At 69.5% G+C, this 108,432-nt stretch carries 112 protein-coding genes and 1 tRNA gene (2 of these 113 running past the window's edge); 78 read left to right on the forward strand and 35 right to left on the reverse strand.

What is annotated here, in order from left to right; genetic code table 11:
- Nucleotides 1–1,014, reverse strand: partial view of a zinc-dependent alcohol dehydrogenase family protein gene (locus ACZ5XO_RS03235; RefSeq protein ID WP_464163891.1) — the 5' portion only. The gene continues 126 nt to the left of window position 1, outside the view; the window shows 1,014 of its 1,140 coding nt (coding positions 1–1,014); the start codon lies at nt 1,012–1,014; its stop codon lies off the left edge, out of view.
- Nucleotides 1,015–1,121: 107 nt separating this feature from the next.
- Here ACZ5XO_RS03235 and ACZ5XO_RS03240 point away from each other — a divergent pair, with 107 nt between their 5' ends.
- Nucleotides 1,122–1,505, forward strand: a complete 384-nt coding sequence (locus ACZ5XO_RS03240; protein WP_464163892.1) for an acyl-CoA thioesterase — start codon at nt 1,122–1,124, stop codon at nt 1,503–1,505.
- A gap of 3 nt (nt 1,506–1,508) precedes the next feature.
- On the opposite strand, the gene ACZ5XO_RS03245 is transcribed toward ACZ5XO_RS03240, so the two are convergent.
- Nucleotides 1,509–1,718, reverse strand: a complete 210-nt coding sequence (locus ACZ5XO_RS03245) for a hypothetical protein (protein WP_400547801.1) — start codon at nt 1,716–1,718, stop codon at nt 1,509–1,511.
- A 122-nt stretch (nt 1,719–1,840) separates the two neighbouring features.
- Here ACZ5XO_RS03245 and ACZ5XO_RS03250 point away from each other — a divergent pair, with 122 nt between their 5' ends.
- Nucleotides 1,841–2,614: a YebC/PmpR family DNA-binding transcriptional regulator gene (locus ACZ5XO_RS03250; RefSeq protein ID WP_464163893.1), complete on the forward strand. Its 774-nt coding sequence runs from the start codon at nt 1,841–1,843 to the stop codon at nt 2,612–2,614.
- A 3-nt stretch (nt 2,615–2,617) separates the two neighbouring features.
- Here the strand turns inward: ACZ5XO_RS03250 and ACZ5XO_RS03255 are convergent, their stop codons facing one another.
- Nucleotides 2,618–3,289, reverse strand: coding sequence for a hypothetical protein (locus ACZ5XO_RS03255; protein ID WP_464163894.1), 672 nt, complete (start codon nt 3,287–3,289; stop codon nt 2,618–2,620).
- Nucleotides 3,290–3,440: 151 nt separating this feature from the next.
- Here ACZ5XO_RS03255 and ACZ5XO_RS03260 point away from each other — a divergent pair, with 151 nt between their 5' ends.
- From ACZ5XO_RS03260 to ACZ5XO_RS03270, 3 genes are all read left to right on the forward strand, one after another.
- The gene (locus tag ACZ5XO_RS03260) at nt 3,441–3,989 is read left to right on the forward strand and encodes an energy transducer TonB (protein WP_464163895.1); all 549 of its coding nucleotides are present in this window, start codon (nt 3,441–3,443) and stop codon (nt 3,987–3,989) included.
- A 35-nt stretch (nt 3,990–4,024) separates the two neighbouring features.
- Nucleotides 4,025–4,723, forward strand: coding sequence for an MgtC/SapB family protein (locus tag ACZ5XO_RS03265; protein WP_464163896.1), 699 nt, complete (start codon nt 4,025–4,027; stop codon nt 4,721–4,723).
- Nucleotides 4,724–4,785: 62 nt separating this feature from the next.
- Nucleotides 4,786–5,502, forward strand: coding sequence for an MgtC/SapB family protein (locus tag ACZ5XO_RS03270; RefSeq protein WP_464163897.1), 717 nt, complete (start codon nt 4,786–4,788; stop codon nt 5,500–5,502).
- A 134-nt stretch (nt 5,503–5,636) separates the two neighbouring features.
- Here the strand turns inward: ACZ5XO_RS03270 and ACZ5XO_RS03275 are convergent, their stop codons facing one another.
- Both ACZ5XO_RS03275 and ACZ5XO_RS03280 read right to left on the reverse strand, forming a co-directional pair.
- Entirely contained in the window at nt 5,637–6,872 is a 1,236-nt protein-coding gene (locus tag ACZ5XO_RS03275) for an MFS transporter (protein ID WP_464163898.1), read from the reverse strand.
- Nucleotides 6,865–7,278, reverse strand: a complete 414-nt coding sequence (locus ACZ5XO_RS03280) for a MarR family winged helix-turn-helix transcriptional regulator (protein WP_464163899.1) — start codon at nt 7,276–7,278, stop codon at nt 6,865–6,867. The genes ACZ5XO_RS03275 and ACZ5XO_RS03280 overlap by 8 nt, the downstream gene beginning before the upstream one ends.
- A gap of 94 nt (nt 7,279–7,372) precedes the next feature.
- Between ACZ5XO_RS03280 and ruvC the strand changes: the two genes are divergently transcribed.
- The 17 genes from ruvC to ACZ5XO_RS03365 all read left to right on the forward strand — a co-directional run bounded on the left by ruvC (nt 7,373) and on the right by ACZ5XO_RS03365 (nt 23,264).
- Nucleotides 7,373–7,897, forward strand: coding sequence for a crossover junction endodeoxyribonuclease RuvC (gene ruvC / locus ACZ5XO_RS03285; RefSeq protein ID WP_464163900.1), 525 nt, complete (start codon nt 7,373–7,375; stop codon nt 7,895–7,897).
- Nucleotides 7,894–8,517: a Holliday junction branch migration protein RuvA gene (ruvA, locus tag ACZ5XO_RS03290; protein ID WP_464163901.1), complete on the forward strand. Its 624-nt coding sequence runs from the start codon at nt 7,894–7,896 to the stop codon at nt 8,515–8,517. Before ruvC ends, ruvA begins: the two co-directional genes overlap by 4 nt.
- A 157-nt stretch (nt 8,518–8,674) precedes the next feature.
- Nucleotides 8,675–9,706, forward strand: coding sequence for a Holliday junction branch migration DNA helicase RuvB (gene ruvB / locus ACZ5XO_RS03295; protein WP_464163902.1), 1,032 nt, complete (start codon nt 8,675–8,677; stop codon nt 9,704–9,706).
- Nucleotides 9,707–9,814: 108 nt separating this feature from the next.
- Nucleotides 9,815–10,216: a hypothetical protein gene (locus tag ACZ5XO_RS03300; RefSeq protein WP_464163903.1), complete on the forward strand. Its 402-nt coding sequence runs from the start codon at nt 9,815–9,817 to the stop codon at nt 10,214–10,216.
- A gap of 3 nt (nt 10,217–10,219) precedes the next feature.
- Nucleotides 10,220–10,675: a tol-pal system-associated acyl-CoA thioesterase gene (gene ybgC, locus ACZ5XO_RS03305; RefSeq protein ID WP_464163904.1), complete on the forward strand. Its 456-nt coding sequence runs from the start codon at nt 10,220–10,222 to the stop codon at nt 10,673–10,675.
- A gap of 124 nt (nt 10,676–10,799) precedes the next feature.
- The gene (tolQ, locus tag ACZ5XO_RS03310) at nt 10,800–11,555 is read left to right on the forward strand and encodes a protein TolQ (RefSeq protein ID WP_464163905.1); all 756 of its coding nucleotides are present in this window, start codon (nt 10,800–10,802) and stop codon (nt 11,553–11,555) included.
- Nucleotides 11,556–11,558: 3 nt separating this feature from the next.
- Nucleotides 11,559–12,023, forward strand: coding sequence for a protein TolR (tolR, locus tag ACZ5XO_RS03315; protein ID WP_464163906.1), 465 nt, complete (start codon nt 11,559–11,561; stop codon nt 12,021–12,023).
- A gap of 4 nt (nt 12,024–12,027) precedes the next feature.
- Complete coding sequence (locus ACZ5XO_RS03320; RefSeq protein WP_464163907.1) at nt 12,028–12,888, forward strand: hypothetical protein; 861 nt, start codon at nt 12,028–12,030, stop codon at nt 12,886–12,888.
- A gap of 332 nt (nt 12,889–13,220) precedes the next feature.
- A complete protein-coding gene (gene tolB, locus ACZ5XO_RS03325; protein ID WP_464163908.1) occupies nt 13,221–14,594 on the forward strand; it encodes a Tol-Pal system beta propeller repeat protein TolB in 1,374 nt (457 codons plus the stop codon).
- Nucleotides 14,595–14,745: 151 nt separating this feature from the next.
- Complete coding sequence (gene pal, locus ACZ5XO_RS03330; protein WP_464163909.1) at nt 14,746–15,300, forward strand: peptidoglycan-associated lipoprotein Pal; 555 nt, start codon at nt 14,746–14,748, stop codon at nt 15,298–15,300.
- Nucleotides 15,301–15,409: 109 nt separating this feature from the next.
- The gene (locus ACZ5XO_RS03335) at nt 15,410–16,561 is read left to right on the forward strand and encodes a DUF3667 domain-containing protein (RefSeq protein WP_464163910.1); all 1,152 of its coding nucleotides are present in this window, start codon (nt 15,410–15,412) and stop codon (nt 16,559–16,561) included.
- A gap of 57 nt (nt 16,562–16,618) precedes the next feature.
- The gene (locus ACZ5XO_RS03340; RefSeq protein ID WP_464163911.1) at nt 16,619–17,461 is read left to right on the forward strand and encodes a tetratricopeptide repeat protein; all 843 of its coding nucleotides are present in this window, start codon (nt 16,619–16,621) and stop codon (nt 17,459–17,461) included.
- 113 nt (nt 17,462–17,574) lie between these two features.
- Complete coding sequence (locus tag ACZ5XO_RS03345; protein WP_464163912.1) at nt 17,575–18,858, forward strand: tRNA lysidine(34) synthetase; 1,284 nt, start codon at nt 17,575–17,577, stop codon at nt 18,856–18,858.
- Nucleotides 18,859–18,912: 54 nt separating this feature from the next.
- Entirely contained in the window at nt 18,913–20,886 is a 1,974-nt protein-coding gene (gene ftsH / locus ACZ5XO_RS03350; RefSeq protein WP_464163913.1) for an ATP-dependent zinc metalloprotease FtsH, read from the forward strand.
- A 150-nt stretch (nt 20,887–21,036) separates the two neighbouring features.
- Nucleotides 21,037–22,251, forward strand: a complete 1,215-nt coding sequence (locus ACZ5XO_RS03355; RefSeq protein WP_464163914.1) for an acyltransferase family protein — start codon at nt 21,037–21,039, stop codon at nt 22,249–22,251.
- A 64-nt stretch (nt 22,252–22,315) separates the two neighbouring features.
- The gene (locus tag ACZ5XO_RS03360; protein WP_464163915.1) at nt 22,316–22,954 is read left to right on the forward strand and encodes a hypothetical protein; all 639 of its coding nucleotides are present in this window, start codon (nt 22,316–22,318) and stop codon (nt 22,952–22,954) included.
- Between the two features lie 4 nt (nt 22,955–22,958).
- Entirely contained in the window at nt 22,959–23,264 is a 306-nt protein-coding gene (locus tag ACZ5XO_RS03365) for a winged helix-turn-helix domain-containing protein (RefSeq protein ID WP_296177692.1), read from the forward strand.
- A 54-nt stretch (nt 23,265–23,318) separates the two neighbouring features.
- Here ACZ5XO_RS03365 and ACZ5XO_RS03370 read toward each other — a convergent pair whose 3' ends face one another.
- On the reverse strand, nt 23,319–23,750 hold the full coding sequence (locus ACZ5XO_RS03370; RefSeq protein ID WP_464163916.1) for a GreA/GreB family elongation factor: 432 nt from the start codon (nt 23,748–23,750) through the stop codon (nt 23,319–23,321).
- Nucleotides 23,751–23,788: 38 nt separating this feature from the next.
- Entirely contained in the window at nt 23,789–23,929 is a 141-nt protein-coding gene (locus tag ACZ5XO_RS03375) for a hypothetical protein (RefSeq protein ID WP_464163917.1), read from the reverse strand.
- Between the two features lie 252 nt (nt 23,930–24,181).
- Between ACZ5XO_RS03375 and folP the strand changes: the two genes are divergently transcribed.
- Nucleotides 24,182–25,021 (forward strand): dihydropteroate synthase, encoded by an 840-nt coding sequence (gene folP, locus ACZ5XO_RS03380; RefSeq protein ID WP_464163918.1) that lies wholly within the window; start codon nt 24,182–24,184, stop codon nt 25,019–25,021.
- Here folP and ACZ5XO_RS03385 read toward each other — a convergent pair.
- A complete protein-coding gene (locus ACZ5XO_RS03385; RefSeq protein WP_464163919.1) occupies nt 24,991–25,533 on the reverse strand; it encodes an SRPBCC family protein in 543 nt (180 codons plus the stop codon). The two genes, folP and ACZ5XO_RS03385, sit on opposite strands and share 31 nt — an antisense overlap.
- Nucleotides 25,530–25,841 (reverse strand): ArsR/SmtB family transcription factor, encoded by a 312-nt coding sequence (locus tag ACZ5XO_RS03390; RefSeq protein WP_464163920.1) that lies wholly within the window; start codon nt 25,839–25,841, stop codon nt 25,530–25,532. Before ACZ5XO_RS03390 ends, ACZ5XO_RS03385 begins: the two co-directional genes overlap by 4 nt.
- 81 nt (nt 25,842–25,922) lie before the next feature.
- On the opposite strand from ACZ5XO_RS03390, the gene ACZ5XO_RS03395 reads away from it, so the two are divergent.
- The 3 genes from ACZ5XO_RS03395 to ACZ5XO_RS03405 all read left to right on the forward strand — a co-directional run bounded on the left by ACZ5XO_RS03395 (nt 25,923) and on the right by ACZ5XO_RS03405 (nt 27,691).
- Nucleotides 25,923–26,267: a DMT family transporter gene (locus ACZ5XO_RS03395; RefSeq protein ID WP_464163921.1), complete on the forward strand. Its 345-nt coding sequence runs from the start codon at nt 25,923–25,925 to the stop codon at nt 26,265–26,267.
- Nucleotides 26,264–27,061, forward strand: a complete 798-nt coding sequence (gene thiD / locus ACZ5XO_RS03400) for a bifunctional hydroxymethylpyrimidine kinase/phosphomethylpyrimidine kinase (RefSeq protein WP_464163922.1) — start codon at nt 26,264–26,266, stop codon at nt 27,059–27,061. The genes ACZ5XO_RS03395 and thiD overlap by 4 nt, the downstream gene beginning before the upstream one ends.
- Nucleotides 27,062–27,124: 63 nt before the next feature.
- A complete protein-coding gene (locus tag ACZ5XO_RS03405; RefSeq protein ID WP_464163923.1) occupies nt 27,125–27,691 on the forward strand; it encodes a nucleotidyltransferase family protein in 567 nt (188 codons plus the stop codon).
- A gap of 12 nt (nt 27,692–27,703) precedes the next feature.
- Here the strand turns inward: ACZ5XO_RS03405 and ACZ5XO_RS03410 are convergent, their stop codons facing one another.
- Both ACZ5XO_RS03410 and ACZ5XO_RS03415 read right to left on the reverse strand, forming a co-directional pair.
- The gene (locus ACZ5XO_RS03410) at nt 27,704–27,958 is read right to left on the reverse strand and encodes a hypothetical protein (RefSeq protein WP_464163924.1); all 255 of its coding nucleotides are present in this window, start codon (nt 27,956–27,958) and stop codon (nt 27,704–27,706) included.
- 465 nt (nt 27,959–28,423) lie between these two features.
- Nucleotides 28,424–28,798 (reverse strand): hypothetical protein, encoded by a 375-nt coding sequence (locus ACZ5XO_RS03415; RefSeq protein ID WP_464163925.1) that lies wholly within the window; start codon nt 28,796–28,798, stop codon nt 28,424–28,426.
- Between the two features lie 256 nt (nt 28,799–29,054).
- Here ACZ5XO_RS03415 and ACZ5XO_RS03420 point away from each other — a divergent pair, with 256 nt between their 5' ends.
- The 4 genes from ACZ5XO_RS03420 (at nt 29,055) to ACZ5XO_RS03435 (ending at nt 32,448) form a co-directional block, all read left to right on the forward strand.
- Entirely contained in the window at nt 29,055–29,393 is a 339-nt protein-coding gene (locus tag ACZ5XO_RS03420; protein WP_464163926.1) for a PepSY domain-containing protein, read from the forward strand.
- Nucleotides 29,394–30,074 (forward strand): response regulator transcription factor, encoded by a 681-nt coding sequence (locus tag ACZ5XO_RS03425; protein WP_464163927.1) that lies wholly within the window; start codon nt 29,394–29,396, stop codon nt 30,072–30,074.
- Between the two features lie 6 nt (nt 30,075–30,080).
- Nucleotides 30,081–31,529, forward strand: a complete 1,449-nt coding sequence (locus ACZ5XO_RS03430; protein WP_464163928.1) for a sensor histidine kinase — start codon at nt 30,081–30,083, stop codon at nt 31,527–31,529.
- A gap of 250 nt (nt 31,530–31,779) precedes the next feature.
- Nucleotides 31,780–32,448: a hypothetical protein gene (locus tag ACZ5XO_RS03435; protein WP_464163929.1), complete on the forward strand. Its 669-nt coding sequence runs from the start codon at nt 31,780–31,782 to the stop codon at nt 32,446–32,448.
- 3 nt (nt 32,449–32,451) lie between these two features.
- Here ACZ5XO_RS03435 and ACZ5XO_RS03440 read toward each other — a convergent pair whose 3' ends face one another.
- Nucleotides 32,452–33,207 (reverse strand): hypothetical protein, encoded by a 756-nt coding sequence (locus tag ACZ5XO_RS03440; RefSeq protein ID WP_464163930.1) that lies wholly within the window; start codon nt 33,205–33,207, stop codon nt 32,452–32,454.
- Between the two features lie 189 nt (nt 33,208–33,396).
- Here ACZ5XO_RS03440 and ACZ5XO_RS03445 point away from each other — a divergent pair, with 189 nt between their 5' ends.
- From ACZ5XO_RS03445 to ACZ5XO_RS03505, 13 genes are all read left to right on the forward strand, one after another.
- Complete coding sequence (locus tag ACZ5XO_RS03445; protein WP_464163931.1) at nt 33,397–34,761, forward strand: hypothetical protein; 1,365 nt, start codon at nt 33,397–33,399, stop codon at nt 34,759–34,761.
- A gap of 18 nt (nt 34,762–34,779) precedes the next feature.
- Nucleotides 34,780–35,595, forward strand: coding sequence for a c-type cytochrome biogenesis protein CcmI (gene ccmI / locus ACZ5XO_RS03450; RefSeq protein ID WP_464163932.1), 816 nt, complete (start codon nt 34,780–34,782; stop codon nt 35,593–35,595).
- A 33-nt stretch (nt 35,596–35,628) separates the two neighbouring features.
- Entirely contained in the window at nt 35,629–36,120 is a 492-nt protein-coding gene (ccmE, locus tag ACZ5XO_RS03455; protein ID WP_464163933.1) for a cytochrome c maturation protein CcmE, read from the forward strand.
- Nucleotides 36,117–38,105: a heme lyase CcmF/NrfE family subunit gene (locus ACZ5XO_RS03460; RefSeq protein WP_464163934.1), complete on the forward strand. Its 1,989-nt coding sequence runs from the start codon at nt 36,117–36,119 to the stop codon at nt 38,103–38,105. The genes ccmE and ACZ5XO_RS03460 overlap by 4 nt, the downstream gene beginning before the upstream one ends.
- Nucleotides 38,102–38,593, forward strand: a complete 492-nt coding sequence (locus tag ACZ5XO_RS03465; RefSeq protein ID WP_464163935.1) for a cytochrome c-type biogenesis protein — start codon at nt 38,102–38,104, stop codon at nt 38,591–38,593. The genes ACZ5XO_RS03460 and ACZ5XO_RS03465 overlap by 4 nt, the downstream gene beginning before the upstream one ends.
- Before the next feature lie 136 nt (nt 38,594–38,729).
- Complete coding sequence (locus ACZ5XO_RS03470) at nt 38,730–40,283, forward strand: Do family serine endopeptidase (protein ID WP_464163936.1); 1,554 nt, start codon at nt 38,730–38,732, stop codon at nt 40,281–40,283.
- Between the two features lie 66 nt (nt 40,284–40,349).
- A complete protein-coding gene (locus tag ACZ5XO_RS03475) occupies nt 40,350–41,021 on the forward strand; it encodes a response regulator transcription factor (RefSeq protein WP_248117903.1) in 672 nt (223 codons plus the stop codon).
- 237 nt (nt 41,022–41,258) lie between these two features.
- Complete coding sequence (locus ACZ5XO_RS03480; RefSeq protein ID WP_464163937.1) at nt 41,259–42,674, forward strand: sensor histidine kinase; 1,416 nt, start codon at nt 41,259–41,261, stop codon at nt 42,672–42,674.
- Nucleotides 42,674–45,586, forward strand: a complete 2,913-nt coding sequence (locus ACZ5XO_RS03485) for a bifunctional [glutamine synthetase] adenylyltransferase/[glutamine synthetase]-adenylyl-L-tyrosine phosphorylase (RefSeq protein ID WP_464163938.1) — start codon at nt 42,674–42,676, stop codon at nt 45,584–45,586. Before ACZ5XO_RS03480 ends, ACZ5XO_RS03485 begins: the two co-directional genes overlap by 1 nt.
- A 64-nt stretch (nt 45,587–45,650) precedes the next feature.
- Nucleotides 45,651–46,292: an EF-hand domain-containing protein gene (locus tag ACZ5XO_RS03490; protein WP_464163939.1), complete on the forward strand. Its 642-nt coding sequence runs from the start codon at nt 45,651–45,653 to the stop codon at nt 46,290–46,292.
- Between the two features lie 62 nt (nt 46,293–46,354).
- Nucleotides 46,355–46,936: an RNA polymerase sigma factor gene (locus ACZ5XO_RS03495; protein ID WP_464163940.1), complete on the forward strand. Its 582-nt coding sequence runs from the start codon at nt 46,355–46,357 to the stop codon at nt 46,934–46,936.
- Between the two features lie 16 nt (nt 46,937–46,952).
- Entirely contained in the window at nt 46,953–47,378 is a 426-nt protein-coding gene (locus ACZ5XO_RS03500) for a hypothetical protein (RefSeq protein ID WP_464163941.1), read from the forward strand.
- Nucleotides 47,375–47,914 carry a periplasmic heavy metal sensor gene (locus tag ACZ5XO_RS03505; protein ID WP_464163942.1) on the forward strand — a complete coding sequence of 180 codons (540 nt, stop codon included), beginning with the start codon at nt 47,375–47,377 and terminating at the stop codon, nt 47,912–47,914. Before ACZ5XO_RS03500 ends, ACZ5XO_RS03505 begins: the two co-directional genes overlap by 4 nt.
- 185 nt (nt 47,915–48,099) lie before the next feature.
- Here ACZ5XO_RS03505 and ACZ5XO_RS03510 read toward each other — a convergent pair whose 3' ends face one another.
- Nucleotides 48,100–48,465 (reverse strand): DUF7668 domain-containing protein, encoded by a 366-nt coding sequence (locus tag ACZ5XO_RS03510; RefSeq protein WP_464163943.1) that lies wholly within the window; start codon nt 48,463–48,465, stop codon nt 48,100–48,102.
- 16 nt (nt 48,466–48,481) lie between these two features.
- Here ACZ5XO_RS03510 and ACZ5XO_RS03515 point away from each other — a divergent pair, with 16 nt between their 5' ends.
- Complete coding sequence (locus ACZ5XO_RS03515; RefSeq protein WP_464163944.1) at nt 48,482–48,970, forward strand: hypothetical protein; 489 nt, start codon at nt 48,482–48,484, stop codon at nt 48,968–48,970.
- 141 nt (nt 48,971–49,111) lie between these two features.
- Here ACZ5XO_RS03515 and ACZ5XO_RS03520 read toward each other — a convergent pair whose 3' ends face one another.
- The 4 genes from ACZ5XO_RS03520 to ACZ5XO_RS03535 all read right to left on the reverse strand — a co-directional run bounded on the left by ACZ5XO_RS03520 (nt 49,112) and on the right by ACZ5XO_RS03535 (nt 54,626).
- On the reverse strand, nt 49,112–51,514 hold the full coding sequence (locus tag ACZ5XO_RS03520) for a PAS domain-containing sensor histidine kinase (RefSeq protein ID WP_464163945.1): 2,403 nt from the start codon (nt 51,512–51,514) through the stop codon (nt 49,112–49,114).
- Between the two features lie 110 nt (nt 51,515–51,624).
- Complete coding sequence (locus ACZ5XO_RS03525; protein WP_464163946.1) at nt 51,625–52,203, reverse strand: hypothetical protein; 579 nt, start codon at nt 52,201–52,203, stop codon at nt 51,625–51,627.
- A gap of 87 nt (nt 52,204–52,290) precedes the next feature.
- Complete coding sequence (locus ACZ5XO_RS03530) at nt 52,291–52,704, reverse strand: CBS domain-containing protein (protein WP_464163947.1); 414 nt, start codon at nt 52,702–52,704, stop codon at nt 52,291–52,293.
- Between the two features lie 80 nt (nt 52,705–52,784).
- On the reverse strand, nt 52,785–54,626 hold the full coding sequence (locus ACZ5XO_RS03535) for a vWA domain-containing protein (RefSeq protein ID WP_464163948.1): 1,842 nt from the start codon (nt 54,624–54,626) through the stop codon (nt 52,785–52,787).
- 181 nt (nt 54,627–54,807) lie between these two features.
- Here ACZ5XO_RS03535 and ACZ5XO_RS03540 point away from each other — a divergent pair, with 181 nt between their 5' ends.
- The 4 genes from ACZ5XO_RS03540 to ACZ5XO_RS03555 all read left to right on the forward strand — a co-directional run bounded on the left by ACZ5XO_RS03540 (nt 54,808) and on the right by ACZ5XO_RS03555 (nt 60,156).
- On the forward strand, nt 54,808–56,673 hold the full coding sequence (locus ACZ5XO_RS03540) for a monovalent cation:proton antiporter-2 (CPA2) family protein (RefSeq protein ID WP_464163949.1): 1,866 nt from the start codon (nt 54,808–54,810) through the stop codon (nt 56,671–56,673).
- 6 nt (nt 56,674–56,679) lie between these two features.
- Nucleotides 56,680–57,990, forward strand: a complete 1,311-nt coding sequence (locus ACZ5XO_RS03545; protein ID WP_464163950.1) for a nicotinate phosphoribosyltransferase — start codon at nt 56,680–56,682, stop codon at nt 57,988–57,990.
- Between the two features lie 87 nt (nt 57,991–58,077).
- A complete protein-coding gene (locus tag ACZ5XO_RS03550; protein WP_464163951.1) occupies nt 58,078–58,650 on the forward strand; it encodes an NADPH-dependent FMN reductase in 573 nt (190 codons plus the stop codon).
- 54 nt (nt 58,651–58,704) lie between these two features.
- A complete protein-coding gene (locus ACZ5XO_RS03555; RefSeq protein ID WP_464163952.1) occupies nt 58,705–60,156 on the forward strand; it encodes a cryptochrome/photolyase family protein in 1,452 nt (483 codons plus the stop codon).
- On the opposite strand, the gene ACZ5XO_RS03560 is transcribed toward ACZ5XO_RS03555, so the two are convergent.
- The gene (locus ACZ5XO_RS03560; protein WP_464163953.1) at nt 60,153–60,815 is read right to left on the reverse strand and encodes a class I SAM-dependent methyltransferase; all 663 of its coding nucleotides are present in this window, start codon (nt 60,813–60,815) and stop codon (nt 60,153–60,155) included. The genes ACZ5XO_RS03555 and ACZ5XO_RS03560 overlap by 4 nt on opposite strands.
- 134 nt (nt 60,816–60,949) lie before the next feature.
- On the opposite strand from ACZ5XO_RS03560, the gene ACZ5XO_RS03565 reads away from it, so the two are divergent.
- The 3 genes from ACZ5XO_RS03565 (at nt 60,950) to ACZ5XO_RS03575 (ending at nt 62,632) form a co-directional block, all read left to right on the forward strand.
- Complete coding sequence (locus tag ACZ5XO_RS03565) at nt 60,950–61,354, forward strand: hypothetical protein (protein WP_464163954.1); 405 nt, start codon at nt 60,950–60,952, stop codon at nt 61,352–61,354.
- The gene (locus tag ACZ5XO_RS03570; RefSeq protein ID WP_312780688.1) at nt 61,354–61,551 is read left to right on the forward strand and encodes a helix-turn-helix transcriptional regulator; all 198 of its coding nucleotides are present in this window, start codon (nt 61,354–61,356) and stop codon (nt 61,549–61,551) included. Before ACZ5XO_RS03565 ends, ACZ5XO_RS03570 begins: the two co-directional genes overlap by 1 nt.
- A 145-nt stretch (nt 61,552–61,696) precedes the next feature.
- Entirely contained in the window at nt 61,697–62,632 is a 936-nt protein-coding gene (locus tag ACZ5XO_RS03575; protein ID WP_464163955.1) for an alpha/beta fold hydrolase, read from the forward strand.
- Nucleotides 62,633–62,786: 154 nt separating this feature from the next.
- On the opposite strand, the gene ACZ5XO_RS03580 is transcribed toward ACZ5XO_RS03575, so the two are convergent.
- Both ACZ5XO_RS03580 and ACZ5XO_RS03585 read right to left on the reverse strand, forming a co-directional pair.
- Nucleotides 62,787–63,617, reverse strand: a complete 831-nt coding sequence (locus ACZ5XO_RS03580) for a DUF3298 and DUF4163 domain-containing protein (protein WP_464163956.1) — start codon at nt 63,615–63,617, stop codon at nt 62,787–62,789.
- A 22-nt stretch (nt 63,618–63,639) separates the two neighbouring features.
- Nucleotides 63,640–64,659: a UbiA family prenyltransferase gene (locus tag ACZ5XO_RS03585; protein WP_464163957.1), complete on the reverse strand. Its 1,020-nt coding sequence runs from the start codon at nt 64,657–64,659 to the stop codon at nt 63,640–63,642.
- 125 nt (nt 64,660–64,784) lie between these two features.
- On the opposite strand from ACZ5XO_RS03585, the gene ACZ5XO_RS03590 reads away from it, so the two are divergent.
- A complete protein-coding gene (locus ACZ5XO_RS03590; protein WP_464163958.1) occupies nt 64,785–65,000 on the forward strand; it encodes a DUF4287 domain-containing protein in 216 nt (71 codons plus the stop codon).
- An 86-nt stretch (nt 65,001–65,086) separates the two neighbouring features.
- Entirely contained in the window at nt 65,087–66,283 is a 1,197-nt protein-coding gene (locus ACZ5XO_RS03595; RefSeq protein WP_464163959.1) for an MFS transporter, read from the forward strand.
- On the opposite strand, the gene ACZ5XO_RS03600 is transcribed toward ACZ5XO_RS03595, so the two are convergent.
- Complete coding sequence (locus tag ACZ5XO_RS03600; protein WP_464163960.1) at nt 66,247–67,131, reverse strand: LytTR family DNA-binding domain-containing protein; 885 nt, start codon at nt 67,129–67,131, stop codon at nt 66,247–66,249. The two genes, ACZ5XO_RS03595 and ACZ5XO_RS03600, sit on opposite strands and share 37 nt — an antisense overlap.
- A 75-nt stretch (nt 67,132–67,206) precedes the next feature.
- Between ACZ5XO_RS03600 and ACZ5XO_RS03605 the strand changes: the two genes are divergently transcribed.
- Together ACZ5XO_RS03605 and ACZ5XO_RS03610 are read left to right on the forward strand one after the other, a co-directional pair.
- Nucleotides 67,207–68,481 carry an acyltransferase family protein gene (locus ACZ5XO_RS03605; protein WP_464163961.1) on the forward strand — a complete coding sequence of 425 codons (1,275 nt, stop codon included), beginning with the start codon at nt 67,207–67,209 and terminating at the stop codon, nt 68,479–68,481.
- A gap of 17 nt (nt 68,482–68,498) precedes the next feature.
- Complete coding sequence (locus ACZ5XO_RS03610; protein WP_464163962.1) at nt 68,499–69,152, forward strand: DUF2238 domain-containing protein; 654 nt, start codon at nt 68,499–68,501, stop codon at nt 69,150–69,152.
- A 3-nt stretch (nt 69,153–69,155) separates the two neighbouring features.
- Here ACZ5XO_RS03610 and ppk2 read toward each other — a convergent pair whose 3' ends face one another.
- Nucleotides 69,156–69,899, reverse strand: a complete 744-nt coding sequence (ppk2, locus tag ACZ5XO_RS03615) for a polyphosphate kinase 2 (protein ID WP_464163963.1) — start codon at nt 69,897–69,899, stop codon at nt 69,156–69,158.
- A gap of 97 nt (nt 69,900–69,996) precedes the next feature.
- Between ppk2 and ACZ5XO_RS03620 the strand changes: the two genes are divergently transcribed.
- The gene (locus ACZ5XO_RS03620) at nt 69,997–71,094 is read left to right on the forward strand and encodes a serine hydrolase domain-containing protein (protein WP_464163964.1); all 1,098 of its coding nucleotides are present in this window, start codon (nt 69,997–69,999) and stop codon (nt 71,092–71,094) included.
- A 226-nt stretch (nt 71,095–71,320) separates the two neighbouring features.
- On the forward strand, nt 71,321–71,524 hold the full coding sequence (locus tag ACZ5XO_RS03625; protein WP_292083547.1) for a cold-shock protein: 204 nt from the start codon (nt 71,321–71,323) through the stop codon (nt 71,522–71,524).
- 169 nt (nt 71,525–71,693) lie between these two features.
- On the opposite strand, the gene gluQRS is transcribed toward ACZ5XO_RS03625, so the two are convergent.
- Nucleotides 71,694–72,542 carry a tRNA glutamyl-Q(34) synthetase GluQRS gene (gene gluQRS, locus ACZ5XO_RS03630; protein WP_464163965.1) on the reverse strand — a complete coding sequence of 283 codons (849 nt, stop codon included), beginning with the start codon at nt 72,540–72,542 and terminating at the stop codon, nt 71,694–71,696.
- Between the two features lie 88 nt (nt 72,543–72,630).
- On the opposite strand from gluQRS, the gene ACZ5XO_RS03635 reads away from it, so the two are divergent.
- The 4 genes from ACZ5XO_RS03635 (at nt 72,631) to ACZ5XO_RS03650 (ending at nt 75,055) form a co-directional block, all read left to right on the forward strand.
- Complete coding sequence (locus ACZ5XO_RS03635; protein WP_464163966.1) at nt 72,631–73,287, forward strand: DNA-3-methyladenine glycosylase family protein; 657 nt, start codon at nt 72,631–72,633, stop codon at nt 73,285–73,287.
- Nucleotides 73,284–73,934 (forward strand): trimeric intracellular cation channel family protein, encoded by a 651-nt coding sequence (locus ACZ5XO_RS03640; RefSeq protein ID WP_464163967.1) that lies wholly within the window; start codon nt 73,284–73,286, stop codon nt 73,932–73,934. The genes ACZ5XO_RS03635 and ACZ5XO_RS03640 overlap by 4 nt, the downstream gene beginning before the upstream one ends.
- Before the next feature lie 10 nt (nt 73,935–73,944).
- A complete protein-coding gene (locus tag ACZ5XO_RS03645) occupies nt 73,945–74,343 on the forward strand; it encodes an ASCH domain-containing protein (protein WP_464163968.1) in 399 nt (132 codons plus the stop codon).
- A gap of 136 nt (nt 74,344–74,479) precedes the next feature.
- Nucleotides 74,480–75,055, forward strand: a complete 576-nt coding sequence (locus tag ACZ5XO_RS03650; RefSeq protein WP_207827356.1) for an HNH endonuclease — start codon at nt 74,480–74,482, stop codon at nt 75,053–75,055.
- Nucleotides 75,056–75,100: 45 nt separating this feature from the next.
- On the opposite strand, the gene ACZ5XO_RS03655 is transcribed toward ACZ5XO_RS03650, so the two are convergent.
- The 3 genes from ACZ5XO_RS03655 to ACZ5XO_RS03665 all read right to left on the reverse strand — a co-directional run bounded on the left by ACZ5XO_RS03655 (nt 75,101) and on the right by ACZ5XO_RS03665 (nt 78,107).
- Complete coding sequence (locus ACZ5XO_RS03655) at nt 75,101–76,861, reverse strand: M56 family metallopeptidase (protein ID WP_464163969.1); 1,761 nt, start codon at nt 76,859–76,861, stop codon at nt 75,101–75,103.
- Nucleotides 76,858–77,250, reverse strand: coding sequence for a BlaI/MecI/CopY family transcriptional regulator (locus ACZ5XO_RS03660; protein ID WP_464163970.1), 393 nt, complete (start codon nt 77,248–77,250; stop codon nt 76,858–76,860). Before ACZ5XO_RS03660 ends, ACZ5XO_RS03655 begins: the two co-directional genes overlap by 4 nt.
- 98 nt (nt 77,251–77,348) lie before the next feature.
- A complete protein-coding gene (locus ACZ5XO_RS03665) occupies nt 77,349–78,107 on the reverse strand; it encodes a prepilin peptidase (RefSeq protein WP_464163971.1) in 759 nt (252 codons plus the stop codon).
- A gap of 304 nt (nt 78,108–78,411) precedes the next feature.
- On the opposite strand from ACZ5XO_RS03665, the gene ACZ5XO_RS03670 reads away from it, so the two are divergent.
- From ACZ5XO_RS03670 to gspM, 13 genes are all read left to right on the forward strand, one after another.
- Complete coding sequence (locus tag ACZ5XO_RS03670) at nt 78,412–79,902, forward strand: hypothetical protein (RefSeq protein ID WP_464163972.1); 1,491 nt, start codon at nt 78,412–78,414, stop codon at nt 79,900–79,902.
- A 97-nt stretch (nt 79,903–79,999) separates the two neighbouring features.
- Nucleotides 80,000–82,645 carry a TonB-dependent receptor domain-containing protein gene (locus ACZ5XO_RS03675; RefSeq protein ID WP_464163973.1) on the forward strand — a complete coding sequence of 882 codons (2,646 nt, stop codon included), beginning with the start codon at nt 80,000–80,002 and terminating at the stop codon, nt 82,643–82,645.
- Between the two features lie 124 nt (nt 82,646–82,769).
- Nucleotides 82,770–83,639, forward strand: coding sequence for a type II secretion system protein N (locus tag ACZ5XO_RS03680; RefSeq protein ID WP_464163974.1), 870 nt, complete (start codon nt 82,770–82,772; stop codon nt 83,637–83,639).
- Nucleotides 83,639–85,759, forward strand: a complete 2,121-nt coding sequence (gene gspD / locus ACZ5XO_RS03685) for a type II secretion system secretin GspD (protein WP_464163975.1) — start codon at nt 83,639–83,641, stop codon at nt 85,757–85,759. Before ACZ5XO_RS03680 ends, gspD begins: the two co-directional genes overlap by 1 nt.
- Before the next feature lie 5 nt (nt 85,760–85,764).
- Nucleotides 85,765–87,261, forward strand: a complete 1,497-nt coding sequence (gene gspE / locus ACZ5XO_RS03690; protein WP_464163976.1) for a type II secretion system ATPase GspE — start codon at nt 85,765–85,767, stop codon at nt 87,259–87,261.
- Nucleotides 87,261–88,475, forward strand: a complete 1,215-nt coding sequence (gspF, locus tag ACZ5XO_RS03695; RefSeq protein WP_464163977.1) for a type II secretion system inner membrane protein GspF — start codon at nt 87,261–87,263, stop codon at nt 88,473–88,475. The genes gspE and gspF overlap by 1 nt, the downstream gene beginning before the upstream one ends.
- Before the next feature lie 156 nt (nt 88,476–88,631).
- Entirely contained in the window at nt 88,632–89,021 is a 390-nt protein-coding gene (gspG, locus tag ACZ5XO_RS03700; protein WP_464164851.1) for a type II secretion system major pseudopilin GspG, read from the forward strand.
- A gap of 175 nt (nt 89,022–89,196) precedes the next feature.
- The gene (locus tag ACZ5XO_RS03705; protein WP_464163978.1) at nt 89,197–89,652 is read left to right on the forward strand and encodes a GspH/FimT family pseudopilin; all 456 of its coding nucleotides are present in this window, start codon (nt 89,197–89,199) and stop codon (nt 89,650–89,652) included.
- Nucleotides 89,645–90,019 (forward strand): type II secretion system minor pseudopilin GspI, encoded by a 375-nt coding sequence (gene gspI, locus ACZ5XO_RS03710; protein ID WP_464163979.1) that lies wholly within the window; start codon nt 89,645–89,647, stop codon nt 90,017–90,019. The genes ACZ5XO_RS03705 and gspI overlap by 8 nt, the downstream gene beginning before the upstream one ends.
- Complete coding sequence (gspJ, locus tag ACZ5XO_RS03715; protein WP_464163980.1) at nt 90,016–90,618, forward strand: type II secretion system minor pseudopilin GspJ; 603 nt, start codon at nt 90,016–90,018, stop codon at nt 90,616–90,618. The genes gspI and gspJ overlap by 4 nt, the downstream gene beginning before the upstream one ends.
- A 26-nt stretch (nt 90,619–90,644) precedes the next feature.
- Nucleotides 90,645–91,601, forward strand: coding sequence for a type II secretion system minor pseudopilin GspK (gene gspK, locus ACZ5XO_RS03720; protein WP_464163981.1), 957 nt, complete (start codon nt 90,645–90,647; stop codon nt 91,599–91,601).
- Nucleotides 91,598–92,695, forward strand: a complete 1,098-nt coding sequence (gene gspL / locus ACZ5XO_RS03725; protein ID WP_464163982.1) for a type II secretion system protein GspL — start codon at nt 91,598–91,600, stop codon at nt 92,693–92,695. The genes gspK and gspL overlap by 4 nt, the downstream gene beginning before the upstream one ends.
- Nucleotides 92,695–93,171 (forward strand): type II secretion system protein GspM, encoded by a 477-nt coding sequence (gene gspM, locus ACZ5XO_RS03730; protein ID WP_464163983.1) that lies wholly within the window; start codon nt 92,695–92,697, stop codon nt 93,169–93,171. Before gspL ends, gspM begins: the two co-directional genes overlap by 1 nt.
- Here the strand turns inward: gspM and ACZ5XO_RS03735 are convergent.
- Together ACZ5XO_RS03735 and rpmB are read right to left on the reverse strand one after the other, a co-directional pair.
- Nucleotides 93,168–94,877, reverse strand: coding sequence for a M1 family metallopeptidase (locus ACZ5XO_RS03735; protein ID WP_464163984.1), 1,710 nt, complete (start codon nt 94,875–94,877; stop codon nt 93,168–93,170). The genes gspM and ACZ5XO_RS03735 overlap by 4 nt on opposite strands.
- 111 nt (nt 94,878–94,988) lie before the next feature.
- A complete protein-coding gene (rpmB, locus tag ACZ5XO_RS03740; RefSeq protein ID WP_312780612.1) occupies nt 94,989–95,285 on the reverse strand; it encodes a 50S ribosomal protein L28 in 297 nt (98 codons plus the stop codon).
- Nucleotides 95,286–95,500: 215 nt separating this feature from the next.
- Here rpmB and ACZ5XO_RS03745 point away from each other — a divergent pair, with 215 nt between their 5' ends.
- Nucleotides 95,501–95,995, forward strand: a complete 495-nt coding sequence (locus ACZ5XO_RS03745) for a DUF3617 domain-containing protein (protein ID WP_312780610.1) — start codon at nt 95,501–95,503, stop codon at nt 95,993–95,995.
- 348 nt (nt 95,996–96,343) lie between these two features.
- Entirely contained in the window at nt 96,344–98,908 is a 2,565-nt protein-coding gene (locus tag ACZ5XO_RS03750; protein ID WP_464163985.1) for an ankyrin repeat domain-containing protein, read from the forward strand.
- A 65-nt stretch (nt 98,909–98,973) separates the two neighbouring features.
- Here ACZ5XO_RS03750 and ACZ5XO_RS03755 read toward each other — a convergent pair whose 3' ends face one another.
- Nucleotides 98,974–99,522: a CarD family transcriptional regulator gene (locus ACZ5XO_RS03755; protein ID WP_354087437.1), complete on the reverse strand. Its 549-nt coding sequence runs from the start codon at nt 99,520–99,522 to the stop codon at nt 98,974–98,976.
- Nucleotides 99,523–99,834: 312 nt separating this feature from the next.
- Nucleotides 99,835–100,176 carry a ferredoxin FdxA gene (fdxA, locus tag ACZ5XO_RS03760; protein WP_464163986.1) on the reverse strand — a complete coding sequence of 114 codons (342 nt, stop codon included), beginning with the start codon at nt 100,174–100,176 and terminating at the stop codon, nt 99,835–99,837.
- Between the two features lie 168 nt (nt 100,177–100,344).
- Between fdxA and ACZ5XO_RS03765 the strand changes: the two genes are divergently transcribed.
- On the forward strand, nt 100,345–100,968 hold the full coding sequence (locus ACZ5XO_RS03765) for a YceI family protein (protein WP_464163987.1): 624 nt from the start codon (nt 100,345–100,347) through the stop codon (nt 100,966–100,968).
- A gap of 133 nt (nt 100,969–101,101) precedes the next feature.
- On the opposite strand, the gene ACZ5XO_RS03770 is transcribed toward ACZ5XO_RS03765, so the two are convergent.
- The 3 genes from ACZ5XO_RS03770 to ACZ5XO_RS03780 all read right to left on the reverse strand — a co-directional run bounded on the left by ACZ5XO_RS03770 (nt 101,102) and on the right by ACZ5XO_RS03780 (nt 104,263).
- On the reverse strand, nt 101,102–101,386 hold the full coding sequence (locus ACZ5XO_RS03770; protein ID WP_464163988.1) for an RNA-binding S4 domain-containing protein: 285 nt from the start codon (nt 101,384–101,386) through the stop codon (nt 101,102–101,104).
- Entirely contained in the window at nt 101,383–103,884 is a 2,502-nt protein-coding gene (locus tag ACZ5XO_RS03775; protein WP_464163989.1) for a helicase-related protein, read from the reverse strand. Before ACZ5XO_RS03775 ends, ACZ5XO_RS03770 begins: the two co-directional genes overlap by 4 nt.
- A 302-nt stretch (nt 103,885–104,186) precedes the next feature.
- Nucleotides 104,187–104,263 (reverse strand) — tRNA-Arg (locus ACZ5XO_RS03780).
- Nucleotides 104,264–104,624: 361 nt separating this feature from the next.
- Between ACZ5XO_RS03780 and ACZ5XO_RS03785 the strand changes: the two genes are divergently transcribed.
- Nucleotides 104,625–105,050 (forward strand): hypothetical protein, encoded by a 426-nt coding sequence (locus tag ACZ5XO_RS03785; RefSeq protein WP_464163990.1) that lies wholly within the window; start codon nt 104,625–104,627, stop codon nt 105,048–105,050.
- Nucleotides 105,051–105,058: 8 nt separating this feature from the next.
- Here ACZ5XO_RS03785 and ACZ5XO_RS03790 read toward each other — a convergent pair whose 3' ends face one another.
- Nucleotides 105,059–106,012, reverse strand: coding sequence for a hypothetical protein (locus tag ACZ5XO_RS03790; protein WP_464163991.1), 954 nt, complete (start codon nt 106,010–106,012; stop codon nt 105,059–105,061).
- Nucleotides 106,012–108,432, reverse strand: the 3' portion of a protein-coding gene (locus ACZ5XO_RS03795) for a fimbria/pilus outer membrane usher protein (RefSeq protein ID WP_464163992.1). Its footprint extends 36 nt past the window's final position; only the last 2,421 of its 2,457 coding nucleotides appear in the window; the start codon falls outside the window, past its right edge; it ends in the stop codon at nt 106,012–106,014. The genes ACZ5XO_RS03790 and ACZ5XO_RS03795 overlap by 1 nt, the downstream gene beginning before the upstream one ends.

Consider the following 108,432-nt stretch of genomic DNA (forward strand, 5'->3'; position numbering starts at 1 on the left):
GGCGACGTAGCGGGGGATGTCGCGGGTCGGGACGCAGGTTCCGATGTAGGAGCCTTTCAGCGTGCGCTCCTCGCCGACCAGCGACACGACGTTGACGGCCAGGGCGGCCTCGGGCGGGGGCAGGCCGGCGGTGACGGTGGTCCCGCCGCGCCGGGTCATGCGCCAGGCGCTGTCGAGGGCGCGGACCGAGCCGGCCATCTCGAACACGAAGTCGGCGCCGCCGTTGGTCAGGGCGCGGACCTGATCCACGGCGTCGGGAGCGGCGGCGTTGACGGTCTGGACCACGCCCTCCGGGCCGAGCGAGCGGGCGAGAGCGAGCTTGTCCCCGGACAGATCGACCGCGACGACGGGCGAGGCGCCCGAGGCCAGGGCGCCGAGGACGCTGGCCAGACCCACGCCGCCGAGGCCGACGATGACCGCCGACTGGCCCGCGCGGACGCCCGCCGTGTTCACCACGGCCCCCACGCCGGTCAGGACGGCGCAGCCGAACAGGGCGGCGTGCTCGAACGGCAGGTCGGGGTCGATCCTGACGAGGGAGCGGCGCGACACCACGGCGTGAGAGGCGAAGGCGGAACAGCCAAGGTGGTGGTTCAGGGGCTCGGGCCCGGCGTGCAGGGCGCGGCGGCCGGTCAGAAGCTCGCCCTTGCCGTTGGCGGCGGCGCCGGGTTCGCACAGGGCGGGGCGGCCCTCGGCGCACGGGGTGCAGTGGCCGCAGGACGGCATGAAGACCATGACGACGTGGTCGCCGACAGCGAGGTCGGCGACGCCCTCGCCCAGGGCCTGGACCACGCCAGCCGCCTCGTGCCCCAGGGCCATCGGCAGGGGGCGGGGGCGGTCGCCGTTGATGACCGAGAGATCCGAATGGCACAGGCCGGCCGCCTTGACGGCGACCAGGACCTCGCCCGGTCCGGGATCGTCGAGGGTGAGGGTCTCGATGCCGAGGGGGCGGCTGTCGGCGTAGGGGCGCGCGGCGCCCATGTGGCGCAGGACGGCGGCGCGGGTGGTCGTCGGCATGGTCAGGGCTCCCATCTGCTGGCAGGCTAGGCGCATGACGTAGCGGAGGCCAAGGGGCGACGATGACGGAGCGGAGCAGGGGGAGGCGCGGCGACTATGCGCGGTTCGTGCGGCTGACGACGCGCTGGGCCGACAATGACGCCTATGGCCACGTCAACAACGTCGCCTATTACGCCTTCATCGACACGGCGGTGAATCAGATGCTGATCGAGGCGGGCCTGCTGGACGTGACGGGGGCCGAGGTGATCGGGGTGGCGGCGGAATCCGGCTGTCGGTTCCACGCCTCGGCCGCCTATCCCGACGTGATCCACGCCGGGGTGCGGGTCGGGCGGCTGGGGTCGTCCAGCATTCGTTATGAAGTCGGCCTGTTCCGCAACGACGAGGACGAGGCGACGGCCGAGGGCTTCTTCGTCCATGTCATGGTGAAGCGCGCGACCATGCGGCCCGCAGCCATCCCCGAGCCGCTGCGGGCGTTTCTGGAAGCGCTTTAGGCCCTAGCGTTCGTCGTACTGGCGCAGGAGGAACAGGGTTCCGACGGCCGTCAGGGCGCCCAGGGCGAAGGCGGCGACCAGGGAGCCGGTGGCGGCGGCGGTGGAGACGGTGACCGGGCGCTTGGCGTACCACTCGACGATCTCGCCCGCGTGGGCGTGGTCGAGGCCCTCGTCATAGGCGTCGTCCAGATAGGTGTCGTCGGCGGCGGCCATAGGCGTCTCCTTATTGCCTGCGCTAAATCCCCGGCGCGGTCGGGCGGTTCCCAGTCGTGACAGAGGATCGCACATCCAGTAAAGGGCGCGCCTCACGTTTCAGAAATCTGGCAGCGAGATTCATGGCCGGCCACTCGAAATTCAAGAACATCATGCACCGCAAGGGGCGCGCCGACGCCCAGCGTTCGAAGCTGTTCTCCAAACTGTCGCGCGACATCACCGTGGCCGCCAAGTCGGGCATGCCCGATCCGGCGCTGAACCCGCGCCTGCGTCTGGCGGTCAACAACGCCAAGGCCGAAAGCCTGCCCAAGGACGTCATCCAGCGCGCCATCAACAAGGCCGCCGGCGGCGACGCCGACACGATGGAAGAAGTCCGCTACGAGGGCCGGGGTCCGGGCGGCGTCGGCATCATCGTCGAGGCCCTGACGGACAACCGCAACCGCGCGGCCTCGAACATCGGCACGGCCTTCAAGAAGAACGGCGGCGCCCTGGGCGAGATGAACTCGGTCGCCTTCATGTGGGACAAGGTGGGCAAGATCACCTATCCCGCCGAGGCTGGCACCGAGGACGCCGTCATGGAGGCCGCCATCGAGGCGGGCGCCGCGGACGTCGAGAGCGACCTGGTCAAGCCGGACATCTATGAGGACGCGCCGGGTCACGTCATCTGGACCGCCTACGAGGACCTGAACGAGGTGGCCGAGGCCATGTCCAAGGTGCTGGGCGACCCGAAGTCGACCGCCATCGTCTGGAAGCCGCAGTCGGAAGTGCCGGTCACCGGCGAGGCCGTCGGCACCCTGTTCAAGCTGCTGGACGCCCTGGACGCCGAGGACGACGTGTCGTCGGTCTATTCCAACGAAGACATCTCGGACGAAGACGCGGCCAAGTACGCGGGCTGACGTCTAGCGGGGGCAGGTCTCCATCCAGGCCGGATCCGGCTCGGCGGCCCTGAGGTCGTCGAGCGTCGGGATGTTGCGCTCAGCGTCGGCGCTGACGGTGATGTGGGACAGGGCCGAGGCCGTCGGGGCCTCGCGTCGGTAGACGGTCAGGGCGAAGGGAACATGGCCGGGCGCCGCGACGCGCCAGACGCTGTTGGATTCGCCCGCGCCATAGGCGTAGCAGCCGATCGGATCGACGCTCGCGCCGCGTACCCTGAGGGCCTCGATCGGCTCATAGGGGACCGGCTCGCCCATGGCCGACCAGTTGAGGACCAGGCGCGTGGTCGGGGTGCGCGTCGTCTCGACGTTCAGGCCCGCCAGCTCGCCTTCCGAGGCCGAGCGCCAACGGACCATGGCGGCGCGGGCGCGGACGTCGGCCGGATCAAGGGCGGACGGCGTTTCGGCGACGAACAGCGACAGCAGGGCGTCGAGCATGGGGTTGGAGCGGGTGACGCCCGGCCATCGCCCGGCGCAGGCCTCATCGACCCAGGCGTCGGAGCCGGGACTGGCGGCCAGGGTTTCGGCGCGGCAGCGGTCGAGGAACTGGGCGCGGGTCTCCTGGGCGGCGGCGGGCGCGGCCGACAGGCCGGCGAAGGCGACGCAGGCGAGGAACGCAACGAACAGGGCGGGGCGCATGGCGACCTCCTTTCGGCTATCGCGGATAGGCGAAAGGTGCGCCTGATGTCGGGCCGGAGCAAGCGGGGCCGGGGCGAGAGAAACGGGGTGTTTCCGTCCGCGCGGCCTTCTTGCTAGGTCTGTGGCGGACTTGAAGGGCCGGGGGGCTGAAATGACCGAAGATCAGGATCCGCAACGGCGCCCGCCGGGGGTGGATGCGCGCCCGGTCGAGGAGCCGGTCTGGCTATGGGTCAAGCTGGGCGTCTGGATCGCGAGCCTGCTTGTGATGGCGGGCGCGGCCTGGGTTCTTTCCACAGTGCGGGTGCGGATAGACTGGCCGTCAATGCCAGAGATGGAGCAGTCCGACACCCTGTCGTCCTATACCGTGCCGCCTGAGCAAGGCGTCTCGGCGCCGGCGCCCTATATGAACGACGAGGGGCGGGCGATCACCAACCCGGCCTGGCTGGAGGCGCCCCAGCCCGAGTTCCCACGGGCGGCGCAGCGGGCGGGGGAGGAAGTCGGGATGGCGAGGCTGGAATGCCGGACCGCCGCCGACGGCCATGTGCGCGCCTGCCGCATCGCCGAGGAGGCGCCTGCGGGCGTGGGGTTCGGCGAGCAGGCGGTGAAGGCGACGCTGAAGGCGCGGGTTCGACCGCGGCTGGAAGACGGCCAGCCGACCGAGAGCCAGATCGCCTTCACCATTCGCTATCGGCTGGACTAGGGGAACGGCCGCGCGCAGCTGACCGTTGCCGTGGCATGAGCCTGACGCAGATCGAGAGTTTCGCCCTGCCGATCCTGGGCGCCGTCGTGGCGGGCGGGATCATCGGGTTCGAGCGCGAGTGGCGCGGCCGGGCGGCGGGGTTCCGCACCCATATCCTGGTCAGCCTGGCCTCGGCCCTGCTGATGCTGGCGGCCATGGGGCAGGCGGACTGGGCGTTTCGCGCCCTGCCGGACGAGAACATCGTCACCGATCCGACGCGGATGGCGCACGGGGTGCTGACCGGGATCGGCTTCCTGTGCGCGGGCGTCATCTTCCGCACCGGGTTTTCCATCCACGGGCTGACGACGGCGGCGAGCCTGTGGATCACCTCGGCCATCGGCCTGCTGTTCGGGGCGGGGCTGTTCACCCTAGGCGTGGTGGGGACGGCGACGACGGGGGTGATCCTGGTGGCCTTGCGGCTGGTCAGCGTGCGGCTGCCGGCGCGGGTGCTGACCGATGTGGAGGTGCGCTGGCGCCGTGAGGGACCCTCGCCCGAGGCCGAGGTCGAGGCGGCGCTGAGGGCGATCGACCCGGCGCCGCGCCATGACCGGTTCGAGCTGATCGACGGCGGGACGACGGTGCGGCGCAGCTGGCGCGTCAAGGCCGGGGGCGAGGCCGAGCTGAAGGCGCTGGCGGCGCGGCTGTGCGCCCTGCCGGGGGTGACGGACTATGTGCTGGACCCGCGCGACGACTGAGGCTTGCCGCCGGGCGCCGAGGGGTTCACGGTGAACGGTCCTGTACAGCTTGAGGGTCGGACATGACGATAGGCGGGGCTTTGGCCGGAACCCTGGACTGGGCCCTGATCGGGCCGGTGGCGGCGGCGATGGTCGCGGGCGGACTGATCGGGATCGAGCGGACCTATCACGGGCATCCGGCAGGCTTTCGCACCCATATCCTGGTCTGCATGACGTCTTGCGTGCTGATGCTGGCCGCCATGCATCAGGCGACCTGGGCCTTTGTCGCCTTGCCGGACCAGAGGCTGGTGATCGACCCGACCCGGATGTCGCACGGCATCCTGACCGGCATCGGCTTCCTGTGCGCCGGGGTGATCTTCCGCGAGGGGTTTTCGGTGCACGGCCTGACCACGGCGGCGTCGCTGTGGACCACCTCGGCGGTGGGGGTGATGTTCGGGATCGGCATGTGGGACCTGGGTCTGATCGCCGGGGGCGCGACCCTGCTGGTGCTGGCCATCCTGAGGTTCCTCGACGCCCGCCTGCCGCATGTCGGCGTGGTGGACGTGACCCTGCGCTGGGCGCGCGGCGAGGCGCCGGGCGAGGCGATCCTGCGCGGCCTGCTGGCCGACAGCGGGCTGAAGCCGGTGCGGGTCGGCCATGTGGTCAGCCACGACGGCCAGATCCACGAGCACCACATCAAGGCGCGCGGGCCGATGCCGCTGCGGGTCGACGACCTGTCGGCGCGGCTGGCGCAGCAGGGCGGGCTGGCCGGGTTCTCGGTCATGCCGCGGGATGACTGAGCGGGCGACTGCGACAGGCTAGATGCAGAAGGCGATGGCGGCGTCGAGCCAGACGGCAAGACCGTGACGGCTCCACAGCCAGCCGCCCAGCGCCACGAGCGCCAGCAGGCCGAGACCGACGATGACGCGGCGGTTCACTCGGCGGGGACCGCTTCAGCGCGCACGACCGGGGCCTCGCGCACCGGGACGTTGGCCAGGGCGGCCATGACGGCCAGGGCGATGGAGAGGGTCCAGATCGCCGTGTAGGAGCCGGTCAGGTCGAAGGCGACGCCCGCCAGCCAGGCGCCGAGGAAGGCCCCGACCTGATGGCTGAGGAAGACGATGCCAGCCAGGGCCGACAGATGGCGCACGCCGAAGATCTGGGCCACCAGACCATTGGTCAGGGGCACGGTGCCGAGCCACAGGAAGCCGAAGGTCGCGGCGAAGATCAGGGCGCTGGCCGGCGACAGGGGGACCAGCAGGAAGACGGCGATGGCCACGGCGCGCAGGGCGTAGAGCAGGGTCAGCAGGCCCTTCTTCGACCCCTTGGAGCCCCAGGCGCCCCAGAGCCAGGAGCCGGCGATGTTGAACAGGCCGATCAGGGCCAGGGAGGCGGCGCCGACCCCGCCCGACAGCCCCATGTCGCGCAGGTAGGCGGGCAGGTGGGTGCCGACGAAGGCGACGTGGAAGCCGCAGACGAAGAAGCCGAGGTTCAGCAGGGCGTAGCTGGGGTTGGTCAGGGCCTCCTTCAGGGCGGCCTTGAGCGGCAGGCCGTCGCGGGCGGTCGGGGCCGGGGGCTTGCCCGCCACGCCGAGCGCCAGGGGGATGATCAGGGCGACCATGCCGCCGAGCACGAACAGGGTGACGCGCCAGTCGAGGGCGTCGAGCAGGCCTTGCGCCGCCGGAACCACCAGGAACTGGCCGAACGACCCGCCGGCGGTGACGATGCCGAAGGCCAGGGTGCGCTTCTCGGGCGGGACGGCGCGGCCGACGGCGCCCAGCACCACCACGAAGGTCACGCCCGCCATCGACAGGCCGACCATGACGCCGAAGCCGAGCATGAGGCCGAGGGCGTTGGCGGCCGTCGCCGCCACGGCCAAGCCGACCAGATAGACCAGGGCGCCGCCGACCGCGACCTTGCCCGCGCCGTGCTTGTCGGCCCAGGCCCCGACGAAGGGCTGTATGAGGCCGAACAGCAAGTTCTGGGCGGCGATGATCAGGCCGAAGGTCTGGCGGTCGATCTCCAGATCCAGACCCACGGGACGCAGGAAGAGGCCGAAGGCCTGACGCACGCCCATCGACAGGGTGACGATCACCGCCCCCGTCAGGATCATGATCCAGGCGCGGCGCGACAGGCCGGAGGCGGGGGCCGGGGAGGCGGCGTCAGGCATTGATTTCCAACTCACTCAACAAGTCGATCAGGGCCGCCTCGCGTGGGCCGAGCAGGGCGGCGACGCGGGTCTGGGCCGTGGTCCAGTGCGGCAGGGCGTCGGCCAGTTTCTGAACGCCGCCGGGCGTCAGGCTGAGGGTCTGGCCGCGCGCGCCGGACGTGGCCTCGGCGACGACCCAGCCCTGACGGATCAGGGGCTGCAGGGTGCGCCACAGGGCGCTCTTTTCATGCAGGGTGGCCTCGGCCAGATCGGCCAGACGCGAGGGGCCGAGGCGGGCGAGGGTGCGCAGCACGGCGAACTGGTTGATGTTCAGTCCGACGTCCGTCAGCGCCTCGTCATAGAGCCGCGACAGGGTGCGCGAAGCGCGGCGCAGGCGGCCGCAGATGCAGGGGGAGGTGACATCCATTGCGTATGCAAAGCACGCGATCATTGCATATGCAATGAGAAAGGCGCGACGCGCGGTCATTGTTCGCTAACCCTCTTTGGGGCAATAGGAACGGATGGCGAACGAAACGACTCGCATCCTGGGGCTGGACCCCGGCCTGCGCCGCACCGGCTGGGGCGTGATCGAAAGCGAGGGCAGCCGCCTGCGCTGGATCGCGCACGGGGTGGCAGCCCCGCCGGAAAAGGCGCCTTTCCCGGAACGGCTGCTGCACCTGCTGGAGGAGGTCGGGTCGATCTGCGCGGCTTATTCGTGTGACGAGGCGGCGATCGAGGAGGTCTTCGTCAACATGAACGGGGCCTCGACGCTGAAGCTGGGCCATGCGCGGGCGGCGGTCATGCTGGCCCCGGCGCGGGCGGGCCTGAGCGTGGCGGAATACGCCCCCAGCCTGGTCAAGAAGGCGGTGGTCGGGGCCGGGCAGGCGGACAAGAGCCAGGTGGCCTTCATGATCAAGCGGCTGTTGCCCGCAGCGGGGGATGTGAAGGCGGACGCGGCGGACGCCCTGGCGGTGGCCATCACCCATGCCCACCATCGGCGGAGCCTGAGCCTGAGCCTGAGTGCGAGTTTGAGGGGCGCGGCATGATCGGGCGTTTGCGCGGGGTTCTGGCCGAGGTCGGGGAGGCGGAATGCCTGATCGACTGCGGCGGGGTGGGCTATGTCGCCGCCTGCGGGGCGCGGACCCTGGGGCGTCTGCCGGCGCCGGGCGACGAGACGACCCTCTATATCCATAGCCAGTGGAGCGAGGATGCGGGGCCGCGGCTGTATGGCTTCCTGACGCGCGACGAGCGGCGGGCCTTCACCCTGTTGCTGGCCATTCAGGGCGTGGGGCCGAAGGCGGCCCTGGCCGTGCTGGACGTCCTGCCGCCGGGGGAGCTGGCGTCAGCGGTGGCGCGCGAGGACAAGGCGGCGGTGGCGCGGGCCAATATGGTGGGGCCGAAGCTGGCCCTGCGCATCGTCACCGAACTGAAGGGCAAGGCCCTGGGCGACGCCCATTTCGCGCCGAGCGCGCCGGGCGTTCACGCCGAGGTCGCCGCCGCCCCGCCGCCGCCGAGCGTGACGGGCGAGGCGGTCGCGGCTTTGCTGGGCCTGGGCATAGCCGAAATCAATGCGCGCCGGGCGGTGGATCAGGCGCTGATCCGGCTGGGGGATGAGGCGGAGCTGCCGGCGGTGATCCGCGCGGCGCTGCAGGAGCTGGGGCGGTGAGGGCTCTCCATTCGCCGTCATCCTCGGGCCGCGCAGCGGACCCGGGGACCCAGGCATCTGAAGTTCGCGCCGTTTTCTCAAACGGCCTGCCGCCGAAAGGTCTGGGTCCCCGGGTCGCCCTGCGGGCGCCCGAGGATGACGGCAGTGGGATGGGCGCATGACCGACGACCGCATCATTTCCGCCGACGCCGCGCGGGGGGAGCAGCACGACCGCGCGCTGCGGCCGCAGACCCTGTCCGAGTTCGTCGGCCAGTCGGCGGCCAAGGGCAATCTGAAGGTCTTCATCGACGCCGCCCGCGCGCGGTCCGAGGCGCTGGACCACGTCCTGCTGTTCGGGCCGCCGGGGCTGGGCAAGACCACGCTGGCGCAGATCGTGGCGCGCGAACTGGGGGTTGGCTTCCGCGCCACGTCGGGGCCGATCCTGGCCAAGGCGGGGGATCTGGCGGCCATCCTGACCAATCTGGAGCCGCGCGACGTCCTGTTCATCGACGAGATCCACAGGATGGCTCCGCAGGTGGAGGAGATCCTCTATCCGGCGATGGAGGATCATGTGCTGGACCTGATCATCGGCGAGGGGCCGTCGGCGCGCAGCGTGCGCATCGACCTGGCGCCCTTCACCCTGGTCGGGGCGACGACGCGGGCGGGCTTGCTGGCCACGCCGCTGCGGGACAGGTTCGGCATTCCGCTGCGGCTGGAATTTTACACGCCCGAGGAACTGACGGCGGTGATCCGGGGAGCGGCGCGCAAGATGGGCGCAGCCATCACCGAGGACGGGGCGATGGAGATCGCGCGCCGGGCGCGGGGCACGCCGCGCATCGCCGGGCGTCTGTTGCGGCGGGTGCGCGATTTCGCCGATGCGGAGGGAACGCCCATCGACCGGCTGGCGGCGGCGCGGGCGCTGGCGCGGCTGGAGGTCGACGAGCAGGGACTGGACAGTCTGGACCGGCGCTTCCTCAAGGCCCTGATCGAGAACTACGGCGGCGGGCCGGTGGGCATGGACACCCTGGCGGCGGCTATCGCCGAGGCGCGCGACGCGGTCGAGGACGTGATCGAGCCCTATCTGCTGCAGCAGGGCTTCATCATGCGCACTCCGCGCGGACGTGTGGCCTGCGCCAAGGCCTATGAGCATCTGGGACTGACGGCGCCGCAGGCCCCGCCCGCGCCGCCGCCGGACCTGTTCGGGAAGTAGTTCTGCATCCTTCTCCCCTTGAGGGAGAAGGGGAACGCTAGTCATTCGCAAAAGGGCTTCACCCGTCCGCCAAACCCGGCCATGCTTCATGGCGAAGGGAGACGGGCGATGGCGCGAGGCGGGATCGGGACGGATCAGGTGATCGTCGTGCTGGGCGCGGCGGTGCTGCTGCTCGGCGCCCTGAGTCTGGTCGCACTGAACCAGGGCGCGCGGTTCGGGCCGAAGCAGGCGAGCCCGGCCGAGCGGGCCCTGAGCCAGGTGAAGGCCCAGATGGGGCCGGCCGCCGAGGTGCGCTATCTGGAGGCTGGCAAGCGCCGCGCCGTCTGCGGCTACGCCGGGATCGCGGGACAGAAGCAGGCCGTGGCCTTCGTCTCGCGGCCCAACCGCATCCTGATGGGGGACGAGCCCCTGGGCGCCGAGTTCGCCGACATGAAGGCCGAGTTCTGTCCGGGCTTCAATCCGCCCCGACCGACGGCTAAGGCCTCGGTCACGACCTCCGCCCAGGGCTGATCCATGACCGACCAACCGACCGCCGGCCGTTTCGACGGGCAGGATCACCTGCTGCCGGTGCGGGTCTATTACGAGGACACCGACTTCACCGGCCTGGTCTATCACGCCAACTATGTCCGCTATTTCGAGCGGGGGCGGTCGGACTTTCTGCGACTGGCGGGGGTGGGTCATGTCGAACTGCTGGAGCAGGACGAACCGCTGGCCTTCGTCGTGTCGGACCTGGCGATCAAGTATGTGAAGCCGGCGCGGATCGACGACGCCCTGGTGGTGCGAACCCGCTATGAGGCGATCAGGGGGCCGCGCCTGATCATCCGCCAGACGGTCGAGCGCGAGGGCGAGGTGTTGTGCCGGGCCGATGTGGTCGCGGTCTGCATCCATCTGGACGGGCGACCGAGGCGGCCGACGAAGCGGCTGGTGGAACTGGTGACGCCGTGGCTCTCCGGTGAAGCTTCGCAATAACGAGGTTGTCAGATCGGCCCCCCGTGACGCGGGGCCCGACGACCGCTAGACCCGCCGCCATGAAACCGCCACGTCCGCCCGCTCGAAAAGGGCTGACGACACCGGACCCATCCAAGGACCCCGCATGACCGCCCCAGTCGACGCCTCGCTGCTGAATCCCATCGAGCTGTTTATGACCGCCGACTGGGTGGTGAAGACGGTGATGATCGGCCTGGCCGCGGCCTCGCTCTGGTCGTGGACGATCATCATCGACAAGGCCGTGCGTTTCGCCCGCATGAACGTCCGCGCCACCGAGTTCGAGAAACAGGTCGAGAGCGGGCGGTCGCTGGAAGACGTGGCGGCCCAGGCCGGGCCGCAGCCGGTCGAGCCGCTGCCGCGCATGCTGGTTCTGACCTTGCAGGACTGGCGTGAGGCGCGCTCGCGCGGGGCCATGACCGACACCCAGGGCTCGATGCTGATCGCCCGCATCGACCGGGCGCTGGACTCGGTCATCGCCCGCGAGAGCCAGAAGATCGAGAACGGTCTGGGCGTCCTGTCGGTCGTGGCCACGGCCTCGCCCTTCATCGGCCTGTTCGGCACGGTCTGGGGCATCATGAACGCCTTCGACAGCATCGCGGCGGCGGGCAACACCAATCTGACGACCGTGGCGCCGGCCATCGCCGAGGCCCTGTTCGCCACGGCCATCGGTCTGGCGGCGGCCATCCCGGCCTATATCGCCTTCAACGCCTTCTCGGTGTCGGCGGGCAAGTTCACGGGCCGTCTGGAAGCCTTTGCGGACGACCTGCAGTCGGCCATCGCCCGTCGTCTGGGCGCGCCCTCGGCTCCGCCGCCGCCGCCGCCCCCGCCGTCTGCTGACCTGAACCTGCGTCGGGGCGCCTGATCCATGGCCCTGGGCGGAGGAGGAGGCGGAAGCGCGGGCGGACGCGGCCGACGCCGCGCGCGCAAGCGTCCCCTGAGCGAAATCAACGTCACGCCGCTGGTCGACGTCATGCTGGTGCTGCTGATCATCTTCATGATCTCGGCGCCCCTGCTGACCGTCGGCGTGCCGGTGGAGCTGCCCAAGACCGAGGCCAGCGCCGTCGAGACAAGCGATAAACCGATCACGGTCTCGATCGATCAGAACGGGGCCATCTTCATCGGCGAGAGCGAGGTCCGCTGGGAGAATCTGGCGATCCGCGTGGCCGAAGAGGGCGGCGAGAAGGCGCGCGACAAGGCGGTCTTCATCCGCGCCGACGGCCGTGCGCCCTATCAGGCCGTGGCCCGCGTGATGGCGCGTCTGTCGGCCTCGGGCTTCACCAAGCTGAACCTGATCACCGACACGGCCGCTGACGAGACGGCGGAGGGCTGATCGCTTGCGTCGGCCCAGTCCCGCCATTTTCGGTTCCGTCGCCCTGCACGCCGGGGTGGTGGCGCTCGCGCTTGTCTCATGGTCGTCGAAGGACGAGCCCAAGCCGCTGGTGAACTCGGTGCCGGTGTCGATCGTCTCGGACATCGAGATCGCCGCCGCGCCCGCCGACAATCCGCAGCCCGAACCCTCGCCCGAGGACGGGGCCACCGCGCCGGTCGAGACGCCGCCGGAACCGGTCCCGCCCGAGCCGGAGCCCACGCCGCCGCAGCCCGCTCCGCGTCCGACGCCGCCGACGCCGCGTCCCACGCCGAGGCCGCCGGAAAAGGCCCCTCCGCCGCGTCCGACGCCCACGCCGCGTCCGACCCCGCCGCGTCCGACGCCGTCCCCGCCTGAGAAGGCGCGCCCGACGCCGCCTCGCCCTAATCCGACCCCGCCGCGCCCGGCCCCCGCCAGGCCCGCGCCCGGCCTGGACCTGGACGCCCTGGCCGGCCCGCCGCGACAAACGCCGAACCGGGGGCGACCCGCGACGGGTCAGCAGGGCTCGGGTCAGGCCAGCCAGGCGACGGGGCCGCAGATCACGGCCATCTTCAATCAGGTCTACGATAACTGGAACGTCTTCATCGTATGCAACATGCCAGGCGGGAATGAGCTGCGCATCCAGATGGATGTGACCTTGTCGCCTGACGGGCGGATCACGCGGGGGCCGACCCTGGTCAATCCGCAGTCGAGCGCCGTCTATCGCTCGGCCGCCGATGAAGCGATGCGCGCCCTGCGTCAGACAGCGCCGTTCGACGTGCCGACGGGCTTCCCCGGCGGGGCCTATCGTCCGACCTTCAACACCGAACGCGCCTGCGCCAACCGGTGAGCCGTAGCGTTTCCCTCTCCCGACGGGAGAGTGCTTGAGCCTCCAGGAGCGCAGCGATTGGCAAGGCCAAAGGGTGAGGGGCTGAGGTCTGCCGTCGGCGCAAGCCGTGGCGCGGCGGCTTGCGCCGAAGGAACGCGTCGACCCTCATCCGGCCCTTCGGGCCACCTTCTCCCATCGGGAGAAGGGATCAAGGCGGAAGAGGTGCGGGAATGCTTGCCCTCAAAGTCTGAAAGTCGCCCCATTCCGGGGCAAGCTTGTCTTTCACAAGCTGGTTTTTGTCATACGGTCTGGCGATAAGGACCGACGAGCCGTCCAACTTCCGGGAGTTCCCTATGCGTCTGCACCTTCTTCTCGCCTCGGCCGCCGCGGTCCTGATGGCGGGTCCGGCGACAGCCCAGACGCAGCCTGCCGCCGCGCCGCAGCAGACGGGACCGGTCGAGGTCGAGATCGATCAGGGCGTGCTGCGGCCGCTGCAGATCGCCGTCGTGCCCTTCACTGGCCAGAACGGGCCGCAGATTTCCAACGTCATCAGCGGCAACCTGAAGCGCTCGGGCTTCTTTGACCCGCTGAACCCGGCCAGCTTCATCGAGACCGGACTGACGCTCGCCAATGCGCCGAACTTCCCGCAGTGGACCTCGATCGGGGCGCAGGCGGTGCTGTATGGCGGGGTGACGCCGCGCGCCGACGGTCGGGTGGACGTGGGCTTCCGCCTGTATGATCCCTACCGCCAGTGCCAGCTGGTCAGCTATCAGTTCACCGCCACTAGCGAGCAGTGGCGCCGGATCGCGCACAAGATTTCGGACGTCATCTACCAGCGCATGACGGGCGAAGCGGGCTTCTTTGATTCGCGCGTCCTGTTCGTGTCGGAGAGCGGCACCCAGCTGAACAAGCTGTCGCGCCTGACCATCGTCGATCAGGACGGCTACAACCCCGTCTTCCTGACCCAGGGCGACGAGATCATCATGTCGCCGCGCTTTTCGGCGTCCAACCCGGACGAGGTCACCTATGTGGCCCTGGGCAAGGATTACAGCCGCATCTATCTGTACAACCTGTCGACCGGCCGCCGCGAAAGCCTGGGCGAGTTCGACGGTCAGGTGCTGGCGCCGCGCTTCTCGAACGACGGGACCAAGATCGCCTTCTCGATCATCCGCGGCGGCAACACCGACGTCTATGTGATGAACCTGCGTACGCGTCAGCTGTCGCGCCTGACCAGCGACCCGGGCATCGACACCTCGCCCTCGTTCAGCCCGGACGGCAACCAGATCGTCTTCACCTCGGACCGGTCGGGTTCGGCGCGCCTCTACACCATGCGGGCCGACGGCTCGGGCCAGCGGCCGATCTCGCGCGGCGGCGGCATCTATACGGCCCCGGCCTGGAGCCCGCGCGGCGACATGATCGCCTTCACCAAGCAGTCGGGCGGCCGCTTCCACATCGGGGTGATGAAGTCGGACGGGACGGGCGAACGCACCCTGTCGTCCAGCTATTTCGAGGAAGGTCCGTCCTGGGCGCCCAACGGCCGCTACATCGCCTTCGCCCGCCAGAGCCCGGGCGGCGATACGCGCCTGTGGACCGTGGACCTGTCGGGTCGGGTGGTGTCGCAGGCGGGTTATGACGGACGCGGGTCCGACCCGGCCTGGTCGGGTCTGCTGGACGCCCCGCCGGTCAATCTGGGCATCGGCCAGGGCGCGGATTCCTGCCCGGCGTAGCCGTTTACGGCTTCGTGAGATCACGAGCGGAGCCATTCCCATAAACTGTGCGTTATCGCGTCTGGCGCGACGCGGCGCCGCAGTCTAGCTGACCTTCGATATAGCCAAGCTTGAGGCCGCCGTCCTCAGACCGAAACAAGGAGACGACCCGATGAACACTTCGACCCTGATCAAGCTGGCGGCCGTCAGCGCCGCCGTGGCCGCCATGGCCGCCTGCGCGCCCAAGCCCAAGGTCGAGCCCGCCGTGCCGACGACCCCGGCCCAGCCGACCGGCCCGCAGTATCCGACCGCCCCGACCGGCCCCGTCACCGGCGGCAACGTCGGCGGCCCCGTCGCCGGTTCCGAGCAGGACTTCGTCGTCAACGTCGGCGACCGCGTCTACTTCGACCTGGACTCCTATTCGGTGCGCCCGGAAGCCCAGCCGCGTCTGGACGCCCAGGCCGCCTGGCTGGCCCGCTATCCGCAGGTCACGGTCCGCATCGAGGGCAACGCCGACGAACGCGGCACGCGTGAATACAACCTGGCCCTGGGCGCCCGTCGCGCCGAGGCCGTCCGCACCTATCTGATCCAGCGCGGCGTCCCCGCCGGCCGCATCGACACCATCAGCTTCGGCAAGGAGCGTCCGATCGCCGAGGGGTCGAACGAGTCGGCCTGGGCCCAGAACCGCAACGCCCACACCGCCATCGTGTCGGGCGCGCCGCGCTAAACACCGCGCAAGCGACAGAATGGAGGGAGGCGTCGGCTTTGCGGCCGGCGCCTCTTTTCTTTGAGGGCGTAGCGGATCAAAGTCCGCGCCGAATCCGGGGGGAGTTTGCGTGATTGATCTGGAAGCGGCGGGCGGCGCCATGACGGGCGGCATCATCGCGGGCGCGATTGAAAAACCGACGGGGCAGGCGGGCGAGCATCATACGGCCTGCGCCGACTGCGGCGCCGAGGTCACGGGCAATTTCTGCTCCAACTGCGGTCAGGCGGCGCACGTGCACCGCACCCTGCTGCATCTGGGCGAGGAGCTGCTGCACGGGGTCATGCATTTCGACGGCCGCTTCTGGCGCACGCTGCCGCTGCTGATCCTCAATCCGGGACGGCTGACGCGCGAGTGGGTGCAGGGCAAGCGCACGCGCTACGTCTCGCCCCTGGCCATGTTCCTGTTCACCCTGTTCGTCATGTTCTTCGCGCTGAGCTTCATGCCGCACCCGGAGGGCCATTCGACGCCGCTGGCGGATCAGATCGCGGAGCAGCGCGAGGATGTGGCCAAGGCCGAGCGGGCCGTGGTCGAGGCGCAGAAGGAGGCGGACGCCGCCGCCGCCGCCATGGCGCCCGCAGACGGCTCGCCGCCTGCGTTCGACAGCGGGGCGCGAGCGGGCATGGCCGCCGGCGCGCTGGCCGGCGCCGAGGGCGTGGTGACCGCCGAGAAAGCGCGTCTGGCCCGTTTACAGCAGGAACTCGTGGAGGGCCGCAAGGATGGGCTGGCGCCCGGCAGCTGGCAGGCCCAGGTGGCCGACATCGCCAAGGACGTGGGCGAGCAGGGGCAGACCAACGGCCTGACCCGGACCGTGGCCAAGAAGCTGAAGAACCCGGACCTGGCGCTCTACAAGCTGCAGCAGACCATCTACAAGTTCGCCTTCCTGCTGGTGCCGCTGTCGATCCCCTTCGTGGCCCTGATGTTCCTGTGGAAGCGGGGCTTCACCCTGTATGATCACGGGGTCTTCGTCCTCTATTCGCTGACCTTCATGTCCCTGCTGCTGATGGCGGTGGTGGTGCTGGCGACGACCTTGAAAGGAGCGGGCGTCATCGCGGGAACAGTGGCGGCCCTGATCGCGCCAGTGCACATGTTCGCCCAGCTGAAGGGCGCCTACAGCCTGAAGGTCTTCTCGACCCTGTGGCGGACGGTGGCCCTGCTGATCTTCTGCGAGATGGCCGCGACCCTGTTCATCGTTTCGATCATCTATCTGGGGCTGGGGCACTGACGCCGGCCCTGCATCTCGGCCTTGCGGGCGCCGCAAATAGGTGGGACCACTTGAGACATGCCTAAGCTGCCTTTTTCCAAATCCGCCGCGTTGACGGCCATCGGCCTGACCCTGATCGGGGGCGCGGTCGTCGCCCAGGTCGCGCCGATGGAGCCGGTCCAGTGGGACAAGCGCCGTCTGGACCAGCTGGACCGCAACGTCCGCCGTCTGGAGCGCGCCCTGACCCAGAGGAACGCCGCCGGTCAGCCGGTTCTGGTCGAGCCGGACCCCGAGATCGTGGCCATGCAGGGCCAGGTTTCGATCCTGGAGCGGCGTCTGGCCGACGTGGAGCAGACCTTCCAGCGGATGAACGCCGACAGCGAGCGTCTGACCTTCCAGCTGGACGAGGCGACGCGCGACAACGCCGCCCTGAGCCGCCGCCTGCGCGATTTGGAAGGCCGGGTCGAGCGCGCCGAAAAGGCGGCCGAGGAAGAGGCCGAACTGAACGGGCCGATCGTCGCCAACTCGCCGACGGGCGACGCGGGCCAGGACCTGACGGCGGCGCTGCGCCAGCTGGGGACCGACGGCGCGCGCGGGCAGAGGGCTCTGGAGACGGTCATCGTCACCTGGCCCAATACGCCGCAGTCGCGTGAAGCCAGCAGCCGCCTGGGCGACCTGCACGTCGCCGCGCGCGACAACGCCGCCGCCGTGCCCGCCTACGCCGCCGCCCTGAACGGCTGGCCGCGCACGCCCTGGGCGCCGGAGACGACGCTGAAGCTGGCCGAGGCCCTGCGCGCCACCGACCGGGCGACCCAGGCCTGCGGCGCCCTGAACGAGTTCACCCGCCGCTACGCCGACACGGCCACGGCGGCGCAGAAGACCCGCGCCACGCAACTGCGCACGCGGGCGAACTGCAGCTGAGGCCAGACGACGCCGAGGGCCTGAGCGGCCGGGTCTTCGCCCGGCTGGACGCGCGGCTGGAGGCGGGCAGGGGCGAACCGGTCATTGTCGCCCTGTCGGGCGGCGGCGATTCCATGGCCCTGCTGCATCTGGCCGCCGACTGGGCCGAATCGCGCGGGCGGCGGCTGCTGGCCCTGACGGTGGACCACAATCTCAATCCCATGAGCGCGGACTGGACCCGGTTCGCGGGCGAGGCGGCGCGGGCGCTCAAGGCCGACTGGCGGGCCTTGAGCTGGGACGACGCCTCGCCCGGACCCGGCCTGACGGCGCGGGCGCGCGCGGCGCGGCATGGACTGATCGCCGAGGCGGCGCGGGCGGCGGGGGCGCGGGTGGTGCTGCTGGCCCATACGCAGGACGACGTCGCCGAGGCCGACTGGATGCGGGCGCACGGCTCGACCCTGGGCCGGGTGCGCGAATGGTCGCCGTCGCCGGTCTGGCCGCAGGGGCGGGGGGTGATGCTGCTGCGCCCCCTGCTGGACGAGCGGCGCGAGGGCTTGCGGGGCTATCTGAGGGCGCGGGGGGCGACGTGGATCGAGGATCCGGCCAATGCGGACGCGCGGTTCGGAAGGAGCCGGGCGCGGGCGGCGCTGTCCAGCGGAGCCCTCCCCCTCGAGGGGGGAGGGTTGGGTGGGGGTGTAGGCGATGCCTTTGACGTTCAGGCAGAGGAGGCGCAGGGCGTCCCGCCTCCCGCGCCAACCTTTCCAACTCTGCTCTCACACCCCCATCCCCATCCCTTCCCCCCTCGAGGGGGAAGGGGGCCTGACGGTTCCTGCGCTCTGGCCTGGGCGGGCGTTCTCGAGCTTTCCCGCGACGCCTCGGCGTCCGGGCTGGCGGCGGCCCTGCTGTGCGCGGGGGGCGGAGCGACGCCGCCGCGCGGGGAGCGGCTGGAACGACTGAGGGCGAGGCTGGCGGCGGGCGAGGACTTCGCCGCGGGTCTGGCGGGCGCGCGGATCGAGGCGGAGGGGGCGTCGGTTCTGCTGATGCGCGAGCCGGGGGAGATGAAGCGGCGGGCGCCCGAAGCTCTGGTGCTGACCCCCGGCATGACGGCGGTGTGGGACGGGCGGTTCGAGATCACGGCGTGCGAGGGCGGCTGGCGGGTCGAGGCGGCGGCGGGGTGGCTGGCGCGGCTGTCGGAGGGCGATCGGCGCGTGGCGGCGGGGCTGCCGGCGGCGGCGCGCGGCGGCCTGCCCGTGCTGGTTCGGGAGGGGGGAAGCGGCCCGATTCTGGCGTGGCGGGGGGCGAAGGTGCGGACGCTGGGAGCGCGGCGCCTGAGCCTGGCCTTGGGCGAAACGACGCAGGAGAGCGACCTCTTTCACCCCATGCATGGCGAAACGCCGCCGACTGACCTATTTTCCTAGAAAGACTGCTGATCGACGGAGCGTTGCGACGCGCGTCGAGGAACCGAGGACCGAATGAACCTGCGTAATCTCGCCATCTGGGGCGCCTTTCTTCTGGTTGCGGTCGCGGTCTACGCCGCGATCAGCCAGAACGGCGGCCCCGCCGCCATGCCGGGCGCCAAGGCCGCGGCGGCCGGGCGTCCTGCACCCATCACCTATTCGCAACTGATCACGGCCATCAACGGTCAGGAGATCAAGACCGCGACGGTGCGCGGCGACATGGTGACCGGCGTCTACAAGAACGACAGCAAGTTCACGACCGTGACGCCGCTGCCCAACGCCGACATCATCGACAAGATGCAGGCCGCCGGCGCCGCCGTGGACGTCAAGAGCACGCGCCAGCCCTGGTGGTCGGGCCTTCTGGGCCTGCTGCTGCCGGTGGCCCTGATCATCGCCTTCTGGTTCTTCATCATGAACCGGATGCAGGGCGGGGCGAAGGGCGCCATGGGCTTCGGCAAGTCCAAGGCCAAGCTGCTGACCGAGCACAAGGGCCGCAAGACCTTTGACGACGTCGCGGGCGTCGACGAGGCCAAGGACGAGTTGCAGGAGGTCGTCGACTTCCTGAAGGATCCGGGCAAGTTCCAGCGTCTGGGCGGCAAGATCCCCAAGGGCGCGCTTCTGGTGGGCCCTCCGGGCACCGGCAAGACCCTGCTGGCGCGCGCGGTCGCGGGCGAGGCGGGCGTGCCCTTCTTCTCGATCTCGGGTTCGGACTTCGTGGAAATGTTCGTCGGCGTCGGCGCCAGCCGCGTGCGCGACATGTTCGAACAGGCCAAGAAGAACGCCCCCTGCATCATCTTCATCGATGAAATCGACGCCGTCGGCCGTCACCGCGGCGCAGGTCTGGGCGGCGGCAACGACGAGCGCGAGCAGACGCTGAACCAGCTGCTGGTCGAGATGGACGGCTTCGAGGCGTCCGAGAACATCATCCTGATCGCGGCGACCAACCGTCCCGACGTGCTGGACCCGGCCCTGCTGCGTCCGGGCCGCTTCGACCGTCAGGTCGTGGTGCCGAACCCCGACGTCTCGGGTCGCGAGCGCATCCTGCGCGTTCATATGAAGGACGTGCCGCTGGCCGCCGATGTGAACGTCAAGACGCTGGCGCGCGGCACGCCGGGCTTCTCGGGCGCGGACCTGGCCAATCTGGTCAACGAAGCGGCCCTGATGGCGGCCCGCAAGGACCGTCGCATGGTCACGCACCGCGACTTCGAGGACGCCAAGGACAAGGTCATGATGGGCTCCGAGCGGAAGTCCATGGCCATGAACGAGGAAGAGCGCCGCCTGACCGCCTATCACGAGGCCGGTCACGCCATCGTCGCCATCAACGTCAAGATGGCCGACCCGGTGCACAAGGCGACCATCGTCCCGCGCGGTCGCGCCCTGGGCATGGTGATGCAGCTGCCGGAAGGCGACCGCTATTCCATGAAGTTCCAGCAGATGATCGACCGCATCGCCATCATGGCCGGCGGCCGCGTCGCCGAGGAGCTGATCTTCGGACCGGAGAGCATCACCTCGGGCGCCAGCTCGGACATCGAGCAGGCGACCAAGCTGGCGCGGGCCATGGTCACGCGCTGGGGCTTCTCCGAGAAGCTGGGCACGGTGGCCTATGGCGAGAACCAGGAGGAGGTCTTCCTGGGCCATTCGGTGTCGCGCAGCCAGAACGTCTCGGAAGAGACGGCCCGGATCATCGACGAAGAGGTCCGCCGCATCGTCACCGAGGGCTGGGACGAGGCGCGCCGCATCCTGACCGAGAAGGCCGGCGACCACGAAAAGCTGTCACAGGCCCTGCTGGAATACGAGACCCTGTCGGGCGACGAGATCAGGGATCTGCTGGAGAAGGACCTGGCTCCGAACCGCGACGACGCCAACGATACGGTGGCTGGACCCTCGGTCTCGGTGCCGGTGACGCCGGTCTCGGACGGCGTCGAGGTCGAGACGGCCAAACCCTCGGAACCGGCCGCCGCGCCGGCGACGAGCGTGCCGACCGTCTGATCGAATCGGACAGGTTGAATGAGGAAGGGGCGGGCCGCGAGGTTCGCCCCTTTTTCGTGGCCGAGAGGGAGGAAGCGAGATTTCAAACAGACTAGTTTGTATTTTAGACAAGTCTGTGAGATATGGCGTTATCCGAAACAGGAGGACGCCATGACGGCATCCGCATTCGAACCCACCGAACGCCTGCACGGCCTGGACGGCCTGAGGGGCGCGGCCCTGCTGCTGGGGGTGGTGTTGCACGCCGCCCTGTCCTTCTTCCCCGCCCAGATCTGGATCGTGGCCGATGATCAGAAGTCGGTCTGGGCCAGCGGGCTCTTCTTCGTCATCCACCTGTTCCGCATGGGCAGCTTCTTCCTGATCGCGGGCCTGTTCGCCCACATGATGCTGAAGCGGCGCGGCGTGATGGGCTTCATCAAGGATCGGATGGTCCGCATCGCCGGGCCGTTGGCGGCCTTCTGGGGGCCGGTGCTGGCGGGGATCGTGGCGGTGCTGATCTGGAACGCCTCGCTGATGGGGCTGACGGCCGCCGACGCCCCGCCGCCGCCGAAGTACGACTGGACCAACATCCCCCTGACCCACCTGTGGTTCCTGTGGGTGTTGCTGTGGTTCTACGCCGCCCTGGTGATCGGGCAGGCCGTCGTCGCCCGGCTGGATCGGGCGGGGCGTCTGGCGCGAGGTCTGGACCGGCTGGCCGGCGGCCTGATCGCGCCGTGGGGGCCGTTGGTTCTGGGCGCGCCTTTGGCCCTGGCCCTGTGGTTTGAGCCGAACTGGATCGCCTTCTTCGGCATTCCGACGCCGGACGCGGGTCTGGTTCCCGAGACCTCGGCCCTGATCGGGTTCGGTCTGGCCTTCGGCGTGGGCGCGCTGCTGGACCGTCGTCGCGACCTGCTGAAGCGGATGGAGGTCTGGGCGCCGGTCTGGCTGGGGCTGGCCCTGGGCGCGGGGACGACGGCGCTGATGCTGTCGGGCGGACCGACGCCGGTGCTGACGCCGATGACCGATCCGGCGGCCAAGGCCATGACGGCGGCGGCGTTCGGCGTGGCGACCTACGCCAGCATGTTCGCGGTCGTCGGTCTGGCCCTGAGGTTCTGGTCGGGTCACAGCGCCCTGCGGCGCTATCTGGCCGACGCCTCCTACTGGATCTACATCCTCCATCTGCCGCTGGTGATGGCGGCTCAGGTGGTGGTGAAGGACTGGCCGCTGGTCTGGCCGGTCAAGCTGGCGATCGTCGTGGTCGGGGTCATGGCCGTCTGCCTGGCCAGCTATGAGCTGACGGTGCGCCACGGCTTCATGGGGCGCTGGCTGAACGGGCGGCGCGTGCCGTGGCGCAAGGCGCGCGTCGGCGTCCCGCTCGCCGCCGAATAGCTTGCCAACCTTGGCGGCTGCGTCCATCCGGAGGGGGCAGCCGCGTCGCGCCAGGAATCACCCGATGATCGACAAGTCCCGCACGCCCGAAGCCGACCTCGCCTTCATGCGCTCGATCGTGGAGGGCAGCGGGCGACCGCCGATGACCCTGGCCGTCTGTTATCTGGCGGGGGGGCTGCTGTACGGGCTGCAGTGCCTGTTCCACGTCGGGCAGGTGCTGGGGCTGATCCGTTGGCCCGATCTGGCCAATCTGGCTTTTGTCGTCGGGATTACCGTCGCCTTTCTGGCGGTCCTGACCTGGGCCATCCTGAAGGACCGCAAGGCCGGGACGTCCAACCGGGGGCCGCTGGCGACGCGGGTGACCTCGGCGGCCTTCAGCGCCACCGGCATGGCCAACGCCGCCGTCATCATCGTCTTCGGCGTGGGGGCGGTGCGGGATCAGGATTTCGCCGTCTGGCTCTATTACGCCGCCATCGTCTTCGCCCTGCAGGCGGCGGCCTGGTATGTGGCCTGGGTGCTGAAGAAGAAGGGCTGGATGCTGGCGGTGTCGCTGGGCGGATGGGTGACGGCGGTGGCCCTGGGCGTGCTGGTGCGCCAGCCGGTGGCCTATCTGGGCGTCTGCACCGTCGCCCTCTTCCTGCTGTTCGCCCTGCCGGGCTGGGCCCTGTTCCGCGACGCGCGGTCGGGCGCCAGGGCCGCCTGACGCCATGGGGCTGGCCGACGATTTCGGACGGATCGACGAGGTCATCCACGGCCGCATGCGGCTGGGGATCATGGTCTATCTGGCCGATGTCGAGGCGGCCGATTTTACAGAACTGAAGACGGTGCTGGAGGCGACCCAGGGCAATCTGTCGGTCCACCTGAAGAAGCTGGAGGAGGCGGGCTATGTCGCCATCAGCAAGAGCTTCGTGAACAACAAGCCCCTGACGCGGATCGCCATCACGCCGCAGGGGCGGGCGGCGTTCGCCGCCTATCTGGACGCGCTCGGCGGGTTGATCGGGCGAAAGGGCTGAACGCTCTCCTCCCCATGGCATGGGGAGGAGAGATCAGCGTCGGCGCAATGTCTTTCAGTGGGCGACGGCCGCGATGGGGTCTTCGTCCTCGATCAGGACGGCGGTCAGCTTGCGGGTCTCGCCGGAGGGGTCGGGCCAGACGATCGACTCGCCTTCTTTCAGGCCGATCAGACCGGCGCCGACGTGCGACAGGATGGAGACGCGACCGGCGTCGATGTCGGCCTCGCGCGGCAGGACCAGCTGGACGCGGCGCACCTCGGGGTGGCGGTCGTCGGCGTAGTGCAGCCAGCGGTTCAGGCCGACCACGTCGCGCGGCATGTCGGCGTCGTCGCAGACCTCGGCGCGGTCCAGTTCCTGTTGCAGCAGGCCGGCGGGGCCGGTTCCGGGCAGGTCGCCGACCAGACGGTCCAGGGCGTCGAAGTCGGCGCGGCTGAGAAGGATGCCGGGCAGGGCCGGAGGGCGGCCGCGGGTCTTGGCGGTGGTCATGTCGTTTCTCGATGTGATGGAAAAGAAGGAAGAAGGGGTCAGGCGGCCGAGGGGCCGTCGTCGTCGCCGTCGTCAGCCGGGGGCGCGGGCTCGGGCGCGGGCGGCGTCGCCGGGCGGCGGCTCGGGAAGGGCAGGATGTCGGCGCCGCGTGCGGGCGGATCGTCTTGGGCTGGGGTCATGGCAGGCGTGTTCGCGGACGGCCGACGGGCGGCGTGCGCGATCCTGAATGTTGGAAAACTAGGGAAAAAAAGCGAAGCGACGCGCCCCGTAGCGGGCGACAGCGCAGGCTGGCCGCTACGGGTTAGATGCCTTCGACGCGGCGACCCGCGTGGGTGAGGCGTCGAGCCTGGCTGACGAAACGTTCCATAGTGGCTAGAGGCTGGGCCTCAGCGCGCGGAAAGTCAAACCGGCGCCCCGGGAGTTCTTGTCGCATGAGCCTTCAATCCCTCGTGAAGCCGTCGCTGGTTCCCCCTCTGGTGATGGGAATCGTCAACGTCACGCCTGACAGCTTTTCCGACGGCGGACGGCACGACACGCGCGAGGCGGCGCTGGCCCATGCGCTGCGGCTGATCGAACAGGGGGCCGACGTGCTGGACATCGGCGGCGAGAGCACGCGACCGGGCTCGGACCCGGTCGGCGAGGACGAGGAGATCGCCCGGACCCTGCCGTTGATCGCCGCCGTCCGGGCGCGCTGGGACGGGGTGCTCAGCATCGACACCATGAAGCCGGGCGTGGCGCGGGCCGCCGTTCAGGCGGGCGCGACGATGTGGAACGATGTGACCGCTTTGAGCCATGCGCCCGACAGCCTGGCGACCGCCGCCGAGTTGGGCTGCGAGGTGGTGCTGATGCACATGAAGGGCGCGCCCAAGACCATGCAGGACGACCCGCGCTATGACGACGTGGTCGGCGAGGTGGTGGGCCATCTGGCGGCGCGGGCCGAGGCCGCCATGCAGGCGGGCGTGGCGCGCGACAGGATCTGGCTGGACCCCGGCATCGGCTTCGCCAAGACCACGGACCACAACCTGACCCTGACGGCGCGGCTGAAGGCCCTGGTCGATCTGGGCTGGCCGGTGCTCTACGCCGCCAGCCGCAAGCGGGTCATTCAGGGCGTGGATGCAACCGCGGTCGCCGCGAGCGACCGGCTGGGCGGCTCATTGGCCCTGGCGCTGGAAGGCGCCCGCCGCGGGGCGCGGATGGTGCGCGTCCACGACGTGCGCGAGACGGTCCAGGCGCTGAAGCTTCAGGCGGCGGTGGCGACTTCCGTCGCATAGGCGTCGCGCAGGGCGGTCCAGCGCGGCCAGTTCCACGGGTGGGGCGTGCGGCTGGCGGCGTCGTCCAGGCCTTCCATGTGGTGATGCCAGCCGGCCAGGGTGTTGGCGACGTTGGATTCCCAATCGCGCGACATGCGGTGGATCAGGATCAGATGGGTGCCGTCGCCGTCGGGCGACAGCCGCCATGAGACGACGGAATCCTCGCCGCCGAAGGTGTGCTCGAAGCGGGTGAAGGGCTGGAAGACCAGGACCTCGTTGGCCTGTCGGCGGACTTCCGGGGTGTCGGGGAATTTCTCGGTGGCGGGCTGGCGGAAGTCGAGGTCCATGCGGCCGCCGGGCCTGGGGTCGATCACGGCCTCGGCCAGCCAGCAGGCGAGGCCTTGCGGCGTGGTCAGGGCGGCCCAGACGCGTTCGGGCGCGTGGCGCAGGCGGCGCTCGAAACGGATTTCATAGCCGCCGTCGATCTCGGTCGCGCGGCCCTGGTCCTCGCTCAGAGACAGTGTGTCGGTCATTGCGGAAACTCCTTGTCGAGATGGTGCTCAAGCGCGTCGAGACGATCGGTCCAGAAGCGGCGATAGGGCTGCAGCCAGGCGTCCAGTTCGGCCAGGGGCGCGGGGTTCAGGCGATAGAGTCGGCGCTGGGCGTCCTTGCGCACCGTGACCAGGCCTGCTTCGCGCAGGACCGACAGGTGTTTGGACACGGTCGGCTGGCTGACGGGCAGGGCGTCGACGAAGTCCCCGGCGGGGCGTTCGCCGTCGGCCAGCATGGCGATGATGGCCATGCGGTGCGGTTCGGACAGGGCTTGCAGGGCGAGGTTCATTTCTATCGTTTATTGGCAATATAGATTATTGTCAATGTAAAGGGCGTTGCCTCTGCGGGCGCCTTCGGCCATGCAGCCGTCATGTCCTGGCTTCTGTCTTTCAATCCGTGGGTGGTGCTCGTCGTGGCGGGCCTGCTCGAGGTCATGTGGGCCTCAGGCATCAAGCATGTCGGCCTGCAGCGGCCGCTGTTGTCGATGGGCGTGGCCGCGGCCCTGGTCGCCAGCATGGTCGGGCTGTGGATCGCCACGCAGAAGCTGCCGGTGGGCACGGCCTATGCGGTGTGGACCGGCATCGGCGCCGTGGGCGCGGCGACGGTCGGGATCGTGGTCTATGGCGAGCCGGCGACGGCGGTGCGGGCGGTCTGCATCCTGCTGATCGTGGCGGGCATCGTCGGGTTGAAGCTGTTTTCGGGAGCGGCGGCGTGAGCGAAGCCAAGGGTCGGGTTCTTATTCTCGCAGGCTCGGATTCCGGCGGGGGCGCGGGCGTCCAGGCCGACATCAAGGCGGTGACCATGCTGGGCGGGTTCGCCGCCACGGCGATCACGGCTGTCACCATCCAGAACACCCTGGGGGTTCACGGCGTCTATCCCCTGCCGATCGACGTGATCGAGGCCCAGGCCAAGGTTGTGCTGGACGACATCGGGGCCGACGCCCTGAAGACCGGGATGCTGGGTTCGGTCGAGGTGGTCGAGGCGGTGGCCGGCCTGATCGACTACGCCGGAAACGTGCCGGCGGTGGTGGACCCGGTGATGATCGCCAAGGGCGGCTCGCCCCTGCTGGAGGATCGCGCGGTCGAGGCGGTGCGGCGGCTGATGGTGCCGCGCGCGGCCCTTTTGACCCCCAATGCGCCCGAGGCCGAGGCCCTGACCGGCATCGCGGTGGCCGATCTGGAGGGGCAGCGGCGCGCGGGCGAGGCCTTGTTGGGCATGGGCGCGCGGGCGGTGCTGATGAAGGGCGGTCATGTGCCGGGCGAGACGGTGATCGACCTGCTGCTGACCCGCGACGGCGAGACGGTGCTGGAGAGCGAGCGTCTCGACACGCGCCACACCCACGGCACCGGCTGCACCCTGGCCAGTGCGTGCGCCGCCGGGATCGCCAAGGGTCTGCCGCTGCAGACCGCCGTGGCCGAGGCCTGGGCCTATGTCGCCGAGGCCATCCGCCGCGCGCCGGGTCTGGGTCAGGGCCATGGGCCGCTGGATCACGGCTGGCCGATCCGCTGAAGCCCTTCTCCCTCCAGGGGAGAAGGGCTTGGCGGGGATTCGGAATCGCCTTTTGACGACCCCATGAGCCTTGAGACCCGACTGATCGAGATCGTCCGCGCCGACGCAGGCCTGATGCATGTGCTGAGCGTGACGCGGGACCTGGACCTGCCGGAATGGCGGCTGTTTTCCGGCGCTGTCTATCAGGGGGTGTGGAATGACCGGACCGGGCGGCCGGTCGGTTATGGGATCAAGGACTACGACATCGGCTATTTCGATCCCGATACTTCGTGGGACGCCGAGGACGTGATCATCAAGCGCGTCGCCGCCGCCTTCGAGCCGCCGTTGCGCGATCTGGTCGAGGTGCGCAATCAGGCGCGGGTTCACATCTGGCATCCTGCGAAGTTCGGCGGTTCCTACCCGGCGTTGACGCACACGGATGAGGCTCTTCCCCGCTTTGTCGCCCCCTGTTTCGCGGTGGGTGTCAGGCTTGAGGAAGACGACGAAATCACTGTGGCCGCGCCATTTGGGCTGGAGGACGTGTTCAATCTGACCATCCGTCCGACCCCGGACCGACCCGTGGCGAAGGACTGGGATCGCATCATCGAGAAGGCGAAGGCGCGCTGGCCTGAACTGGTCGTTCAGGTCTGATTGCGGACCTGCTTAAATTTCGGCGACAGAACTGGCGATGAAGGCGACTTCAGCCGGAGTCCAGCAATCGTTTCTTTCTGTGGCCACGACTGACCCGCAGACGCAGGCGCGATTAGGACCATCAAGCCCGTCCGATCCGCAGCAGCCGTTGTCGAACCCGGTCGATTTCAAACGCCCTTCGATGATGTCGAGAGGGTTGGCGATGATGGTGTTCGAACCATCTTCCAGCTTGACCAACACCCCCTTCGGCACCGAGGGTTCGGTCATCTCGGGGGCATCCTTGTAGTCGGAACGTGATCCCCATTCTGACTTTGAGGTCAGAAGGGTGCCGCACTTGGCGCAGGCTAGCTCGGACACGGTTGAACCTCCAAGGAGTGGGACCCAGAAATGAACTGGAAGGTCCGATTATACAAACAGAGTTGCGTGCATCTGTGGTTCGAGAACAGACCTCGGCGAGGTCTGTGACGCCCTGACCTGCACCGATGACGCCCCGGCGCAGTTCGTGGCGCCGGCTTTCGCCCTGGCTGTGCGGCCGGAGAAGGGCGACACGGTCAGCGGGAATGAGCTTGCTTGGATGGGCAGCGCTGACACCCCTCATCCGACCGCCTGAGGCGCCCACCTTCTCCCGCATATGGAGAAGGGATTCAAAAGCGAAAAGGGCGCGACCCTTGCGGATCGCGCCCCTCGGTCGGGCCTCGGACAGGGAGGGATGAGGCCCGGTTCAGTCCGCCGTCAGTGGCGGCGGCCGTTGTAGTCGTTGCGCTCGTAGCGGACCTTGGCGGACAGGCGGTCATAGCGACGGTCCAGGTCCTGGCGCTCCCAGCGGGTCAGGCCGCCGCGCATGTATTGGCGCTCCAGGCGGACCAGGCTGTTCAGCTCATCCTGCAGGCGCGAGGCCTCGCGGCGGCTGAGTTGGCGGGTCTGGACGCCGCGATCGATGCGACGGTCCAGGTTGTGCTTGCGCTGGGCGATGGCGTTCCAGCCGTTGTAGTTCTGCTCATAGCCGTGGCCGCGCGAGGGACCGTGACGGTCATACGACTGGGCGGCGGCGGGCAGGGCGGCCGAGGCGACGGCGACGGCCAGGGCGGGGATCAGCAGCTTTTTCATGGTCTTGGCTCCTTCGGTTCGTCGCAACCGGGTCGGCTGCGTTGATCCCAAAAGACCACCCGGCGGCTGAGCCGCATCTGAACGGCGCGTTTCAGATCGGGTTCATCTGCATGAGAAGTTCGTCATCCTGGAGGGGACGTGCTGACTGACGGCCACAGCGACGGAGAATCCGCGTCCCAGCGTTCCTTGTCCGGATGAACGGCGATAGACTGCGCGTTCAGCCCCTGTTCAGAGGCCCCTGTCTAGAAGACAAACCATGATGCGTATTCGAGCCCTCCTGCTGGCCGGTCTGATCGCCATCGTCCCCCTGACGGACGCGGCGGCCCAGTCGCGCGGCCGCGACCGGGATCGTGACGATGATCGTCGCGAGCAGCCCCGGAACTATCCGGGTCAGGGGCTGCGTGATGCGCCCCGCTCGGCCCCGCGCGCGGATCCCGGCGACATCGCCCGTCGCGTCCAGTCGGGCCGTCCCGGCCGGATGCTGGGCGTGCGCGAGCGCGGCGGCGACTATGTGGTGCGCTGGGAGTATCCGGGCGGACGCGTGTCGGACATACAGGTTGACGGCCAGTCCGGCCGGGTTCGCGGAGACGACTGAATGCGGGTGCTGCTTGTCGAGGACGACGTCGATCTGTCGCGCCAGCTGAAGACCGCCCTGGGAGACGCCGGTTACGCCGTCGACCACGCCCCGGACGGCGAGGAGGCCTGGTTCCTGGGCGACACCGAACCCTATGACGTGGTGGTGCTGGACCTGGGCCTGCCCAAGATCGACGGGGTGTCGGTGCTGGAGCGCTGGCGTCGCGAGGGCAAGGCGACGCCCGTGCTGATCCTGACGGCGCGCGGCGCCTGGTCGGACAAGGTGGCGGGCTTCGACGCCGGGGCTGACGACTATCTGACCAAGCCCTTCCACACGGAAGAACTGCTGGCCCGTCTGCGCGCCTTGCTGCGCCGCTCGGCCGGCCATGCGGCGGCGACGTTGACGTGCGGCGGGCTGAGGCTGGACCCGCGCGCCGCGCGCGCCACCGTGAATGGCGAGCCTCTGCGCCTGACCTCGCTGGAATACCGCCTGCTGCACTACATGATGATGCATCAGGGCCGGGTCATCAGCCGGACCGAGCTGGTCGAGCACCTGTACGATCAGGACTTCGATCGGGATTCCAACACCATCGAGGTCTTCGTCGGGCGTCTGAGGAAGAAGATCGGCTCGGACCGGATCGAGACGGTGCGGGGGCTGGGCTATCGCCTGTCGCCGCTGGCCGGCGAGAGCGACGCGGCCTGATCCGGCATGAGCGACGCCGGGGCGGAAGAGACGCCCGCAAAGTCTGAAAAAGGCGAGTGGGGCCGCTGGTTCGGGCGGCCGGGCAAGTCGCTGACGCGGCGACTGATCTGGCTGGCCTCGGCCTGGATTCTGGTGGCCCTGCTGGTCACCGGGGTGGTGCTGACCTCGGTGTTTCAGGAATCGGCGTTGCGGCGGCTCGGCAACATGCTGGGCGACACCATCGACGAGACGGTGGTCGCGGCCAGCATCACCCCCGAGGGCGAGATCTTCGTCGGCGAAATCCGCGATGCGCGCACCGAACGCCTGCTGTCCGGCAAGTACTGGATGGTGGCCGAGCAGGGGGCGGGCGGGCGATTGCAGGTGGTGGCGCGCTCGGCCTCGCTGGGCCGGGCCGATCTGGAATATGCGCCCGATCTGGACGAGCGGCTGAGGGCCGCCTTCGGTCAGACCATCAGCTATAACGCCGAGGACGGCCCCAAGGGCGAGCCCCTGCGGATCGCCGCCAGCATGAAGCAGCTGCCGGGACGGACCGCGCCGGTGGTCTTCTTCGCCGGGGTGGATCGCTCGGACATCGACGCCGACACGCGCCAGTTCGCCACCGTGACCTGGGTGGCCATGCTGCTGCTGGGGGCCGGTCTGGTCTCGGCGGTCTTCATCCAGGTGCGGGTGGGGCTGCGGCCCCTGTTCGACCTGCGCGACGAGATTTCGGACGTGCGCAAGGGCCGCTCGCACCGGGTCGAGGGCGTTTATCCGCTGGAGATCCAGCCCCTGGCTGAACAGGTCAACCGCCTGCTGACCCACAATCAGGAGACGGTGGAGCGTCAGCGCACCCACGTCGGCAACCTGGCCCATGCGCTGAAGACGCCGCTGGCGGTCATGCTGGCCGAGGCGGGAACGAACGCGGGCGTTCTGCCCGACATGGTGCGCAAGCAGACCAAGGTGATGCAGGACCAGGTCGACCACCACCTGCGACGCGCCCGCGCCGCCGCTCGCGCCGCCCACGGCCTGGGCGAGCGGACGCCGGTGGGCGAGGTTCTGGACGAACTGGCGGTCATGCTGGAGCGGGTGTTCGAGACCAAGGGGGTCGAGATCGACTGGCGCGCGCCGGACGACCTGGCCTTCCTGGGCGAGCGTCAGGACCTGCAGGAGATCTTCGGCAACCTGATCGAGAACGCCGCCAAGTGGTGCAAGCGCCGGGTGCGGATTTCCGCCGGGCCTTCGCTGCCCGGCCAGATGGTGGTGGTGGTCGAGGACGACGGCCCGGGTCTGCCCGCCGACCAGCGCGACGCGGCCCTGAAGCGCGGCACGCGCATGGACGAGGACACGCCGGGCACCGGCCTGGGCCTGTCCATCGTCGAGGACCTGACGCGGGCCTACGGCGGTCGGGTCACCCTGGCCGACAGCGACATGGGCGGGCTGAAGGTGCTGCTGGAGCTGCCCGCGGCGGAGGCTTGAGGGGCGCGGGAAGCGGGCGTGTCGGGTGTCCTCTAGGGGTGGTTAGCGGTCATCCCCAGAGCGGCGTTTTCTTCGTTTTCGTCATCCCCCGGTCTCGCTGCGCTCGCCGGAGGATGACGAAAACGAAAGCGCGCTCCAACGTCTGCAACGGATCAAAAGCGGACGGCGCTTTCTCGACCACGCAGGTTGAACGCGTCGGGGGCGTCTGCGAGGGTGGCCGCCCAGGAGGGCGTCGTGGCGGGGGGCTGAAATGGACTTTCTGAAAATCCTGCGCAGCTTCGAGGAGTTCGTCTTCGAGGCGACGGCCTGGCTGTTGTTCTATCCGATGACCGTGTGGCGGATCATGCGTCATCCGCTGGCCGCCATGGCCTATTCGGATCGTCAGCAGCACGAACCGGAGGAGCGCCGCTACGACGAGGCGATGAGCCCGCCTCTGGTCCTGCTGGTGACCCTGGTGCTGGCCAATCTGGTCGCCGCCGTCGCCCATGTGCCGCCGCCTGAGGAGGCCGCCCATCTGGCGCACAGCCTGCTGAACTCGCAGCAGAACCTGGTGCTGTTTCGCTCGCTGCTGTTCAGCCTTGTGCCGCTGATCTCAGCCGCCAGCCTGGTGCATCTGCAGAAGAAGCAGCTCAGCCGCCAGTCGCTGATGGAGCCCTTCTACGCCCAGTGCTACCTGGCCGCGCCCTGCGCCTGCTTCGTCGGTTTGGGCGGTCTGGTCCTGCAAAGACCGGACCTGGCCAACATCTATGGCGTCGCCATCATCGCCGCCGGGACGCTCTGGTTCCTGTGGGTCCAGTCGGCCTGGTTCGCGCAGAAGCTGGACGTCACGCGCGCCAGAGGGGCTGTCCTGGCCGCGTGGGCCATGGCGCGCGCGGTCGCCTACATGCTGGTGATCCTGATCCCCTTCGCCCTGTTCTGAGGCCTAGTAGGGATCCATGGCGCGGACATCGCCCGAGGCGGTGACCGTGCAGCGCGAGCGATAGGAGCCGGTGGCCATGGTCAGTTCATACTCGCCGCGTCCCAGATCGCGCACCCCGATCGGCACGCTGGAGCCGTAGGGCCGGTTCTGGAACTCGTCGGCGCTGCGGGCGCAGGCCTGTTGCGCGGCCGACGGGGCGCTCTGCACCCAGCGGCTGTTGGAATGACGGCGATTGCGCGCCTCGTCCTCGCCGGCGAGGTAGCCCTCATGATAGCCCTCGGTCTCATGGCGATCATCATAGTCGGCGCCATAGAGAGCCGCCTGATAGCCGCGCTGATATTCACGGTCATGGTTTTCATCGGCGTCGTTGTGACGGTTGTTGTGAGCGGCGATGGCGGCGGCCAGACCGACGATGGCCACGCCGGCGACCACGGCGGCGGCGGTGTTGCCGGACCCCGAACGGCTGTCGCCGCACTCGCTGCGCCCGGCGCGGTTGATCGAGGCGTAGCGACCGTCGCGGGTCATGATGGCGACGCAGTCGTCGCCCTTGCGCCACCAGGTGAGGCGGCCGTCGCCGACCACTTCCGATCGGTCGGTGGCCTGATAGCCGCGACGCTGAAGCTCGCCCTCGGCCTGACCGGCGCGGGCGTTGACCAGGTCGTTGAGCGCGCCGGGCGTCTGGGCCCAGGTCGGCGCGGCGGCGGTCAGGACGAAAACACTCGTGGCGAAGGCGGCGACGGTTCTGCGGCCGAGCGACATGACAGGCTCCGAAATGAGACGGCGGCGCCGGTGCGGCGACGCCGAAGGGTGAACATGAATCCGCGAGCAGAACAACCAGGTGGGGTGTTCTGATCCCGCGTACGCATCGGCGCGGCAAAATCCCCTGTTAACCCGAAGGGCGCACCCTTGGCGGCATGGCCGGGAATCGCTTCGGCTCGAGGAGAATGCATGGCGGACCTGTCGGTCGCGCAAAGGGCCGCCCTGGCCCAGCTGATCGCCGCTTGCCCGGATCATCTGCTGTCCCAGCTGGAAGCGCTGGCGGCGGCGATGACGGGGGATCGGGCGTGGGCGCTGCGCGACATGGTCGAGGCCGAGGGGCTGGACCGGCGACGGCGGGATGCGGCCTTTGCGCCGCTGACGCCCCTGTTCCGGCCACGCGTGGACGGGCTGGAGGGGCTGGGCTTTCCGGCGGCCGTGCCGGCGCGGCTTTGGAAGCTGGCCACGCGCAACGAGCCGGAACTGCTGCCGCAGCTGGATCGCGACGACGAGTTGTCGCGCATGGTGGCCGATCGTCTGTGCCTGAGTGCGGCCTCGGCGGTGCGCGATCAGGGCGAGACCCTGTGGCCCGGCGCCGGCGCGGCCCAGCTGGCGGAACTGGCGGCCTGTTTCGATCTGGCCGGACTGGCGCGGCGCAGCCTGGCGTTTCTGGAAACCTGGCTGGGACGGCCGGGGCCGGAGGCGACGGCGGAGCTGAAACTGGCGCTGCGGCAGGCGGCGTCGATCGCGCCGGACGGGGCGGCGCGGCTGATGGAGATCTTCTTCGCCCATCTGGCGGACGCGCGCATGATGCTGAGGCTGGTGGCCCTGGCCACGCCCGCCGCCGGACGCGAGACTGTGGTCAGCGAAAGTGAAATGGCGGTCTTCGTCGATCGGGTGGTGACGGCCCTGGCGCATCGGGCGGCGGAGGCGGCGTCGTTTGATCCGACGGCGCCGGGGGCGGACGCACGTCTGCTGAAGGCCGATCTGGACTGGTGCGCCGAGACCCTGTCGGAGATCGACATGACCCTGCCGTTGCGGGCGGACAGCGCCTGGGGCAAGGCGGTGCGGCAGGCGCGGGTGAAGATCGGCCTGCGTCTGTCCGAACTGTTCAGCGCCGCCGAGAAGGCGACGGGCAAGGTGCTGCCGGTCGAGCGCACGGCCATGGCCGGACGGATGACCCGCCCGGCCCCGCGTCTGGACGAGGCGGTGGACGCCGAGGCGGCGGACAGGGCCAGGGCCCTGACGGCGGTGATCGGCCTGGTGCGGGGACCGGCGACGGTGTTCGGCTGCGAGGCCGAGCGGCGCCAGACGGCGGAAGGCCTGACCGGACGACTGGCGACCTGGGCCGACGAGGCGCTGGAGCGGCTGAATGACGGCGAGGCGGCGGACGAGGGGATCGCGCGCAAGCGCATCGCCCTGACCGCCGAACTTCTGGGCCTGATCGGGGCCAGGGAGGCGCAGCGCACGGTGCGGCGGCGGCTGACGGTGGCCGGGGCGCCGCCCAGTGTGGCGGTCGAGGCTGCGACCTCGGGAGCCTCGCGTCGGCGCGCCTGATCGGCTAGAGCGGCGGGCATGACGATCTTCTGGATCATGACGGGACTGGCCGCGGCGATGGCCGGGCTTCTGGTGCTGGCCGGCGCGCGACGCGGGGCGGACGCCGAGGCCGTGGTGGACCGCGAGGCCGGAGCGCGTGAACTGGCCGAGCTGGACCGGCTGAAGACGCGCGGTCTGCTGGACGAGGCGGGCTGGACCGCCGCGCGGGCCGAGGCGGGGCGGCGGCTGCTGGCGGCGCGCCGCGACGCGCGGACCCCGGTGGTCGGGGCCAGGGACCGTCTGTGGGTTCTGGGCGGGATCGGCCTGACGGCGGCGGTTTCGCTGGCCCTCTATCTGGGGCTCGGCGCGCCGGGCATGGCGGATCAGGCCTATGAGACGCGGGTGCGCGAGTGGGCGGCCTCGCCCGAGACGCTGGAGCCGGCCCAGGCGGCGGCGGTCATCGGCCGCATCGTCAAGGATCGGCCTGACGACCATCGCGCCCTGACCATGCTGGGCGCGGCCCGGTTCGAGGCGGGCGATCCCATCGGGGCGGCCTCGGCCTTCCGCCGGGCGCTGGCGATCCAGCCGGACGACGCCCAGAGCTGGGCGCGGCTGGGCGAGAGCCTGGTGCGGGCCAACGAGGGCGCGGTCGGCGGCGACGCCGAGGCGGCTTTCCGCGAGGCGCTGAAGCACGACCCGGATCAGTTGGGCGCGCGTTATTTCCTGGGCGAGGCGGCGCTGAAGCGCGGCGACAGGGCCGGGGCGGCGGCGGTCTGGGGGCCGCTGATCGCGGCGCTGGAGCCGAACGATCCGCGCCGGGCCGAACTGCAACAAAGACTGGGCGGAGCCGGATGAGCCTGCGCCGCAACCCTTCTGTGATGTTCTGACATGAGCTGGCTTCCCAAATCGCCCAAGGCGCGGCGGCGTCTGTGGATCGTGGCTGCGGCGGCGCCCGTGCTGGCCCTGGCGGTCGGCCTGTCGCTGTGGGCCATGAAGGACAATGTCACCTACTTCTTCTCGCCGTCCGAAGTGACCGAGGAAGCCGCGCCGGCGGGCCGGATCATTCGTCTGGGCGGGCTGGTCGAGGCCGGCAGCGTGGTCAAGGGCGCGGACGGGACGGTGGTCTTCGTCGTCACCGACAATGCGGGACGCAGCAAGGTCAGCTATCACGGGGACCTGCCCGACCTGTTCCGCGAGGGGCAGGGGATCGTGGCGCAGGGGTCGTTCCGGCCCGACCGCGTGTTTGAAGCCAGTCAGGTTCTGGCCAAGCACGACGAGACCTATATGCCGCGCGAAGTCGCCGACCGCCTGAAGGAAAAGGGCGAGTGGCGGCCCGAGACCGGCGCAGCCCCGCCAAGCAACGCGAGCCTTAGCCTGTGATCGTCGAACTGGGGGCGTTCGCGCTGATTCTGGCGCTGGTTTTGGCGGTGTTGACCACGGCGCTGGCGACGGCGGGACGGCTGAGGCTCAGCCCGGTGCTGGCGGGGGCGGGCGGCGGAGCGCTGATCGCCTCGGCGGCGGCGACGGCGCTGGCCTTTGCGGCCCTGATCTACGCCTTCGCCGTGTCGGATTTCTCGGTGTCGAACGTGGCCCTGAACAGCCACACCGACAAGCCCATGCTCTACAAGGTGGCCGCCGCCTGGGGCAGCCACGAGGGGTCGCTGGTGCTGTGGTGCCTGGTCATGACCGGCTTCGGCGGGGCGCTGGCGCTGGCGCGCGGCCTGCCGTTCGGGCTGAAGACCTCGGGCGTTGCGGTGCAGGGCGCGCTGTCGACCCTGTTCCTGGCCTTCGCCGTCCTGACCTCCAACCCGTTCGCGCGTCTGAACCCGGCCCCGGTGCAGGGGGCGTCGCTGAACCCCCTGCTGCAGGACCCGGCGCTCGCCATCCACCCGCCGCTGCTCTACGCGGGCTATGTCGGGTTTTCGGTCTGCTTCTCGCTGGCGGTCGCCGCCCTGATCGAGAAACGGGTCGATCCGGCCTGGGGGCGCTGGGTGCGGCCTTGGGCGCTGGCGTCATGGGCCTTCCTGACGGTCGGCATCACGCTGGGGTCCTTCTGGGCCTATTACGAGCTGGGCTGGGGCGGCTGGTGGTTCTGGGACCCGGTCGAGAACGCCAGCTTCATGCCGTGGCTGGCGGGGGCGGCCCTGCTGCACTCGGCCATCGTCACCGAGCGGCGCGGGGCGCTGGCGGGGTGGACGGTCTTCCTCGCCATTCTGGCCTTCACCTTCTCCATGCTGGGAGCCTTCCTGGTGCGCTCGGGCGTGCTGACCAGCGTCCACGCCTTCGCCGTCGATCCGCAGCGGGGGATGATGCTGCTGGCCATTCTGGGCGTGGCGGCGGGGGCGGCCTTCATCCTGTTCGCCTTGCGCGCGCCGGCGATCCGTTCGGGCGCGGCATTCGCGCCGATCAGCCGCGAAGGCGCGCTGGTGCTGAACAACCTCTTTCTGACGGCGGCGGCGGCGACGGTGCTGCTGGGGACCCTGTATCCGCTGATCCTCGAGGGGATTTCGGGAGCGACCATTTCGGTGGGGCCGCCCTATTTCAACGCGACCTTTGTTCCGCTTCTTCTTGTGGCCTGTCTGATCCTGCCCGCGGGGCCTCTGCTGGCCTGGAAGCGCGGCGACCTGAAGGGGGCCTTGCAGCGGCTGTGGCTGGCGGCGGGTCTGGCTCTGGTCGCGGCCCTTGCGGCCTTCGCGCTGTTCGAGCCGAAGAAGGCGATGGCGGCGGCGGGGCTGGGCGTCGGGGCCTGGCTGATCTTCGGCGCGCTGGCGGAACTGGCGACGCGGAGCAAGGCCTTCCGGGCGCCGCTGGCCGAGACCCTGCGCCGGGCCAGAGGCCTGCCGCTGGGGGCCTGGGGCATGACCCTGGCTCACGCCGGTCTGGGCGTCTTCATCCTGGGGGCCGTGGTCGAAACCAGTTTCAAGGCCGAGGCGGCGTCGGCTGTTCCTCTGGGCGGCGAGGTGTCGTCGGGGCCGTGGCGGGTCCGTCTGGACGCGGTCGAGGTGATCGAGGGGCCGAACTATCTGGCCGAGCAGGGGCGGCTGACGGTCATGCCGGTGTCGGGGAACGCGGTCGAGCGCAGCATCACCGCCGAGCGTCGCTTCTTCCCGGCGGGCGGGCAGACGACGACCGAGGTGGGCCTGGACTTCCGCGGGCTGGACGACGTCTATGTGGTCATGGGCGAGCGGGCGGCGACCGAGACCAACGAGCAGGCCTGGACGGTGCGGGTCTATTACAATCCCTGGGCGCGGCTGATCTTCCTGGGTCCGCTGATCATGGCGCTGGGCGGGGTGCTGTCCTTGCTGGACCGGCGGCTTCGGGTCGGCGCCGGATCGCGCAAGAAGGTCGTGGAGGCCAAGGCGTGAGACGGCTGGCTTCTCTGGTCGGGGCGCTGAGCCTGATGGCGGGCGCGGCGATGGCCGAGCCCCCTCCGGCGCCGGATCGGCCTCTGCCCGATGCAGGCCAGGAGGCGCGGGCGCGCGCCCTGTTCACCGACATCCGTTGCGTCGTCTGCCAGCACGAATCCATCGCCGACAGCCCCGCCGGCATCGCCGCCGACATGCGCCGTCTGGTCCGCGAGGAGATCGCGGCGGGCAAGAGCGATCTGGAGGTGCGTCAGGACCTGGTGCGGCGCTACGGCGACTACATCCTGTTCCAGCCGCCGGTGCGGGCGGGGACCTGGCTGCTGTGGTTCGGGCCCTTCGCCCTGGTGCTGGGGGCCGGGGCGGTCTTCGTCTGGCGGTCGCGGCGGCGTCGGGTCGAGGTCGCGCCGTTGACGGACGAGGAAGAGCGGGCGTTGGCGGAGCTGACGGCCGAATCTGACGAAAGCGAGAGCCTTTCGCCGCGATCCTGACGCAAGCGCGCCTCACGGCGACCGCGTATGCAGAACAACCATCGCGAGGGCGTGCATTGGCTTTGGCCATAAGCCCCTATATCCATGGGCGAACGGAGCTTCTGGAGCTCCGGCTTTCAGGACTGCAAGGACGACGATGCTGAAGCGCAAGGAGTTCATTCTGGGGGCCGCGGTCGGCCTGACCTTCGCCGCCGCCGCGACGGCGGGCGGGGTCATCAGCTGGCCGGGCGCGCACGCCGCGCCCGCCGCCCAGGCGACCGGACAACTGGTTCCCTCGGCCGGCGCCGCGGGCCTGGCCTTCGCCCCGCCGCAGGGCGCGCCGCTGAGCTTCGCCGACATCTTCCAGCAGGTCGCGCCCGCCGTGGTGCAGATCGACGTCAAGACGCGTGTCCAGCGTCCGCGCAACCTGATCCAGATTCCCGGCTTGGGCGCCGTGCCGGTGCCGGGCGCGCCCGACAGCTCGGGCGACGGCGAGGACAACTCGACCACGGCGCTCGGCGCCGGTTCGGGCTTTCTGATCTCGGCCGACGGCTTCATCGTCACCAACAACCACGTCGTCGAGAACGCCGAGGAGATCAACGTCAAGTTCAGCGACGGACGCGAACTGAAGGCGCGCTTGATCGGCCGTGATCCCCTGACGGACCTGGCGGTGATCAAGGTCGAGGGATCGGCCTTCCCCTTCGTCTCGTTCGAGGACAAGGCCGAGCCGCGCGTCGGCGACTGGGTCATCGCGGTCGGCAACCCCTTCGGCCTGGGCGGCACCGCCACGGCGGGCATCGTCTCGGCCAAGGCGCGCGACATCGGCGGCAACGAGAACCCCTATACCGACTTCATCCAGATCGACGCCGCCATCAACCGCGGCAACTCGGGCGGACCGACCTTCGACATCTATGGTCGGGTCATCGGCGTGAACACCGCCATCTTCTCGCCGACGGGCGGCTCGGTGGGCATCGGCTTCGCCATTCCGGCGGGCATCGCCAAGGAGACGACGGATCGCCTGATGCGCGGCGAGAAGATCGAGCGCGGCTATCTGGGCGTGACGATCGGCAATCTGACCAATGAGTACCGCGAGAGCCTGGGTCTGCCCGAGGGCACCAAGGGCGCCTACATCACCGACGTGACGGCCGGCGCGCCGGGCGACCAGGGCGGTCTGCAGGCGGGCGACGTGGTCGTCAGCCTGAACGGCCGTGCGATCGAGGGCAGCAATGAGCTGACGCGGGCTGTCGGCGCGGTGAAGCCGGGCGAAACCCTGAGGCTGGAACTGCTGCGCGAAGGCCGCCGTCAGACCATCACGGTGCGCGCGGGCACCCGCCCCGCCAACCTGGGCGCGGCCGAAGCGGAAGCCGGCGACGAGACGGCTCCGGACGCCCCGGCCGCCGTGGCCGGTGAAAAGGTCGAGGGGCTGACCGTGGCGCCGATCAGCGCCGCCCTGCGCAGCCGCTATGATCTGGCGGAGACTGTGCGCGGCGTGGTGGTGACGGCGGTCGAGGCCCGCTCGGAAGCCGGTCGCCTGCGCTTCCAGCCGGGCATGGTGATCGTCCAGGCCAACGGCCGGAACGTGAGCACGGTTCGCGAGCTGCGGGATGCTGTCGAGGCGGCGCGTTCGGCCAACCGCCCCGGCGTCCTGCTGCTGGTGCGGACCACGGCCGGAAACGCGCCGATCGTCCTGCCCTTCGCCAAGTCTGAATAAGGCTTAACTGACGGGATCGGCGGCGATGCGCTAACATCGCCGCCGAATCTATTTCTGGAGGGGTCCATGCGTATTCTTGTGGTCGAGGACGACGCCGAAGCGGCGACCGCAATGGTGCGGGGCCTGTCCGAGGCCGGCCACGAGGTCACGCACGCCGTGGACGGCGCCTTCGGCCTGCTGGAATCGCAGAAGGGCGGCTACGACGTCTATGTCGTGGACCGCATGATGCCGCGTCTGGACGGCGTCGGCATGGTCGAGACGGTCAGGAAAGGCGGCGATCAGACGCCGGTCCTGTTCCTGTCGGCCCTGGGCGAGGTCGAGGACCGGGTGACGGGCCTGAAGGCCGGCGCCGATGATTACCTGGTGAAGCCCTACGCCTTCGCCGAGCTGATCGCCCGGGTCGAGGCCCTGGCGCGCCGTCGCGAAACGGGCGGGGTGCAGACCGTGCTCAAGGTCGGCGATCTGGAGATGAACCTGATCGGCCGCACCGTGCATCGCGGCACGACCGAGATCGACCTGCAGCCGCGCGAGTTCCAGCTGCTGGAGTTCCTGATGCGCCACGCGGGGCAGTCGGTGACGCGCACCATGCTGCTGGAGAAGGTCTGGGAATATCATTTCGACCCCCAGACCAACGTCATCGACGTCCACATCAGCCGTCTGCGCTCCAAGATCGACAAGGGCTTCGACAAGGCCATGCTGCAGACCGTGCGCGGCGCGGGGTACCGGCTGGAAGCGTAAGGCGCTCTTGGTTTTCGATCCTCCCCTGCGCAGCGGGGGAGGGGGACCGCGCGAAGCGTGGTGGAGGGGGCGACCAAAAACGCTCCGCTTGGGATTTTGACGCATGGACGGCGCAAGGATGGAAAAGGATGCGGTTGCCGCCGCCCCCTCCACCGCTTCGCGGTCCCCCTCCCCCGTAAACGGGGGAGGATTGGGTCAGCTCGACCTCCCTCCCCATGAAGGGGAGGGAGAGCAGGAATGAAACTGCCCTCGCTTTTCAGGCGGACGCCGTTTCGGCTGACGCTGCTGTTTCTGGCGCTGTTCGTGGCCACGGCCAGTGCGGTGCTGGCCTATGTCTATGTCGCCTCGGCGTCCGAGGCGCGGGCGCGGGCCGAGGCGGGGGTGCGCAGCGAGGTCGAGGCCCTGACGGCGGTTTACCGGACGCGCGGCGTCGACGCCCTGAACCAGGCCCTGGTGGACCGGACGCTGCGGGGCGGGTCCTATCTCTATCTGCTGATGGACAAGGACCGGAAGACGATCACCGGCAATATCTCGACCTCGCCGCTGGAGCCAGGCGCGGCGGTGCAGGGCGGGCGCTGGGACGACTTTCGCCTGACCGACACCGACGAGGAAGGGAGGGTCCGCAAGCGTCAGGCCATCGGGGTGGAGATGCCCCTGTCGGGCGGCGAGCAGTTGTTCGTCGGCGAGGACATCGGCGACATCGAGGCCTATCTGGCGCGACTGACCCAGGCCCTGTGGGGCGCCATGATCATGGTCCTGGTGCTGGGCGTCGGCGGCGGCTTGTGGATCAGTCGCGGGGTGGAGCGGGCCATGGGCGGTCTGAACCGGGTGGTCTCGGCGGTCCAGGACGGCGACCTGAAGGCGCGGGCTCCGGTGCGTCATTCCGGCGACGAACTGGACGAACTGGGCCAGGGGCTGAACACCATGCTGGATCGGCTGGAGGCCTCGATGGCCTCGATCCGGCACGCCGGGGACGCCATCGCCCATGACCTGCGCTCGCCGCTGACGCGGATGCGGGCCAAGCTGGAGGTGGCCCTGATCGACGCCGAGGCGGGCAAGGTGTCGGGCGTGGACGCCCTGGGCATCGCCCTGGACGAGGCCGACGCCCTGCTGAAGACCTTCAACACGGTTCTGGCCATCGCGCGACTGCAGGCGGGCGGGGCGCCCGATCCCAGGGTGTTCGACGCCGCCGAACTGGCGACCGACATGGCCGAGCTCTATGAGCCGTCGGGCGAGGACAAGGGGCTGGAGTTCTCGGCCGAGATCGAGAAGGGGCTGATGATCGAGGGCAATCAGCCCTTCCTGGCCCAGGCCCTGGCCAACATCATCGACAACGCCATCAAGTATACGCCCGAGGGCGGAGCGGTGAAGTTTCGCGCCCGGCGACGCTCGTCCGGTGAGATCGAGTTCTCGGTCACCGACACCGGGCCGGGGGTGCCGGACGAGGATCGCGAGCGGGTGCTGCAGCGCTTTGTCCGGCTGGACAACAGCCGCACCGAGCCGGGCTCGGGTCTGGGCCTGTCGCTGGTGACGGCGGTGGCCGAGGCGCATGGCGGCCGGGTGCAACTGGACGAGGGGCCGGGGGCCTATGGCGGGCAGGGGCCGGGCCTGCGCGTGGCGCTGGTCCTGCCGCCGGCGAGCGGGACGAACTGATGAGCGAGGCTCTTGGTGGCAGGCTGAAGCCGTGCGGGCCGGTGCGTGACGCCGAGGCGGCGGGGCGCATCCATGAGCGGCTGGCCGAGGCCGCCGATGAGCATGGCTGGCGCGGGGTGCTGGACGCAGCCTGGAGGGCGCTGGAGCCGGTGTTTGCGGCCTCGCCCTATCTGGCTGGGCTGGCGCGGCGCTGGCCCGAGCGGTTGCGACAGATACTGGAGACGCCGCCCGAGACGCGGCTGGCCGAGATTCTGGCGGCGACCGAGGCCGTGGACGGCCCGGCGGACGAGACCAGGGCGCCGCTGCGACATTTGAAGGCCGAACTGCATCTGCTGACGGCCTTGGCCGACCTTGGCGGGGTCTGGGATCTGGATGCGGTGACGGGCGCCCTGTCGCGCTTTGCCGATGCGGCGGCGCAGGCGGCGCTGCGCTGCGTGGCCCATGACCAGAGGCGGCGCGGCAAGCTGATCTCGGCGGCGGATGATCCGCGCGGGCCTGTGCCCGGCCTGTTCGTCCTGGCCATGGGCAAGGGCGGGGCGTTCGAGCTCAACTATTCCTCGGACATCGACCTGTCGCTCTTCTTCGAGCCGGATGTGCTGGAAGGGGCGTTGGCCGAGGGCGTGGAGGCGCAGGGCTTTGTGAACCGTCTGGCCCAGGGTCTGGCGACCCTGCTGACCGAGCGGACGGCGGACGGCTACGTCTTCCGGGTCGATCTGAGGCTGCGGCCCGATCCGTCCTCGACCCCGCCGGTGGTCGCGGCCCCCATGGCCCTGGCCTATTACGAATCCGTGGGTCAGAACTGGGAGCGGGCGGCCTTCATCAAGGCGCGGGTCTGCGCCGGGGACGCGGTCGAGGGGGCGGACTTCCTCAAGGCCCTGGTCCCCTACATCTGGCGGCGCAGTCTGGACTATCAGGCCGTGCTGGACATCCAGTCGATCAAGAAGCAGATCCACGTCCACAAGACCGGCGAGGGGCTGGAGGCGGCGGGCGCCAATCTGAAGCTGGGGCGCGGCGGCATCCGCGAGATCGAGTTCTACGTCCAGACCCAGCAACTGATCCTGGGAGGGCGCGACAAGGGGCTGAGGTCCTCGCGCACGCTGGAGGCGCTGGACGCCCTGACCGAGCGCGGGCATGTGACGCCCGAGGCGCGCGACGAACTGACGGCGGCCTATCATGAGCTGCGCGGTCTGGAACATCGGGTGCAGATGCTGGCCGACGAGCAGAGCCACGTCCTGCCGGTCGATCCCGAGCGCCGGGCCGATGTGGCGGCGCTGGCCCATTCTATGCTGGATGGTCAGGGCGATCTGGCGGCCTTTGACGCCGGGGTCGAGGCGGTGCTGGTCGGGGTCAATCACCGCTATGGCGAGCTGTTCGAAGGCGGCGAGGAGCTGTCGTCGCCCTATGGCAGTCTGGTCTTCACCGGGGTCGAGAACGATCCGGGGACGCTGGAGACCCTGAAGCGGATGGGCTTTTCCGAGCCCGCGACGGTGTCCGACACGATCCGCAGCTGGCACCACGGCCGCATTCCGGCGACGCGGACGGCGCGGGGGCGCGAGCTGTTCACGCGTCTGGCCCCGCAACTGCTGACGGCGGTGGCGAAGACGGGGGCGCCGGATGCGGCCTTCCGCCGGTTCGCGGTCTTCTTTTCGGGCCTGAGCGCGGGCGTGCAGGTCCAGGCCCTGTTCCTGAACCAGCCGAAGCTGTTCGATCTGGTGGTCGGGGTCATGGCCTTTGCGCCGCGTCTGGCGCGGGCGCTGGGGCGTCAGCCGCAGGCGCTGGACGGGGTGCTGGACGCGCGCTTCATGACGGCCCTCGGCACCGACACCGGCGTGGCCGAGCAGGTGGTGCGCGAGGCGCGCGAGGCCGGGGATTTCGAAAGCGCCATGAACGCCGTGCGGCGCCTGCATCGCGAGCAGGCCTTCCGCATCGGCATGCACGTCATCACCGGCCGGACCACGGCCGAGCAGGCGGGGTGGACCAACACCTCCCTGGCCGACGCCTGCATGCAGGGGCTGGCGCCGGCGGCTCTGGCCGAGGCCGAGCGTATGGGCGGGGCCTTCGACGGCGCGGTCGCCGTGGTGGCCCTGGGCAAGGCCGGGTCGCGCGAGATGACGGCGGGGTCGGATCTGGACCTGATGACGGTCTATGCCGCGGCGCCCGAGGCGGTGTCCGCGGTGAAGAGCTGGAGCGCGGACCTCTTCTACGGCCGGTTCACCCAGAGGTTGATCGCGGCCCTGTCGGCCCACACCGCCGAGGGCGGACTGTACGAGGTGGACATGCGCCTGCGGCCGACCGGGTCCAAGGGGCCGGTGTCGGTGCGGCTGGAGGCGCTGGAGGACTACTACGCCACCGAGGCCGACACCTGGGAGTTCATGGCCCTGACGCGCGGACGGCTGGTCTGGGCCAGTGACGCGGCCTTTGGCGCGCGGGTCGAGGCGACGCTGGAGGCGGCGCTGCGGCGGCCGCGTCCGGGCGTGGACGTGGCCCATGATGTTCGGGCCATGCGCGACCTGATGGACCGCGAGCGGCGGCCCAAGGGGTTCTGGGACCTGAAGCTGTCGGCGGGGGCGCAGGTCGATGCGGAGTTCGTCGCCCAGTACCGCCAGCTGTGCGCGGCGGCGGCGGGGGAGCCGCTGACGGTGTCGACGCTGGAGGCGCTGAAGGACGATCCGGTTCTGGCGGAGACCTGGCGGACGCATCAGCAGCTGGGGCAACTGATGGCCTGCGCCTTTGACGGGCGCGGCGATCCCGATGCGGAGCCGGCGGGCTTTCAGAAGCGACTGGCGCAGGCCGTGGGCGCGCCGGACTTCGAGACGCTGAAGGCGCGGCTGATCGATCTGCGTCAGCGGGCGCGGCGGACGTTTGAAGAGTCGCTGCCGGCCGGGATCGACGCCGGCCGCGACGGAAACTGATCCGGGCGGCGTTTCATTTCTCGACAGGGAGTTTTTCGGGCCCCGGCCCGTGGAGACCATCGAGATGAACAAGACCCTTGGCGGCGCGGCCGCCATCGCCTTTCTGACCGCTTTCGGCGGCGTGGCCGTGGCCCAGACTGCTGCGCCCGCCGCGCCGCAGCGCCCGGCGCGCGCGGCCATGGCCCAGCCGGTGACGCAGGCGGACTTTGTCCAGCGACGGGTGGAGCGCCTGCGCGCCGCCGACGCCAATCGTGACGGCACGGTCACGGCCGAAGAAATGCGCGCGGCCGGTCAGGCCAAGCGCGCCGAACGCCGCGCCGCCCTGTTCGAGCGTCTGGACGCGAACAAGGACGGCTCGATCAGCCGGGCCGAGTTCGAGGCGCCGCGCGCGGACGGCCAGCGGGCCGGGAGAGGCGAGCGTGGCCAGCGCGCCGAGCACGCCGGTCGCGGTCATCGCGGCGGCATGCATCGTGGGGCCGAGCGCATGGCGCGGGGCGGCGAAGGCCGTTTCCCGATCGTGATCGCCGAGGCTGAGCGCAAGGCGACCGAGGCCTTCACGCGTCTGGACGCTGACCGCGACGGGACGCTGACGGTCGAGGAGCGCCGTGCGGGCATGGAAGCGCGTCGCGCTGAAATGCGCCAGAAGCGCCAGGAACGGCGCCAGGCGGCTCCGGCGGCGTCGCCTTCGACGCCCGCTTCGGAGTAGGGTGATGTCGGGGAAGGCGGTGCAGCCGTCGGCCCGTTTCGTGAACGGCGAAAGAGGCTGGATTGGCGAAGACCGCCGACCCCGACGAGGAACTGGTGCGGCGCGTGGGTCAGGGCGACCCCGCGGCGATCCAGGCCATGGTCGCTCGCAAGCTGCCGCGCATGCTGACGCTGGCGCAGCGGATGCTGGGCGACGCGACGGAGGCTGAGGACGTGGCGCAGGAGGCGATGCTGAGAGCCTGGCGTCAGGCGCCGCGCTGGACGCCGGGGCAGGCGAAGTTCGACACCTGGCTGCACCGGGTGGGGCTGAACCTCTGCTACGACCGGCTGCGGCGTCGGCGCGAGATCGCGACGGAGGCGCCGCCGGATCGGCCTGACGACGGCCCGGCGCCGGACCGGGGTCTGCTGGCCCTGGAGACCGGGGCGCGGGTCGAGGCGGCTCTGGCGAAACTGCCGGAACGGCAGCGCGAGGCCATTGTCCTGTGTCACTATCAGGAACTGGGAAATATCGAGGCGGCGGGGCTGATGCACGTCAGCGTCGAGGCCCTGGAGAGCCTGCTGTCGCGTGGACGGCGGGCGTTGCGGACGGCGCTGGCGGACATGGCTCCGAACGCGCCGAATGCGGCGAGAGCGGCGAATGGGTAAGGCGGGGGCTGGAACCATGACGATGACGTACGAGCGTTTTGAACATCTGGCCGACGCCTATGGCGGCGACCTGCGGCGCTGGCCCGAGGCCGAGCGCGAGGCGGCGCGCGTGCTGCGGGATGCGGACCCGCGCGCAGCGGCCCTGCTGCGCGAGGCGGACGGGCTGGACGCCCTGCTGGACGCCGCGCCGCGTCCGGTCGCGTCGCACGCCCTGCGCGAGGCGGTGATCGCCGGCGCGGCGGGGGCGGGTCTGCGCGCGCGTCGTCGCGGACCCGGGCCTCTGGCCTGGCTGTCGGGCGCCGGATGGGCGGCGGCGGCCTGCGCCGGGGTGGTGTTCGGGATCAATCTGACCAGCCACATGACCGCCGACGTCCAGGCGGACGCGGTGCTGTATCAAGCCAGCCTGACCGGCGCGGACGACACGGAGGTTCTGGGCGGATGACGTCGCGCAGTTTGAAGATCGCCCTGGCCGTTTCGGTCGCCCTCAACGTCTTCGCGGCGGCCGCCGTCGGCGCCGTCTGGGTGTCGCGCGACAAGATCGAGCACCGCATCGCCGAGGCGCACAAGCCGGGCCGCAGCGAGCCGGTCTGGGACGTGATCGAGCGGATGGACCCGGCCGTGCGCGATCAGGTCAAGGCGCAGCTGCGCGCCGCCGCCATGCAGGCGCGGCCCGACTTTGAAGAAGCGCGGGCGGCGCGGCGCGAGGCCATCGCCCTGACCGGCGGCGAGACCTTTGATCCGGTGGCGGTCGCCGCCCTGCTGGAGCGCTCGCGGGCGTCCGAGGCGCGCGGTCGCTCGCGGCTGGAGACCGGGGCGGTCGAGACCCTGAACCGCCTCAGCCCCGAGGACCGCAAGGCCCTGGCCCCCATCCTGTCGCGCCACAAGGCGAAGCGGGAGGCGCGCAAGCCTGAGAAGGCGGAGGCGGAGGCGGGAGCGGTGCCGGCGGAGACGGCGGTTCAAGCAAGGCAGGGCTCCTAAATCCTCCCCCGTTCTCTACGGGGGAGGGGGACCGCCGCAGGCGGTGGAGGGGGCGGATGCCTCTACCGCAGTTGAAGCGTCTCGAAGGCCGGGCGTGTGAGATTAACTGTCAGCGTCTGGTCTCGCCCCCTCCACCATGCTTCGCATGGTCCCCCTCCCCCGCTTCGCAGGGGAGGATCACGGGCCTAGGGCACGTGAACAGACGAGACTTCGATTCGACCATATTGATCGTCGTAGAGTTTGGCGTGGAGAGCCAAGTCGCTAACAGACTCCTCGGTGGTGCTCAGGTCGATCACGAACTCCCAGTAGCCGTCCATCCAGAGATAGACTGAACGCTGCCAAACCTTGTCGCTTAGTGGTGCTAACATAGCGCCGTAGCTGGCGATCTGACGCGCAATGAACTGAGCAGTGTCCCCATCGATTGGTGCAACCCCATCGAGCATGTGCCTCGAAAGTTGAAAATCGCCAGCGGCGAAGGCTGCTGCCAGTTCCCGAAAGCGGGGTCGAAGCTCCTCGGGTACGGGGTGTTCTTTGCCGTCTTGTGCAAGCATCAGCGTAACATGCCGAGTGGCGCTGAAGGCTGCAATAGGGTCGCAAAGCGGAGTTCGCTTAAAGGTGGTTGGCGGCCATCTTGGTCTTCATAATGTCCCGATGACAACCCGCTTCATCAAACTGAACGACGGCTGGAATGCTGATCCGAATGTGCCAGACGAGAGGCTTGATCTGCATGTTTACGAGCTAGTGCTTTCATTCAGATTGAATCGGTTTCAGTTCGCAGCGGCAGAAGGAGAGCGAGCAGCCATTCGCTTTTCCGATGTGAGTCACTATCGCCTAGGCGAGGAAAATGACCACGCTTGGTACGAGGGCCTGGGCCGGTATCCGGAAGCTCCCGTTTGGGGAGAGTTTTACGAGGTGCGCGAAGGCGTCCCCCCTCTCGATGAGGGCGGGTGGGTTGAGGTGCACAATCCGCGCGCGCCCAGGCACTTCCTCTTCTATTTGAGAGACAGCACGTTCGAATGTCTGGCTGTCGATTGGAAGTTGGAACGTCAGTTCTAACGCCCGTAAGGGTTCGACAGCAGTCGTGCCCGTCCCAGATGGGCGTCCGGCGATCATTGAGGCTGTGGCAGGAAAGCGTCCGCCGTCTGGGTTCCGGGTTCGCTGCGCGCCCCGGAATGACGGCGGGCGGGTGCTAGCGCCTCAGGCCGCCTGCGGCTGAACGCGTTGCACCGGCGCGCCGACGGGGGCCATGGCGCCTTCGGGTGCGCGGAGGGGGAGGTCGAACCAGACGGTGGTGCCGTGGCCGGGTTCGCTCTCGATGGTCATGCGGCCGCGATGCAGCTCGATCAGGGACTTGGTCAGGGCCAGACCCAGGCCGGTGCCCTGGGTGGTCTTGGAGTGCTGGCCCTCGACCTGTTCGAAGGGCTGGGCCAGGCGTTCAAGGTCGGCGGCGGCGATGCCGATGCCGGTGTCGGTCACCGAGACGCGGACATGATCGGCGTCGTGGGCCGCGACGGTCACGGTGACGGCGCCGCCCTCGGGCGTGAACTTCACCGCGTTGGAGATGAGGTTCAGCATCACCTGTTTCAGGCCGCGATGGTCGGCCTCGACCTGAACGGCGTCGGGCGCGACCAGGCCGAGGGTCAGGCCGGACTCCATGGCTCTGCCGCGCATCAGGCGGATGGCGTCGTTGCACAGGCCGTTCAGCGAGACGGCCTCATAGTGGAGGGTCAGCTTGCCGGCCTCGATCTTGGCCATGTCGAGGATGTCGTTGATCAGGCTGAGGAGGTGCTGGCCCGACTGGTGGATGTCGGCGGCGTAGCCCTTGTAGCGCTTGTCGCCGAGGGGGCCGAACATCTCGCCGGCCATGATCTCCGAGAAGCCGTTGATGGCGTTCAGCGGGGTGCGCAGTTCGTGGCTCATATTGGCCAGGAACTCGGACTTGGCCTGGTTGGCGGCCTCGGCGCGGGTCATGGCGACCTCGTACTTGCGGGCCAGCAACTGCAGCTTGGCCTCGCGGTCCTCCAGTTCGACCACCATGGCGCGCAGTTCGTCGGCGGCGCGGCGGCGTTCGGCTTCCTGACGGCGGATGACGGTGATGTCGGCGGCGATGACGACCGTGCCGCCGTCGCCGGTGAAGCGTTCAGCCATCTGCAGCCAGCGGCCGTCCTTCAGTTCGACCTCGCGCACGCCCGCACGGCCGCTGGCCGAGGGATGCTCCGCCTTGACGGCCTCGGCGGCGATCTGATTGAGGGCGTCCTTCTGGGCGCCGCGCACGACGACGCCGGTGGGGAAGGCGAAGGCGTCCTGGAAGGCCTGGTTCCACAGGATCAGGCGGCCCTGGCGATCGAACAGGACGAAGGCGTCGGAGACGCTTTCGATGCCGTCGCGCAGGCGGTTCTCGGCGGCCTGGGCCTGGGCCTTGGAGCGGCGGGCCTCGGTGATGTCGAGGGCCACGCCCAGCAGGCTGGTGAAGCCCGCGTCGCGTCGCGGCTGGCGCGACTGGCCGCGGGCGTCGATCCAGCGGACGCCGCCGGACTTGAGCGGGACGGGGAAGGTGACGTCGAAGACGCCGTCGGCGGCGGCCCGGTCGAGGGCGTCGACCAGGGTCTCGCGATAACGCGGATGGACCTTCTCGATCAGGGCCTGGGTGGTCAGGGCCTGGCCGGGTTCGACCTCCAGCATGGCGGCCATGTAGTCGGACAGGACGACCTCGCCGCGCGCCAGATCCCATTCCCAGACGCCGCAGCGGGCGGCTTCGACGGCGACCCGGAAGCGGCGCTCGGTGTCGGCCCATTGGCGACCGGCGCGGGCCTGACGCCAGTTCTGGACGGCCAGGACGGCGAGCATCAGCAGAACCAGAAGCAGGGGGACGGCCAGCATCCAGGCGTCGTCCAGCCAGGCGGACAGGCCGCCGGACGCGGGCATGGCGGCGACGACGGTATGGCCGGCCGGGTTCACGGCGGCCGAGGCGGTCAGACGGACCTGGCCGTCCGCGCCCTTGACCGGACGACCGACGTCGGCGGGCGCCTGACCCGTGGGGACGACGCTCAGACGGGCGCCCGTCAGGGTGGTCTTGAGATCGGGCAGGGGGGTGCGGGCGGTGATGGCGCGGCCGTCGGCCATCGGGCGGCGCGTCAGCAGGGCGTCGTCATGCAGGGCGTAGGCGGTCGAGGTCCGGGCGGCGGCCTGGGCTTCGGCGTCGGTCTTGCCGCCCGCTGCGGCCAAGATCCTTCCGTCCTTGTCGGTGATGACAAAGGCGGCCTCGGGGGCGACGGCGCGGGCGCGATCCAGAGCCTCGACCGCCTGGGACGGGTGTTCGGCCATTTCGCGGGCGACGAGGGCCAGGGCGCGGTCGGTCAGGGCGAGGCGCGTGGTGATCTGACTGGCGGCCAGGCGGGCTTCCAGGGTCAGGGCCTCGACCTTGATCGCCCGGGCTTCACGGTCGGGACGCCCGTCGTCGCGGATGACCAGCAGGGCGTAGGCGGTGATGACCAGGGCGACGGCGAGCAATAGGGCGCGCACCCACGGCACGCCGCGTGCGGTGGTCTGATCCGTGGCCCGTCGGCCCGGCTGATAGCTGCGGCGCTCCGTGCCCTGCAAGCCGACCCTCTCATCCTGAACGAGAGGGAATCTAGGCTGCGTCGCGGATTCCTGTCGAGGCCCGGCGAGGCGGGCTGTTCACCTTAGGGGCGAACAGATGCAGGAAAGACTCAGGCGGCGTCTTCGGCGTGGGCGGCCGCGGCGCGCGGAATGTCGCCGGGCGCGGCCAGGACGTCGGTGATCTGACGCAGGACGTCGCGGGCGCGGCGCGCCAGGTGCAGGCTTTCCGGCGGGGCGTCGTCGGGGGCTTCGGAGACGGTCTCGACCAGTTCGCGGGCCAGATCCATCAGGTCGGGCGCGGCGGCGATCAGGCGCGACTGGAACTCGATGCGTTCGGGATCGCGGTCGTACTCGGCGCCCGGCACGCGCCAGCCGCCCCAGTCGGCCTTGTCCGTGACGACGACCGGGTAGGAGCCGGGGAAGGGGTGGTGGGCGCAGTCGGCCGGTTCCTGCCACTTGTTGCGGGCGCGCAGCACGCGCCAGTCGCCCAGGACGGCGGCCGATGCGTCCTCGGCGGGAAGCTGCAGCTCGGCGGCCTGGAACTCGCGGCCCAGGCCGACCTCGTAGGTGATGCGCACCGGCTCGTCGAAGCCCTTGGCCCAGACGGGCAGGACCTTTTCGACCTGGGCCCAGGCGCCGACGCTCTCGACCCAGACCTTCTGGCCCTTCTGGAACTGCGCGCGCGCCATGCGGATCTCCCCTGCGAAGGGGGCAGCATGGCGCGCCAGCGGTTATCGTCGGGTTCCGCGTCGTGGTTAGCGAGCGGTAAAGGCGGGTCAGGCGGGGCGGGAGATCTCTTCCAGGGCCTCGCCGGCGTAGCGTTCCTTGACCCGCGTCGACAGGTCGCCCAGCGAGACCACTCCGACCAGACGGCCGTCCTTGTCCACCACCGGCAGGCGGCGGACCTGACGCGAGCTCATCAGGTCCAGCGCGGCCTTCAGGTCGTCGTCGGCGCGGACGACCAGGGCGTCGCGGCTGAGGAACTCGACCACTCGGGCGGTCGGCGCGGCGCCCGAGGCCACGGCGCGCACCGTGATGTCGCGATCGGTGAGGGCGCCCACCAGGTTCTCGCCGTCGGCCACGGGGATGAAGCCGAAATCGCCCGCCGCCATGCGGGCGGCGACTTCCTGAAGGGTGTCGTTGGGACGGGCCACCTGCACGTCCTTGCTCATCACGTCGCGGATCTTCATGGGTCTCTCCCTGGCCGACCATCTGTCTGGCTTGAGGTCAGGAACCCGCGCGAGCGGAGCCGGTTCCGGACCCGACCGGATCAGGGCTCCCGCCGTTCGGGCAGGGTCTGGGCGGCGCGGACCAGTTGCACGAACTCGGCGCGGTCGCCGTAGGGGTCCTCGCCGCGCGCGCCCTGGGCCAGGTCGAGGATGGCGTCCCAACCGTAGTCGGCGTTCATCCACGGATCGCCGCGCAGTTTCTGGGCGAAGGCGGCGACCGCCATGGCCCAGCGCGCGGCTTCGGGCGGCCGGGCGCTGACGGAGCCGTCGGCGGGGTTGGTCAGAACCTGCTGGATCAGTTCGGAGCGGGCGGCGCCGGGCTGTTTGTAGCGGACCTGAATGAAGCCGATCTCGCCCTTGGCGTCGCCGCCGCCGGTCGTGACGCGATTGTCGGAATAGCGACGCTCCGGGATCTGGGTCGGGCCGCCGACGGGGGTGATTTCATAGAGGGCGGTGACGGATGCGCCCGAGCCGACCTCGCCCGCGTCGATGGCGTCGTTGTTGAAGTCTTCCTCGTTCAGCAGGCGGGTTTCATAGCCGATCAGCCGCCATTCAGCGACGCGGGCGGGATTGAACTCGATCTGGATCTTGACGTCGTCGGCGATGGGGAAGGCGCCCTTGTCGAACCGGGGGCCGAACAGGCGGCGGGCCTCCTTCAGGTCGCTGACGTAGCCCGCGGTCCCGTTGCCGGCCTGGGCGATGGCCTGCATGCGGGCGTCCTGGTAGTTGCCGCGCCCGAAGCCGTAGACGGACAGATAGACGCCCGTCTTGCGCTTGTCGGCGACGTAGTCCTCCAGCCGCTTGTCGTCGGTCACGCCGACGTTGAAGTCGCCGTCGGTGAACATCAGGATGCGGTTGACCTTGTCGCGGCCGAAGCTGGCCTGGGCCTGGTCATAGGCGTTGGTCATGCCGGTGGCGCCCGCCGTGCCGCCGGAGGCGCGCAGGGAGGCGACGGCGCAGCGCAACTTCAGCTTCTGATCGCCCGAGGTGGGGGCCAGGGTCGTGCCGGCGCCCTCGGCGTAATAGGTCACGGCGACGCGGTCCTGAGGCCGCAGGCGGTCGATGATCAGGTTCATCGACTGCTTGGCCAGGTCCAGCTTGTCAGGGCTGTTCATCGAGCCCGACACGTCGACGAGGAAGGTCAGGTTCAGCGGGCGACGCTGACCTTCGGGCAGCTCATAGCCCTGCAGGCCGACATGGACGATCTGGCGGCCCGGCGCCCAGGGCGAGGCGGCCACGGCGGTGGTGACGGCGAAGGGCCGCGCCGCCGAGGTCGGACGGGCGTAGCCGTAGTCGAAGTAGTTGATCATCTCCTCGACGCGAACGGCGTCGCGCGGCGGGGCGCCGCCGTTGTCGATGAAGCGCCGGACGTTGGCGTAGGCGGCGGTGTCCACGTCGATGGAGAAGGTCGAGACGGGCTGTTCCGCCGTGCGCTTGACCGGGTTGGGCGTGGCGTCGGGATAGCGTTCGGTGCTGACGGGCGGGGCCGTCGGGACGCCGGGCGGGCGTGGCGCGATCCGCGAGCCGCTGACGGTCACGTCATTGATCGCCGAACCGGGCGGCGGCGGCGGGGGAGGCGGGGGAGGCGGGGGAGGCGAGGGTGGAGGCGGCGGGGCCGCATACTCGGCTCGACTCTCCGGCCCCATCGGTTGAACAGACGACGAAGGGGCGGGCCTGGCGCGGTGCAGGATCGGCGGACGGGTCTGTGCGCCCAGGTCGAAGCCGAAGGCGCGGCAGGCGGCTTCGGTCGGCGTTCCGTCGCCCTGGGCCGGAACCGGGACGGGGGCCGCCATGACAGGCGCGGGCGCGGCGGTCATCAGGGCGGCGACGGCGGCCAGGGCCATGTTCGGCGGGCGGCGCCCTGACGGATTATGATTGGGCATCGAATGATCTCCTCCATCCCTGTCTCGCTTAATAGGATGACGATGTTCGGCGGAACTGTGGCGAGGAATCCGCGCGCGGTCCGAGGGCGACTGGGTGTGGCGCGGACGCCGCGTGTGCATGACCCCTCGCAATCGCGACGCTTCGCCCCCACAATGAAGGCTTCAAGCAGAAGGGTGAGCGATGGCCGAGGCTTCGACAGGACTGGATCTGGGCCATGTGGCCGCCTTGCTGGCGGCGGGGGTCGTGGCGGTGCCGGTCTTCCGCAAGCTGGGGCTGGGCTCGGTGCTGGGCTATCTGGCGGCGGGCGTGGCCATCGGGCCCTTCGGTCTGGCCCTGTTCCGCGAGCCGGAGACCATCCTGCACGTCGCCGAGTTCGGCGTGGTCATCTTCCTGTTCATCATCGGTCTGGAGATGCGGCCCAAGCGTCTTTGGGGGATGCGCAACGAGATCTTCGGTCTGGGCGCGGCCCAGGTCGGGCTGGCGGGTCTGGCCCTGACCCTGGTCGCCATGGCGGCGGGGGTGTCGGCGCCGGTGGCCTTTGTCGGCGCCATGGGCTTCGTCATGTCCTCGACCGCCGTCATCGTGCAGATGCTGGAAGAGCGGGGCGACCTGCCGACGCCGAGCGGCCAGAGGGCCGTGTCCATCCTGTTGTTCGAGGACCTGGCCATCGTGCCCCTGCTGGCCATTGTCGCCCTGCTGGGCGCCTCGATGGGGCAGTCGGCCGAGAGCACGACGCCGTTGTGGCAGTCGATCGGCCTGGCCCTGGCGGCCCTGGCGGGCGTGCTGGTCGTGGGCGTCTACGCCATCAATCCGGTCTTCCGTTTCCTGGCCCGCAACGGCGGGCGCGAGGTGATGACGGCCGCCGCCCTGCTGGTGGTGGCGGGCACGGCCTGGATCATGGACGAGGTCGGCCTGTCGATGGCCATGGGCGCTTTCCTGGCCGGGGTCCTACTGTCGGACTCGACCTTCCGGCATCAGCTGGAAGCCGACGTCGAGCCGTTCCGCGCCATCCTGCTGGGCCTCTTCTTCCTGTCGGTCGGCATGGCGCTGGACATCGGGGTGGTGATCAGCGACTGGCGTGTGGTTCTGGCCGGTCTGGCCGCCTTCATGGTGGTCAAGGCCCTGGTCATCTATGTGGTCGCCCGGCTGTTCAAGGCGCGTCATCATGAGGCGATCGAACGGGCGGCCCTGTTCGCACAGGGCGGGGAGTTCGCCTTTGTCCTGTATAGCGCGGCCGCCACGGCCGGGGTGATCGACGCCCAGGCCAGCGCGGCCCTGACGGCCATTGTCATCCTGTCCATGGCCCTGACGCCGCTGACCACCCTGGCGCTGAAGCGCTTCCTGCCCAAGGAAGCGAGCCTGTCGCCGGAAGAGGCCGAGGGCGTGGACGCCGCCGAGGGTCTGCGCGGGCGGGTGCTGATCATCGGTTTCGGCCGCTTCGCCCAGGTGGTGTCCCAGCCCCTGCTGGCGCGCGACGTGGACGTGTCGATCATCGAGAACGACGTCGAGATGATCCAGGCGGCCGGGAACTTCGGCTTCAAGGTCTATTACGGCGACGGGACGCGGCTGGACACGCTGCGGGCCTCGGGCGCGGGCAAGGCCGAGGCGGTGCTGGTCTGCGTCGACAAGCCTGAGGCCGCCGACAAGATCGTGCAACTGGTCAAGTCGGAGTTTCCGGGCGTCAAGCTGCTGGTCCGGTCGTTCGACCGGGGCCATTCGCTGCGTCTGATCCAGGCGGGCGTCGACTATCAGGTGCGCGAGACCTTTGAATCGGCGCTCCGCTTCGGTCAGGCCGTGCTGGAGGAGCTGGGCGTGCCGGAGGACGAGGTCGCCGACGTCATCGCCGACGTGCGCCGTCGCGACGAGGCGCGTCTGGATCTGGACCTGACCGGCGGGCTGAAGGCCGGCGCGGCCCTGATCCGGGGCAATATGCCGACGCCGCAGCCGACGCCCTATATCAAGCCGCACCGCGAGGGCCGTCTGGTCAACGAGGACGAGGCGCCGCCCGAAGCCATCATCGAACCGGCGGCGCAGAAGGCGGACTGACCGGGCATGGCGAGCGTCGATCTGGCCAAGCGGGCCTATGACCACGGCTGGCGGCTGGACCCCATCGTCCGCAGCCTGCTGGACACCGACTTTTACAAGCTGCTGATGCTGCAGCTGATCTGGCGCAAGCATCGCGACGTGCCGGTGACGTTCAGCGTCATCAACCGCACGAAGTCGGTGCGGCTGGCCGAGGAGGTGGATGAGGCGGAGCTGCGGGCGCAGCTGGATCATGCGCGGACGCTGCGGTTCTCGAACCGCGAGCTGATCTGGCTGGGCGGCAACACCTTCTATGGGGTGAAGTCGATCTTCAGCCCAGACTTTCTGGCCTGGCTGGCCGATTATCGCCTGCCCGAGTATGACCTGTCGCGCGGCGCGGACGGGCAGTTCAGGCTGGAGTTTTCCGGCGGTTGGGCGGACGTCACCCTGTGGGAGATTCCCGCCCTGTCGATCCTGAACGAGCTGCGCAGCCGCAAGGCCTTGCGCCGGCTGGGGCGGTTCGAGCTGGACGTCCTCTACGCCCGGGCCAAGACCAGGTTGTGGGGCAAGGTGGAGCGGCTGCGGGAGCTGGAGCCGTTGTCGATCTCGGACTTCGGCACGCGGCGACGGCACGGCTTTCTGTGGCAGGGCTGGTGCGTCGAGGCGCTGAAGGAGGGGCTGGGCAAGGCCTTTATCGGCACGTCCAACGTCCTGCTGGCCATGAACAACGACCTGGAGGCGGTGGGCACCAACGGCCACGAACTGCCCATGGTGCTGGCGGCCCTGGCGGGGGATGACGATGCGGCGCTGCGACGGGCGCCCTATCAGGTGCTGGAGGAGTGGCGGGCGACCTATGACGGCAATCTGCTGGTGGCCCTGCCGGACGCCTTCGGGACGCGGGCCTTTCTGGCCGACGCACCCGACTGGCTGGCCGACTGGAAGGGCTTCCGGCCGGATTCCGCGCCGCCGGTCGAGGGCGGGGAGGAGATCCTGAACTGGTGGAAGGCCCAGGGTCGTGACCCGCGTGAGCGACTGCTGGTCTTCGCCGACGGCATGGATGTGGACACGATCGAGGCGACCCACGCCCACTTCAAGGGACGGGTGCGGACCAGCTTCGGCTGGGGCACCAATCTGACCAACGACTTCCGCGACTGCGCGCCCGCGCCCATGCCGGAGCTGTCGCCGATTTCCCTGGTCTGCAAGGTGACGCGGGCGGGCGGGCGTTCGGCGGTCAAGCTGTCGGACAATGTCGAGAAGGCGACCGGCGACCGGGGCGAGATCGAGCGCTACATCCGCGTCTTCGGCGAGGCGGGGCGCGGGCGGCAGGCGGTCGTTGTCTGAGGGAACCGCCAAGCTTGGTGGGGCATTTCGCCAGAGGCGGCGGTCGGCGTCGTCTCAACCTAGCTTCAGCCCAGCAGGATGCGCGTCATGACCACCTATAACGTCGGCTATATCGTCGGCAGCCTGGCCCGGAATTCGATCAACCGGAAACTGGCCAAGGCCCTGATCAAGGTCGCGCCCGAGAAGCTGAAATTCCACGAGGTCTCCTTCGCGGACCTGCCCCTCTATTCCTACGACTACGACGCCGATTTTCCCGAGGCGGCGACCCGGTTCAAGGCGGACCTGAAACGCTCGGACGCCATCCTGATCGTGACGCCGGAATACAATCGTTCCATCCCCGGCGGGCTGAAGAACGCCATCGACTGGGCCAGCCGGCCCTATGGGACCAACAGTTTCGCGCGCAAGGCGACGGCGGTGATCGGGACCTCGCCCGGCGCCATCGGCACTGCGGTGGCGCAACAGAGCCTGCGCAGCGTCCTGGGCTTCCTGCAGGCGCCGCAGATGAACGCGCCCGAGGCCTATATCCAGTTCAAGCCGGGCCTGATCGACGACGACGGCAATGTCAGCGTGCCTGCGACCGAGCAGTTCCTGCGCGACTATATGGAGGAGTTCCATCAGTTCATGGCGCGGGTGCTGACCGTCTTGCCGCGCGACGCCTGATCCATCAGGGAAGCGGAGCCGTATTCCGGGTTTCGCCCACGTCAGGACCGCCGCTTGCCCGCACCCCCGCCCGTCATCCTGTGGTTCCGCCGCGACCTGCGGCTGGCCGACAACCCGGCCCTGCATCACGCCCTGGCGACGGGGCGGCCGGTGCTGCCGGTCTATGTGCGGGATGAACGGCTGGAGGGGCGGCCCATCGGCGCCGCCTCGCGCTGGTGGCTGGACAAGAGCTTGCGGGCGCTGGATGCGGACCTGAGGGCGCGCGGCGGGCGGCTGATCCTGCGGCGCGGCGACGCCGAGGCCGAACTGCGGCGTCTGATCGAGGAGACGGGCGCCGATCAGGTCTTCATGAACCGCCTGTTCGAACCCGAGGCCTTCGCCCGCGACGCCGACATCGCTCATGGATTGAAGGCGGAGGGCGTCGCATGCCGGGGCTTCAACGCCAGCCTGATGGCCCGACCGGGGGCGGTGCTGAACGGGTCGGGCCAGCCCTACAAGGTGTTCACGCCGTTTCTGAAAGCCCTACTGACGACGGCTGAAGCCCCGGCGGGACTGGCCGCGCCCAAAGCCTTGGCTGTGCCGGACGGCGTGGCGAGCGAGGCGGTCGACGACTGGGGCCTGCATCCGGTGCGGCCGGACTGGTCGACGGGCTTTGTCGGGACGCCGGGCGAGGCGGGGGCGCAGGCGGCGCTGGACGCCTTCGTCGCGGGGGGCCTGAAGACCTATGCGACCGACCGTGATCGGCCGGATCGGGCGGGAACCAGCGGTCTGGCGGCGCATCTGCACTGGGGCGAGATCGGGCCTTGGCGGGCGATCGAGGCCGTGCGCGCCGCCGCCGCCGAGGGCCGGGTTCCGGCGGGGGAGGCGGAGAAGTTCGTCGCCGAGATCGGCTGGCGCGAGTTTTCGGCCCACCTGCTGCACCACTTCCCCTATCTGCCCGAGCGGGCCTTCAAGTCCGAGTACGACGCCATGCCGTGGCGGGGCGACGCCGAGGGGCTGGCGGCGTGGAAGGCGGGGCGGACGGGCTATCCCCTGGTGGACGCCGGGATGCGTCAGCTTTGGGCGACGGGGACCATGCACAACCGGGTGCGGATGGTGGTCGCATCCTTCCTGATCAAGCACCTGCTGATCGACTGGCGCGCGGGCGAGGCCTGGTTCCGGGACTGCCTGACCGACGCCGACCTGGCCAGCAATGTGCAGAACTGGCAGTGGGTGGCGGGCTCAGGGGCGGACGCCGCCCCCTATTTCCGCATCTTCAACCCGACCGCCCAGGGCGAGAAATTCGATCCGACGGGCCGCTATGTGCGGCGCTGGGTTCCCGAGGTGGCGGGATTGCCGGATCGGTGGGTGCATGCGCCGTGGACCGCGCCGCCTGTGGTTCTGGCCGAGGCGGGGGTGAGGCTGGGCGCGACCTATCCCCGGCCCATCGTCGATCACGTCGAGGGCCGCGAGCGGGCGCTGGCGGCGCTGAAGACGGTCAGCGCCAGTCGGGATGACGACGCTTAAATCGAATCCAGCGACCAGACGCGCGAGCGTTTGACCTCCTGGTCTTCCAACTCGCGGGTGGTAGGGACGGTGTATTCGGCCAGCAGGGTCAGGCCGGACTTGGGGAAATAGGTGCGGCCGGGGTCGCCGACGATGACGCGGGTTCCGTTGGCTTGCGCCTGTTTCAGCCAGACCAGCACCGCCTCGGCCATGGGCTTTTCATAGAAGACGTCGCCGGCGCAGATCAGGTCGACGGGCGGGGGCGGGGCGTCCAGCAGGTTGGCGTCGGTGAAGGCGATCTCGACGCCGTTGGACCGGGCGTTGGCGGCGACGGCGGCGGCGCAGAAGGGGTCGATGTCGGCGGCCAGGACGCTGACGGCGCCCGCCTTCATGGCGGCGACGGCGACGAGGCCCGATCCGGTGGCGAGGTCGATGACGCGCTTGCCCGCGACCTGATCGGGGTGGTCCAGCAGCCAGCGGGCCAGGGCCTGACCGCCGGCCCAGGCGAAGGCCCAGAAGGGCGGCGGCAGGCCCATTTCGCCCAGCTCTTCCTCGGTCAGCCGCCACAGGGGGGTGATCTCGTCCGCCAGCCACAGCGAGATTTCCGGCGCGTGCGGCACGGCCTGCAGCCGGGTGTTGGCGGCGATGAAGTCGGGGGCGTTGGCGGGGGTCAGGCGCATGGGGGTTGTCTAGGGCAGAAGGAGGCGGGCGGCGAGGGGCTTGTGCGGGGTCAGGCGCGCCTGACGAAAAGTCAGGTTGACATGACATGAATGCTGAGTAAGGTAGGCCTTACATTCAGTCAGGAGCGCCTTCCATGTTGACGATGAGCAAGCAGAACACCCCCGCCGGTCGCCGCTATGTGATCCGCACCATGGCCTTCATGGGCGGCTATGTCGCCGTCATGCTGGCGACCATCGGCGGGGCCTTTGATACGATCCAGAACACGCCGGCCGCCTGGGCCCTGGCCCTGACGGTGGCCGCGCCCATCGCCGGTCAGATCTGGGCCACGCTGAGCTTCATGCGCGACAGCGACGAGTTCGTCCGCGCCGTGACCGCCAAGCAGTTCATCGTCTCGGCGGGCGTGGCCATGGCCGCCTTCAGCGCCTGGGGTTTCGGCGAGAGCTTCGCCGGGGCGCCGCACGCCGAGGGCTGGATGATCTATCCGCTGTTCTGGGCCGTGTTCGGCTGCGTCGCGCCCTTCATCCGGTCGTCGAACTGATGAAGAACCGTCTGAAACTGCTGCGTGTCGAGCGCAACTGGACCCAGGAGCAACTGGGTCAGGCCCTGGGGGTCTCGCGTCAGGCCGTCAACGCCCTGGAGACCGAGAAGCACGACCCCTCGCTGGACCTGGCCTACCGGATCGCCGCCCTGTTCGAGCGGCCGGTGGAAGAGGTCTTCGAGAACCCCCACGCCTGACGCCCGTCTGACCTTCGTGTCAGTTTAACCTTACTTTTTCGTCCCTGCCTTCCGCCGTCATTTCCAGGCTCGCCCCGGAAAGCGATCTCGCATGCCCTGAACGCAGGGGGCGACGGCGGGCCATGTCCAATCGAAAGGAAACGCCATGTCCAAGATCTCCGCTCCCGCCAAGACCCTTCGCGCCTACGCCCTGGCCGCGGCCATCGGCTGGATCGCCGGAAACATCGTCTCGCCGGCGCAAGCCGCCCCGGTCGAAGTCGCCGTGACCCAGGCGGCGGCTCCCGCCTTCGTATCGGACCGCCTGTCGGTCGAGGTGATGGGCGACGGCCCCGACGTCATCCTGATCCCCGGCTTCGCCTCGTCGCGGGACGTGTGGCGGCCGCTGGCCGAGCGGCTGGCGACGACGCATCGGGTGCATCTGGTGCAACTGGCGGGCTTCGCCGGCGAGGCCTGGACGCATGGCGACGGCGCCTTCGTCCAGCCTGCGGTGGACGAGGTGGCGCGCTACGCCGCGACCCTGAACCGCCCTGCGATCATCGGCCATTCCATGGGCGGCCTGACCGGGCTGCTGGTGGCGCAGCAGCATCCCGAGACGGTCGGCAAGCTGATGAGCGTGGACAGCCTGCCCTTCTTCAGCGCCCTCTATGGCCCGACCGCGACGGCCGAGACGGCCAGGCCCTTCGCCGAACAGGCCGCGGCGGGCATTCTGAACGCCGACGCCGCGGGTTACCGGGTCCAGCAGGAGCGCACGGCGGGGGGCATGATGCGCAACGAGGCGGGACACGCCGCCATGGTCGAATGGTCGATGACGTCGGATCGTCACGCCATGGCCTCGGCCATTCGCGACGTGATGACGACCGACGCCCGGCCGGGGCTGGCGGCCATGACCACGCCGGTCTGGGCCGTCTATGCGGCGGACGCCGACGGCGGCGTGCCGAGCGCCATGGCCGACGGCATGTGGAGCCGCGAATACGCCGCCTTGCCGGGGGTGAAGCTGGTCCGCGTCGACGACAGCCGCCACTTCATCATGAACGACCAGCCGGAGCGTCTGGATGCTCTGGTGGACGAGTTTCTGAAGTAGGGCGATCCTCCCCTGCGCAGCGGGGGAGCGGGACCGCGACGACGTAGTCGGCGGGGTGGAGGGGGCGAGCAGCGGGCGCGGTGTTTTGCGCCGTTGAATGCGAGCCTATGTCCCCCTCCCCCGTGAACGGGGGAGGATTGAGTGGCTCTGGCCCTTATTTCGGCCGCAGGTCGTTGGTGACGTCGCCGGTCTTCAGCGGCTGTCCGCCGAACTCGGCGGCGTAGGCCGGGGCCAGCAGGCTCTGGAAGGCCGAGGCGGGCAGGGTGAGGTAATAGGCGCCCTCGACGTAGGGGCCGACGGCATAGGCGTCGAGCAGGAAGGTCAGGCCGCCGGCCTTGCCCGCCGTCGCGCCGGGGGCCAGGACCACGGCCACGTCCTTCAGTTTCGGGCAGGACCAGGTGTCGCCGCCGACCTTGACCGGGGTCGCGCCGGGGCGGCCCTTCTTGGCGGTGTTGACGGCGTCGCACAAGGCGCGCTCCAGCGACGACAGGTCGGCGCCCTTGGCGAAGAGGTCGGCGGGGCTGATGCGGCGACGTTCGGTCTTGTCCCACAGCAGGGCCGTGGCGACCGTGTTCGGGTGGGCGCCGCCCGAATAGTCGAAGTCGGTTCGCATGGCGCTGAACAGGCGGCCGGTCTGGACCGGATCGCCATAGATGATGGTCTTTTCATAGGGGCCCATGGCGCTGTCGCCGCCGGCCTCGGTGCGGTCGGCCTGGGCGCCCTCGGCGTACTTGCCCAGGTCGGCGACTTCCTGACGATAAAGGCTGGCGTAGAGCTCGGGCTGGGTCTTGATCGCTTCCGGCAGGGTCAGGCTGACCTTGGCGTAGGGCGTGGCGCTTTCGTATTTCAGAGGGCCGTCGGCGGCGACGGCGGCGGCGGCCTTGGGCGCTTCGGCCTCCTTCTTTTCGGCGCGCTGGCAGGCGGCGAGCGAGGCCGCGACGGCGACGGTGACGAGAAGAATGCGAGCGGAACGCGAGGGGATCATGCCGGGTACTCCTGGGGCGAGATCAGTAAGCTAGGCCGTTGAACGCAATCGCGGCCAGAAGGATCAATCCGGCCTCACGATTTGATTTGAACAGGCGCAGGGCCAGGGCGCCGTCCTCGGGCTTCAGGGTCTTGACCTGCCAGGCCAGATGCAGGGCGTAGGCGGCCAGGCCGATGTAGAAGACGGAGCCGAGACCGGCGGCGAAACCCGCCGCGCCCGCCAGCAGGACGGCCAGGGCGTAGAAGACCGCCACGCCCGGCTTGACCTGGGCGCCCAGCCGCCGGGCCGAGGACTTGATCCCCGCCATGGCGTCGTCCTCGATGTCCTGGAGCGCGTAGATGGTGTCGTAGCCGAGGGTCCAGAACAGGCCGCCGGCGTAGAGCAGCAGCGCCGACAGGGCGACATGGCCCATCCGGTTCAGGCCCTCGGCCATCCAGTAGGCGTCGCCGCTGGCGCGGACCTCCAGCACATAGAGCCAGCCGAGTGAGAACAGGCCGCCCGTGGCCGCAGCGAAGCCGAGCAGGGCGCCCCAGTTGAAGGTCAGGCCCAGCCAGGCCTGGGGCCACCAGGTGATGCGCTTCATGAAGGGGTAGGCCGCGACCAGGCCCAGAGACAGGGCGCCTAGCAGGACCGACATCAGGTTCATGGTCAGCAGGATGCACAGGCTGACCAGCGACAGGCCGGCGACGAAGGCCCAGGCCTGCTTGACGCTGATCTGGCCCGCCGGGATGGGGCGCAGGGCGGTGCGGGCCACCTGGGCGTCGAAGTCGCGGTCGACGATGTCGTTCACGGCGCAACCGGCGCCGCGCATCAGGCAGGCGCCGACGGCGAAGCCCAGGATCAGCCACAGCTCATAGCCGCCGAAGGGCCGGTCGTACTGGTTCAGGGCCAGCATGATGCCCTGCCAGCCGGGCAGCAGCAGCAGCCATGTGCCGATGGGGCGGTCGAAGCGGCCCAGCTTCAGCCACGGCTTCAACCCCTCGGGGGCGTAGCGGTCCACCCAGTTCTGGCGGGCGGCGTCTGGAAGCGGGGCTGTGCTCATGAGAGGGGTCTTAGACCCTCAGGGCGTCGCGGGTGAAGAGGGCGCGTCCGATCCGCGTCATGCGAGGGTGCTTGCAGCGCCGGGCGATCTCGCGTCCAGTGACGCGCAAACGGGAGGAAGCCACGATGACTGAAGAGCCGATCAAGGGCCCCGCGTCCTATTTTCCCTCCATCGAGAAGAAGTACGGCCGTCCGATCGCCGAGTGGAAGGCGGAAGTCCGCGCCCGCTATCCGGCCAAGCACATGGAGCTGGTGACCATGCTCAAGGACGAGCACGACATGGGCCACGGCCACGCCAACGCCATCGTGGCCCACACCCTGGCGGAAGACGGGCGGAAATAGCCGCCGCCCCGCCACGCCCCCGCGACGGAACATGACGTTTCAGAGACGGGCTGGACACCGCGACGCTTGTTCGTCACCTGTTGCGAATGTCTCGCAATTCGATTCCCCGCAGCGTCTGGATTCTGGGCGTGGTCAGCCTGTTGATGGATGTCTCGTCGGAGATGATCCAGACGCTTCTGCCCCTCTATCTGGTGGTCGGGCTGGGCGCCTCGGCGGTCGTGGTCGGTCTGGTGGAGGGCTTTTCCGTCGTGGTGGCGACGGCGGTGAAGTTCCTGTCGGGCTTCTGGTCCGACCGGATCGCGAGGCCCAAGTGGCTGGCGGTGGCGGGCTATGGACTGGCGGCCCTGTCCAGGCCGATCTTCCCCCTGGCGGCCTCGGTCGAGGGGGTGTTGCTGGCCAGGGGGGTGGACCGGATCGGCAAGGGCGTCCGCACCGCGCCGCGCGACGCCCTGGTCGCCGCCGTGACGCCGCCGGACATTCGCGGCCGCGCCTTCGGCCTGAGGAAGTCGCTGGATACGGTCGGCGGTTTCGTCGGTCCCCTGCTGGCCATCGGGCTGATGGTGGTGCTGGCGAACGACACCAAGGCGGTGTTCTGGCTGGCCTCCATTCCCGCCTTCCTGGCCGTGGCCCTGCTGATCGGTGGCGTGTCCGACCCGCCGCGCCCGGACGAGGCCAGTAAAAAACCGCCTAGCCTGAAGGGGGCGCTGCGTCTGGACGCCGCGACCTGGACCATGATCGCCCTGACGGCGGTGATCGGTCTGGCGCGGTTCAGCGAGTCCTTCCTGCTGATGAAGGGGCTGGACGTCGGCGTCCCCGCCGCCTTCGCCCCGGCGGCGATCGTCCTGCTGCACCTGGTGTTTGGTCTGGCCGCCTTTCCGGTGGGGGCGCTGTCGGACCGCATCGGCCGCACCGCCCTGCTGCTGCTCAGCCTGGTCTTCCTGGCCGCCGCCGATGTGGCGCTGGCGCTGGCGAGCGATCAGGCCGTCTTCTATCTGGGCGTGGCGCTGTGGGGGCTGCACATGGGCTTTTCGCAAGGCCTGTTGATGACCCTGATCGCCGATACGGCGCCCGCCCATCTGCGCGGCTCGGCCTTCGGCCTGTTCGCCCTGATCTCGGGCCTGATCGCGTTGCTGGGCAATGTGGCGGCGGGCCTGCTGTGGGACGGCTTCGGGCCACAGGCGACCTTTGCGGTCGGGGCGGTGTTGAGTCTGGTCTGCGCCCTGGCCATCGCCGGGTGGATGCGGCTTCAGGCGGCGCGCAGCCGCTCCAGCGCTTCGGAATAGCGACGCGACAGCGGGGCCTCCAGCGCGCCCAGTTCCACCGTCCAGTCGCCGGAACCTTCGGGACGCAGGCCGCTCATCCGCGCGGCGTTGACCAGCCAGGAGCGGTGGGTGCGCACGAAGCCGCAGCGTTCCAGCTCGACCTCGACGGCGGCCAGGGTGGCGCGCATCAGGGGGCGGCGGCCGTCGGCCAGGATGAACTCGACATAGTTGCCCGCCGAGGCGACGGCCAGGATGTCGCCCAGCGGCGCGCGGATCAGACGGGCACCGTCGCGAATGTCGAAGCTGACGGGGCGGACCGGAGTCTCGCGCGCCTCGCGCAGGCTGCGCACCGACCAGAAGACGCCGACGAAGAGGGCGTAGCTGAGCAGGTCCTTGCGGAACTCATAGATGAAGCGCTCGACCGGCGGGCCGTAGTCGTAGGTTTCGCCCAGCGCCGCATAGACCCCGTGACGCATGGCCACCATCAGGCCGACGTGCAGCAGGCTGTAGAGGAAGGCGGCGCCCAGATGCAGGGCGAGGAAGCGGCCCCTTGCGCGCCAGCCGTCGTTCAGCAGGGCGGTCGGCGCGAAGACGCCGGCCAGCCAGGGCAGCCAGATCAGCAGACCCAGCGACAGGGCGCTGGTGCCTTCCCACACCCAGGGCGCCCACGGGCGCAGCGACGGGGAATCGGTCAGGACGGTCAAGGCGTTCACCACCATGAAGGCGGCGGTGATGCCGAGGATGATGGTCCAGCCGAGGATCAGGTCGCGCCGATCCGCCCCGGCCAGAGAGACGCGCCGGTTGTTCGTCCCCGAGGCGACGCCGTTCGTCCCGGACACCGGCGGATTGGCCCCTCGGCGGCGCCGCACGTCCCGCGCCGATTGCGAGCTCGCAGGCCGTGGTGAGACCTGAGGGTCTGTGTTGTCACTCATCAAGGCCGCCCCATGTCCGTTCCGCCTGTCGCCGCCGCGACCCGCCGTCATGACCTCGACTGGATCCGCGTCGGGGCCTTTCTGCTGCTGATCCTGTATCACGTCGGCATGTTCTATGTGCCGTGGGACTGGCATGTGAACAGCCCGCGTCCGGTCGACTGGCTGGAGCCGGTGATGCAGTTGACCAACCCGTGGCGGCTGACCTTGCTGTTTCTGGTGTCAGGCGCGGCGACGCGCTTCCTGTTCGAGCGGTTCGAGACGCAGGGGAAGGGCGGGGCGCGCCGCTTCGCCGGTTCGCGGACGGTGCGGCTGCTGCCGCCGCTGCTGTTCGCCATGTTCGTGATCGTGCCGCCGCAGAGCTATTACGAGGTGGTCGAGGCCGCGCGGGGGCTGGGCGTGGCCGATCCGGCGCATTCGCCGTGGCTGGCTGACTTCTGGCTGAAGTATGCAGCGGGGACGGGCGGCTGGTGCGACGCGGACGGCTGCCTGACGACGCCGACGTGGAACCACATGTGGTTCGTGGCCTATCTGCTGGTTTACAGCCTGTTGCTGGCGGCGCTCTTGCCGGTGCTGCGGCGTCTTCTGCCCGCCATGCAGGCGGGGCTGGAGCGGGGGCTGCGAGGCTGGGGCCTGTTGCTCTGGCCGGTGGTCTGGCTGGCGCTGATCCGCTGGACCCTGGCGCCGGTCTTTCCCATCACCCACGACCTGACCGGCGACTGGTACAACCACGCCCTGTCGTTCAGCGCCTTTCTGTCCGGTTTCGTCAGCGGGCGGTCGGAGGTTCTGAAGGCGGGCTATGAGCGTCTGCGTCGTCCGGCCCTGGTTCTGGCCCTGCTGGCCTGGGCCGGGTGGGCGGCCTACGCCTGGGCCTATCGCGCCGACGACGCCGTGCCGCCCGAGGCGCTGAGGGCGGGGATGCGGCTGGTCTACGCCCTCGATCAGTGGGCCTTCATCGTCGCCATCCTGGGTTATGGCGCGCGCTATATGAACCGGAGCGGGCCGGTGCTGCGCTATCTGACAGTCGGGGTCTTTCCCTTCTATATCGTGCATCAGACCGTCATCGTGGTCGCGGCGCACAACCTGGCGGCGTGGAATCTGCCGCAGCCGCTGGAGGCGGGACTGGTGATCGCCGCGACCTTCGCCGGGTGTTTCGCGGCCTATGAACTGGCGCGGCGCGCGGGATGGCTGGGGCTGTTGCTGGGCGTGAAGCCCACGCCGCGTCGATCCGCCGAGAAGCGTCGCCTTGAAGAGGCGCGACCGGAGAGCCTAGGCTGCGCCGAACCCTGACGGCAGGAGCCCGCAGCATGACCGCCCCCCGGCCCCCGGCCCCGCCTGCGAACCGACCCCCAATCATTCTCTATCTGACCTGGTTGATCCTGATCGGAGCGGCGGTGGTGGGTTTCGTCACCGATGAGTTTAGCGTCACCTTCGTCGGCGTCGGAACCTTGCTGCTGTCGCTGGTTCCGATCTGGCTGGGCGAGCGGGTGGGGGTGAGGCTGCCCACGGTCTTCGTCAGCGCTATCGCCGCCTTCCTGTGCGCCACCCTGCTGCTGGGCGAGGTCGGGGACTTCTATGAGCGTTACTGGTGGTGGGACGTGGTGCTGCACGGCGGCTCGGCGATCGGATTCGGCCTGGTCGGGTCGCTGTTGATGCTGATGCTGGTCAAGGGCGAACGGCTGAAGGCGGCGCCCCTGACAGTGGCCTTCTTCGCCTTCTGTTTCGCCGTCATGATCGGCGCCCTGTGGGAGATCTGGGAGTTCACCCTGGATCAGCTGTTCGGCCTGAACACCCAGAAGTCCGGCCTGGTCGACACCATGTGGGACCTGATCGTCGATGCGGGCGGGGCCCTAATCGGCGCGGGCGCGGGCTGGGCCTATCTGAAGGGAAGGCATGGCCCGCTGGTGGGGGCGCTGCGAGCTTTCGTCGACAAGAACCGACGCCTGTTCGGCGACGACTGAGCCCTATTTCGCCAGCCGTCCCTTGGCCTTGTCGGCGCTGAAGACGATGTCGGGGTCGGGCTTCCTGGCCTCCAGCGTCGGGCAGTTCAACTGGCGCAGGACATGGCGGATGATGTTCAGCCGGGCCTTCTTCTTGTTGTCGGTGGCGACGATGGTCCAGGGGGCGTAGTCGACGTGGGTGCGTTCCAGCATTTCGTCGCGGGCGGCGGAATAGGCGCTCCATCGCTTCTGGGCCTCGGCGTCCAGGGGCGAGACCTTGAAGCGTTTCAGCGGATGGGTGGTGCGTTCCTCGAGGCGGCGCGACTGTTCGTCCTGGCTGATGTCGAGCCACAGCTTGATCAGGATCGTGCCCGACTGGGTCAGCATCCGCTCGAAATGCGGGGCGTCATGCAGGAAGCGCTCGTGCTGTTCGGGCGTGCAGAAGCCCATGACCGGCTCGACGCCGGCCCGATTGTACCAGGAGCGGTTGAAGAAGACGATTTCACCGGCGGCGGGCAGATGGGGGGCGTAGCGCTGGAAATACCACTGGGTCAGTTCGCGGTCGTTGGGCTTGGGCAGGGCGACGACGCGGGTCTGGCGAGGGGCCATGAACTCGGTCATGCGCTTGATGGCCCCGTCCTTGCCGGCGGCGTCGCGGCCCTCGAGGACGATCACGACCTTAAGCCCCTGTTCGATGGCCCAGGCCTGGGTCTCGACCAGCTGGATCTGCAGGGCTTCCAGGGTGTCCTCGTAGTCGTTCTTGGCCATGGGCGCAGCGTCCTGTTGTCGCGATGGGCGAAGCTTGCGGCGAATTCACTGGCGCCGCCAGCCTGGCTGTTGTGGGTGGAACGCAAAGGAGACCAAAATGATCAATCGTCGTCATGTCATGGCCGCGGGCGCGGTCGCCACGGTCCTGCCTTCCGTCGCAGGGGCTGAGCCGACGACAGGGTTCGATGCGGCCCTGAGCACGGCTTTCGATACGGTGAAACCGGTCGCACTGGCCGGCGGACTCGTGACGCCGCAGGGCCTGGAATGGTCGGGCGTGCGCGGCGTTCGCCGCAGCGGGCAGGAGGCCTCGGCTCTGGCGGGCGACCGCTGGCACCTGGGCTCGAACACCAAGGCGATGACGGCGGCGGTGTTCGCGCGTCTGGTCGAGCAGGGACGGGCGCGATGGGCCATGCCCTTGAGCGAGGCCTTCCCCGGCATGACGGTGGATGCCGGTTGGGACGGGGCGACGCTGGACGACTTCATGACCCATACGGCGGGTCTGAAGGACGAGGCGGTCATGGGCATGGCCTGGCTGATGACGGCGCGAGCCGACGCCAGGTCCCTGCCGGAACAGCGCCGCCTTATCGTCGAGAAGGCCCTGGCTGCGCCGCCGACGGGAACGCGCGGGACTTTTGAATACGGCAACGCCAACTATGTGCTGGTCGGGGCCGCCATCGAGGCCCTCACCGGCGGGTCGTGGGAAGAGGCGATGCAGGCCGAGCTGTTCACGCCCCTGGGCCTGAGCTCGGCGAGCTTCGGGGCGCCGAAAGGCGAGAACGCCTGGGGCCATCGCCGCATGGGCGAGACGGCGATCGCCATGGACCCGAACGACGACGGGTCCGACAATCCTCTGGCCCTGGGGCCGGCGGGAACGGCGCATATGACGGCCGCCGACTATGGCCGATTCCTGCAGGTCTTCCTGACCGAGGGCGGGGGCTGGCTGAAGCCCGAGACGATACAGCGGCTGATCACGCCCGCTGAGGGGCAGGGGTACGCCTATGGCTGGATCGTCCTGCCGCCCCAACCCTGGGCCAAGGGGCCGGTCATCGCGCACGAGGGCTCGAACACCTTGTGGCACGCCATCGCCATCGTCGACCCGGCGGGCGGCCGCGCCCTGTTCGGCCTGTCGAACGACGGCGGACGCGGCGGTCCGGCCTGCCAGGCCCTGGCCATGGGGCTTCTGCGCGCCTTGTAAGGCGAGGGCGGACGAGGACGGCGTTAACCGAAACGCCGTGCGGCGGGATTCGCTTTACAGTTGACGGACTGTGGATAGTCGGGTGACAACATCGCCGCAGTCCGGATTTCACGTGGGGTCCAAACCCGCGTCTCGCTCCTTCGCCTGAACGAGCTTGTCCAGATGGGCTGACGGGTGCTCCTGCATGGACGCCCGCCTGGCAAAGCGCGTTTACGGAGACGCAGATATGGCGACCGGCACGGTCAAGTGGTTCAACCCCACCAAGGGCTACGGCTTCATCCAGCCCGACAACGGCGGTTCGGACGTTTTCGTCCACATCACCGCGGTTCAGAAGGCTGGCCTGCAAGGCCTCGATGAAAACGCCAAGGTCGAATACGAGCTGGAAAACCAGCGCGGCAAGACCTCGGCCGTGGACCTCAAGGTTCTCTAAGGCCGACGAACCCTTGAGGTTCTGAGATTGAAGGGCGCGGGACCAGCCGGTTCCGCGCCTTTCTTTTTGTCTGGAAGAGTAGAGCGCTAACGCGCGGCTCGCGGAGCCGCGCTGCTTGAGCGCAGACGTAGAGTATCGACGTAGAGCTTCCCTCGTGAGCGGGGGGAGTTCAGAATCCCAGTTCCGCCCGCAGGGCCTCGGGCGTCAGGCCGGCGGCGCGCAGTTCGGCCAGGGTCACCGATTGGTCGCGCTTGGCGTAGCGGCGACCGTCGGGGCCAGTGAGCAGGCGGTGGTGGCGATAAACGGGTGCCGGCCAGTCCATCAGGGCCTGGATCAGGCGCTGGATGTGGGTGGCCTCGAACAGGTCCAGGCCCCGCACGACGTGGGTGACGCCTTGCAGGGCGTCGTCGTGGGTCACGGCCAGATGATAGGCGGTCCCGGCGTCCTTGCGCGCCAGCACCACGTCGCCCGCCGTTTCCGGCCGGGCGCGGACGAGACCCGTTTCGCCGTCCGGGCCTTCGCCCTCCTCGATGAAGGACAGGGCGTTCCAGGCGTCTTCGCCCAGGGCTTTGCGCGCGCGGTCCAGCGACAGCCGCCAGGCGTAGGGACGGCCCTCGGCCAGCAGACGGGCTTCCTCCTCGGGCGCGTGAGGGCCGGGGCGCACGGCTTCGGCCGGGCCGTGCGGGGCGTCGCCGATGGCGTCGAGGATCTCCTTGCGGGTGCGGAAGCAGCGATAGAGCAGGCCGCGCGCGTTCAGGGCGTCGATGACGGCGGCGTAGTCGGCCAGATGATCGGACTGGCGCCGCACCGGGGCCTTCCAGTCGAGGCCGAGCCAGGCCAGGTCCTCGTAGATGCCGGTTTCGAATTCCGGCTTGCAGCGGGTCGGGTCGATGTCCTCGATGCGCAGGACGAAGCGCCCGTTCGCCTCGCGCGCCGCGGTCCAGGCCGTCAGCGCCGAGAAGGCGTGCCCCTTGTGCAGGCGGCCGGTGGGCGAGGGAGCGAAGCGGGTGGCGAACATGGGGACAGCCTAGCGGTTTCCGGCCGTGGTCAGAATGGGGGGCGGGCGCCCTCTTTCAGAATGGCGACAGGCGGGCCTAGCATGAGGCATGGCCACAGCTCCCTCCGCATCCTCCATCGCCGCCGCCCGCGAGGCCCTGGCCGCCGCCGATCCGGCGCTGGCGCGGGCGCATGTCCAGACGCCGGTGTTCGAATGGCGGCTGCGGCCCGGCGGATACGAGGGCCTGTTCCGCATGATCGTGGAGCAGCAGGTCTCGGTCGCCGCTGCCGCCTCGATCTGGAAGCGGACGGTCGAGGGGCTGGGCGGGACGGTGACGCCGGACGCGGTGCTGGCGCTGGACGTCGAGACCCTGCGCACCTTCGGCCTGTCGGGACAGAAGGCGAAATACGGCCATGAGATCGCGCGGGCCCAGACCGAGGGGCGCGTCGACTTCGATCATCTGGAGCGGCTGGACGACGCCGAGGCCATTGCGGCCCTGGTGGCGATCAAGGGCGTCGGCAAGTGGACGGCCGAGACCTTCCTGATGTTCTGCGAGGGGCGGCTGGATGTCTTTCCGGGCGGCGACGTGGCCTTGCAGGAGGCGATGCGCTGGGCCGACGCGGGCGAGGCGCGACCGAATGAGAAGCAGGCCTATGCCCGGGCCGAAATCTGGCGTCCGCATCGCGGGGTGGCGGCGCATCTGCTCTGGGGATGGTATGGAGGGGTCAAGCGCGGCGATATCGCGCTGGAGGACCCGCCGACTTGACCCCGCTGATTGACGCCGACCTGACCCGGCCCGAGACCGTTCTGCCGCTGCTGGACTTCGCCGGCGTGGCCGTTTTCGCCGCCACGGGAGCCCTGGCCGCCGCGCGCGAGAAGCATGATCTGGTGACCTTCGCCTTCTTCGGCGCCATCACCGGGGTCGGGGGCGGGACCCTGCGCGACCTGCTGATCGGGGCGCCGGTCTTCTGGGTGCAGGACTGGCGCTATATCGGAGTCTGCCTGCTGACGGCGGCGGCCTTCTGGATGCTGGGGGCGCGGACCTGGCGTTTCCGGGCCCTGCTGTGGCTGGATGCGGTGGGTCTGGCGGCCTATGGCGTCATGGGGGCGGCGAAGGCGGCCTCCTATGGCGTGGCGCCCCTGATCTGCGTCGTCATGGGGGTGTTGACGGCCTGCTTCGGCGGGGTGGTGCGCGACGTCCTGGCGGGTCAGCCGTCGATCCTGCTGCGGCGCGAACTGAACATCACCGCAGCGCTTCTGTCGGCGGGCCTGTTCGTCAGCCTGAAGGCCCTGACCGTGCCGACCTGGCCGGCGGTGGGGGTGGCCGTCGCGGCGGGCTTCGTCTTGCGCGCCGGCGCCCTGACCTGGGGCTGGAGCCTGCCGGCCTTCCCCAGCGCCCCGACTCGAAATTGAGGGCTGACCCATGACCGAGGTTCCCGCCGCCTATCGCGACGCGCCGCGCTGGCCCTTCGGCGACAGTCCCGAACTGGCCGACGAGCTTCTGGCCCTGGTGCTGGCGGGCGACAAGCGGGCCACCTGTTCGTCGCTGGCGGCGTGCGAGGCGGACATCATGCCGACGGTGGGCGAGATCAGCGTCATCCTGGACGGGGCGGGCGCTCCGCGCTGCGCCATCCGCACCACCGAGGTCGAGATCATGCCCTTCGAGCAGGTGAGCGAGGACTTCGCCCGCGCCGAGGGGGAGGGCGACCTGACCTATGAATGGTGGCGCGACGCGCACGAGGCCTATTACCGCCGCGAAGGGACCTGGGCGCCGGGCATGAAGGTGGTCTGCGAGCGGTTTGAGCTGGTCGAGGTCTTCTGAGGCGGCGTCACGAAAACGCTGCATCTCGGTCATGGCGACGAAGGAGAATCGGGCGTAGGCTCCTCCCATCAGACTAGGGAAGGAGACGTGTCCTCACTCCTGTCGCCTCGGTATCCCCCCGTATGAGCGGGAGGGCCTGATGCAGGTCCTGACCCGCCCCCCGTCCGGCTTTCCGGCCTTGGTGCTGAACGCCGACTTCCGTCCTCTATCCTATTACCCCCTGTCGATCTGGCCCTGGGAAGAAGTGGTCAAGGCCGTCTGGCAGGAGCGCGTCGACGTGGTCGCCACCTATGACAAGGTGGTGCGCAGCCCGTCGATGGAGATGCAGCTGCCCAGCGTCATCTCGCTGAAGTCCTATGTCGATCAGGACCGCAAGCCCGCCTTCACCCGCTTCAACGTCTTCCTGCGCGATGGTTTCGCCTGCCAGTATTGCGGCGAACAGGGCCTGGCCCAGGACCTGACCTTCGACCATGTCATCCCCCGCTCGCGCGGCGGCCGCACCACCTGGCAGAACATCGTCGCCGCCTGCGGTCCCTGCAATCTGAGGAAGGGCGGGCGCACGCCGCAGCAGGCGGGCATGCCCCTGCTGCGCCGCACCGCGCACCAGCCGAATTCATGGGAGCTGCAGGAGGCCGGCCGCCGCTTCCCGCCCCATTATCTGCACCAGAGCTGGCTGGACTATCTCTACTGGGACATCGAGCTGGAGCCCTAGCGCGGTCTGGGTCCGGTCCTGAGGGGGCGGCCTTCCAGCCGCCGTCTAGAGGTCGCGCGCGGCCTGTTCGCGCATCCGCTCGGCCTGGCGAACCATGTCGGCGGCCTGACCCGGCAGTCGATGCGACAGGGCGACCAGTTCAGCGTCCGTCACGTCGTTGCCGCGTGCGCGATTGTCGGCGATGACCTGGGCGCGATAGGCGGGGTCGCGCAGCTTGACCGCTTCATTGCGCATCTGTTCGGCGCCCCGGTCCATCTGATCGGCGCCGTCGCGCATGCTGGCGCGGGCCTGGATGCGAGCATGACGCGCCTGTTCCTGAGCGACTGCAGCTGGGGCGCGCGCATGGGCTACGCTGGCCTCGAGATCGGCGCGGGGCGGCGCCAGGGCGGCGTGTTCACGGCGAATCCGTTCGGCGTCTCGACGGGCGACCTCGGCCTGGGCCCGGACACGGGTCGCCTGTGCGCGGACTTCGGCGGCCTGACGACGGGCCTCGACGGCCTGAGCGCGGGCCTGGGCCGCCTGGGCGCGGGCGTCCGCCGCCTGAGCCCGAGCCGCCTCGGCCGCACTGCGGCTTTCGGGGTCGGCGTCGGAATGGCTTTGATAGAAGTAGTAGCCGTTCTGCGCGCCATGAGGGGCGGCAGGCGGGGCTGGCGGCGCCGGCGGCGCCGGGGGAGCCGGAGGTGCGGGCGGGGCGGCGAGGGCGGACAGAGCCGGGGCCGCGGGAGGCGGAGCAGGGGGCGCCGGCGGAGCGGGCGGCGCGGGGACCCAGGCGACCGTGGTCGGGGTCAGGATGATCCGAGAGGTCTGAGGCGCGTCGGGCGTTTGCGTCTGTGCGGCGCGAGCGGTCAGCTCGACGGCGGCCAGGGGCGTGGCGACGGCGGCCAGGGCGCCGATGGACAGTGCCAGGGTCAGGGGACGGGAAGGCAGTCTGCGAGGCGTCTTCATGATGCGGGCGATCCTTCGGGTGAGAGACTTGTGGGAACCGCCCATGCCGAGGGCGGGCAGGGCGGAACGCGCGGGGGCGTCGGACGCGAGATCGATCAGGGCCCGGGCATAGGTGCGGGCGTCCACCTGGGTCACGGCGTCGGCGTCGGCGGCGTCTTCAGTGCGGGACGCGAGGGTGGCGTGCAGCAGCCACACCAGCGGGTTGAACCAGAAGAGAGCGACCGCCAACCGCGAGAGCAGGAGGAACAGCCAGTCGGCGCGCCGGATGTGGGCCAGTTCATGGGCCAGGACGGCGGGGGCGGTTTCGGGGCGCTTGAGGCAGTTCTCGCTGACCAGGACCACGCCGGGCGGGGGACCCCAGCTGAGCGGCCCCTCGACACGGGAGGAGGCGACCAGCCGGGTCCGGCCCGAGGCGTCGAGACGACGCAGGGCCTCGGTCCAGCGCTGATGGGTGACCGGACGGCCTTCGGCGGTCCAGCGGCTCAGGGTCCAGACGCCGAGCATGAAGCGGCCGGCCACCAGGAGCAGTCCACCCGAATAGACGAAGGCGGCGATCAGGCCCCAGGGCGGCGCGTCCGGCAGGGCGCCGTTGAGGGTCGCGCGGGCCACTGGCTGCAGGTCCACGGACCAGGCCAGATCCGGCGCGACGGCCGTGGTCTGGACCGGCGCCAGCCAGGCCAGCGGCAGGCTGGGGCCGAGCAACATAAACAGCGGCAGGGCCAGCAGCAGGCAGACCGCGGCGCGCAGCAGGGCGGCGTGATCGGAGGCGGAGCGCCGCTGCATGAGGAGGGACAGGGTCAGTCCGGCGCCGGCGATGACGCTGGACTTGGCCAGAAGTTCGCAGAACAGGAGCCAGGTCACGCCGCGTCTCCCTTGCGGTCGTCGTCGTCGCCGGCCGCGTCGATGGCGCGACGCAGGGCGTCGGCCTCCTCGGGTTTGAGCTTGCGGGCCAGGCCAAGCAGGGCGGTGGCCGCCGAGGCCGCCGATCCGGCGAAGAAGGTGTCGACCATCTTGCGCAGGGCGCTGTCGGCCAGGGCCTCGGACCGGGGGACGGGTCGATAGGCGACGCCGCCGCTGGCGGCCGCGCGCTGGACCAGGCCCTTGGCTTCCAGCCGGTTCAGCAGGGTGCGGACGGCGGAATCGCTGAGCGGATCGGTCAGGGCGTCACGCACCGCCGCAGTCGACCCTTCGCCCAGGCGGCAGAGAATTTCGAACACCTCGCGTTCGCGTCGCGGCAGGGTCTCGATCATCGGCGCATTCCGTTCGCTACATTTGTAGCGCTACATGCGTAGCGAAATGCGGCGCAATTGTGTTCTTGTAGGTGAACTTTTGGACAGGCCAGAGGGGGCTAGAGGCCCAGGGGACCGTAGAGCCAGGCCATCCACAGGCCGATGGCCAGGAAGACGCCGAAGGGCAGCTTGTCCGTGGCCTTGATCGACGTGCGTCGGATGACCTGGGCCAGCACCAGGCTGAGGCCGGCCACGGAGGCCCAGATCAGGGTCGTGGGCAGAGCCAGGGCGCCGACCCAGGCGCCGCCCGCCCCCAGCATGAAGGGGTCGCCGCCGCCCAGGCCCTCGCGTCCTCGGGTCATGCGATAGAGGCGGCCGATCAGCCATAGCCCGCCGAAACCGATCACGACGCCCAGACCGGACTGGATCAGGGCGGGCAGCGGATCATCGAGGTGCAGCCAGACGGCGGCGGCGAGACCGCTGAGCAGAAGGGGCAGGGTCAGCTGGTCCGGCAGCCAGAGGTTCTCGGCGTCCACCACGGCCAGAAGCAGCAGCTGCCAGCCGAGCACGGCGGTGAGCAGGGCCGGAACGAGCGCCGCGTGATGCAGGCCGGCCCAGACGCCGATCAGGCCGGCGCCGGCCTCCATCAAGGGGTAGCGGCGGGGGATGGCCGAGCCGCAGTCGGCGCAACGGCCGCGCGACAACAGCCAGCTGATGATCGGGATCATGCGCCACGGCGCCAGGGCGCGGCCGCATCCGCCGCAGCGTGACCGGCCCAGCACCACGCCTTCCGCGCGCGGCAGCCGCCAGCTGACCAGGCCCAGGAAACTGCCGACGAACAGGCCGACGCCGCCCAGCAGGACTGCATGAATCAGCATGAACGGTTTGCTCCCCCTGACGGACCTCGCCAGCCATAGCCCTCATGACGATGAAACGGGAGGTGATTTACGGTCGCCGGATCGGCCGGGCGCGACAAAACCTTCGTTCAAGGATGATATTTCGCGAAAGCGCGAAAACAGCTTCACCAAACATCGTTTCAACTGTCGTGGTTCGGCGTCCGCCCTGTCACATCGGGCTTCTAGGGAGGGGCCGGGTAGGCGGGCGCCGAACTTCATCCAAACCCTGACAATCGTCACGGGCGTCCTCCTGCATGTCTCATCTGGTCAGACACGGTGGAGAACGATGACCGCTCTCAAGACGAAAACCCTGCTTGCGGTCGCCGCCAGCGCCCTGGCCCTCGCCGCATGCGGCGGTGACGGCACCTCTGAACTGCAGAACCCGGGCAATACCGGCAGCAACCCGGGCACGGGCGGCGGCGGCGACAACGGCGGCGGTCCCGGCGGCGGCTCGAACGGCGCCTGCCCGACGCACCCGAACGTGACCAAGGTCACCGTCGGCACCGAGGAGCACTGCCGAATCTCGGGCGAGATCACCACCAACCTGACCCTGACGGCGGGCCCGGCCTATCAGCTGAACGGCACGGTCAAGGTCGGCAAGGACGTCGGCTTCGACGGCCAGAAGGCCGGCGGCGTCACCGCCGTCCTGTCGATCGATCCGGGCGTGAAGATCTACGCCGGCACCCGCACCTCGCAGCTGGCCATCCAGCGCGGCTCGCGCATCAACGCCCAGGGCACCGCCGCCCAGCCCATCATCTTCACCAGCGCCGACGCGCTCGGCTACGCCACCACCCTGGGTCTGGCCAACGCCCGTTCGCCCCTGGGCGCCGGCGTCCGCAACGACCCCCACTCGGGCGAGTGGGGCGGCCTGTCGCTGCTGGGCCGTGGCGTGATCAACAACTGCCCGGCCGCGCCGGCCGTCTGTGAAGCCGAAGCCGAAGGCGGCTCGGGCCTGTACGGCGGCAATGTGCCGAACGACACCTCGGGCACCCTGCGCTACGTCCGCGTCGAATACGCCGGCGTGCGCTTCACCGAGACCAACGAGCTGAACGCCATCGCCTTCTGGGGCGTCGGTTCGGGCACGACCGTCGACTACATCCAGGCCCACAACGGCGGCGACGACACGGTCGAGTTCTTCGGCGGTTCGGTCAACGCCAAGCACCTGGTGCTGACGGGCGCCGACGACGACAGCCTGGACTGGACCTTCGGCTGGAACGGCAAGGTGCAGCACGTGGTCATCGCCCAGAACCCGCTGCAACTGGCCGGCGACGCCGGCTATGAGGCCGACAACAACGAACTGGGCCATGACATCACGCCGCGTTCGGCGCCGACCATCTCGAACGTGACCCTGGTGGGCGACACCACGGCGGGCGCCGGTCTGCGTCTGCGTCGTGGCACCGCCGGCAAGCTCTACAACCATGTCGTGGCGGGCAACTTCGTGCGCGGCCTGCGTATCGACGACGCCGCCACCTTCGCCCAGGCGGACGCGGGCCATCTGTCGCTGATGTCCTTCTACATCTCGACGGCCACGCCCTTCCACAACACCCAGGCCCAGGCGGTCTTCACCAGGGACGCCAACAACCGCACCGGCGCCTCGACCCTGTCGGCCTACGTCTCGGGCGGCAAGGCCTACATCAACGGCGTCAACGAGAACGGCGTGACCGCGGTCGATCCGCGCACGGTCGACGCCTTCTTCGACAACGCCCCCTACGTCGGCGCGGTCCGTGACTCGGCTTCCAACTGGACGCTGAACTGGACCCGCTGGCTGAACGACTAAGGGTCGATCTGATCCTTGAGCGGCGGGCGGCCTCGCGCCGTCCGCCGTCTCGCCTTTCTTCCTTCTCTCCGGCGCTCGCACCGAAGGACTTCTTGAGATGACGCCTACCCGCACGATCGGCCTCGCCGGCCTGCTCGCCAGCACTGTCCTGACCGCTCCCGCCCTGGCATGGGCCCAGGACGCGGCGCCCTCGGCTCCGGCTCCGCAAGATCCCGATGCCGTTTCGACGGTCGAGGACATCGTCGTGCGCGGCCGCTTCGTGCCTGACGTCAAGCGCGAGACCTCGGCGGTCGCCAACATCCTGACCGAGGAAGACATCAAGCGCTCGGGCGACTCGGAGATCGGCGAGGCCCTGGCCCGCGTCACCGGCCTGTCCATCGTCGGCGACGGCTATGTCTATGTGCGCGGCCTCGGCGATCGCTATTCCAGCATCGTGCTGGACGGTTCGACCCTGCCCAGCCCCGAGCCGCTGAAGCGGGTGGTGCCGCTGGACCTGTTCCCGACCTCTCTGGTGTCGAACGCCCAGATCCAGAAGACCTATTCGGCCCAGTATCCGGGCGAGTTCGGCGGCGGTCTGATCGCCCTGTCGACGCGAGCCATTCCGAACGAGCGCTTCTTCTCCTTCGGCGCCTCGATCGCCGCGGAAACGGAGTCGACGGGCAAGGACGGCCTGTACTGGGATGCGGGCGGCGGTTTGTCCAATATCGGCATCGCTGACAACAGCCTGAACCTGCCCAACTTCATCAAGATCGATCCCTCGCTGCAGTCCTTCGCCAACAACCCGGTCATGCTGCAGGCGGCGGGGCGTTCGCTGCGCAACATCTGGTCGATCGACGGCGACAGCAATCTGCCCGACTTCGGTTTCAACCTGTCGGGCGCGGAGATCGTCGACCTGTCGAACGGCGTCCGTCTGGGCGGCTTCGTCGCCGTGGACTACGACTATCAGGTTCGCAACCGCGAGGGCGTGCGCAACTCCTTCGAGGTCAACGGCGGCGTCAATGACCAGATCAGCCCGGAGGCCTGCGACAGCGCCGGCGGTCTGTCTAACGCGACGGGTTGCGGCTTCCGCCGCACCGAACAGGAATACGCCCTGAACGCCCTGGGCGCCTTCGGTATCGAGTTCAACGAGAACCATGAGCTGAAGCTGACCACCCTGCTGCTGCGCAAGACGCGTCAGCAGGCCCTGATCGAGCGCGGCCTGTTCTCGGCCGATCCCGGTCTGCTCCGCAGCTTCCAGCGTCTGAACTGGATCGAGCAGCAGATGAACTCGAACCAGCTGTCGGGGCGTCACGTCTTCATGCTGCCGATGGCCCTGGACCGGCTGCAGATCGACTGGCGCGCGGCCTATTCGACCGCCTCGCGCGATACGCCCTATCGTCGCGAATACTCCTATCGTCTGGAGCCGGACAACGTCTTCCGCCTGACGCCGGGATCGGATTCCAACCGCACCTTCTTCAGCGCCCTGGAAGACGAGAACACCGAGTTCGGCGTGGACTTCACGCTGAACGGCCTGATCGCCGACCGCGAGATCACCCTGAAGGCCGGCGGCCTGCATCAGGAGCGTGAGCGCGACTTCGCCAGCCGTCGCTACTCCTTCCAGCCGGCGGCGGGCGTGATCATCACGCCGGAACTGCGCAGCTTCGTGCCGGAGATCATCTTCAGCCCGGACAATATCGGCGGCAACGCCGGCTACACCCTGCGCGACATCACCGATCCGTCGGACTTCTTCGACGCGACCATGGAGATCAACGCGGCCTACGCCTCGGCCGAGGTCGAGGTGATCCGCGACCTGCGCGTCACGGCCGGCGTCCGCTACGAGGACTCCGAGCAGCAGGTGAACAGCTTCATCCCTCTGGGCGAGACCGGCGCGGGCGACCCCATCGCCGCCAACCTGGCCCAGGACTTCTGGCTGCCGACGGCGACGGCGACCTGGGAGTTCGCCGACAACATGCAACTGCGCTTCGGCTATTCGAAGACGATCAACCGCCCCGACCTGCGCGAACTGTCGAACGCCCTGTTCCTGGACGACGACTCCAACACCCTGGAGCGCGGCAATCCGAACCTGAAGATCGCCGAGATCCAGAACTACGACCTGCGCTGGGAATGGTATTTCGGCCAGCGTCAGTCGGCCACCATCGGCCTGTTCTACAAGTCCTTCGACAACCCGATCGAGCGCACCTATCAGCCGATCGGCGAGGGCTTCGGCCGGTCGTTCCAGAACGCGCAGGAAGCGACGCTGAAGGGCGTTGAGGCCGAGATCGACTACACCCTGCCGATGGATGTCTGGGCCCCGAACCTGACCTGGTTCCAGGACAACGAGGTCTTCGTCGTCGCCAACGTCACCTGGTCGGACTCCGAGGTGAAGGACGCGGCCTATACCCGCGCCCTGCAGGGCCAGTCGGAATGGCTGGGCAACCTGCAGCTCGGCTTCGAGAACTCCACGGCCCGTCGCCGCGCCACCCTGCTGGTCAACTATCAGGGCGAGCGGATTTCCGATGCAGGCATCATCACCGGCACGACCCGTCTGCCGGATGTGATCGAGACGCCGCCGATCATGCTGGACCTGGTCGCCAGCCAGACCTTCACCGTCGGCGGTCGCGACTATGATCTCGGCGCCAAGGTCGAGAACATCCTGGGCGAGGAATACGAGCGCAGCCAGTCCTTCGCCAACGGCGGCAAGGGCGTGGTCGAAGGCTACAAGCTGGGCACCACCTTCTCACTGAGCCTGTCCACGACCTTCTGATCCGCATACGGCGGCGTTGTCACGACAACGTCTCAAGGCCGTCATCACCGCGTGAGGCTTCGACCCCGGCTGCTGGAGTAAGCAGCCGGGGTCTCCGTTTTCGGGGGTGTTCGGAGCGTCGGGCGTGATCGCACGGGTCGGGGAATGGGGGCGTCAGGCGCGCACGGCGATAGCCGCGCGACCGGGGCGTGTTCGCGCGGGCGTCGAGATCGCCCTGGTCGCCTTTCTGGCGGTGCAGGCCGGGCGTCTGGCCTGGATCTTCGTCGCGCCAGAGGCTGAGACGGCGGTCGCCGCCCGTGCCGAGGCCGCGCCCGTGGACCCCTCCGTCTTCCAGCGTTTCGACGCCTTCTTCCGCACCGGCGACAAGAGCAGCCTGGCCGAGGCGGCGGGCGCCGACAGCGACGCCTTACGCCTGTTCGGGGTGCGGGCGGGCGGGCCCGACGGCGGTTCGGCCATCATCGGCCTGCCTGACGGACGCCAGGTCTCGGTCGGGGTGGGCGAGACCATTTCCGAGGGCCTGACCCTGGCCTCGGTCGGCGAGGACTTCGTCACCGTCTCGCGCGGCGGATCGGTCAGCCGACTGGTCTTCACCGAGACGCCTGCAGGCGCCGCCACGCCGCCCCCGCCGCCCGCGACGGCCCAGGTCATGACCCCCACCGGCGCGCCAGCCCCGGTCTCGGCAGCGGCCCCCGCCGCCGCGCCGGCCGGGCCGGTCGTGGATCCGCAACGGCTGATGGCGCAGGCCTCCTTGCGCCCGCGCATGGACGGGCTTCGCATCAAGGGCTTCACCCTGGCCGCGCGCGGCGACGGGGCCGCGCTGCGGGCGGCGGGCCTGCAGTCGGGCGACGTTATCCTGGCCGTCAACGGGGCCGAACTGAACAGTCTGGAACGTTTGTCCGAACTGGGCGGCGAGCTTTCCGGCAGCAGCGCCGCCGAGATCCGCTTCGAGCGGAACGGCCGGGTGCAGACCACTACCATAAGGACCGGCCAGTGATGCGCCTTCACCGCTCTTTCGCCGCCGTCGCCCTGTCGGCCCTGATCGCCGCGCAAGGGCCCTTGCTGGCCTCGCCGGTTCTGGCTCAGGAGGGGGCGCGCCAGACCCTGAACGTCCAGGGCGCCGACATCCGCGCCTTCATTCAGGACGTGGCCCGGACCACGGGCCGCACCTTCATCGTCGATCCTGCCGTGACGGGAAACGTCACCGTGACCAGCCAGCGTGCGCTGAGCCGCACCGAGCTGTTCGAGGTCTTCCTGTCCACCCTGCGCGCCAACGGTCTGGTGGTGACGCCGACCAGTTCCGGCGCCTATCGCATCAGCCCGGCCCAGGGCGCGGCGCAGGGGCCGTCCACGGTCGGGTCCGAGCGGTTCTCGACCCAGGTCTTCCAGCTGCGCAACATCGACGCCGCCTCGGCCGCGGAGACCATTCGGCCTCTGGTCGGGGCGCAGGGGCAGGTCCTGGCCAACCCCAGCGGCAACAGCGTGGTCGTGGCCGACTTCGCCGACAACCTGAGCCGCATCCGCAGCCTGATCCAGCGCATCGACGTGGACCGCGCCTCGTTCGACGTGGTGACGCTGGAGAACTCCTCCGCCGCCGAGATCGCGGGGGTTCTGGCGCAGGTTCTGGCCCCGCCCGGCGGCCAGCCGGGGCAGGGGATGGTGTCGGTGACGCCGGTGGCCAGCTCCAACTCCGTCATCCTGCGCGGTGACCCCGCCGCCGTGGCGCGGGTGCGGCCTCTGGTCGAGGACCTCGATCGCCGCGCTCGCTCGGCGGATGATGTGAAGGTCGTCTTCCTGCAACACGCCAACGCCGAGCAGTTGCTGCCGGTGCTGCAACAGATCGTCGGCCAGCCGGTGACGGCTCCGGCCGCCGCGACCCCGGCCATCGCCCGTTCTGGAAGCGGCGGCGGCGAAGCCCCGACGTCCCAGCCTGTCTCCACAGGCGCCACCCAGACGGCGCCGGGCCAGAAGGCCAGCATCGCCCGCTTCCCCGGCGCCAACGCCCTGGTCATTTCGGCCTCGGCGGATACGCAAAGGATGCTGGCCGAGGTCATCCGCCAGCTGGACAGCCGCCGTCAGCAGGTGCTGATCGAAGCCATCGTGGTCGAACTGGGCGACACCGCCGTGCGCGAGCTGGGGGTCCAGTGGCTGCTGGCCGGATCGGACGGCACGCCCATCGGCCTGACCAACTATTCCGACCGCGCCGCCCCTCTGGTCCCCATCGCGGGCGGGGCCGCCGCGGGTCAGCTGGACAAGGACGATCCGCTGCGCGAGCAGCTGCAGAACCTGGCCCTGAACAGCCTGGTCGGCGCCAACGGCTTCATCGGCGGGGGCGGCGGGCGCATCGGCTCGGACGGCCTGTTCGGCTTCATCATCAACGCGGCCAAGTCGGACGAAGGCTCCAACCTTCTGCAGACCCCGTCGCTGATGACGCTGGACAACGAGGAGGCGACCATCCTGGTCGGGCAGGAGGTGCCGATCACGACTGGCGAGACCCTGCTGGACGGCAACTCCAACCCCTTCCGTACGACCCAGCGTCAGGACATTGGGGTGAAATTGATCGTCAAGCCGCAGATCAACGCCGGCGGCTCCATCACCCTGTTCCTGCGTCAGGAGGTGTCCAGCATCAACGGCGTCCTGACCAACAGCGCCTCGGACCTGGTGCTGAACAAGCGCGAGCTGGAGACGACCCTGGTGGTGGATGACGGCGAGATCGCCGTCGCCGGCGGCCTGCTGGATCAGAACGACCGTCTGTCGATCGACAAGGTGCCGGGGCTGGGCGACATCCCCGTGGTCGGCAACCTGTTCAAGTCCACCAGCCGCCAGCGCGGGCGGACCAATCTGATGGTCTTCATCCGCCCGACCATCATCCGTACGCCGGGCGACGCGCAACAGGTGAGCGCCGATCGCTGGGGCTATATGCGCGGCGAGCAAATCCGCTCGCAGCCGGGCGTCGAGCCCAGTCTGGACGAGATGCTGCGCGACTATATGCGGACCCAGGCCCCGGTCGCCCCGCACGCCATCGACAACCCGGCGCCGGGCGTGACGGCGCCGGTCGGCGAGGTGACGATCAGCCCGCTGGCCCCCGCCGCCAACGCCGTTCCGCCGCAGGGCTGAGGGCCATGATCACCCTGGTCAATCCGACGCTGCCCTACGGGTTCGCCAAGCGGAACGGCGTCATCCTGCTGGACGCGGGCGACATCGCCGTGGTGGGCTTGCGCGACGGCGCGGACCCCCTGGCCCTGATCGAGACGCGCCGGGCCTTGGGGCGGCCCCTGCAGGTCCAGTCGATGGATCAGGCCGAGTTCGACCGCCGCCTGTCCGACGTCTATGCGGGCGACCTGAGCGCGGACGAGCCGATGGACATGCCGTCCGGCCTCGACGGCCTGATCGAGGACCTGCCCGCCGCCGCCGACCTGCTGGACTCTGCCGACGACGCCCCGGTCATCCGCATGATCAACGGCATCATCGCCGAGGCCGTGCGCGCGGGGGCCTCGGACATCCATCTGGAGCCCTATGAGAGCGCCCTGATCGTGCGGATGCGCGTCGACGGCGTTTTGCGCGAAGCCTTGAGCCTGAACCCGCGCATCACGCCCCTGCTGGCATCCCGCATCAAGGTCATGGCCCGGCTGGACATCGCCGAGAAGCGCGTGCCCCAGGACGGCCGCATCCCCCTGGCCCTGGGCGGCAAGACCCTGGACGTGCGCGTCTCGACCCTGCCGTCGCGGGCGGGCGAGCGGGTGGTGCTGCGCATCCTCGACAAGGACCAGGCGGGCCTGTCGCTGGACCAGCTGGGCATGGAGGCCGAGGCGCTGGGTGCCTTCCGCACGGCCCTGCGCGAGCCGAACGGCATCATCCTGGTCACCGGCCCGACCGGCTCGGGCAAGACGACCAGCCTCTATGCCGGTCTGTCCCTGCTGAACGACGCCACGCGCAACATCCTGACGGTCGAGGACCCGGTCGAATACGCCATCGACGGCGTCGGCCAGACCCAGGTCAATCCCAAGGTGGGCATGACCTTCGCGGCGGGCCTGCGCGCCATCCTGCGTCAGGACCCGGACGTGGTCATGGTCGGCGAAATCCGCGACGTGGAGACGGCCAGCGTCGCGGTTCAGGCCTCGCTGACCGGGCATCTGGTCCTGTCCACCGTCCACACCAACGACGCCGCAGGGGCCGTGACGCGCCTGCGCGACATGGGTGTGGAGCCCTTCCTGCTGGCCTCGACCCTGCGGCTGATCGTGGCCCAGCGTCTGGTGCGGCGCCTGTGCGGCGACTGCCGTCAGTCCGAGGCCGCCGATGCGGCCACCGCCCGTCTGTGCGGCGTGAAAAAGGGCGCGACCGTCTGGCGGGCCCAGGGCTGCGGATCGTGCAACCACACCGGCTATGTCGGCCGCGTCGGGGTCTATGAGACGCTGAAGGTCGACGACAAGGTTCGCCGCCTGATCGCCGCCGAGGCCGACGAGGAGGCCCTGATCGCCGCCGCCTTCCCGCAGGGCGGAACCCTGTCGGATCGGGCGCGGGGCCTGGTGCTGGCGGGCGTGACCTCGGTCGAGGAAGCGGTGCGCGTGACCCGTCAGGAAACGCCCGAGGCCCATCCTTTGCCTGAGGCTGCGGCCTGATGCCCGCCTTTGACTACAGCGCCGTGGACGTCTCGGGCCGCACCGTCGCGGGCGTGCTGACCGCACCGGATGAGGTCGCTGCGAAGAAGACGCTGGAGCGCCGTCGTCTGATGCCCCTGTCGCTCAGCCGCACCTCGGGCGCCGCCGCGACGATGGAAAAGGCCCCGCGTCGCAGCCGCAAGCTGTCGTCGCGCACCCTGGCCCTGACCACCCGCCAGCTGGCCACCCTGATCACTGTCGCCCCGGTGGACGAGGCCCTGCGCACCCTGATGCTTCAGGCGGAACGTCCTGACGTGCGCGCCGTCCTGTCCGGCGTCCATGCGGGCGTGGTCGAGGGCCAGCGCCTGTCGGAAGCCATGGCTCGGCAGGGCGCGGCCTTTCCGCCCCTCTATCGCGCCACCGTCGCGGCGGGCGAGGCCTCGGGCGCGCTCGGCCCCATTCTGGAGCGTCTGGCCGAGGGGCTGGACCGTGACCAGCAGGTGCGCGGCAAGGTGATCACCGCCCTGGTCTATCCCGCCGTCCTGGCCCTGGTGGCGCTGGGGGTGGTGACGGCCCTGATGGTCTTCGTCGTGCCCAAGGTGGTCGATCAGTTCGACAGCATGAACCAGACTCTGCCCCTGCTGACTCGGGCGGTGATCGGGGTCTCGGACCTGATGCGGAACTGGGGCTGGCTGATCGCGCTCGTAGTCGCGGGCGGGATCGGCGGCTTTGTCGCGGGGATGCGGAGTCCCGGCTTCCGCCTGGCGGTGGACTGTCGTGTGCTGCGCCTGCCTGTCGTCGGGCGTCTGACGCGCGACCTGCACGGGGCGCGGATGGCCCGCACCCTGTCGACCATGATCGCGGCGGGCCTGCCGGTGCTGGAAGGCCTGACCATCACATCCCGCACCGTATCCAACCGGGCCCTGCGCGCCTCGACCGAGATGATGGCCGAGGCCGTGCGCGAGGGCGGGGGCCTGTCCGCCGCCATGCGCCGCGCCGACGTCTTCCCGCCCATTCTTGTCCACATGACGGCGTCGGGCGAGGCCAGCGGTCGGCTGGAGCCGATGATGGAGCGCGCCGCCGACTATCTGGAGCGCGAGTTCAGCACCTTCACCGCCGTCATGCTCAGCTTCCTTGAGCCGGCGATCATTGTCGTCATGGGCGGCGTGGTCGCCCTGATCGTCCTGTCGATCCTTCTGCCCATCCTTCAGATCAACACCCTAGCGATGGGGTGAAAGAGGCGCATCATGTTTGGTCCTAACGCTCACCGCGCGGCGGCTCGCTCCTTGAGGACGGTCGCGCGCCTTCGCGCTCAAGCAGCGAGCGACCGCGTCGCTCGCGATAGCGCCTCTTCGCGTCAAGCCCGGAAGGGCTTTACGCTCGTGGAATTAATGGTGGTCATCGTCATCATCGGTCTGCTGGCCACGGTGGTGGCGATCAACGTCCTGCCGACCCAGGACAAGGCCATGATCGGCAAGGCGCGGGCCGACATCGCGACGCTGGAACAGGCGATCGAGACCTATCGTCTCGACAATCTGACCTTCCCTGACGCCCAGAGCGGCCTCAACGCCCTGACCTCGCCGCCCGCCGGTCTGGCCCGCCCGGAGCGCTATCGCGAGGGCGGCTATGTCCGCCGCCTGCCGGAAGACCCCTGGGGCAACGCCTACCAATACCGCCGCCCGTCCGCCCACGGCGGCCAGTTCGACGTCTTCTCCTTCGGCGCCGATGGCAAGGAAGGGGGCGAGGGCAATGACGCCGACATCGGCAACTGGCAGAGCTGAAGCGTTCGCCAAAGCCCTCCCCCTCGAGGGGGGAGGGTTGGGTGGGGGTGAGGGCCGGCCGGGTCGGAAACGAGGCGCGGGAGGCGTCGCCGCGTCTCATGCGCCAGGGTCCCATCGGGCGGCGCACACACCCCCATCCCCAACCCTTCCCCCCTTGAGGGGGAAGGGGGCAGGCATGGTTCAGCGCCCACGCTCCGGCTTCACGCTCGTGGAACTTCTGATGGTGGTCGCCATCATGGGGCTGGCCGCCGGCGCCGTGGTTCTGGCCGTGCCTGATCCGCGCCCGCCTGTTGGCGACGAGGCCGAGCGTTTCGCCGCGCGGCTGGTCCGGGCGCGCGAGGAGGCCCTGCTGACCAATCGCGCCGTGGCGGTGGAGGCGACGGCAAGGGGCTACGCCTTTTCCAGCTTCGACGGCGTCCAGTGGTCGCCCCTGACCGACGGCCCTTTCGGCGAGGAGCGTTGGGCCGAGGACACCGCCGCGCGGCCCGAGGGCCAGCCCGCCGATGCCCCCCTGCGCGTCGTCTTCGACCCGACCGGCGTGGCCGACGCAGCCCGCCTGACACTGTCGCGCGACTCGCGCGCGGTGACCGTCGCCGTCGATGCGGCGGGCGAGGTGAAGGTCGATGGCTGAAGGAGCGAGAAAGAGTCGGGCCGGCTTCACCCTGATCGAGCTTCTGGTGGCGCTGGCGGTGTTCGCTCTGGCGGCGCTCGCCTTGCTGAACCTCGGCGGCGAGAACACCCGCTCGGCCGCCCGCGCCGAGACGCGGACGCTTGGCGGCATCGTGGCCGAGAACCTGGCGGTCGAAGCCATGACGGCGCAACCCGCCCCGACGCCCGGCGACAGCGACGGCGTGCAGCCGCTGGCCGGTCGCGACTGGCGCTGGACCCGGTCGGTCACGGCCACCGACGACCCCGACATCCTGCGCATCGACATCCGCGTATCCGAAGACGAGGGGCAGGCGGCCGAGCGCGTCCTGTTCCGGGCGGCGACGTCATGAAGGCCCGCGCCACAGATCGGGCCGGCTTCACCCTGATCGAGGTGATGATCGCGCTTCTGATCTTCGCCCTGCTGGCGGCGGCGGGGGTGCTGGTGCTGAGCCAGAGCATCGACAACCGCTTCGTGGTCAAGGCCGCGACCGACCGCACGGCCGAACTGCAGCGTCTGCGCGCGATCTTGCGCGCCGACCTGGGGCAGGCCGCGCCGCGCCGGGTCCGCGCCGCCAACGGCCAGTCCGCCATCGCGCCCATCCTGACCGCCGAGGCGCCGGGCGATCCCTTGCTGGTGCTGGTCCGCGCCGGGTGGAGCAACGCGGACGGTCGCCCGCGCGCCTCGCTGCAAAGGGTCGAATACCGCCTCGTCGAGGACCGACTGGAACGGCGGGTCTATCCCCACCTGGACGGCGCCCGGCCCGGCCCGCCGCAGGTCCTCTATCAGGGGGTCAGCGCCCCGACACTGGCCTTCATCAGCGCGGGCGCCGAGACCCCGCGCTTCGTTCCCTCGCCGGATCGGCCCCTGCCGGACGCGGTGCGTCTGGACCTGACGCTGGAGGGCTATGGTCCGGTGCGCCAGCTGTTCGTGGTCGGGGGCGGGCGATGAGGGCACGCCTGAAGGACCGTGAGGGCATGGCTCTGCTGACCGTCCTGCTGCTGGTGGCGGTGATGGCGGCGGTGGCGGTGCTGGTGCTGGACGACATCCGCTTCTCGGTTCGCCGGACCATGAATGCGGAGACGCAGAGCCAGGCCCAGTGGTACGCGGCCGGAGCGGAAAGCCTGGCGCGGCGCCAGATCGACCGCCTGCGCGACCTCGATCCGGTGAAGACGCCGATCCAGCCCGACTGGAACGGGCGGGTGCTGAACTTCCCCATCGAGGACGGCGCGATCACCGCGCGCCTCAGCGACGGTCAGGCCTGTTTCAATCTGAACAGCGTGGTCGAGGGGCAGCTGGAGGTCTATGTCGCCCGGCCTCTGGGAGCGCAGCAGTTCGTCGCCCTCGGCCGCGCCCTGAACCTGCCCGAGGGGCGGATGCGGGCGATCGCCGACGCCCTGACCGACTGGATCGACACGGATGCGACGCCGCGCGCCCAGGGCGGCGAGGACGCCGCCTATGCAGGGCGCGCGCAACCCTATCGCACGGCCGGGACCTTGCTGGCCGAGGTCAGCGAGCTGCGCGCGGTGAAGGGGATGGACGCCGAGACCTACGCCCGGCTGCGGCCCTATCTGTGCGCCTTGCCGACAACCGACCTGTCGCCGATCAATCCCAACACCCTGAGGCCGGATCAGGCGCCGCTGCTGGTCATGCTGGCGGACGGCAAGCTCAGCCTGGCCTCGGCCCGCGCCGCCATCGCCGCACGGCCCGCCAGCGGCTGGAGCGACGCCAACGCCTTCCTGATGCAGGGGCCGATGGCGGGGGCGCCGCTGCCGACCACGGTGCAGGATCAACTGACGGTCCTGACCCGCTTCTTCAACCTGCGCGTGGACGTGGAGTACGGCGGAAGCCGCGCCGTCCGCACCGCCTTGATCGAGCTGCCCCAGGCCGGTCCCGCGCGCACTGTCATCCAACGCTGGACCCTGGACGAATGAGCCGCATCCGACTGATCCTGATCCCGCCCTCGGCGGCCCTGCCGGCGTCCTGCCTGACGCTGGACGCGCAAGGCAATGTGCTGACGCGCGGTGTCGTCGAACTGGGTGGACCCGCGCCCGAGCCGATGCGCACGGTGGCGGTGGTTCCCGGCGCCGACGTGCTGATCCGCTGGCTGGACCTGCCGTCGGGCAGCCCGGCGCAGTTGTCGGCGGCGGCCCTGCATCTGCTGCGCGATGAACTGGCGACGCCCGCCGAGCGGTTGCGCGCGGCGCTGGGGCCGGTTCCGGCGGCGCGCGAGCGGCGGCTGGTCGCGGTGGTCAGCCATTCGCTGCTGCAGGCCTGGGGCGACTATCTGTCGAGTCTGGGTCTGAAGGCCGACGTCCTGATCCCCGACAGCCTGATCCTGCCGGAACCGGCGGAGGAGGGGGCTCTGAGCGCCGCCGTCTTCGGCGCCGATCTGGCCCTGCGGGGGCGCGAAGTGGCGCTGAGCGTTCAGCCCGATCTGGCCGAGGCCGTGGCCGCCGGGCGGGCACTGGAGCGCATCGGCCGGGCGGACGAGATGGAGCGCCTGCTGGCCTCGGCGGCGCTGAACCCGCCGATCAATCTGCTGGCCGGGGCGGGGCGCCGGGTCGAGGCCGACCGGCGCGGCTGGAAGCGGGCGGGGGCGCTGGCGGCGGCCCTGATCGTCTCGCCGCTGATCCTGACCCTGGCCGCCGCGGGCCATGACGAATGGCGCGCCCGGGACGCCGATCATCGCGCCGAGGCCGCCGCGCGGCGGGCTTTCCCCGACCTCGCGCCGACCGCTGACGCCGTGGCCGAGGCGACGCGGCGTCTGACCTCTGCGCCGCCGCCGGGCGGAACGACGGCCGCTACCGCCGCCCTGTTCGCCGCCGTCCAGAGCGTCGAAGGCGCCGAGCTGGACAGCCTGACCGCCGACGAGAACGGAATGCGCGCCACTGTCACATATCCCGCCTATCAGGACCTGGACGCGCTGCAGCAGGCCATGGTCGGCCATGGAATGTCCCTGACTGACGAAAGCACCGTGGACGACCAGGGCAAGGTCGTCAGCGAAGTCCGCGTGGGAGGCGCCTGATGAACCGGATGATCCAGTCGGCGGGCCTGTGGTGGGACGGGCGCTCGGCGCGCGAGCAGAGGATGCTGGCGGTCATGGGGCTGCTGATCGCCGCCGTCCTGATCTGGCTGCTGGTCGTGCGCCCCGCCTTCGCCTGGCGCGAGGCGGCTGCGGAACGGCGGGTCGAGGCGACGGCCAGTCTGAATCGCCTTGAAGCCGGACTGGCCGCGCGGACGCCGACCAGGGCCGGGGCGCCCATGCCCCTGGCCGAGGTCGAGCAGGCGGCCCGCAACGCAGCCGAGGCGGCGGGCCTGACCGTCACCCTGTCGGTGGACGAGGCGGGCGGCATCGGCTTCGACGCGCCCGGGGTGACCTCGGCGGCCCTGTTCGGCTGGCTGGCGGCGCTGAAGGCCGACTATGGCGTCGAGAGCCGCGAGCTGACGGTCATCGAGAACGCGGACGCCACCCTGGATGCGACCGGCGGGCTGGGCGGCTAGTGCGTGGCGGCGGGCGCCTGTGACGCCTTCCAGACCTCGAGATATTCCAGACGACGCAGCACTTTTGAGCCGGGGTCCAGCAGGATGTGGGCGCCGGCGGGGGCGGTGAAGGCGGCGCGGCCGTCGGTCATGGGCAGGGTCCGGGCCTGGCCGTCCACCTCGACCTCGACGGGCAGGGGGAGGGGGCGGCCGTTTCCGGTCTTCCATTCCAGCGTCACGCGGTCGCCGTCGCGGGTCATGACCAGATCGGGCAATGCGGCCTGATAGAGGTAGGCGTCGAAGAACCAGCCCAGGTCGCGGCCGGTGACCTGATTGACGATGGCGATGAACTCCGGCGTCGTGGCGTAGCGGGGGGCGAAGTTGCCGGGCCTGGGATCAGGGCGGCCGTAGACCAGCCGGCGCAAGGATTCGTAGAAGGCGTCGTCGCCGATGTAGAGGCGCAGGGTGTGGGCGATCAGGGCGCCCTTGTAATAGAGGTCCAGCCCCGGACCGGTTTCGCCGTTATAGACCGTGCCCGCGTCCTGGGGCTTGCCCGAGACCACAGGGAAGCGATTGGACAGGGTCAGGCGCATGGTCTGCAGTTCGGACTGCATGGCGCGCTCGCCGTTCAGCCAGCGGGCGTAGAGGGGCTGCATGTATGTGCCGAAACCCTCGTGCAGCCACATGTCGTCCCAGTCGGCGTTGGTCAGCTGGTTGCCGAACCACTCGTGCGCCAGTTCGTGCTGCAGCAGCCAGTCGTAACCCTTGCCGTCCAGCTTGTAGCCGTTGCCGTAGGCGTTGATCGTCTGGTGCTCCATGCCCAGGTGCGGGGTCTCGACCACGCCCATCTTCTCGTCGCCGAAGGGGAAGGGACCGACCGTGGCCTCATAGAAGTCGAGCTGTTTGGGGAACTCGGCGAACAGGGCGGCGGCCTTGGCCGGATCGGTCGAGGCCAGGCGCCAGAAGCGCAGGGGAACGGTGTTGCCGAATCGGCTGGGGTAGTCGGCGGCCATCTCCACGAAGGGGCCGACGTTCAGGCTGATGGCGTAGGTGTCGGGCTGGCGCGCGGTCCAGTTCCAGGTGGTCGTGCCGTCGCCGTTGTCGGTCTTGCCCAGGAAGCGGCCGTTGGCGGGGGCGGACAGGGCCGAAGGGATGGTGATGTGCAGGTCCACCCGGTCGGGCTCGCCCTGCGGATGGTCGATGCAGGGCCAGAACAGGTCGCAGCCCTCGCCTTGAACCGCGCTGGCGATCCAGGGCTGGCCGTCGGGCGTGTTGGTCCAAACGAAGCCGCCGTCCCAGGGGGCGTGTTTGGCCTGATGCGGACGGCCGGCGTAGGCGATGCGGACCGAGGCCGTCTGGCCGGGCGTCAGGGTGTGCGGCAGGGGGATGGTCAGGCGGCCATCGGGGTTGGACCAGTCGGCGACCGTCTGGTCGTCCACGGCGATCGAGGCGATGGCGAACAGCGTGTCCAGTTCGACCACGACGGCGGACGCAGGCGCCGTGGCGGTGAAGTCGAGGACGGCGACGCCCTCGATCGACCGGGTCTCGGGCAGCAGTTTGAACGACAGGTCGGCCTTGTCGAAACGCAGGGCCAACTGCTCTGGCGTGCGCGGCGTGCCGCTGGACAGGGTGAAGGGCGTGGAATCGCGCGCGGGGGGCGCTTCCTGGGCGAGCGCCGGGGCCGACAGCAGGGCGGTGGTCAGGCAGAGGGCGGTGATCAGGCGCAAGGCGGCGGCTCCGGCAAGAACGAGCCGTGAGCCTAGCCGGGCTCGGCAAGCGGGCAAAGAAAAAGGCCGGTGTTTCCACCGGCCTCTTCAAATCTTGTCAGACGACGCTGATCAGGCGGCGGTCTGTTCAGCCAGCTTGGCCTTGACCTGACGCTTGATGCGCAGGGCGGCGGTCGACAGCTTTTCGTCGCGAGCCTTGACGATGAAGGCGTCCAGGCCGCCCTTGTAGTCCAGGGTGCGCAGCGCGGCGTTCGAGATGCGCAGCGAGAAGGTTTGGCCCAGCGACTCGGAAGCCACCTTGACCGTCTTCAGCGACGGCAGGAAGCGGCGCTTGGTCTTGATGTTCGAGTGGCTCACATTGTGGCCGACCATCGGGCCGATACCCGTGAGTTCGCAACGACGCGACATCTTAAGATCCTCAAGGTCACATCCGCGAACGTGTGCGGACGCATGAAACAGGTGCACGCAGCGGGCGGACCCCTGCGAGAGAGGGGGCCGTATAGAGGAATGACTCGGAGGCCGTCAAGGCTGGAGTCGAGTCTGGCAGGGGATTGCGGCTGTCTGAGCGTCAGGGATCGCCTTCGTTCAGCCGGCGTTCAACGACCTGCTATATAGAGGATCGCATGAAGACCTATCGGAAGTTCCCCATGAAGACCCTGTCCGTCTCGCTGGCGCGCGCCGCAGCCGTGGCGGCCCCCGTCGTCGCCGGCGCCGTGATGCTGGCCGCGCCGGCTTCCGCCCCGCAGGCCCAGGCCAGCCGCAGCGAGGTCCTGCCCGGCTATTGGGAATACACCACCAGCGTCATGGGCGCGCGCGACACGGAACAGAAGTGCGTCCGCCCCAGCGAGATCAACCGCTTCTTCGGCGGCCTGTCGACGCGCAAGTGGCAGTGCACCTATCCGACGCGTCAGGTCGGGGACGGCAACGCGCGCTTTGAAGGCAGCTGCCAGGATCGCAAGGGGCGCCGCATCAATGTGCGCCTGAACGGCACCTATCAAACCGAGAGCTTCCGCTTCAACGGTGGCGCCCAGCTGGCGCGCGGCACGCCCTATATCCCGGCCAGCATCACCGCCCGCCGCATCAGCGCCCAGTGCCCGGCCAACGCCGAGTATTTCTAAGGCGGGACGAGCGTCGGACCCGATAGGCGTTTTTGAACTGCCCTGATCGTCAGCTTGGCTGTTAGTAGAGGCTGAAGGTCAAAGGGCGGAGAGAACATGCGTATCGAGGGCTTGCGTATGCTGATTGCGACATCGGCGGCGCTGACCGTGGCGGCATGCGGGACGGTTGCGGTTTCGTCGAGAGAAGCGGCGGTCGACGCAGACCCCCTGATCCGGCTTTTCTCTACGCGGCTGGATGACCTGGATCGGCAGGTGTCGAACGGTGACGCGACCGCGCTTTTGGCCATGTCTGTGATCAAGTCGGAAGGCCTACGCGGGATCCCCGTAGATGTCGCCGCGGCGGATGAGTTGAAGCGCAAGGCTATCGCGCGGGCGGCGCCGATCACCATCACCCAGTATATCCCGGGCATCAACGGCGCCCCGGGGCGCACGGCGCTGATCAATCTGCCTGGCGACGGGCGGATCCGACAGATGGTGGGCGAGACCGAGGCCTGTGTTTCGATCCTGAAGACGCGGCGCGGGGGCGATCTGGCCCTGCTCGATTCCCTGATGGACGAGCCGGATGGCTTTGAGAAATACGAAAAGGCCGAGGCGCAGGCGCAGGCCGCCTGTGGAGGGCCAGAGCGCTACGCCGCTCTGACCGACCTCTGGGACGCGTCGAGGCCGTGGGGCGACCGACCGACGCCGTCATGCGAGGACGAGGATCAGCGGTGCCGCATGCTGGCGGAAAAGGTGGCGCGGCTGAACGCGCGAGATCCGGCGGCGGAGGCGCGAGCCGCTGCTCTGCGCGGAGACTTCCGGCTTGGCGGTTTCAACCACATAGGCCCCATGCCGAGAGGGTGGTCGTTGCCCGGGGTCCACTGTTCGCACTGGAAACGCGAGCAGATCGGCAAGTGGCACGTCAATCAGGACGTGATCAGGCCCGGCGATGGCGAGCACACCGCCGCCTCGGTGGCCTTCATCGCCGCCTATAATCGCGCCCTTGTGGGGGAAACCGCCTTCCCATTCGCCGACGTCTGCGCCGAGGGGCTGATCAAGCCCGAGCCGCATTACGTCGGGCCGGTCACGACCTGGGGACAGGCCGCACGCAGCGGCGACGCAGCGCGTCTGGGCGAGGTTCCCGCCGGGCAAGATATCAATGCCAGGGATGTTCTGGGCCTGACGCCGCTCGAATGGGCGATGAGCAGGAAGGACGAGGCGATGGCCGTGGCTTTGCTGGATGCGGGCGCCGATCCCGATGCTGAGGCGTCCGATGATGTGGAGGCGTCGTCGCCTTTGGCGCTGGCGCTCCAGAGCAACAAGACGGATCTGGCGAGGCGTCTTGTTGCTGCGGGGGCCGCCATGAAGGGCACGCCGGGAAGCTGTCGCTACGGCCTTTATGACGGGCCGCCGGATCCGCGTCTGAACAACGGTTGTTCGTGGGCCGGGTTGCTGATCAAGGCCGGGGCCTTTGATCTTCTGGAGCGACAGGCGAACGCTGAAGGCGGCCTAGGGGCGATCGATGGCGGCGGCGAGGTGTCGGCGGCCTTCCTGCAGGCGGCTGCAGCTCGTGATGAGGCGACGGTCGAACAACTGTTGCCGTATGCGGGGCATCAGGCCGGCGGGCGGGAGATGATTCTGGACGCCCTGTTCGAGACCCGTCCCGATCTGGTCGCGCGCTATGTGCTGGCGCAGGGCGGCGGCGCGGCGCGGTCGGCGGCGGAGGAGGGCGTCTGGCGTGCGGCGGCGGAGGGCGGGCGGACGGATGCCCTGGCCTTCCTGTGGGATTACGGCGCGGACCTGAACCTGTTGTCGCGCGACGCCCTGGGCGGCTGTGCGGAATCGGCGCGAGGGGGCGATGTGGAGGCCCTGCTGGGTTGCGTGTCCGTCGCTGGCGAACGTCGGGTTCAATTGCAGGCGGCGATACGCGGCGGCGATGCGTCGACGTTTGAGCGCCTGACGGCGGATGCCGCCGAACTGCGCGAGCGGGGCAAGGCCAGCCAATTGGCGGTGGCCGTCGACAAGGGTACGTCAGCCATGGTGCTGGAACTGCTTCAGCGCGGCGCAGACCCGGTTCCATCCTATATCCCGCACAGAGAAAAGGGGGCCTATGACGGGGCGTTGAAGGCGGCGACCGATGCGGTGATGGCGGCCAATGACCATATCTCGACGCGGCGGTCTGATCCCCCGCTGCTGGTTCGCGCGGCCCAACGCGGCGACGCTGTGATGTTGCGGGCCTTGTCGGACGCGGGGGCGCGCCACGCGGCGGCTCTGGCGTCCAGCCTCGCCAATTTCGGCAATCCGCCGCCAGGACTGCGCGACAACTCTTTCGAGCGAGACGTCTCGACCGACAATGAGGGGTTGCCCAATCGTGCGATGGATCGCGACTTTGAGGCCTTCCGCCTGCTGGTCGCCGAGGCGGCGCGCGTGGACGGCCCGCAAAGCCTGGAGCAGGCCTTCGCCAGCGGGGTCTACAGCGGCTACAATGACGGCCTCCAGGTTCTGCTCGACAATGGACTGGACCTGTCAAAGGCCAAGCAGCCTGAACGTATATGGAGCAACCTCACGTCGCTGGGCACGCCCTGCAAGCCGTCCACGGCGCGTCTGTTGCTAGCCAGCGGTCTGACGCGTTCCTACGCCGCCAGCGAGTATACTCACTGGACGCCGATCCAGGCCTTCGCCGTATCCTGCGCCGATGCGCGGGTAGCTGAAATACTGGTGCGGGAGGGCGGTATGGACGTCAATGAGATCAACTCACTGGGTCAAACCGCCGTTGATGTCGCCGAGGTCTATGGCCGTCAGGCGAATCTGGAGGCCTTGAAGCGACTGGGCGGGCGTCGCGCCAGCGAAGTCGCTCCCGCCGCCGATCAGGCTCGGAAACAGAAGCGCCGGGAGGAAGAGGATTTGGACCTGGTGCAGGGCGAGGCTCTCTAGCCTCGTTCATGAAAAAGGCCCGGCGTTTCCGCCGGGCCCTTGTCGTATCGGATTGTCGCCGTGGATCAGGCGGCTTCGGCCTCGGCCTCTTCGGCGGCGGGGGCGACCGGCTTCTTGGCGCTCAGCGACTTGGCGAGAAGGGCGACAGCGGCGTCCTTGTCGATGCGGTTGGCTGCGGCGACTTCGCGGGCCATGCGGTCCAGGGCCGATTCGTAGAGCTGACGCTCCGAATAGGACTGTTCCGGCTGGGTGTCGGCGCGGTGCAGGTCGCGGACCACTTCGGCGATCGAGATCAGGTCGCCCGAGTTGATCTTGGCTTCATATTCCTGGGCGCGACGCGACCACATGGTGCGCTTGATGCGGGCGCGGCCCTTCAGGGTCGTCAGGGCCTTGGTGACGGTGTCGTCGGCGGCCAGGGTGCGCAGGCCGGCGGTCTTGGCCTTCTTAGTCGGGACGCGCAGGGTCATCTTTTCGTGGTCGAAGGTCACGACATAGACCTCCAGCGACATGCCGGCGACTTCCTGAGTCTCGATAGCGGCCACCTTGCCGACGCCATGAGCGGGATAGACCACCGCATCGCCAACCTTGAATTCCAGACCGGTCTTGCTCGTCATGTCATTCCTTTCCCGGAACAGGGGCGAAGCGAGGCGCTGAGCGCAACTGATGGGCGAAAACAACCCCGCCGCCGGAAACTGGTCCCGTCGGTTGGGCGGTCAGGTCACACATCAGAAGCGAAAGCGGATCACCGAACCTCTGGCCGACCCCGTCTCAACGGCGGGGTTCTGTCGCAAACGCGGGCGGCGCGCATGACTGCGGAACCGCCCGTTTCGAATAGGGAGGAACCTATCATAAAATTAGGAAATCTCAAAACATCCACAGGACGACTGAGCGGTTCCGGCACTTTGTGACCGGATTGTGTTCAGGCCTTAGGAGCCCTTGCCGGGTTTGGTGCTGAAGTATTTCTCGAACTTGCTGGTCTCGCGCTCATACTGTTCACGGTCGGCGGGGGGCGTGCCCTTGACGGTGATGTTGGGCCAGACCTTGGCGTATTCGGCGTTGACCTGCAGCCACTTGCCGTCGGGCTCGTCCTCGGTGTCAGGGACGATGGCGTCGACGGGGCATTCCGGCTCGCAGACGCCGCAGTCGATGCACTCGTCGGGGGCGATGACCAGGAAGTTCTCGCCCTCGTAGAAGCAGTCCACCGGGCAGACCTCGACACAGTCCATGAACTTACATTTCACGCAGGCGTCGGTGACGATGTAGGTCATGGCGGTCGGGTGGGCTCTCTGGCGCAATCAGGGTCGAGGGCGGGCAAATGGCCCCGTCGGAACCAACTGTCAACCGAGGGCGCTGTCGCGGGGCGGCGCTTCGGCTTGACGGCGAGGCGCATAATCGCATCTGCTCGGATTACAGATCAGCTCTGAAAGGACGTCTTCATGCGTTTCGCTCCTCGCACCGCCCTGGTCGGCGCCCTCGCTTTCAGCCTGCTGGCCGGCGGCGCCGTGGTGGCTCAATCGGCCATGACCCGCGTCCCCGCCGAGGTTCAGGCGGGCGCCTACAAGCTGGATTCCAGCCACGGCAAGATCACCTGGTCGGTCGATCACCTGGGCTTCTCGAAATACTATGGCCAGTTCGTCAATGTGTCGGCCGAGCTGACCCTGGATCCGGCCAATCCCGCGGCCAGCACCCTGACGGCGACCATCCCGCTGACCGATGTGGCGCCCAACGACGACGGCCTGAAGCGCCACCTGCAGACGGCGGACTTCTTCGACACCGCCAACCACCCGGTCGCGACCTTCCGCTCTACCCGTATCGTCGTCGATCCGTCCGATCCTGACGAGGCGACGGTCCATGGCGAACTGACCCTGCGCGGCGTGACCAGGCCGGTGACCATGGAGGTGGACTTCAATCAGGCCGGGCCGACGCGGGGCGGTTACAAGGCCGGTTTCGACGGCGAGGCGACCATCAGGCGCTCGGACTTCGGCATCACCTACGCCCTGCCGGGCGTGTCGGACGAGGTGGAGCTGCACATCGAAGGCGAGTTCGTGAAGCAGGGCTGAGTTTTCCTCCCCATGCAATGGGGAGGGGGACCACGCAGTGGTGGAGGGGCCGCTTCCACCAAGCCCGACCGAGCCCCTCCGTCACGTCGCCTTTGGCGCCGCGCCACCTCCCCATGCAATGGGGAGGAGAATTCTATCCCGGCGCGTCGAGCGCCGCATAAAGGGCGCGGGCTTCCTCGGGAGGGCCGCGCCTTTCGCCTAGTTGCAGCACGCGCACGGCGATCAGACGCCCGCCCTGGGCGAACAGGATGTCGTCGCCGGGGTGGACGCTGCGGCTGGGCTTGTCGAGCCGGGTCTGGACCCCGTGGTGGGTCAGGCGGACGGCGCCGCGCTCGACCATGTCGGCGGCCAGGCTGCGGGTTTTGGCGAAGCGGGCGCGCCACAGCCACAGGTCGATGCGGCAGCTCTGCACGCTCATGCAGAGGCGGCCTTGCGCCTCGGGCGGCGCTTGCGGCGCGGCGGCGGCGCGGGCGGCTGGGTGAGCTGGGCCAGGGCGGCGAAGGGCGAATCCTTGGGCGGCGGCGCGGGCTTGGCGGGGCGCGGGGCCTTGTCGGCGCGGGGCAGGCGCAGGGCGGCCAGCACCTGTTTGGCCTGTTCGGCGGTCCAGCCCAAGTCGGCCAGAGCCTCCTGCGACAGGGGAGTCTTGCCCGCCGCACGCGACAGCTCGGCGAAGCGCTCCAGCGCCTCGACCGGGGCGGTCCACGATCCGACGGCGCGGCGGCCGAAGGCGGCCAGCGCGCGCGGCGATGGGGCGGGCGAGGGCAGAGGCAGAAGGGCTTCGCCGGCGGGGCGGAAGGGCTCGACGACAAAGGCCTGGGCCAGCAGGCGGGCGCGGGGCTTGAGCGCGCCGGGCAGCCAGACGGAGTGGGCGCCGATGCGGATGGCGAAGGTCTTGACCGTGCGCCGCTCATGCTGGCTCAGCGCCGCAAGATCGCGTTCCACGTCGGCGCGCGGGATGACGCCGCCCGCCTCGATCAGACGGAAGGCCAGGCCACGCGGCAGGCCGGTCAGGGCGCCGCTGTCGACCGCCTGACGCAGGCGGCGCAGTTCGCGAAGGGCGCGGCCTGCCTCCGACGCCAGCCAGGCCTCGATGCGGCGCTGGGCCCGCTCGCGCGCCGGGACCGGGCCGAGGTCGCCCAGCAGGCGCACGCGCGGCGCGAAGGGGTCGTCGTTGACGATCCGGGCCGTCAAGGCGCCCTGCCACAGGACGTCGCCGCCGCCTGAACGCGGATTAGGGATGACGCTGAAGGCCTCGTCGGCCTCTGCGGCCAGCCTGCCGAGGCGGCGGGCGATCTCCGGCCCCACGGCGCGGGTCGCGGCCTGACGCAGGGCGCGATCGGCCAGGGCTGAACCGCCGGCGTCGGGGGTGAAACGGACCCCTTCCAGATGGCCGACCACCTCGCCCTCGACCGTGACCTCGCCGTCGTCGCCCACGCCCGCGACGGTGTCGGAACGCACGTTCAGCGCCCGCATCAGAGCCGTGGTGCGTCGATCGACGAAGCGGGCGGTCAACCGTTCGTGCAGGACGTCGGACAGGCGCTCCTCCAGCGCCTTGGTCTTGTCGCGCCAGCCTTGCGCCTGGTCCATCCAGTCGGGGCGGTTGGCGATATAGGCCAGGGTCCGCACCCCGGCGAGGCGGGCCGACAACTGGTCGATCTGGCCGTCGTCGCGATCCAGATCATTGAAGCGCGGGGCCACCCAGTCCTCGGTCAGGCGGCCGCGCCGGCTGGTCAGGGCGGTGAAGATCTCCTTCGACAGGCGGGCGTGCTCGTCCAGGGTGGTCTTCTGGAAGTCCGGCAACTGGCAGGTCTCCCACAGACGCATCAGGGCGCCGCGTGAACGGGCGATCTTCTTGACGTCCTCGTCGGCCGCGAAGCGCCGCAGCAGGGTCTCGTCCAGGGCCTGCGCCGTCAGCCGCAGGCCGAAGCGCTCGGGCGAGACGGTCAGCGAGCGCAGCAGGTCGGGCAGGGTGTCGAAGTCCAGCCGACCGTGGCGCCACTCGGCGGCCTCGACCGGATCAAAGCGGTGAGTGACGACCTGTTCGAGGATGTCCTCGTCCAGCTCCTCGGCCTCGCCCGTCACGCCAAATGTGCCGTCGCGCAGGTGGCGTCCGGCGCGCCCGGCGATCTGGCCGATCTCGGCGGCGTGCAGCCAGCGGGTGCGCCGACCGTCGAACTTCCTCAGGCCTGCGAAGGCGACATGGTCCACGTCCATGTTCAGGCCCATGCCGATGGCGTCGGTGGCGACCAGGAAGTCCACCTCGCCCGACTGGAACAGCTCGACCTGCGCGTTGCGGGTGCGGGGGCTCAAGGACCCCATGACCACGGCGGCCCCGCCTCTCTGGCGGCGCAGCAGCTCGGCGATGGCGTAGACCTGTTCGGTCGAGAAGGCGACGACGGCGCTGCGGCGGGGCAGGCGGGTCAGCTTCTTCGACCCGGCGTAGGACAGGGAGGACAGGCGCTCGCGGGTGACGATCTCGGCGTCAGGGACCAGGGCGCGGATCAGCGGCGCCATGGTCCCGGCCCCCAGGAACATGGTCTCGAACCGGCCGCGCGCGTGCAGCAGGCGCTGGGTGAAGACGTGGCCGCGTTCCGGGTCGGCGACCAGCTGGATTTCATCGACGGCCAGGAACTCGACCTGACGCTCCAGCGGCATGGCTTCGACGGTGCAGACGAAATAGGCCGGGCGCGGCGGGACGATCTTCTCCTCGCCGGTGATCAGGGCGACGGCGGCGGCTCCGCGCTGCTTGACGATCCGCTCATAGATCTCGCGGGCCAGCAGGCGCAGCGGCAGGCCGATCATGCCCGAGGCGTGACCCAGCATCCGCTCGACCGCCAGATGGGTCTTGCCGGTGTTGGTGGGGCCCAGGATCGCCGTGACGCGCGATGGGGCCAGACCTGTCGAACGGTCGCTCATACCGATTGTAGGTGGCGCGTTCGCGGGGGCGGTCAAGCCCTTGTCGGCCTTGATCTGTTCGGTCGCGATTTCACAGGGGAACGCCCAGCCGCGCCGCAATCCCTGTGGAGGCGAGGAAAGCTGAAGGGCGCGGCAGTATTTCTACATTGGGTTGCAATGCGCGACATGCGAGGTTGAGGCGTCTCTCCAAGAGGCGTTTCCTCCCTTGAAACTGCGGGCCGCGTCAGGCGGCCCGCGTCTTTCCACGGCGCGACCGCCTCCGGGCTCGGGGCCTGACGTCGTGCGGCGTGGTGGAGTGGAGATGGCGACCCCGGCAGGACTCCAACCTGCGACCTCGGCTTTAGGAAAGCCTTGCTCTATGCGGCTGAGCTACGGGGCCGTCGCGCCCATTCCCCTAGCGGCTCAGGCGCGCGAGGGGAAGGCGCCGCTCGCCGGATTGGAGGGCGGCAAAAAAGTCCTAGCGGTTAATGGTGGTTAAGATACAATATCTTGTAGGGAACAAAGACTGAATCGGGCGATGTCGCTGATTCGGTCACGATTCGTTTCGCGCCTGTTCCTGGCGAGATGCGCTCGCGTTTACGAAACGCCGAACGGCCGGACGCCGATCTCCAGACGCAGCAAAACGGACAGATCCGCCAGCTTCCTTAATGGCTGCGCTTAATCGATCTTCACCATCCTGCTTAAATCGCCCTTGAAATTCGCCGTTTAGGTTCAGCCTTCATCCAGATGAGGGTCTTCTGATGATTGCGAACCGAACCAAAGGCGTCCTGTTCTCCCTGGCGGCGGTGATGCTGCTGGCGGAGCCGGCCGCCGCCGGACCGGTGATCAACATCATGGGTCGCGTCGCCACGGTGTGCCGGGTCTCGCTGGCGGGCGGCGACGCGCCGACGATCGCGCCGGGCGAGCAGATGCTCGGCCGCCTGACCGAGCTTTGCAACAATGTCGACGGCTATCGCCTGGTGCTGCTGCATCCGGCGGGGCTGCAGGACGCCTTCGTGGTTCTGGACGGCGAGCGCATCCCGATCGCGGCGGATGCGACCCGCACCGTGATCGTCGACAGCAACCGCCCGGCCTATCGTGAACGCGATCTGGCCCTGGTCCTGGCGGAGGGCGCGGACCCGGTCGCGGTCAATATTGAAGCCCAGCCCAAGGGCATGATCTTCTGATCAGGCGACTAGAGGCGGCTTGAGCAGCCGTCGGGCGACGACAGGCCCGCGCGCGGCGTGAAGGTCAGAGTCACCACGTCCGAATAGCCTCCGGCCGGGACCTTCGCCGCCTGATCCTGGGCCAGGTCGACCTGGAAGGGATGGGCGCGGCCAGAGGGCGCCGGCGTGCGGGTGCAGCTGAGCGTCGAGCCTGCCTGAACCGGAAAGCCTGACAGGCGCATCGCATAGTCGAGGCCATAGGAATCGCCCTCGCGGCGCTGCAGGCGTCCCCACAGAGACGTCACGCCGATGTCGTAGGGCACGGTGGACTGGGTCGTCACGACCAGGCTGCGCGTGGCCACGCCCCCGGCCGCATCCAGTGGTCCGAAGGCGATTTCGCCACGGCGGACGCCTGCGGCCCCGACATAGGTGGAGATGCGCTCGGGCACGTTCAGATCGACGGCCAGACCGGCGCCCTGCTGGAAGTCGGGCGATCCCAGCATCTGATCGCCGGAATAGCAGACGAAGCGCGCTTCCAGAGCCTCGTAGTAGTCGCCGGCCGCCGCATCCTGACCGGCAGGCAGGCTGAAACGCAGGGTCTCGGTCACGACGTCGCCGGACGGCCCCTGACCGAAGTGGACCAGAGCGCCGTTGGTGGCGTTGGGCTGTTCCGCGCCGCCGACGAAGACCTGACGCGAGGCATCGCGGTTCCAGCGGATGTCGTAGCCGCCCGGGCCCGTGCCGATGCGCGGGGCGGCGGCCGGAGAGTCCGTATCGGCCAGAAGGAAGCGGACGGCGGTGGCCGAGCTGTCGATCCGGCGCACCCGCAGGGTGAAGCTGCGCTCGATCGGCGCCGCCGAGAAGGGGTCGTAGGACAGCGACAGATCTGTGCCGGTGATCTGGAAGTCAGCGCAGCCGGCGGCGGCGACCTGGGGGGCGGCCAGAGCCAGAACGGCCGTTGCGGCGAGCAGAAGCGTTTTCATCAGCGGTTCTCCGGGCGAAGGACGCCGACCCGCACCAGGCCCTCGGCCTCGGCGGGAACGTCGAGAATATAGACGGTGGACGAGGCGGACGCGCCTTCGATCCGCCAGCGGCCGGGCCGCAGGCCCTGAATCGAGAATCGACCCGAGGCGTTGGTGAACATCCGCACCGGCGCACGCTCGGGGTGGGCCAGCTCGACCGCCTGGCCGACCCAGAGTTTCAACGGCTGTCCGCTGGCGTCCTGCAGCTGGCCGACGGCCGAAACGAAGTAGTCCGAGCCCACGGTGATCAGGTAACCCGAACGATAGGGCGGCAGAACTTGTACCGAACCGGCGCCCAGATCGTATCCTGGCGGGGCTTCCGGCACGTCGAAGGTCAGGACGCGCGGCGAATAGGCGCTGAGCTCGGGCGAGACCGCCCCGCCCAGCGGACCCGAGCGCGCCGAGAAGAACTCCTCGCGCGGTTCGACATAGACCTCGGCGCCGTTCAGCGAGCGGTGAGAACGCACCAGGGCGAAGCTGTCGTAGATGGGGCGCGAGACGCCGAAGGCGCCGTCGGCGAAGGCCAGCGAGGCCCCGGCGCGCAAGGAGGTGCGCTGGTCGGTGATGTCGCCGCTGTCCGAGTCGAAGAAGGTCTGGTGGCTGCCGCCGATCTCGACGCGGTTGAGCACGTTTGTGATCGAGGCGTTGACCCCGGTCGCCGTTTCCGACCGGTCGATATTGGCCGCCGCGCTCCACGAATGGACGCCGCGTCCGCGGGAGGTCTGATAGCCGACCCGGGCCCGGTCGCGCCGGGTGTCGATTTCGGCGGTGCCGCTGGAGAACTGGCTGAAACGATAGGTCAGGGCCAGGCGGACGCCGTATTCTTCCTGGTTGCGGCGATCCTCATAGACCCCTTCCAGGCTCCACATCAGGCGCGGGCTGGCGCGCCAGCCGTAGGTGGCGCGCAGGGTGCGTTGATCGGGCTCGGCGCCCCGACCGGCCGAATAGAAGGCGTCGGTGGTGATGTACTGGCTGGCGCCGATGGTGTGGGCGTAGGTCAGGCCCGCTTCCCAGGCGTAGCGGTTGTCGGCGCTGAGGGCGCCCGGGGTGGCGAAATCCTCGCTGACGGTCTGGAAGGTGGCCGTCAGGGTGCGCGCGGCGCTGAAACCGTCGCCGAAGGTGCGTTCGAAGCTGGCGTTGATCGCATAGCCTTCGCCTATGCCGTTGATCGACGAGGCGGCCACGTCGCCGCCCAGGGTGCCGACCGGCGAGGCCCAGACCATTTCGGCGCCCAGGACGCCGCCGTCCTCGTTGACGCGGAAGTTGCCGCCCGCCGTCAGTTCATCCGTCAGACCCCGGCGATAGAAGCCCGAGGCGCCCATCGTGTCGGAATAGTCGATCCCGTCGCCGCCCGGATTGCTTTCCAGGCCGCCGAAGAGGCCGAACTCGGTCAGGCCCCGCGCGAGCAGGCTGCGATCGAAGTTCAGCGAGAAGTTGATGACATTCTCGCGGCCGGTGTCGTCGCGGATCACCAGACGCACGTCGTTGGCGCCCTGGGCGAAGGGGAAGTCGCGAATGTCGTAGGTGCCGGGGTTCAGTCGCGTCTGCTGGACCGATCGCCCGTTGATGAAGGTTTCGACCGTGGAGGGGCGTTCCAGGGTGAAGGTGCGCTGGCCGCGCGGCTGGACGTTCCGCTGGGGTTCCAGTTCGGCATAGGAGCGTACGATCGAGAGGCCCGCCATGGAGCTGGCGCCCGAGAAGCCGCGCGAGGAGGGCTCCAGGTCGCCGGCCGTATAGCGAGCCGTGCGCGCCAGGTCGTCATAGACGAGCCGGGTGCCGTCGCGGCTGAAGTCTTCGCTGATCGTGGCCTCGTTCTCGAGGACGAAACCGCGATAGCGCACGGCGCTGTCCAGCAGGATGGTGGGGGTGTCGAAGCCGGTGTCGTCGCTCAGCCCCTGATGGACATAGTCGGCGGTGACGAAGGCGGTGACATAGCCGGACAGACGCGCCGGTTCGGCCAGGCGCCCGATGAGGCCGTAGTCGGACCCGGCGATGCTGATCGCCTGACGCGGCCTCATGGCCGGGTCCAGGGTCAGCACCAGGCCGAAGCTGGCCGGATCATAGGCCAGGGGCAGGCCCAGGGCGGCCAGAGCGTCGGTCGAGAGACGTTCCTGGTCGGCGATCGCCTGTCGAATGCGCGCGAGATCCTCGACGGACAGGCGCGACTCGATCAGGGGCATCAGGGTGTCGAGCTGAACCAGGATGCGGTCGTCGGCCGTCAGAATGTAGTCGACCTCGCCCAGGACGAAGGGGCCGTCGCGCAGGGGGCCGCCCAGGGGGATGTCGCGTCCCGACGGGTTGAGGCGGTCCGGCAGCGCCGCCGGCGCCGTCTGGATGACTTCGTCGTAGGTCGTCGCCCATGCCGGGGACATGGAGCCGGC

The sequence above is a fragment of the Brevundimonas sp. T2-11 genome (assembly GCF_055397675.1).

Coding starts and splice junctions, on each gene's coding strand:
- ACZ5XO_RS03360 (WP_464163915.1), top strand. CDS start 22,316: ATGATCGACAAGTCCCGCACGCCCGAAGCCGACCTCGCCTTCATGCGC.
- gspG (WP_464164851.1), top strand. CDS start 88,632: ATGGTGGTCATCGTCATCATCGGTCTGCTGGCCACGGTGGTGGCGATC.
- ACZ5XO_RS03260 (WP_464163895.1), top strand. CDS start 3,441: ATGACCGAAGATCAGGATCCGCAACGGCGCCCGCCGGGGGTGGATGCG.
- ACZ5XO_RS03480 (WP_464163937.1), top strand. CDS start 41,259: ATGAAACTGCCCTCGCTTTTCAGGCGGACGCCGTTTCGGCTGACGCTG.
- ybgC (WP_464163904.1), top strand. CDS start 10,220: ATGACCGACCAACCGACCGCCGGCCGTTTCGACGGGCAGGATCACCTG.
- ACZ5XO_RS03435 (WP_464163929.1), top strand. CDS start 31,780: ATGGACTTTCTGAAAATCCTGCGCAGCTTCGAGGAGTTCGTCTTCGAG.
- ACZ5XO_RS03280 (WP_464163899.1), bottom strand. CDS start 7,278: ATGGATGTCACCTCCCCCTGCATCTGCGGCCGCCTGCGCCGCGCTTCG.
- gspK (WP_464163981.1), top strand. CDS start 90,645: ATGGCTCTGCTGACCGTCCTGCTGCTGGTGGCGGTGATGGCGGCGGTG.
- gspL (WP_464163982.1), top strand. CDS start 91,598: ATGAGCCGCATCCGACTGATCCTGATCCCGCCCTCGGCGGCCCTGCCG.
- ACZ5XO_RS03445 (WP_464163931.1), top strand. CDS start 33,397: ATGGCGGACCTGTCGGTCGCGCAAAGGGCCGCCCTGGCCCAGCTGATC.
- ACZ5XO_RS03565 (WP_464163954.1), top strand. CDS start 60,950: ATGTTGACGATGAGCAAGCAGAACACCCCCGCCGGTCGCCGCTATGTG.
- ACZ5XO_RS03340 (WP_464163911.1), top strand. CDS start 16,619: ATGCCTAAGCTGCCTTTTTCCAAATCCGCCGCGTTGACGGCCATCGGC.
- ACZ5XO_RS03365 (WP_296177692.1), top strand. CDS start 22,959: ATGGGGCTGGCCGACGATTTCGGACGGATCGACGAGGTCATCCACGGC.
- ACZ5XO_RS03605 (WP_464163961.1), top strand. CDS start 67,207: ATGTCCGTTCCGCCTGTCGCCGCCGCGACCCGCCGTCATGACCTCGAC.
- ACZ5XO_RS03345 (WP_464163912.1), top strand. CDS start 17,575: ATGGCCCTGCTGCATCTGGCCGCCGACTGGGCCGAATCGCGCGGGCGG.
- gspF (WP_464163977.1), top strand. CDS start 87,261: ATGCCCGCCTTTGACTACAGCGCCGTGGACGTCTCGGGCCGCACCGTC.
- ACZ5XO_RS03785 (WP_464163990.1), top strand. CDS start 104,625: ATGATTGCGAACCGAACCAAAGGCGTCCTGTTCTCCCTGGCGGCGGTG.
- fdxA (WP_464163986.1), bottom strand. CDS start 100,176: ATGACCTACATCGTCACCGACGCCTGCGTGAAATGTAAGTTCATGGAC.
- ACZ5XO_RS03770 (WP_464163988.1), bottom strand. CDS start 101,386: ATGAGCGTGCAGAGCTGCCGCATCGACCTGTGGCTGTGGCGCGCCCGC.
- ACZ5XO_RS03705 (WP_464163978.1), top strand. CDS start 89,197: ATGGTTCAGCGCCCACGCTCCGGCTTCACGCTCGTGGAACTTCTGATG.
- ACZ5XO_RS03405 (WP_464163923.1), top strand. CDS start 27,125: ATGAGCCTTGAGACCCGACTGATCGAGATCGTCCGCGCCGACGCAGGC.
- ACZ5XO_RS03635 (WP_464163966.1), top strand. CDS start 72,631: ATGGCCACAGCTCCCTCCGCATCCTCCATCGCCGCCGCCCGCGAGGCC.
- ACZ5XO_RS03625 (WP_292083547.1), top strand. CDS start 71,321: ATGGCGACCGGCACGGTCAAGTGGTTCAACCCCACCAAGGGCTACGGC.
- gspI (WP_464163979.1), top strand. CDS start 89,645: ATGGCTGAAGGAGCGAGAAAGAGTCGGGCCGGCTTCACCCTGATCGAG.
- ACZ5XO_RS03660 (WP_464163970.1), bottom strand. CDS start 77,250: ATGATCGAGACCCTGCCGCGACGCGAACGCGAGGTGTTCGAAATTCTC.
- ACZ5XO_RS03485 (WP_464163938.1), top strand. CDS start 42,674: ATGAGCGAGGCTCTTGGTGGCAGGCTGAAGCCGTGCGGGCCGGTGCGT.
- ACZ5XO_RS03645 (WP_464163968.1), top strand. CDS start 73,945: ATGACCGAGGTTCCCGCCGCCTATCGCGACGCGCCGCGCTGGCCCTTC.
- ACZ5XO_RS03755 (WP_354087437.1), bottom strand. CDS start 99,522: ATGACGAGCAAGACCGGTCTGGAATTCAAGGTTGGCGATGCGGTGGTC.
- ACZ5XO_RS03570 (WP_312780688.1), top strand. CDS start 61,354: ATGAAGAACCGTCTGAAACTGCTGCGTGTCGAGCGCAACTGGACCCAG.
- ruvA (WP_464163901.1), top strand. CDS start 7,894: ATGATCGGGCGTTTGCGCGGGGTTCTGGCCGAGGTCGGGGAGGCGGAA.
- gspE (WP_464163976.1), top strand. CDS start 85,765: ATGATCACCCTGGTCAATCCGACGCTGCCCTACGGGTTCGCCAAGCGG.
- rpmB (WP_312780612.1), bottom strand. CDS start 95,285: ATGTCGCGTCGTTGCGAACTCACGGGTATCGGCCCGATGGTCGGCCAC.
- ACZ5XO_RS03530 (WP_464163947.1), bottom strand. CDS start 52,704: ATGAAGATCCGCGACGTGATGAGCAAGGACGTGCAGGTGGCCCGTCCC.
- ACZ5XO_RS03370 (WP_464163916.1), bottom strand. CDS start 23,750: ATGACCACCGCCAAGACCCGCGGCCGCCCTCCGGCCCTGCCCGGCATC.
- tolB (WP_464163908.1), top strand. CDS start 13,221: ATGCGTCTGCACCTTCTTCTCGCCTCGGCCGCCGCGGTCCTGATGGCG.
- ACZ5XO_RS03470 (WP_464163936.1), top strand. CDS start 38,730: ATGCTGAAGCGCAAGGAGTTCATTCTGGGGGCCGCGGTCGGCCTGACC.
- ACZ5XO_RS03595 (WP_464163959.1), top strand. CDS start 65,087: ATGTCTCGCAATTCGATTCCCCGCAGCGTCTGGATTCTGGGCGTGGTC.
- ACZ5XO_RS03500 (WP_464163941.1), top strand. CDS start 46,953: ATGACGATGACGTACGAGCGTTTTGAACATCTGGCCGACGCCTATGGC.
- ACZ5XO_RS03765 (WP_464163987.1), top strand. CDS start 100,345: ATGCGTTTCGCTCCTCGCACCGCCCTGGTCGGCGCCCTCGCTTTCAGC.
- ACZ5XO_RS03475 (WP_248117903.1), top strand. CDS start 40,350: ATGCGTATTCTTGTGGTCGAGGACGACGCCGAAGCGGCGACCGCAATG.
- ACZ5XO_RS03545 (WP_464163950.1), top strand. CDS start 56,680: ATGGCGAGCGTCGATCTGGCCAAGCGGGCCTATGACCACGGCTGGCGG.
- ACZ5XO_RS03440 (WP_464163930.1), bottom strand. CDS start 33,207: ATGTCGCTCGGCCGCAGAACCGTCGCCGCCTTCGCCACGAGTGTTTTC.
- ACZ5XO_RS03275 (WP_464163898.1), bottom strand. CDS start 6,872: ATGCCTGACGCCGCCTCCCCGGCCCCCGCCTCCGGCCTGTCGCGCCGC.
- folP (WP_464163918.1), top strand. CDS start 24,182: ATGAGCCTTCAATCCCTCGTGAAGCCGTCGCTGGTTCCCCCTCTGGTG.
- gspD (WP_464163975.1), top strand. CDS start 83,639: ATGCGCCTTCACCGCTCTTTCGCCGCCGTCGCCCTGTCGGCCCTGATC.
- ACZ5XO_RS03250 (WP_464163893.1), top strand. CDS start 1,841: ATGGCCGGCCACTCGAAATTCAAGAACATCATGCACCGCAAGGGGCGC.
- ACZ5XO_RS03590 (WP_464163958.1), top strand. CDS start 64,785: ATGACTGAAGAGCCGATCAAGGGCCCCGCGTCCTATTTTCCCTCCATC.
- ACZ5XO_RS03745 (WP_312780610.1), top strand. CDS start 95,501: ATGAAGACCTATCGGAAGTTCCCCATGAAGACCCTGTCCGTCTCGCTG.
- gluQRS (WP_464163965.1), bottom strand. CDS start 72,542: ATGTTCGCCACCCGCTTCGCTCCCTCGCCCACCGGCCGCCTGCACAAG.
- ACZ5XO_RS03430 (WP_464163928.1), top strand. CDS start 30,081: ATGAGCGACGCCGGGGCGGAAGAGACGCCCGCAAAGTCTGAAAAAGGC.
- ACZ5XO_RS03675 (WP_464163973.1), top strand. CDS start 80,000: ATGACGCCTACCCGCACGATCGGCCTCGCCGGCCTGCTCGCCAGCACT.
- ACZ5XO_RS03245 (WP_400547801.1), bottom strand. CDS start 1,718: ATGGCCGCCGCCGACGACACCTATCTGGACGACGCCTATGACGAGGGC.
- ACZ5XO_RS03535 (WP_464163948.1), bottom strand. CDS start 54,626: ATGCCCAATCATAATCCGTCAGGGCGCCGCCCGCCGAACATGGCCCTG.
- gspM (WP_464163983.1), top strand. CDS start 92,695: ATGAACCGGATGATCCAGTCGGCGGGCCTGTGGTGGGACGGGCGCTCG.
- ACZ5XO_RS03790 (WP_464163991.1), bottom strand. CDS start 106,012: ATGAAAACGCTTCTGCTCGCCGCAACGGCCGTTCTGGCTCTGGCCGCC.
- ACZ5XO_RS03355 (WP_464163914.1), top strand. CDS start 21,037: ATGACGGCATCCGCATTCGAACCCACCGAACGCCTGCACGGCCTGGAC.
- ACZ5XO_RS03265 (WP_464163896.1), top strand. CDS start 4,025: ATGAGCCTGACGCAGATCGAGAGTTTCGCCCTGCCGATCCTGGGCGCC.
- ACZ5XO_RS03390 (WP_464163920.1), bottom strand. CDS start 25,841: ATGAACCTCGCCCTGCAAGCCCTGTCCGAACCGCACCGCATGGCCATC.
- ccmI (WP_464163932.1), top strand. CDS start 34,780: ATGACGATCTTCTGGATCATGACGGGACTGGCCGCGGCGATGGCCGGG.
- tolQ (WP_464163905.1), top strand. CDS start 10,800: ATGACCGCCCCAGTCGACGCCTCGCTGCTGAATCCCATCGAGCTGTTT.
- ACZ5XO_RS03300 (WP_464163903.1), top strand. CDS start 9,815: ATGGCGCGAGGCGGGATCGGGACGGATCAGGTGATCGTCGTGCTGGGC.
- ACZ5XO_RS03270 (WP_464163897.1), top strand. CDS start 4,786: ATGACGATAGGCGGGGCTTTGGCCGGAACCCTGGACTGGGCCCTGATC.
- ACZ5XO_RS03490 (WP_464163939.1), top strand. CDS start 45,651: ATGAACAAGACCCTTGGCGGCGCGGCCGCCATCGCCTTTCTGACCGCT.
- ACZ5XO_RS03420 (WP_464163926.1), top strand. CDS start 29,055: ATGATGCGTATTCGAGCCCTCCTGCTGGCCGGTCTGATCGCCATCGTC.
- ACZ5XO_RS03510 (WP_464163943.1), bottom strand. CDS start 48,465: ATGCTTGCACAAGACGGCAAAGAACACCCCGTACCCGAGGAGCTTCGA.
- ACZ5XO_RS03395 (WP_464163921.1), top strand. CDS start 25,923: ATGTCCTGGCTTCTGTCTTTCAATCCGTGGGTGGTGCTCGTCGTGGCG.
- ACZ5XO_RS03415 (WP_464163925.1), bottom strand. CDS start 28,798: ATGAAAAAGCTGCTGATCCCCGCCCTGGCCGTCGCCGTCGCCTCGGCC.
- ACZ5XO_RS03255 (WP_464163894.1), bottom strand. CDS start 3,289: ATGCGCCCCGCCCTGTTCGTTGCGTTCCTCGCCTGCGTCGCCTTCGCC.
- ACZ5XO_RS03665 (WP_464163971.1), bottom strand. CDS start 78,107: ATGCTGATTCATGCAGTCCTGCTGGGCGGCGTCGGCCTGTTCGTCGGC.
- pal (WP_464163909.1), top strand. CDS start 14,746: ATGAACACTTCGACCCTGATCAAGCTGGCGGCCGTCAGCGCCGCCGTG.
- ACZ5XO_RS03410 (WP_464163924.1), bottom strand. CDS start 27,958: ATGACCGAACCCTCGGTGCCGAAGGGGGTGTTGGTCAAGCTGGAAGAT.
- ACZ5XO_RS03575 (WP_464163955.1), top strand. CDS start 61,697: ATGTCCAAGATCTCCGCTCCCGCCAAGACCCTTCGCGCCTACGCCCTG.
- ACZ5XO_RS03505 (WP_464163942.1), top strand. CDS start 47,375: ATGACGTCGCGCAGTTTGAAGATCGCCCTGGCCGTTTCGGTCGCCCTC.
- ACZ5XO_RS03670 (WP_464163972.1), top strand. CDS start 78,412: ATGACCGCTCTCAAGACGAAAACCCTGCTTGCGGTCGCCGCCAGCGCC.
- ACZ5XO_RS03775 (WP_464163989.1), bottom strand. CDS start 103,884: ATGAGCGACCGTTCGACAGGTCTGGCCCCATCGCGCGTCACGGCGATC.
- ACZ5XO_RS03385 (WP_464163919.1), bottom strand. CDS start 25,533: ATGACCGACACACTGTCTCTGAGCGAGGACCAGGGCCGCGCGACCGAG.
- ppk2 (WP_464163963.1), bottom strand. CDS start 69,899: ATGGCCAAGAACGACTACGAGGACACCCTGGAAGCCCTGCAGATCCAG.
- ACZ5XO_RS03585 (WP_464163957.1), bottom strand. CDS start 64,659: ATGAGCACAGCCCCGCTTCCAGACGCCGCCCGCCAGAACTGGGTGGAC.
- ruvB (WP_464163902.1), top strand. CDS start 8,675: ATGACCGACGACCGCATCATTTCCGCCGACGCCGCGCGGGGGGAGCAG.
- ACZ5XO_RS03580 (WP_464163956.1), bottom strand. CDS start 63,617: ATGATCCCCTCGCGTTCCGCTCGCATTCTTCTCGTCACCGTCGCCGTC.
- ACZ5XO_RS03610 (WP_464163962.1), top strand. CDS start 68,499: ATGACCGCCCCCCGGCCCCCGGCCCCGCCTGCGAACCGACCCCCAATC.
- ACZ5XO_RS03620 (WP_464163964.1), top strand. CDS start 69,997: ATGATCAATCGTCGTCATGTCATGGCCGCGGGCGCGGTCGCCACGGTC.
- ftsH (WP_464163913.1), top strand. CDS start 18,913: ATGAACCTGCGTAATCTCGCCATCTGGGGCGCCTTTCTTCTGGTTGCG.
- ACZ5XO_RS03540 (WP_464163949.1), top strand. CDS start 54,808: ATGGCCGAGGCTTCGACAGGACTGGATCTGGGCCATGTGGCCGCCTTG.
- ruvC (WP_464163900.1), top strand. CDS start 7,373: ATGGCGAACGAAACGACTCGCATCCTGGGGCTGGACCCCGGCCTGCGC.
- ACZ5XO_RS03560 (WP_464163953.1), bottom strand. CDS start 60,815: ATGCGCCTGACCCCCGCCAACGCCCCCGACTTCATCGCCGCCAACACC.
- tolR (WP_464163906.1), top strand. CDS start 11,559: ATGGCCCTGGGCGGAGGAGGAGGCGGAAGCGCGGGCGGACGCGGCCGA.
- gspJ (WP_464163980.1), top strand. CDS start 90,016: ATGAAGGCCCGCGCCACAGATCGGGCCGGCTTCACCCTGATCGAGGTG.
- ACZ5XO_RS03525 (WP_464163946.1), bottom strand. CDS start 52,203: ATGGCGCGCGCGCAGTTCCAGAAGGGCCAGAAGGTCTGGGTCGAGAGC.
- ACZ5XO_RS03550 (WP_464163951.1), top strand. CDS start 58,078: ATGACCACCTATAACGTCGGCTATATCGTCGGCAGCCTGGCCCGGAAT.
- ccmE (WP_464163933.1), top strand. CDS start 35,629: ATGAGCTGGCTTCCCAAATCGCCCAAGGCGCGGCGGCGTCTGTGGATC.
- ACZ5XO_RS03375 (WP_464163917.1), bottom strand. CDS start 23,929: ATGACCCCAGCCCAAGACGATCCGCCCGCACGCGGCGCCGACATCCTG.
- ACZ5XO_RS03425 (WP_464163927.1), top strand. CDS start 29,394: ATGCGGGTGCTGCTTGTCGAGGACGACGTCGATCTGTCGCGCCAGCTG.